Annotated in this window: 107 protein-coding genes and 2 pseudogenes (2 of these 109 only partly in view); 62 read left to right on the top strand and 47 right to left on the bottom strand. The window is 64.4% G+C overall.

Annotated elements, in window-relative coordinates:
* Positions 1-22, top strand: partial view of a hypothetical protein gene (locus NJ69_RS22205; protein WP_052192131.1) — the end only. The gene continues 362 nt to the left of window position 1, outside the view; the window shows 22 of its 384 coding nt (coding positions 363-384); its start codon lies beyond the left edge, outside the window; the stop codon is at positions 20-22.
* A gap of 25 nt (positions 23-47) precedes the next feature.
* Here the strand turns inward: NJ69_RS22205 and hrpB are convergent, their stop codons facing one another.
* Positions 48-2576: an ATP-dependent helicase HrpB gene (gene hrpB / locus NJ69_RS15335; protein WP_039580490.1), complete on the bottom strand. Its 2529-nt coding sequence runs from the start codon at positions 2574-2576 to the stop codon at positions 48-50.
* A gap of 412 nt (positions 2577-2988) precedes the next feature.
* Between hrpB and NJ69_RS15340 the strand changes: the two genes are divergently transcribed.
* The 13 genes from NJ69_RS15340 (at position 2989) to NJ69_RS15400 (ending at position 13102) form a co-directional block, all read left to right on the top strand.
* A complete protein-coding gene (locus tag NJ69_RS15340) occupies positions 2989-3915 on the top strand; it encodes a sigma 54-interacting transcriptional regulator (RefSeq protein ID WP_039580493.1) in 927 nt (308 codons plus the stop codon).
* 94 nt (positions 3916-4009) lie between these two features.
* Positions 4010-4219: a hypothetical protein gene (locus NJ69_RS15345; RefSeq protein WP_029612820.1), complete on the top strand. Its 210-nt coding sequence runs from the start codon at positions 4010-4012 to the stop codon at positions 4217-4219.
* 58 nt (positions 4220-4277) lie between these two features.
* A complete protein-coding gene (locus tag NJ69_RS15350; RefSeq protein ID WP_039580497.1) occupies positions 4278-5195 on the top strand; it encodes a type III secretion protein in 918 nt (305 codons plus the stop codon).
* A gap of 46 nt (positions 5196-5241) precedes the next feature.
* Positions 5242-5613 (top strand): type III secretion system inner rod subunit SctI, encoded by a 372-nt coding sequence (gene sctI / locus NJ69_RS15355; protein ID WP_039580498.1) that lies wholly within the window; start codon positions 5242-5244, stop codon positions 5611-5613.
* Positions 5614-5627: 14 nt separating this feature from the next.
* Entirely contained in the window at positions 5628-6503 is an 876-nt protein-coding gene (gene sctJ / locus NJ69_RS15360; protein ID WP_039580501.1) for a type III secretion system inner membrane ring lipoprotein SctJ, read from the top strand.
* Positions 6500-7093: a hypothetical protein gene (locus tag NJ69_RS15365; protein WP_039580503.1), complete on the top strand. Its 594-nt coding sequence runs from the start codon at positions 6500-6502 to the stop codon at positions 7091-7093. Before sctJ ends, NJ69_RS15365 begins: the two co-directional genes overlap by 4 nt.
* Positions 7071-7667, top strand: coding sequence for a type III secretion system stator protein SctL (sctL, locus tag NJ69_RS15370; RefSeq protein WP_039580506.1), 597 nt, complete (start codon positions 7071-7073; stop codon positions 7665-7667). The genes NJ69_RS15365 and sctL overlap by 23 nt, the downstream gene beginning before the upstream one ends.
* 1616 nt (positions 7668-9283) lie before the next feature.
* Positions 9284-9508 (top strand): type III secretion protein, encoded by a 225-nt coding sequence (locus NJ69_RS15375; protein WP_039580508.1) that lies wholly within the window; start codon positions 9284-9286, stop codon positions 9506-9508.
* Positions 9495-9932, top strand: a complete 438-nt coding sequence (locus NJ69_RS15380) for a type III secretion system chaperone (protein WP_039580511.1) — start codon at positions 9495-9497, stop codon at positions 9930-9932. Before NJ69_RS15375 ends, NJ69_RS15380 begins: the two co-directional genes overlap by 14 nt.
* A complete protein-coding gene (gene sctC / locus NJ69_RS15385; RefSeq protein ID WP_039580514.1) occupies positions 9925-12054 on the top strand; it encodes a type III secretion system outer membrane ring subunit SctC in 2130 nt (709 codons plus the stop codon). Before NJ69_RS15380 ends, sctC begins: the two co-directional genes overlap by 8 nt.
* Positions 12051-12260: an HrpT family type III secretion system protein gene (gene hrpT, locus NJ69_RS15390; RefSeq protein WP_029613981.1), complete on the top strand. Its 210-nt coding sequence runs from the start codon at positions 12051-12053 to the stop codon at positions 12258-12260. The genes sctC and hrpT overlap by 4 nt, the downstream gene beginning before the upstream one ends.
* Before the next feature lie 6 nt (positions 12261-12266).
* Positions 12267-12644 (top strand): hypothetical protein, encoded by a 378-nt coding sequence (locus NJ69_RS15395; RefSeq protein ID WP_039580517.1) that lies wholly within the window; start codon positions 12267-12269, stop codon positions 12642-12644.
* Between the two features lie 8 nt (positions 12645-12652).
* Positions 12653-13102, top strand: a complete 450-nt coding sequence (locus NJ69_RS15400; protein ID WP_039580519.1) for a type III secretion system chaperone — start codon at positions 12653-12655, stop codon at positions 13100-13102.
* Positions 13103-13159: 57 nt separating this feature from the next.
* Here NJ69_RS15400 and NJ69_RS22945 read toward each other — a convergent pair whose 3' ends face one another.
* The 12 genes from NJ69_RS22945 to sctW all read right to left on the bottom strand — a co-directional run bounded on the left by NJ69_RS22945 (position 13160) and on the right by sctW (position 24244).
* Positions 13160-13366 (bottom strand): hypothetical protein, encoded by a 207-nt coding sequence (locus NJ69_RS22945; RefSeq protein WP_029613978.1) that lies wholly within the window; start codon positions 13364-13366, stop codon positions 13160-13162.
* Positions 13367-13786: 420 nt separating this feature from the next.
* On the bottom strand, positions 13787-14887 hold the full coding sequence (gene sctU / locus NJ69_RS15410; protein ID WP_039580522.1) for a type III secretion system export apparatus subunit SctU: 1101 nt from the start codon (positions 14885-14887) through the stop codon (positions 13787-13789).
* Positions 14888-14902: 15 nt separating this feature from the next.
* Positions 14903-15700 carry a type III secretion system export apparatus subunit SctT gene (sctT, locus tag NJ69_RS15415; protein ID WP_037028125.1) on the bottom strand — a complete coding sequence of 266 codons (798 nt, stop codon included), beginning with the start codon at positions 15698-15700 and terminating at the stop codon, positions 14903-14905.
* Entirely contained in the window at positions 15700-15954 is a 255-nt protein-coding gene (sctS, locus tag NJ69_RS15420) for a type III secretion system export apparatus subunit SctS (protein WP_029613975.1), read from the bottom strand. The genes sctT and sctS overlap by 1 nt, the downstream gene beginning before the upstream one ends.
* A 9-nt stretch (positions 15955-15963) precedes the next feature.
* Positions 15964-16617 (bottom strand): type III secretion system export apparatus subunit SctR, encoded by a 654-nt coding sequence (sctR, locus tag NJ69_RS15425; protein ID WP_029613974.1) that lies wholly within the window; start codon positions 16615-16617, stop codon positions 15964-15966.
* A complete protein-coding gene (gene sctQ, locus NJ69_RS15430) occupies positions 16614-17726 on the bottom strand; it encodes a type III secretion system cytoplasmic ring protein SctQ (protein ID WP_039580528.1) in 1113 nt (370 codons plus the stop codon). The genes sctR and sctQ overlap by 4 nt, the downstream gene beginning before the upstream one ends.
* 1 nt (position 17727) lies before the next feature.
* Positions 17728-18291: a hypothetical protein gene (locus NJ69_RS15435; protein ID WP_039580530.1), complete on the bottom strand. Its 564-nt coding sequence runs from the start codon at positions 18289-18291 to the stop codon at positions 17728-17730.
* A complete protein-coding gene (locus NJ69_RS15440; protein ID WP_039580532.1) occupies positions 18284-18703 on the bottom strand; it encodes a YscO family type III secretion system apparatus protein in 420 nt (139 codons plus the stop codon). The genes NJ69_RS15435 and NJ69_RS15440 overlap by 8 nt, the downstream gene beginning before the upstream one ends.
* Positions 18690-20048, bottom strand: a complete 1359-nt coding sequence (locus NJ69_RS15445; protein ID WP_039580535.1) for a FliI/YscN family ATPase — start codon at positions 20046-20048, stop codon at positions 18690-18692. The genes NJ69_RS15440 and NJ69_RS15445 overlap by 14 nt, the downstream gene beginning before the upstream one ends.
* The gene (locus NJ69_RS15450; RefSeq protein ID WP_039580538.1) at positions 20048-20938 is read right to left on the bottom strand and encodes an FHA domain-containing protein; all 891 of its coding nucleotides are present in this window, start codon (positions 20936-20938) and stop codon (positions 20048-20050) included. Before NJ69_RS15450 ends, NJ69_RS15445 begins: the two co-directional genes overlap by 1 nt.
* An 85-nt stretch (positions 20939-21023) precedes the next feature.
* The gene (gene sctV / locus NJ69_RS15455) at positions 21024-23111 is read right to left on the bottom strand and encodes a type III secretion system export apparatus subunit SctV (RefSeq protein ID WP_039580540.1); all 2088 of its coding nucleotides are present in this window, start codon (positions 23109-23111) and stop codon (positions 21024-21026) included.
* Positions 23108-24244: a type III secretion system gatekeeper subunit SctW gene (gene sctW / locus NJ69_RS15460; RefSeq protein WP_245219459.1), complete on the bottom strand. Its 1137-nt coding sequence runs from the start codon at positions 24242-24244 to the stop codon at positions 23108-23110. The genes sctV and sctW overlap by 4 nt, the downstream gene beginning before the upstream one ends.
* A 305-nt stretch (positions 24245-24549) precedes the next feature.
* Between sctW and NJ69_RS15465 the strand changes: the two genes are divergently transcribed.
* The gene (locus NJ69_RS15465) at positions 24550-25086 is read left to right on the top strand and encodes an RNA polymerase sigma factor (protein ID WP_039580542.1); all 537 of its coding nucleotides are present in this window, start codon (positions 24550-24552) and stop codon (positions 25084-25086) included.
* On the top strand, positions 25083-25745 hold the full coding sequence (locus NJ69_RS15470) for a GNAT family N-acetyltransferase (protein WP_155290538.1): 663 nt from the start codon (positions 25083-25085) through the stop codon (positions 25743-25745). Before NJ69_RS15465 ends, NJ69_RS15470 begins: the two co-directional genes overlap by 4 nt.
* A 338-nt stretch (positions 25746-26083) precedes the next feature.
* Here NJ69_RS15470 and NJ69_RS15475 read toward each other — a convergent pair whose 3' ends face one another.
* A complete protein-coding gene (locus tag NJ69_RS15475; RefSeq protein WP_039580544.1) occupies positions 26084-27298 on the bottom strand; it encodes a cytochrome P450 family protein in 1215 nt (404 codons plus the stop codon).
* Positions 27299-27442: 144 nt separating this feature from the next.
* Between NJ69_RS15475 and NJ69_RS15480 the strand changes: the two genes are divergently transcribed.
* Positions 27443-28600 carry an EstA family serine hydrolase gene (locus tag NJ69_RS15480; protein ID WP_039580546.1) on the top strand — a complete coding sequence of 386 codons (1158 nt, stop codon included), beginning with the start codon at positions 27443-27445 and terminating at the stop codon, positions 28598-28600.
* Here NJ69_RS15480 and NJ69_RS15485 read toward each other — a convergent pair.
* Positions 28595-29704 (bottom strand): transglycosylase SLT domain-containing protein, encoded by a 1110-nt coding sequence (locus NJ69_RS15485; protein WP_080754766.1) that lies wholly within the window; start codon positions 29702-29704, stop codon positions 28595-28597. The two genes, NJ69_RS15480 and NJ69_RS15485, sit on opposite strands and share 6 nt — an antisense overlap.
* Positions 29705-29865: 161 nt before the next feature.
* Here NJ69_RS15485 and NJ69_RS15490 point away from each other — a divergent pair, with 161 nt between their 5' ends.
* From NJ69_RS15490 to NJ69_RS15505, 4 genes are all read left to right on the top strand, one after another.
* Positions 29866-30357: a type III effector gene (locus tag NJ69_RS15490; RefSeq protein WP_245219461.1), complete on the top strand. Its 492-nt coding sequence runs from the start codon at positions 29866-29868 to the stop codon at positions 30355-30357.
* Between the two features lie 10 nt (positions 30358-30367).
* Entirely contained in the window at positions 30368-32530 is a 2163-nt protein-coding gene (locus NJ69_RS15495; protein ID WP_039580549.1) for a hypothetical protein, read from the top strand.
* 182 nt (positions 32531-32712) lie between these two features.
* Complete coding sequence (locus NJ69_RS15500; RefSeq protein ID WP_029611919.1) at positions 32713-33132, top strand: hypothetical protein; 420 nt, start codon at positions 32713-32715, stop codon at positions 33130-33132.
* Between the two features lie 24 nt (positions 33133-33156).
* A complete protein-coding gene (locus tag NJ69_RS15505; RefSeq protein WP_039580552.1) occupies positions 33157-34026 on the top strand; it encodes a cation diffusion facilitator family transporter in 870 nt (289 codons plus the stop codon).
* Positions 34027-34037: 11 nt separating this feature from the next.
* Here the strand turns inward: NJ69_RS15505 and NJ69_RS15510 are convergent, their stop codons facing one another.
* Positions 34038-34877 (bottom strand): DUF6515 family protein, encoded by an 840-nt coding sequence (locus NJ69_RS15510; protein ID WP_039580555.1) that lies wholly within the window; start codon positions 34875-34877, stop codon positions 34038-34040.
* A gap of 385 nt (positions 34878-35262) precedes the next feature.
* Here NJ69_RS15510 and NJ69_RS15515 point away from each other — a divergent pair, with 385 nt between their 5' ends.
* A complete protein-coding gene (locus NJ69_RS15515; RefSeq protein WP_029611921.1) occupies positions 35263-35739 on the top strand; it encodes an Lrp/AsnC family transcriptional regulator in 477 nt (158 codons plus the stop codon).
* Between the two features lie 53 nt (positions 35740-35792).
* On the top strand, positions 35793-35996 hold the full coding sequence (locus NJ69_RS15520; protein WP_039580558.1) for a DUF2788 domain-containing protein: 204 nt from the start codon (positions 35793-35795) through the stop codon (positions 35994-35996).
* 33 nt (positions 35997-36029) lie between these two features.
* On the opposite strand, the gene NJ69_RS15525 is transcribed toward NJ69_RS15520, so the two are convergent.
* From NJ69_RS15525 to NJ69_RS15535, 3 genes are all read right to left on the bottom strand, one after another.
* On the bottom strand, positions 36030-36659 hold the full coding sequence (locus NJ69_RS15525; RefSeq protein ID WP_039580560.1) for a pseudouridine synthase: 630 nt from the start codon (positions 36657-36659) through the stop codon (positions 36030-36032).
* A gap of 6 nt (positions 36660-36665) precedes the next feature.
* Complete coding sequence (amn, locus tag NJ69_RS15530) at positions 36666-38129, bottom strand: AMP nucleosidase (protein WP_039580563.1); 1464 nt, start codon at positions 38127-38129, stop codon at positions 36666-36668.
* A 100-nt stretch (positions 38130-38229) separates the two neighbouring features.
* A complete protein-coding gene (locus NJ69_RS15535; RefSeq protein ID WP_039580566.1) occupies positions 38230-39873 on the bottom strand; it encodes an acyl-CoA dehydrogenase family protein in 1644 nt (547 codons plus the stop codon).
* Positions 39874-40040: 167 nt separating this feature from the next.
* On the opposite strand from NJ69_RS15535, the gene NJ69_RS15540 reads away from it, so the two are divergent.
* The 8 genes from NJ69_RS15540 (at position 40041) to lnt (ending at position 47522) form a co-directional block, all read left to right on the top strand.
* Entirely contained in the window at positions 40041-40838 is a 798-nt protein-coding gene (locus NJ69_RS15540) for a hydroxymethylpyrimidine/phosphomethylpyrimidine kinase (protein WP_039583283.1), read from the top strand.
* 14 nt (positions 40839-40852) lie between these two features.
* A complete protein-coding gene (thiE, locus tag NJ69_RS15545) occupies positions 40853-41476 on the top strand; it encodes a thiamine phosphate synthase (protein WP_039580568.1) in 624 nt (207 codons plus the stop codon).
* Positions 41477-41493: 17 nt separating this feature from the next.
* The gene (gene hemL / locus NJ69_RS15550; protein ID WP_039580571.1) at positions 41494-42777 is read left to right on the top strand and encodes a glutamate-1-semialdehyde 2,1-aminomutase; all 1284 of its coding nucleotides are present in this window, start codon (positions 41494-41496) and stop codon (positions 42775-42777) included.
* Between the two features lie 187 nt (positions 42778-42964).
* Positions 42965-43516, top strand: coding sequence for a tetratricopeptide repeat protein (locus tag NJ69_RS15555; protein ID WP_029611925.1), 552 nt, complete (start codon positions 42965-42967; stop codon positions 43514-43516).
* Positions 43517-43663: 147 nt separating this feature from the next.
* Entirely contained in the window at positions 43664-44662 is a 999-nt protein-coding gene (locus NJ69_RS15560) for a PhoH family protein (RefSeq protein WP_039580574.1), read from the top strand.
* The gene (gene ybeY, locus NJ69_RS15565; protein ID WP_039580578.1) at positions 44655-45128 is read left to right on the top strand and encodes an rRNA maturation RNase YbeY; all 474 of its coding nucleotides are present in this window, start codon (positions 44655-44657) and stop codon (positions 45126-45128) included. Before NJ69_RS15560 ends, ybeY begins: the two co-directional genes overlap by 8 nt.
* A 28-nt stretch (positions 45129-45156) precedes the next feature.
* Entirely contained in the window at positions 45157-45996 is an 840-nt protein-coding gene (locus NJ69_RS15570) for an HlyC/CorC family transporter (RefSeq protein WP_029611926.1), read from the top strand.
* A gap of 8 nt (positions 45997-46004) precedes the next feature.
* Positions 46005-47522, top strand: coding sequence for an apolipoprotein N-acyltransferase (gene lnt, locus NJ69_RS15575; RefSeq protein WP_039580581.1), 1518 nt, complete (start codon positions 46005-46007; stop codon positions 47520-47522).
* Between the two features lie 57 nt (positions 47523-47579).
* Here the strand turns inward: lnt and NJ69_RS15580 are convergent, their stop codons facing one another.
* On the bottom strand, positions 47580-48341 hold the full coding sequence (locus NJ69_RS15580) for a YdcF family protein (RefSeq protein WP_039580583.1): 762 nt from the start codon (positions 48339-48341) through the stop codon (positions 47580-47582).
* Positions 48342-48440: 99 nt separating this feature from the next.
* Positions 48441-48755, bottom strand: a complete 315-nt coding sequence (locus tag NJ69_RS15585) for a hypothetical protein (protein ID WP_029611927.1) — start codon at positions 48753-48755, stop codon at positions 48441-48443.
* A gap of 236 nt (positions 48756-48991) precedes the next feature.
* Here NJ69_RS15585 and leuS point away from each other — a divergent pair, with 236 nt between their 5' ends.
* The 5 genes from leuS to NJ69_RS15610 all read left to right on the top strand — a co-directional run bounded on the left by leuS (position 48992) and on the right by NJ69_RS15610 (position 54988).
* Positions 48992-51598, top strand: a complete 2607-nt coding sequence (gene leuS / locus NJ69_RS15590) for a leucine--tRNA ligase (RefSeq protein ID WP_039580586.1) — start codon at positions 48992-48994, stop codon at positions 51596-51598.
* A gap of 57 nt (positions 51599-51655) precedes the next feature.
* Positions 51656-52261 carry an LPS assembly lipoprotein LptE gene (gene lptE, locus NJ69_RS15595; protein ID WP_039580588.1) on the top strand — a complete coding sequence of 202 codons (606 nt, stop codon included), beginning with the start codon at positions 51656-51658 and terminating at the stop codon, positions 52259-52261.
* 36 nt (positions 52262-52297) lie between these two features.
* Positions 52298-53335 carry a DNA polymerase III subunit delta gene (gene holA, locus NJ69_RS15600; protein WP_039580590.1) on the top strand — a complete coding sequence of 346 codons (1038 nt, stop codon included), beginning with the start codon at positions 52298-52300 and terminating at the stop codon, positions 53333-53335.
* Positions 53336-53458: 123 nt separating this feature from the next.
* Complete coding sequence (gene arfA / locus NJ69_RS15605) at positions 53459-53623, top strand: alternative ribosome rescue factor ArfA (RefSeq protein WP_039580593.1); 165 nt, start codon at positions 53459-53461, stop codon at positions 53621-53623.
* A gap of 54 nt (positions 53624-53677) precedes the next feature.
* Entirely contained in the window at positions 53678-54988 is a 1311-nt protein-coding gene (locus tag NJ69_RS15610) for a lytic murein transglycosylase (protein WP_039580595.1), read from the top strand.
* 146 nt (positions 54989-55134) lie between these two features.
* Here the strand turns inward: NJ69_RS15610 and NJ69_RS15615 are convergent, their stop codons facing one another.
* The 13 genes from NJ69_RS15615 to NJ69_RS15675 all read right to left on the bottom strand — a co-directional run bounded on the left by NJ69_RS15615 (position 55135) and on the right by NJ69_RS15675 (position 67567).
* Positions 55135-56043, bottom strand: coding sequence for a S66 peptidase family protein (locus NJ69_RS15615; protein WP_245219463.1), 909 nt, complete (start codon positions 56041-56043; stop codon positions 55135-55137).
* A gap of 119 nt (positions 56044-56162) precedes the next feature.
* Entirely contained in the window at positions 56163-57179 is a 1017-nt protein-coding gene (lipA, locus tag NJ69_RS15620; protein WP_039580601.1) for a lipoyl synthase, read from the bottom strand.
* 2 nt (positions 57180-57181) lie between these two features.
* Positions 57182-57829 carry a lipoyl(octanoyl) transferase LipB gene (gene lipB / locus NJ69_RS15625; RefSeq protein ID WP_039580603.1) on the bottom strand — a complete coding sequence of 216 codons (648 nt, stop codon included), beginning with the start codon at positions 57827-57829 and terminating at the stop codon, positions 57182-57184.
* Positions 57829-58104 carry a DUF493 domain-containing protein gene (locus NJ69_RS15630; protein WP_039580605.1) on the bottom strand — a complete coding sequence of 92 codons (276 nt, stop codon included), beginning with the start codon at positions 58102-58104 and terminating at the stop codon, positions 57829-57831. The genes lipB and NJ69_RS15630 overlap by 1 nt, the downstream gene beginning before the upstream one ends.
* A 76-nt stretch (positions 58105-58180) precedes the next feature.
* Positions 58181-59341, bottom strand: a complete 1161-nt coding sequence (locus tag NJ69_RS15635; protein WP_039580607.1) for a D-alanyl-D-alanine carboxypeptidase family protein — start codon at positions 59339-59341, stop codon at positions 58181-58183.
* Positions 59342-59615: 274 nt separating this feature from the next.
* Positions 59616-60617 carry a septal ring lytic transglycosylase RlpA family protein gene (locus tag NJ69_RS15640; RefSeq protein WP_039580608.1) on the bottom strand — a complete coding sequence of 334 codons (1002 nt, stop codon included), beginning with the start codon at positions 60615-60617 and terminating at the stop codon, positions 59616-59618.
* Positions 60617-61627: a lytic murein transglycosylase B gene (gene mltB / locus NJ69_RS15645; protein WP_029611930.1), complete on the bottom strand. Its 1011-nt coding sequence runs from the start codon at positions 61625-61627 to the stop codon at positions 60617-60619. The genes NJ69_RS15640 and mltB overlap by 1 nt, the downstream gene beginning before the upstream one ends.
* Positions 61628-61644: 17 nt before the next feature.
* Positions 61645-62748: a rod shape-determining protein RodA gene (gene rodA, locus NJ69_RS15650; RefSeq protein ID WP_052192236.1), complete on the bottom strand. Its 1104-nt coding sequence runs from the start codon at positions 62746-62748 to the stop codon at positions 61645-61647.
* A 38-nt stretch (positions 62749-62786) separates the two neighbouring features.
* The gene (gene mrdA / locus NJ69_RS15655; RefSeq protein WP_039580610.1) at positions 62787-64682 is read right to left on the bottom strand and encodes a penicillin-binding protein 2; all 1896 of its coding nucleotides are present in this window, start codon (positions 64680-64682) and stop codon (positions 62787-62789) included.
* A gap of 17 nt (positions 64683-64699) precedes the next feature.
* Entirely contained in the window at positions 64700-65167 is a 468-nt protein-coding gene (rlmH, locus tag NJ69_RS15660) for a 23S rRNA (pseudouridine(1915)-N(3))-methyltransferase RlmH (protein WP_039580612.1), read from the bottom strand.
* A gap of 9 nt (positions 65168-65176) precedes the next feature.
* On the bottom strand, positions 65177-65596 hold the full coding sequence (gene rsfS / locus NJ69_RS15665) for a ribosome silencing factor (protein ID WP_029611933.1): 420 nt from the start codon (positions 65594-65596) through the stop codon (positions 65177-65179).
* A gap of 44 nt (positions 65597-65640) precedes the next feature.
* On the bottom strand, positions 65641-66300 hold the full coding sequence (nadD, locus tag NJ69_RS15670; protein ID WP_039580613.1) for a nicotinate-nucleotide adenylyltransferase: 660 nt from the start codon (positions 66298-66300) through the stop codon (positions 65641-65643).
* A gap of 1 nt (position 66301) precedes the next feature.
* Positions 66302-67567: a glutamate-5-semialdehyde dehydrogenase gene (locus NJ69_RS15675; protein ID WP_039580614.1), complete on the bottom strand. Its 1266-nt coding sequence runs from the start codon at positions 67565-67567 to the stop codon at positions 66302-66304.
* Between the two features lie 334 nt (positions 67568-67901).
* Between NJ69_RS15675 and NJ69_RS15680 the strand changes: the two genes are divergently transcribed.
* On the top strand, positions 67902-68594 hold the full coding sequence (locus NJ69_RS15680) for a DNA-3-methyladenine glycosylase (RefSeq protein WP_039580616.1): 693 nt from the start codon (positions 67902-67904) through the stop codon (positions 68592-68594).
* Positions 68595-68597: 3 nt separating this feature from the next.
* Positions 68598-69914: a bifunctional DedA family/phosphatase PAP2 family protein gene (locus NJ69_RS15685; RefSeq protein WP_039580618.1), complete on the top strand. Its 1317-nt coding sequence runs from the start codon at positions 68598-68600 to the stop codon at positions 69912-69914.
* Between the two features lie 60 nt (positions 69915-69974).
* Here the strand turns inward: NJ69_RS15685 and NJ69_RS15690 are convergent, their stop codons facing one another.
* Genes NJ69_RS15690 through NJ69_RS15700 form a run of 3 tightly spaced genes read right to left on the bottom strand, consistent with a single transcriptional unit; the run spans position 69975 to position 71650 of the window.
* A complete protein-coding gene (locus tag NJ69_RS15690; protein ID WP_039580619.1) occupies positions 69975-70565 on the bottom strand; it encodes an LON peptidase substrate-binding domain-containing protein in 591 nt (196 codons plus the stop codon).
* A 9-nt stretch (positions 70566-70574) separates the two neighbouring features.
* On the bottom strand, positions 70575-71285 hold the full coding sequence (locus tag NJ69_RS15695; protein WP_209435541.1) for an LrgB family protein: 711 nt from the start codon (positions 71283-71285) through the stop codon (positions 70575-70577).
* A 2-nt stretch (positions 71286-71287) separates the two neighbouring features.
* Positions 71288-71650, bottom strand: a complete 363-nt coding sequence (locus tag NJ69_RS15700; protein WP_039580624.1) for a CidA/LrgA family protein — start codon at positions 71648-71650, stop codon at positions 71288-71290.
* 186 nt (positions 71651-71836) lie between these two features.
* Between NJ69_RS15700 and NJ69_RS15705 the strand changes: the two genes are divergently transcribed.
* The 3 genes and pseudogenes from NJ69_RS15705 to NJ69_RS23070 all read left to right on the top strand — a co-directional run.
* Positions 71837-72292 carry a MaoC family dehydratase gene (locus tag NJ69_RS15705; protein WP_039580626.1) on the top strand — a complete coding sequence of 152 codons (456 nt, stop codon included), beginning with the start codon at positions 71837-71839 and terminating at the stop codon, positions 72290-72292.
* 120 nt (positions 72293-72412) lie between these two features.
* Positions 72413-74104: pseudogene (locus NJ69_RS15710) on the top strand (C13 family peptidase); the annotation flags it as partial.
* Positions 74105-74209: 105 nt separating this feature from the next.
* Positions 74210-74809 (top strand): annotated as a pseudogene (locus tag NJ69_RS23070) (oxidoreductase); the annotation flags it as partial.
* Positions 74810-75122: 313 nt separating this feature from the next.
* On the opposite strand, the gene NJ69_RS15715 reads toward NJ69_RS23070, so the two are convergent.
* The 4 genes from NJ69_RS15715 to NJ69_RS15730 all read right to left on the bottom strand — a co-directional run bounded on the left by NJ69_RS15715 (position 75123) and on the right by NJ69_RS15730 (position 79416).
* Positions 75123-75407 carry a YceK/YidQ family lipoprotein gene (locus NJ69_RS15715; RefSeq protein WP_039580629.1) on the bottom strand — a complete coding sequence of 95 codons (285 nt, stop codon included), beginning with the start codon at positions 75405-75407 and terminating at the stop codon, positions 75123-75125.
* Entirely contained in the window at positions 75404-76033 is a 630-nt protein-coding gene (gene ubiX / locus NJ69_RS15720) for a flavin prenyltransferase UbiX (protein WP_039580633.1), read from the bottom strand. The genes NJ69_RS15715 and ubiX overlap by 4 nt, the downstream gene beginning before the upstream one ends.
* Complete coding sequence (gene mpl, locus NJ69_RS15725; protein WP_039580635.1) at positions 76030-77379, bottom strand: UDP-N-acetylmuramate:L-alanyl-gamma-D-glutamyl-meso-diaminopimelate ligase; 1350 nt, start codon at positions 77377-77379, stop codon at positions 76030-76032. Before mpl ends, ubiX begins: the two co-directional genes overlap by 4 nt.
* Before the next feature lie 66 nt (positions 77380-77445).
* Positions 77446-79416, bottom strand: coding sequence for a sigma-54-dependent Fis family transcriptional regulator (locus NJ69_RS15730; RefSeq protein WP_039580637.1), 1971 nt, complete (start codon positions 79414-79416; stop codon positions 77446-77448).
* Positions 79417-79681: 265 nt separating this feature from the next.
* On the opposite strand from NJ69_RS15730, the gene exaC reads away from it, so the two are divergent.
* From exaC to NJ69_RS22455, 16 genes are all read left to right on the top strand, one after another.
* On the top strand, positions 79682-81202 hold the full coding sequence (gene exaC / locus NJ69_RS15735; RefSeq protein WP_039580640.1) for an acetaldehyde dehydrogenase ExaC: 1521 nt from the start codon (positions 79682-79684) through the stop codon (positions 81200-81202).
* A 196-nt stretch (positions 81203-81398) separates the two neighbouring features.
* On the top strand, positions 81399-82847 hold the full coding sequence (gene eat / locus NJ69_RS15740; protein ID WP_039580643.1) for an ethanolamine permease: 1449 nt from the start codon (positions 81399-81401) through the stop codon (positions 82845-82847).
* 49 nt (positions 82848-82896) lie between these two features.
* A complete protein-coding gene (locus NJ69_RS15745; RefSeq protein ID WP_029611944.1) occupies positions 82897-84291 on the top strand; it encodes an ethanolamine ammonia-lyase subunit EutB in 1395 nt (464 codons plus the stop codon).
* An 8-nt stretch (positions 84292-84299) separates the two neighbouring features.
* Positions 84300-85118 (top strand): ethanolamine ammonia-lyase subunit EutC, encoded by an 819-nt coding sequence (gene eutC, locus NJ69_RS15750; protein WP_039580647.1) that lies wholly within the window; start codon positions 84300-84302, stop codon positions 85116-85118.
* 106 nt (positions 85119-85224) lie between these two features.
* Entirely contained in the window at positions 85225-85683 is a 459-nt protein-coding gene (locus tag NJ69_RS15755; RefSeq protein WP_039580650.1) for a GNAT family N-acetyltransferase, read from the top strand.
* 193 nt (positions 85684-85876) lie between these two features.
* Complete coding sequence (locus NJ69_RS15760; RefSeq protein WP_029611947.1) at positions 85877-86524, top strand: DedA family protein; 648 nt, start codon at positions 85877-85879, stop codon at positions 86522-86524.
* A 6-nt stretch (positions 86525-86530) separates the two neighbouring features.
* A complete protein-coding gene (locus NJ69_RS15765; protein WP_039580653.1) occupies positions 86531-87346 on the top strand; it encodes a zinc-dependent peptidase in 816 nt (271 codons plus the stop codon).
* A 93-nt stretch (positions 87347-87439) separates the two neighbouring features.
* Positions 87440-87967, top strand: coding sequence for an inorganic diphosphatase (gene ppa / locus NJ69_RS15770; protein ID WP_029611948.1), 528 nt, complete (start codon positions 87440-87442; stop codon positions 87965-87967).
* A 187-nt stretch (positions 87968-88154) separates the two neighbouring features.
* Positions 88155-88841, top strand: a complete 687-nt coding sequence (locus NJ69_RS15775; protein WP_039580655.1) for an XRE family transcriptional regulator — start codon at positions 88155-88157, stop codon at positions 88839-88841.
* 465 nt (positions 88842-89306) lie between these two features.
* Positions 89307-92495: a helicase-related protein gene (locus NJ69_RS15780; RefSeq protein ID WP_039580658.1), complete on the top strand. Its 3189-nt coding sequence runs from the start codon at positions 89307-89309 to the stop codon at positions 92493-92495.
* Between the two features lie 3 nt (positions 92496-92498).
* Positions 92499-93254 (top strand): DUF4391 domain-containing protein, encoded by a 756-nt coding sequence (locus tag NJ69_RS15785; protein ID WP_039580661.1) that lies wholly within the window; start codon positions 92499-92501, stop codon positions 93252-93254.
* A 134-nt stretch (positions 93255-93388) separates the two neighbouring features.
* On the top strand, positions 93389-95266 hold the full coding sequence (locus NJ69_RS15790) for a site-specific DNA-methyltransferase (protein ID WP_432416621.1): 1878 nt from the start codon (positions 93389-93391) through the stop codon (positions 95264-95266).
* 1 nt (position 95267) lies between these two features.
* Positions 95268-95903: a type II toxin-antitoxin system toxin DNA ADP-ribosyl transferase DarT gene (darT, locus tag NJ69_RS15795; protein ID WP_039580663.1), complete on the top strand. Its 636-nt coding sequence runs from the start codon at positions 95268-95270 to the stop codon at positions 95901-95903.
* Between the two features lie 14 nt (positions 95904-95917).
* Entirely contained in the window at positions 95918-96976 is a 1059-nt protein-coding gene (gene darG / locus NJ69_RS15800; RefSeq protein ID WP_039580664.1) for a type II toxin-antitoxin system antitoxin DNA ADP-ribosyl glycohydrolase DarG, read from the top strand.
* Between the two features lie 123 nt (positions 96977-97099).
* Entirely contained in the window at positions 97100-100114 is a 3015-nt protein-coding gene (locus tag NJ69_RS15805; protein ID WP_039580666.1) for a type III restriction-modification system endonuclease, read from the top strand.
* Between the two features lie 31 nt (positions 100115-100145).
* Positions 100146-102179 (top strand): ATP-binding protein, encoded by a 2034-nt coding sequence (locus NJ69_RS22455; RefSeq protein WP_167335973.1) that lies wholly within the window; start codon positions 100146-100148, stop codon positions 102177-102179.
* A gap of 168 nt (positions 102180-102347) precedes the next feature.
* Here the strand turns inward: NJ69_RS22455 and NJ69_RS22210 are convergent, their stop codons facing one another.
* The 3 genes from NJ69_RS22210 to NJ69_RS15830 all read right to left on the bottom strand — a co-directional run bounded on the left by NJ69_RS22210 (position 102348) and on the right by NJ69_RS15830 (position 103639).
* Complete coding sequence (locus NJ69_RS22210) at positions 102348-102599, bottom strand: hypothetical protein (protein WP_052192133.1); 252 nt, start codon at positions 102597-102599, stop codon at positions 102348-102350.
* Between the two features lie 21 nt (positions 102600-102620).
* Positions 102621-103250: a hypothetical protein gene (locus tag NJ69_RS22660; RefSeq protein ID WP_155290540.1), complete on the bottom strand. Its 630-nt coding sequence runs from the start codon at positions 103248-103250 to the stop codon at positions 102621-102623.
* 62 nt (positions 103251-103312) lie between these two features.
* Positions 103313-103639, bottom strand: a complete 327-nt coding sequence (locus tag NJ69_RS15830) for a YceK/YidQ family lipoprotein (RefSeq protein ID WP_039580677.1) — start codon at positions 103637-103639, stop codon at positions 103313-103315.
* Between the two features lie 351 nt (positions 103640-103990).
* Here NJ69_RS15830 and NJ69_RS15835 point away from each other — a divergent pair, with 351 nt between their 5' ends.
* The 5 genes from NJ69_RS15835 to NJ69_RS15855 all read left to right on the top strand — a co-directional run bounded on the left by NJ69_RS15835 (position 103991) and on the right by NJ69_RS15855 (position 112176).
* Positions 103991-104344, top strand: coding sequence for a hypothetical protein (locus NJ69_RS15835; protein WP_155290541.1), 354 nt, complete (start codon positions 103991-103993; stop codon positions 104342-104344).
* A 112-nt stretch (positions 104345-104456) separates the two neighbouring features.
* Positions 104457-107270, top strand: a complete 2814-nt coding sequence (locus tag NJ69_RS15840; protein ID WP_039580682.1) for an ATP-binding protein — start codon at positions 104457-104459, stop codon at positions 107268-107270.
* A 6-nt stretch (positions 107271-107276) separates the two neighbouring features.
* The gene (locus NJ69_RS15845) at positions 107277-108476 is read left to right on the top strand and encodes an EAL domain-containing response regulator (protein ID WP_039580684.1); all 1200 of its coding nucleotides are present in this window, start codon (positions 107277-107279) and stop codon (positions 108474-108476) included.
* Positions 108477-108587: 111 nt separating this feature from the next.
* Positions 108588-111497: a hybrid sensor histidine kinase/response regulator gene (locus NJ69_RS15850; RefSeq protein ID WP_039580687.1), complete on the top strand. Its 2910-nt coding sequence runs from the start codon at positions 108588-108590 to the stop codon at positions 111495-111497.
* 31 nt (positions 111498-111528) lie between these two features.
* A complete protein-coding gene (locus NJ69_RS15855) occupies positions 111529-112176 on the top strand; it encodes a response regulator (protein WP_039580689.1) in 648 nt (215 codons plus the stop codon).
* Here the strand turns inward: NJ69_RS15855 and NJ69_RS15860 are convergent, their stop codons facing one another.
* The 3 genes from NJ69_RS15860 to NJ69_RS15870 all read right to left on the bottom strand — a co-directional run.
* Entirely contained in the window at positions 112177-112662 is a 486-nt protein-coding gene (locus NJ69_RS15860) for a fimbrial protein (RefSeq protein WP_039580691.1), read from the bottom strand.
* On the bottom strand, positions 112659-113129 hold the full coding sequence (locus NJ69_RS15865) for a fimbrial protein (protein ID WP_039580695.1): 471 nt from the start codon (positions 113127-113129) through the stop codon (positions 112659-112661). Before NJ69_RS15865 ends, NJ69_RS15860 begins: the two co-directional genes overlap by 4 nt.
* Before the next feature lie 73 nt (positions 113130-113202).
* A protein-coding gene (locus NJ69_RS15870; RefSeq protein ID WP_039580697.1) for a fimbria/pilus outer membrane usher protein crosses the window boundary here: on the bottom strand, positions 113203-115343 show its 3' portion. Its footprint extends 466 nt past the window's final position; the window shows 2141 of its 2607 coding nt (coding positions 467-2607); its start codon lies beyond the right edge, outside the window — the gene reads right to left on this strand; the stop codon is at positions 113203-113205.

Genomic DNA, 115343 nt, shown 5'->3' on the forward strand with positions numbered 1-115343 from the left:
GTCGGTGGCGTACAGCTTCTAAGTGAGGCGGCACGGCCCGCGCGGGTTCAGGGCTTCCTAGGCTTGGCCCGCGCGGTCGCCTCGGCGACCAGCGGGTCGTCCGGCCAGTAATGCTTGGGATAACGTCCTTTCAGATCCTTCTTCACCTCGGCATAGGTGGTGCGCCAGAAGCTGGCCAGGTCCTGGGTCACCTGCACGGGCCGGCGAGCCGGCGACAGCAAGTGCAACTTGACCTGCTGACGGCCCTGGGCGATGCGCGGCGTGTCGGCCAGGCCGAACAACTCCTGCAAGCGCACGGCGAGAATCGGCGGCTGCTCGCCGTAGTCCAGGCGGATGTTCGACCCCGACGGCACGCACAGGTGCACCGGCGCCCACTCGTCGAGGCGCTGCGGCAAGGGCCAGGGCAGCAGGTTGCGCAGGAGGGACGAGAGGTCCAACTGAGCGAAGTGGCTCAGCCGTGAGACGTTGCCCAGGTAGGGTTGCAACCAGTCTTCGAGGCTCGCCAGCAAGGCGTCGTCGCCCAGGTCGGGCCATTGGCTGACCCCATCGTGTTGCAGATCCAACTGACGCAACAGTGCCACGCGGGCCTGCCACTGGCGCAATTCGGGATTCCACGGCAACAACGCCAGTCCCTTGCGCCGCACCAGGCCGACCAGCGCCCGCGACCGGGCCTCGTCATCCAGACCCGGCAGCGCCTGGGTGGCCAGCACCAGCTCGCCGACCTTGCGCTGGCGCTCGGCGCGCAACACCTGCTCGCGTTCGTCCCATTCCAGCACATCGACCACCTCGACCTGCTCGGCGAGGATGTCCTCGAACAAGGCCGGATCGAGCTCGGCGGCCAGATAGATGCGCTCCTCGCGCTGGCCCTGACGGCTGCCCAGCTCGGCAATCACCAGCCAGGCGCACTTCATCAGCGCATCGACTTCAGCGAACAGCGCCGCGCGACCGTTGGCCAGCCGGTACTCGGCGCCCCCCTCGCGGCGCTGACGGGCGATACGGTCCGGGTAAGCCAGCGCCAGCAGCGCACCGAGCCAACGCGGGTGGTCAGGGTCGGCGACCGTATTGGCCGCCTTGCCGCGCAGCAGTGCACGGTATTGTCGAGCCAATTGGCGGACCCGCTGCACGGCGCCGCGACTGCCACGCTCGGCCGCCTGCACGCCGCTGACCAGCGTCAGGCGCGTGTGCAGGTCGGCGCCAGCGCCGCGCTGGATATCGCGCTCGCCCAGCAGTGCGGCCACCTCGCAGGCCATGTCGGCCAGCCCCAGTTGCTGCCCGCGCAGCAGCAGGTGGGCGATGCGCGGATGGGCCGGCAACTCGGCCATGGCCTGGCCGTGGGCGCCGAGCGCCTCGCGGCTGCCGGGCTTGAAGGCACCGAGCCGCCCCAGCAGGTCCTGGGCCTGGGCATAGGCCGCACTCGGGGGCTGGTCGAGCCAGCGCAGTTGCTCAGGTGCCACGCCCCAGCGGGCCAGTTGCAGGGCCAGCCCGGCCAGATCGGCCTGCACTATTTCCGCGCTGCCGTGCGCAGCCAACTGCTCATGCTGCGCTTCGGACCACAGGCGATAGCACACCCCGGGCTCCAGACGGCCGGCGCGACCGGCACGTTGCGTGGCGCTGGCGCGGGAAATGCGCTGGGTGTCCAGGCGGGTCATGCCGCTGCCCGGATCGAAACGCGGCACCCGAGCAAGTCCTGCGTCGATCACCACGCGCACGCCGTCGATGGTCAGGCTGGTCTCGGCAATGTTGGTGGCCAGCACCACCTTGCGCTGGCCCGTCGGCGGAGGATCGATGGCGGCGCGCTGGGCGTCGAGGTCCAGCTCGCCGTGCAGCGGACACAGCAGGATGTCGCGACGCTCGCCGAGCGCCGCCTGCAATGCCTGATGCACGCGCCGGATCTCAGCCTGACCGGGCAGGAACACCAGCAGGCTGCCGGGCTGCTCGGCCAGCGCCTGCTGTACGCAATCGACAATGCGCGACTCGACGAACTCGCCCAACTGCCACGGCCTGCCCCAGCGGATATCCACCGGGTACATGCGCCCTTCGCTGCTCACCACCGGCGCGTCGTCGAGCAGGCGCGACAAACGCTCGCCTTCGAGCGTCGCCGACATCAGCAGGATCTTCAGCGGCGGATCGTCGCGCAGCAGCTCGCGGCCGTTGAGGCTCAGCGCCAGGGCCAGGTCGGCATCCAGGCTGCGTTCGTGAAACTCATCGAAGATCAACAGCCCCACCCCCTCCAGCGCCGGATCGGCCTGCAGGCGACGGGTGAGGATGCCTTCGGTGACCACCTCGATACGGGTAGTGGGCCCGACCTTGCTGTCCAGGCGGATGCGATAACCCACCGTCTCGCCGACCCGCTCCCCCAGCTCACTGGCCAACCGCTCAGCCGCCGCCCGCGCCGCCAGGCGGCGCGGTTCGAGCATGACGATGCGCTGTCCGGCCAGCCACGGTTCATTCAACAGCGCCAGCGGCACGCGGGTGGTCTTGCCCGCGCCTGGCGGTGCTTGCAGCACTACCTCGTCGCGCGCTTGAAGGGCTTTGAGAAGGGCCGGCAAGGCGGCATCGATTGGCAGCGGTGGCATAAGGTCTCCCGAACAAGCGCAGGAGTATATCGAATCGACAGAGGGCATTTGCTTCATTGAAAGTGACCAACGGTCATGTACTCGGCAAGCGGCGCAGTCACATAAGTGACCAATCAGTCAAGATATGGTCAACTGGTTTTTATTCCTTGCTATTTCAATGACCTAGCTCGAACGACGGTGCAAATGCGAAAAAAACGTCAGTTTTTCGTGAAAGCCATGTGCTGCACCGTTTAGCTGAAACGTTGAACTTCTGCGCTAGAGCCCATGAACTTTTTTTCATGCAAATCTCTAAGCCTGCGTAGCAAGCCGGGATGGGTCTGAAGTTCGGTCATGCCGCGGCGCGGGAGTTTTCCACGTGCCTTGATCGAGAATCTACCGACCTCCGATGAGAACAAGAATGGAGTCGTCAGTGATGCCGAAGCTGCTTTGCGCTGCACTTTCCACGACCTATAAAGAGGATGCACTGAACCTTGAGGCCTTTGCCCAAAGCGTCGCCCCGCTGATGGTCGACGTGCTGTTACGCGGGGAAACCGGGACGGGCAAGGACACGCTGGCGGAGAAGATCCACCGCATGTCCGGGCGCTCCGGCAAGTTCGTCGCCATCAACTGCGCCGCCATTCCCGAGAGCCTGGCCGAGAGCCAACTGTTCGGGGCCAACTCCGGCGCATTCACCGGTGCCAGCCAGAGCCGCGCGGGGTTCGTCGAGGCGGCGCATAACGGCACGCTGTACCTGGACGAAGTCGACAGCATGCCTCTGGCGCTGCAAGCCAAGCTGCTGCGGGTGCTGGAATCGCGGACCGTCCAACGGCTGGGTTCGACCCAGAGCATTCCAGTGAACATGCGGGTGATCGCGTCGGCCCAGTGCCCGCTGGCCGAGATGGTCGAACGCGGAGAATTTCGCCGTGACCTGTACTTCCGGCTGAACATCGTCAGCCTCAAGCTACCGCCGCTGCGCAGCCGTCGGGAACGCATCGTGCCGCTGTTCCTGTCGCTGGTGAAGCGCGAAGCCGCCGCCCTGGACCGGCCCTACCTGGCCCCCTCGCCGGGGTTGCTGTCACACCTGGTCGGCCACGCCTGGCCGGGCAACATCCGCGAACTGCAATCGGCTGCCAAGCGCTACGTGCTCGGCCTGCCGCCGCTGCCGCGCGCTGAACTGGCGGAGCGTTGCAGCAGCGCCACGCTCAACCTGAAAGAGCAGTTGCAGCAGTTCGAGAAAGTGCTCATCGAAGACTGCATGCGCCGTCACCACCGCCATATCGACACCGTCATCGCCGAGCTGGGCATCGCCCGGCGCACGCTCTACTACCGGATGAAGTGCCTGGAAATTTCGACGAATTGAGTGACCGGCGTGGAACCGTTTGTAGCTGAACGGCCACCCAGGTTTCGAGACAGTCACACGCGTCTCGCCATTCAACCGATCCGGAGACACGACTATGAGTTTTGGTGGAGCTTCTCTTGCGGCCTCCATGGCGGCCATGCAGCAGATGGATGCGACCTCGGCCGCGATGACGACCATGAAATCCCAATTCGACCAGCAGAAGCTGGTCGCCGACACCATGAACGCCATCTCGGCCGAGTCCATGGACAGCGCCACCAAGGCCATCACGGCCATGGGGGAGGCGTCCAAGAACATACGCTTCTGACGACCCGCTTCAAACCCCGCTGCGGCGGGGTCTCTTCGAGCGCGATGAGATCAGACCCATGCCTATCGATCGGCTGAACAGCCTTCGCCCCCCTGCTGCCCTGCAGCCTGACGCCCACACGCCGCGCCGCGACGCGATCACCCAGCGCGTGGCCGATGCGCTGACCGAGCACGTCACCCGCCATGCCGGCAGCGGCCGACTGAAGGAGTCGCTGCTGCGCTGGGGCGCCGAACACACTGGCGCAGGCGGGCGCTCGCCTTTGGCCTGGCAACCGCCCCAGCAGGACCTGGCGCTGCCCACGCAAAGTCCGCTGAACCTGGTCCTCACGGACATCCTGGAAGAAATCAACGGCGGTACCGGCCAGAACCTGGAAGTGGACATCGACGACGCCTATTGCGATGAAGACCTGCTCGGCGACCTGGCGCAGATGCTCGCCCCGCGCAGGCCGCCGCTGGGTGACAACGACATTGGCAACCAGAGCGATTTCGGCAGCGCCAACAACCCGTTCTGCGGCGCCCTGTTCAGCGCCTGGGAGAGCGGCGGTGCGCTGGACCGCAGCCGCGCGAGTCTGCGCTTGCTGCTCAGGCTCATCGCCTTGCTGGGTCGACGCAAGCTGCTGGTGCTGCTGGACCGCGACGACCGTACCGGCCAGGCGCACTACGCCTCGGACGATCAGGACCTGCTGTTCGAAGTCGCAGGCTTCATGGATCAACACCCGCAACGCTACCCGTCGCCTGCCGCCGCCGACGGACACGCCGGCACCTGGACCGAGCGCATCGCCCTGGGCACGCCGCTGCAGGATCGCGAAGTCCGGCTGTTCCAGTTGGCGTTGGAGCAACTGGACCTGGCACTGGCCCGCCTCGCCGGGCAGGCCCCACTGGCGCGCCGCCGCGTCAGACGCAGCCGCGAGGCCGTCGAATTCCATCTGAGCGTGACCGGCAGTGCCCGCAACGTGCTGCGGCTGATGTGCGCCTGAACGGCCGCGCCCTTTTCGCTACGCCCCAACCCGATTGGAGACACCCATGGAAATCCAAGCCGTCGATACCCAGCAACTGGCCGCCACCAGCAAGACCGGCGCCAAGCCGCAGGCCAGCGCCGAGACCAGTGATGTCAGTTGGTTCAGTGCGCAGATGCGCGAGAAGCCGCCCGCGCCAGACAACCCGAACAACGTCGCAGCCCGCATCATCGACTCGTTGTCCAGCCGCTCCGGCGAACTGCAGCGTCTGGACGAGCGCGCCAACCGTGATCTGGTCAAGGCCATCCGCACCGCCGACCCGCAGGACATGCTGCAGTCGAACCGCTCGTTGTCGTCGTTCCATCTGGAAAGCCTGATGACCGCCAAGCTGGTCAGCAAGGGCTCCCAGGCCATCGAGAAACTCACCAACCTCCAGTGAAGGAATTGCCGGCCATGTTCATGCGCGCCTGCTCGACGTTGTTGCTGTGCCTGCTGCTCACCGCCTGCGAGGAGCGCTCGACGCTGCACAGTCGTCTCTCCGAGCAGGATGCCAATGAAGTGATCGCGCAACTGGCGGACAACGACATCCAGGCCAGCAAACGCACGGAAAAGGACGGCATGAGCGTCCTGGTCGCGCCTGCCGACCTCAACAGCGCCGTGCGCGTACTCGAAGCGGCCGGCCTGCCACGGCGCTCACGCGCCAGCCTGGGCGATATCTTTCGCAAGGAAGGGGTGATTTCCACGCCGTTGGAGGAACGCGCGCGCTACATCTACGCGCTGTCCCAGGAGCTCGAATCGACCCTGTCGCAGATCGACGGCGTGGTGCTCGCCCGCGTCCATGTGGTCCTGCCGGAGCGGGTCGCGCCCGGTGAGCCGGTGCAGCCGGCGTCGGCCTCGGTGTTCATCAAGCACACCGGCGCGCTGGACCCGGACAGCATCACGCCACGGGTGCGCAACCTGATCGCCAGCGGCATCCCCGGCATGGCCGACGCCGCGCATAACACCAGCAAGTTGTCGGTGGTGTTCGTGCCCACGTTGCCTTATCAGGAGCGGCGCGAGATGGCGCCGTTCGGGCCGTTCCTGATGAAGGCCGAAGACGTCGGCTACTGGCGAACGGTCATGGTCGTGACCGGCATCGTCTTGCTGAGCCTGCTGCTGGGGGTCGGCTACGGGCTCTACCGACTGTGGCGCACAGGTGCCCTGACGCTGCCGCGCGCGCTGCAACAGAAGCTCGCCCGCCCCGGCACCGCACCGGGCAATCCAGCAGCCACCTTGTTCGCCGTGAAACCCGCGGGCGCTGCCCCCCGTGACAAGGGCTCGGCCGCATGAGCGCGGCCCTGACCTGGATTCACTGGTGGCACCACGCCTGGCAACTGGCCGCCATCGACTGGCAGCCACCCGGCCTCGACCAACTGAGCACCTCGCAGTTGCACGCCCTCGCCCGTGGGCACCACGCCGCGTTGGCGAAGGGCTTGGGCATCACGCCGTGCATGCCGCCCGAACCGAACCCGGCGATGCAGGCCCTGCTGTGTACGCCCGCCACCTTGACGCTGGCCTGCGAACTGGTGGCCGCCACCTGTTCACCGCGCTCGGCAGCCCCGATGTTGTCGACGCAGGACCGCGCCTGGTGCGAGCGCACGGCCAAGGCGCTGCGCCCCGGACACTGGCTCGAACCGGACCAGGATCCTCTGGCGCTGCTGCGGGCCTGGCTGGGTGAGCCGACCTGGCAACGCGCGCGCCTGGCCTTCCCCCGCGCCAGGGTCGAGGCCCTCGAGCGCTGGGCGACGCCGCAGCCGCCAGCCGCCAGGCTCGACACGCTGTGGCAGTCGGTCTGCTGGAGGACCGGGCAACGCCCAGCGCCCATCACCCCGCCCGCTCACGACACGGAGACACCCGATGCTCGCCCGTCGCTCGCTTGAACTACGCCCCAACGCTCAAGGCCTGCTGCAACCCTGCATCGCCCGCGAAACCCTGGTCGATTGCGGTCGGGCGCAACGGGTCATCGAACAGGCCCAGGAGCAAGCCGCGCAAGTGCTCGAGCAGGCCCGTGACTTGGCCGAGGCCGAGCGGCTCGACGCCCAGGCGCGGTTCTGGGAAAACGCCGAGGCCGCGCTCGCCGCCTGGGAAGCACAGCGCCAGGCCATGTGGGAGCAGATCGAAGCCAGCGCAGCACGGCTGGTCAACGAGGCGCTGCGCACGCTGCTGGACGAGGTGCCGGAACCGGCGCGCATCGACGCCCTGGTGCGCCAGTTGGCCAGCGGGCAGCGCGAGTCGGGCAGTGCCACCCTGCACTGTCATCCTGACGACCTGACGAACCTGACCCGGAGCCTCGGCAACACGGCCGCGCAGCCCTGGACGCTGGTGGCCGATGCCGACATGGACCGTCACCAACTGAGGCTGCAGACCCCCGCCGGCACCTTCCTGCTCGACTGGCCGAGCACCGTGCAAGCGCTGCGCGTGCCGGTGCCGTCATCCAACACCGTTCCTCTGTAGGAACCGCCTTGCCTCGCGATCATCCTGAACGCCCGCGATGACTGACTTTACGGCCGCTTCGCGCCCGATCGCGGCGCAAGGCCGCTCCCACAAAAGCCACGCTGGACTCTGGAAATCATGCGCTGCAGATGAACAACCAATGCACGATCACCCGGTGTCGCATGCCGTGCCCAAGAAGTGAAGCGAGCGCAATCTGGTGGGAGCGGCCTTGTGTCGCGATCGGGCGCGCAGCGGCCGTAAACCAGGCGACCGATATCGTTCTGAACGCCCGCGATGACTGACTTTACGGCCGCTTCGCGCCCGATCGCGGCGCAAGGCCGCTCCCACAAAAGCCACGCTGGACTCTGGAAATCATGCGCTGCAGATGGAGAGCAAATGCACGATCACCCGGTGTCGCATGCCGTGCCCAAAAAGTGAAGCGAGCCCAATACTGGTGGGAGCGGCCTTGTGTCGCGATCGGGCGCGCAGCGGCCGTAAACCAGGCGACCGATATCGTTCTGAACGCCCGCGATGACTGACTTTACGGCCGCTTCGCGCCCGATCGCGGCGCAAGGCCGCTTCCACAAAAGCCACGCTGGATTCTGAAAATCATGCGCTGCAGATGGAGAGCAAATGCACGATCACCCGGTGTCGCATGCCGTGCCCAAGAAGTGAAGCGAGCGCAATCTTGGTGGGAGCGGCCTTGTGTCGCGATCGGGCGCGCAGCGGCCGTAAACCAGGCGACCGATATCGTTCTGAACGCCCGCGATGACTGACTTTACGGCCGCTTCGCGCCCGATCGCGGCGCAAGGCCGCTTCCACAAAAGCCACGCTGGATTCTGAAAATCATGCGCTGCAGATGGAGAGCAAATGCACGATCACCCGGTGTCGCATGCCGTGCCCAAAAAGTGAAGCGAGCCCAATACTGGTGGGAGCGGCCTTGTGTCGCGATCGGGCGCGCAGCGGCCGTAAACCAGACGACCGATATCGTTCTGAACGCCCGCGATGACTGACTTTACGGCCGCTTCGCGCCCGATCGCGGCGCAAGGCCGCTCCCACAAAAGCCACGCTGGATTCTGGAAATCGTGCGCTGCAGATGAACAGCAAATGCACGATCACCCGGTGTCGCATGCCGTGCCCAAGAAGTGAAGCGAGCGCAATCTTGGTGGGAGCGGCCTTGTGTCGCGATCGGGCGCGCAGCGGCCGTAAACCAGGCGACCGATATCGTTCTGAACGCCCGCGATGACTGACTTTACGGCCGCTTCGCGCCCGATCGCGGCGCAAGGCCGCTCCCACAAAAGCCACGCTGGACTCTGGAAATCATGCGCTGCAGATGAACAGCCAATGCACGATCACCCGGTGTCGCATGCCGTGCCCAAGAAGTGAAGCGAGCGCAATCTTGGTGGGAGCGGCCTTGTGTCGCGATCGGGCGCGCAGCGGCCGTAAACCAGGCGACCGATATCGTTCTGAACGCCCGCGATGACTGACCTCACGGTGCAAGGCCGCGCCTGCAACGGCCCAGATCACGACACACGATCACCGGAAAACCGTCGATGGTTTTCCGCCCCCAAGTGGAACCACCTTGGGCTTGACCGCCACTCACCCGGTGAACACGCCCAAGCCCGGAGAATCCGTCCATGTCCTCGATCGATGCCCTGCAGCGCCGCCTCGACAGCTACTTCCAGCGCGCCACCGACAACGTCAACAACGCCGCAATGAACGCCGCGCAGTCCCAGTCGCTGGACGATATGCACACCTTTCTCACCAGCATGAACGGCATGTCGGTCGCGGTGACGGCAGCCACCCAACAGACCACCGCGCACCACAACCTCGCCAAGGCGATCATCGATGCAATGCCATGAGCTGCGCACGCAGCTCATCCGCTGGAGCGCCGACGCCGAACAGCCCGAGCGCCTGAAGCTGCTCATCGACGACGGCGAAGTCACCTTCGCCCACCTCGACGACGCGCTGCTGGTGTCGGTCGAGCTGCCCACCGAGGTGTCCCAAGGAGCATCCCTGGAGCAGGTACTGCGCCTGGCCCATCCAAGCCTGTCGCGCTTTCCCGGCGCCCTGGCGCGCGGCCCCGACGATGCCCGGTTATGGCTGATGGCGCAGGTGGCCCGTGACGCCCACATCGACGACTTGGTCGAGCTGCTCGAAACCTTGCTCAACCAGCGCGATACCTGGCAATCGATGCTGCACAAGGCGCCACGCGGTGCAGCGGCCCCGGTGGCGCGACGGCCCTCGCACGCCCATTTTCTCGGAACAGGACTTCGACATGCCTAACCCGTGGCTCAGACCGTACCGCTGGATTACCGCGAACAGCACGCGCCTTCGCCAGGCACCGTCCGCGTTGCTGGCGTTGCTGCTAGCCGGCTCGCTTGGCCTGGCCACGCCGAGCCAGGCGGCAGCCCCCACCGACTGGAAGAACACCCCCTACGCCTACGACGCCCAGGACACACCGCTGACCAAGGTCCTCGACGACTTCGCCAACACCTTCGGCGTGCAGTTGGTGATCGACGGCACCCTTGCCGGCACAGTACAGGGCCGGATGCGCGCGGAAAGTCCCCAGGCGTTCCTCGACCGACTGGGCCTGGAGAATCGCTTCCAGTGGTTCGTGTATGGCAGCAGCCTGTACGTCAGCCCGCTGAAGAATCAGCGCTCCAGGCGCCTGGAGGTGTCCGCCGATGCCGGGCCGGACATGAAACAGGCGCTGACCGATATCGGCCTGCTGGACCCGCGTTTCGGCTGGGGTGAATTGCCCGATGAAGGCGTGGTGCTGATCACCGGCCCCGAACGCTACGTGCGCCTGGTGACGCAGTTCGCCAAGGCGCGCAAGACGCCCGAGGAGAAGCAGGAAGTCATCAGTTTCCCGCTGCGCTACGCCAGCGCCGCCGACCGCAACATCAAGTACCGCGGCGAGACGCTGGTCATCCCCGGGGTCGCCAGCATTCTCCGGGGGCTGCTGGAAAACCGCGGTTCGGCCACCGGCGCGGCGCCGACCGCCCTGCCCCAGGCGTCCATGCAGGGCCTGCAAGGCAATCAATCGATGGCCATGGGCAGTCTCGAACAGTTGGCCTTCAGTGGCATGGGCCAGCCTAACACCCGCCGCGTGCAGCCTGGCCAGAGCAGTGGCGGCAGCCGTGGCAAGATCCGCGTCGAAGCCGACGTGCGCAATAACGCCGTGCTCATCTACGACGCGCCCAAGCGCCGGGAAATCTACACCCCGCTGATCCGCGACGTGGACGTGCCGCGCAAGCTGGTGGAAATCGACGCGATCATCCTCGACATCGACCGCACCCAACTGGCCGAGCTGGCCGCCAACTGGAACGTCGAAAGCGGTGACCTGATCGGCGGCGCCTCGATGCTGCGCCCCGGCGCCAGCTCGACGGTGTTCATCCAGGACTACGGCGACTTCGCCGCGCAACTGCGCGCGCTGGAAGGCCGCGGCCTGGCCTCGGTGGTGGCCAACCCCTCGGTGCTGACCTTGGAGAACCAGCCGGCAGTCATCGACTTCAGCCGCACCGAATACCTCTCGGCCGTTGGCGAGCGAGTGGCCAACATTGAGCCAATAACCGCCGGCACCAGCCTGCAGGTGGTGCCGCACGCCATCGAGACCGGCGGGCACAAGCAGATCCAGATGGCCCTGGACATCGAGGACGGCCGTATCGAGCCGTCCGCCGTCGGCCAGCGCACGCCCAGTGTGCGCCGTGGCGTGGTCAGCACCCAGGCGGTGATGGGCGAAAGCCGCTCGCTGGTGGTCGGCGGCTTCCACACCGAGGAAACCGGCGACAACCTGGAACGGGTGCCGTGGCTGGGGCGCATCCCACTGGTAGGGCCGCTGCTGTTTTCCTCGACCACCCGCCAGACCAGCCGCCGCGAGCGGGTGTTCATCCTCACGCCACGCCTGATCGGCGACCAGGTCGATCCGGCCCGCTACATCTCCAGCCTCGACCGCCAACAGGTGGACAACGCCATGGCCCGCGTGCAAGAGCGGCGCAACGGCAAGCGTCCGGTCGGGCGCCTGGAGGTCAGCGACGTCCTGGCGCACCTGGCCGACGGCAATATCCCGGCCTCGTTCAAACAAGCCGAGTCGATTCCCTACGCGCCCGAGACGCTGTGCGCCCTGCAGCCCGGATTGACGCTGGATGCCGCGCGCGCGCAATGGTTCGCCGGGCCCGACTACGGCATCGCCGTGGGCGTGGTGCGCAACGAGGGCCAGCGCCGCGTGCGTTTCGATGAAGCGAGTTGCGGCAGCCGCTGGACCCTTGCCGCCTCCGCCTGGCCGAAGGTCTGGCTGGAGCCGGGCGAGGAAACCGAAGTGTTCGTGGTCATGAACCCGCCGGCTCGCCTGCCGGGCAACGAACGCCCCTCCCTGCTGCACACCACTGCGAGGCTGAACCCATGAAGCGCACCCCCTTGCTGCTCGCCGTACTCCTGAGTCTGCCGGTCTTCGCCGGCTGCGCCAGCCGATCCGGCTGCCAGGGCGCGGCCTGTGAACGGGCCGAGCCCGACCACGGGCGGATCGTGGTCTGGTGGGCGCCGGGCATGCGCGGCGGCCTCGGCACCCCCGAACACCCTCTCGACCACAGCGTCGTCCCTCTGGAGAACTGACCCGGCATGTCTTTTTCGGTGCACAGCGCAAGCACGCGCCAGGCGTTCCAGAAGAACGTCATCGCTGGCATTGCCAGCTACTGGGAAATCGCCCCCGGCATCGAGTTCGGCTTGCGCCGCGAGGCGCACAGCGTAGGGCTGGCGCTGCAAGTGCAAAGCCAGGTGCTGCGCGCCAACCAGATCCAGCAAGCGCTGGAACGGCGCTTCGCCCACCCGCAGGACTACGCGCACCTGTACGTGTTCCTCGACCCGCAGCGCGCGCTGGTGGTGTGGCAGGCGCTGCCGGACGTTCCTTTGACCCCGGAGCTGCTCGACGACCTCCAATCCCGGCAACTGTCGCTGCTGGGCCTGGAAGACCTCGACGAGCGTCCCGCCACCTATTGAGGTTGACCATGACCGCCGACGCCGTTGCCCAACGCTTGATCTCGGCCCTCGCCGACCACCTGCACGCCGACTTGCACCTCGAGCACGGCGTGTGCGCGCTGTATGACGCGCACGACCGCGAAGCGGTGGTCATCGAACTGCCCGAGCACAGCGACCTGGCCATCCTGCATTGCGCCATCGAGCTGCCCGCCCACGCCCCCGGTCTGCACAAGCGCCTGCTGGAACTCAACTTTCGCCTGGACCTGCTCGGCGGCAGTTGGCTGGCCCTGGACGACAAGGCCGGCGTGCGCCTGTGCGCGCACAGTGCGTTGTCGGGCCTGGACGAGACCCGCTTCTGCCACTGGGTGGTCGGTTTCGTCGCCCAGGTCAACGAGGTACGCCCGCGCCTGCTCGACCTGGCCAAGGCGGTCGAGCCGCGCCCGGCGAGCCTGGCCATGGGCCGCACACGCCTGGGTTGAGGCATGCGCAAAAGCCCCACCAGGCGAACCTGGCGGGGCCGAGGGTAACGCTGGACGTCAACGCAGCTTCATCGCTTCGCCTCCTTTTTCCATGACCTTCTTGGCACTGTCGAGGAAGCCGTTGGTGACCTCGCTCACCGTATCGGCGAACAGCTTGGTCATGTCCGCAGAGGTCTTGACTTGCAGCATCATCGCCTGGCGCTCCTCCATGCCGATCTGCATCGCGAACTGTTGCTCCATCAGTTTCTGCTGACGGGATTGCATGTCGTCCAGGTGCGCCTGCTCCGAGCTGGGTATGGGCGGCGGTGTCGTGCGCTCGGACTCGGCCGGGGGCCGCGCCCCAGGCGAATGAGACCTGGCCCGCGCCGCGCGGGTGTCATCTCGGCTGCGGGTTCGACCGCGCTGATGCAGCGCCGGCGGCGCCGATGACGAGCGCCCTCGCGCTTGCAGGCTCTGGCTGCTGCGCGGGTGTTGGGCCTCGAGGGGTTGCTGAGTCAACGAGGGTGAAGAGGATGACGGGGCACTATGCACCCCGTGCAGGGCACCTGCGCGCCCGACAAGGCTCGGATCAGGAGGCATGGGCAATCTCCAGTGAGTGGTTGGGGTCACCGAGTCGGCAGCGCAAAGGCGGTCCGACTCCTCTGCTGAGTGGCAGCGCCGCGTTGGTCGGTTCCACCCACCGGCTCAGCGCCGGTCCAGCTCGGGAATCTCGATCACCTCGTCCTTGGCTTCATCGTCGAGCTCGCGCAGCACGCGGTAGATATGCGCCACAGCCTGGAGGGTCTCGCGGGGGATGAATGCGCCGACGTCCTCACGGTAGATCGTGCGCGCCAGCCAGATGCACTGGATCACCGGCACCCGCGCCGCCTTGGCCCGCTCGATCAACGCCCGGGCTTCGGCGTCCACGCCCTTGACGATGAGCTGCGGCAGCGCCGCGTCCTCGGGTCGGTAGCGCAGGGCGACGGCGAAGTGGGTGGGGTTGACCACCAGCATGTCGGCCTCTTCCACCGGCTTGGCCTCAGGCTCGGCGGATTGTGCGACCAACTGCCGGGCCAGGTTGCGGCGGTGCATCTTGACGTGCGGGTCACCCTCCATTTCCTTGAACTCCTTGCGCACCTCCTCCTCGCTCATGCGCAGGCGCTTGGCGAAGAAGTACTTCTGCAGGCCGAAGTCGACGATGGCCAACACCAGTAACACCGCCAGGCAGGTGTGCATGATGTGCCGGAACAGGCTGGCCAGGCCGCGCCAGTAGGTAGGCAGGTCGCTGTTGACCAGGCTGACCAGCGCCCCGAGCGCCGGCAGCGTGACCAGGTACAGCACGGCAGCGATGAACACCGCCTTGACCAGCCCCATGAACAGGTTGATCAGCGCTTGCCCGGAAAACATCTGCTGCGCCTGGTTCACCGGGTTCAGGCGATTCGGGTCTGGCCGCAGGGCCTCGGGGGAAAACAGGAAACCGAACTGTATCCAGCCCGCCACCAGGCGCGTGGCGATCGCCAGGCCCACGGTCATCAGGGTGAAGCTGAGCAGCACGCCGCCGGCATGGGCGAGGGTTTCTTCCAGGGCGCGGGTGAAGTTCACCGCCAGGCGGTGCAGCGGGAAGGCCACCAGGTCTTGCAGCGTCTGCAGGCTGTCCTCGGCCAGGGTCAACGCCACTTCGGTGATCACCGCCAGCACCATCAGGCTGCTCAGGTCCTGGCTCTGGCCGACCTGGCCTTTGTTGCGGGCGTCGCGAATCTTCTTCGGTGTCGCGCTCTTGGTCTTTTCGCCGCTGTCTTCGCTCATGGGTCAGTCCTGGGTTCAGGGCGCCTGCAACAGCAGGTCGAGCAGATGCCGCACTTCGCCATAGCGCAGCAGCCGGCCTGTCATCGCGTCCCACAACGTGGGCAGGTAGAACAGCAGAAAACCCAGGCCGATCAGGCTCTTGGCCGGCATGGCCAGGATGAACACCTGCAGTTGCGGGCTGTACAGGCTCAACAGCGCCAAGCTGGCTTCCACCAGCAACAGCAGGCCAATGAACGGCGCGGCATAGAGCAGCATGTGCATGAACATCTCACCGAGCAGGCCGAGAAACACGCCGAAGCCCTCGGCACCGGGCAGCGGAAACCAGGTGGTGGGCGACCAGACCAGGTAGCTGTCCCAGATCACCTGGGTCAAGGTGCCGATGCCCAGGGTGGCGACCAGCAGCAGGATGGTCATCTGCTTGAACAGGTGGCCCAGGGGCGTGGTGTCGGTGCCCAGCGACGGGTTCAACTGCCCGCCGATCAACGCCCCGCGCTGGTTGTCGAGCAAGGCGCCGACCGACTCGTACAGCCAGAACGGCATCGCCAGCAGCACCCCGAGCAACAACCCCAGGATCAGTTCCTTGAGCATCAGGCCGCCGAGGGTCAGCCAGTTGACCTGGGCGTCGAGCAGCGCCTGGCGAATGCCGGGGGCGGGCAACATGGCCAGGGCGAAGACGATGGCATGGCGCGGCAGGCCACGCAGGTGCTGAAAGCAGAACACCGGCACCAGATACGCCACCGGGTAGATGCGCGCCATGCCCAGCGCCACCGACAGCAGCAGATCGAAATAAGGCAGCAATGCCGAGTTCGCCATCAGGTGTTGGCCATCATTTCAAAGGCCCGGCGCAGCAAGCCGAGCAGTTCCCCGCCGACCCAGCGGCCGGTGACCAGCAGGGTCAGCCCCACCGCCACCAGCTTGATGCCGAACGGCAGGGTCTGGTCCTGGATCTGCATCAGGGCCTGCACCAGCGAGGTCAGCACCCCCACCAGCACCGCCACGATCAACGGCGGCGCCGAGAGCAGAACTACCAGCAACATGCCTTCCTTGAACAGCGTCATCGCGTCCATCGCCGGGCCTCAGAGGTAGGAATAGAAAAGGCTGTCCAGTAACTGCGTCCAACCCTGGGCAAGCACGAAGATCAGCAGCTTGAGCGGCAACGAGATGGTCATCGGCGCCACCATCTGCATGCCCAGCGCCAGCAGCAGGTTGGAGACGATCAGGTCGATGACGATGAACGGGATATAGATGAGAAAGCCCATCTGAAAGCCCGCCTCCAGCTCCGACAGCATGAACGCCGGGATCAGCAGCATCAGGTCGTCGCGACTGGCCTGCTCGGCGCGCTCCTTGGGCCACATGCGCTGGGTGTTCTCCAGCAGGTGGGTGAGGATGTCCGGGTTGGTGTTGCGCGACATGAAGGCTTGCAGCGGCTTGAGTGCGTTCAGGGCCGATTCCTGCAACGCCTCGCTGTGGCTGAAGTCCAGCGGCCGCTCCTTGAGCGCTTCGGCCACGTTGTGGCCGACCGGCGCCATGATGAACAGCGTCGCGGCCAGGGCGATGGCGTACAACGCCATGTTCGGTGGCACCTGCTGCACGCCGATAGCGTTACGGGCGATGGTCAGCACGATGGCGATCTTGAGGAACGCGCTGCAGATGATCAGCAGCAGCGGCACCAGGGAAATGCCGCCGATGAACAGCGCCAGCAGGAAGGGGTCGACCCCCTGGAAGCTCATCCAGCCACATCCATGCGCACGATCTGCAGGCCCAGGCGGCCGTCGATCTGCACCAGCTCGCCCTGGGCCAGCGGCTGTTCGCCATGGAACAGGGTGGCTGCCCCCGCCGCCACGCCGTGTACCTGCAGCACGGCGCCGGGGGCCAGGTTGCGCAGTTCGCCCAAGGTCAGGTTCAGGTGACCGCAACGCACCGTCAGCGCCAGCGGCAGCGCGTCGAAACGGTCCGGGTGCTCGGCCCCAGCCTGCTGTTCAGTTGCTGAGGCTTGGACGTCGTCAGCGCTGTCGGTCTGGGCCAGGCTGGCCGGGTCGAAGGCCCCAGCGTCCTGCTCGTCTGCGCCGTAGTGGGCGGTGTCGTCCCAGTCGGGCGTCAGAATATCGGTGTCGGGGATGTCGTTCATCTCGGTCTCCTCAAGCGCGAGTACGGTCAGGTGCAACGGCGTGGGGTGCTGCTGCGCCTGCACCTGCAAGCAATGCCGGCCCAGGCGAACCTGGCCGTGGCCGGCTGAATCGAACAGGGCGGTCTCGGGAATCACCACGTCGCCGGGACGCAGGGCGGCGAGCTGATCGCTGGGCAACCTCAGGTGCCCGAGCAACAGCGGCACGCGCACCACGAAACCTTCGCTCCAGGGCGTGGCCTGGCGCTGCCAGGGGGCGGCGTCGAGCAGGCCCAGCAGGGTCTGCCCAGGCAGCCGCAGATGACTGGCGACGCGCGCATCGCCAACGCGCACGTCGAGGCGACAGGCAATGCCCTCGACCTCGCTCGCGGCCAAGGGCTTGAGAAACCCGAAGGCCTCGCGCAACGGCGCGCTCAGCACCTGATGGAACAGCGACCAGAACCAGTCGTCAGCCGGCCCCGGCTCGGCGGGCACCACCACCGGGCACTCACCGAACAGGCTCAGCACCGGGCCGGGCTCGCCCAGGGCGAAGGCCCCGTGGGCACAGGCGAACACCGCAGGCGCTGCGCCGCTGGGACCGTTGCCCAAGGTCAGCGTCAACGCCCCCGCCTCTCCCGCCACCTCGAACGGCAACTCGACGCCCGCCCCCAGCCGCTGCCGGGCGGCGGCCTCATCAGCGCTGACCGATGGCAGCGACAGTGCACAGGCACGCATGTCAGTAATCCTCTTCAACGCGTGCCACCTGCACGCTGATCGGTTGGCCCAGGCTCTGCGCCAAGGCGTCTTCGAGGTGGCCACGGCGGCTCGCCAGGCGCGCCTGTACCGCCTCGTTCTCGCCGCTCAGGCCGATGTCCCAGCCGGGCCCGGCCTCCTGCCGACGTGCCAGCACCTTGATCCGCCCCAACTGCGGCAGGTGCAGCAGCAGGTCCAGGTGCAGGTCTTGGGTAGCGCGCAAGCGCGGCGTGAGCTGATCGACGAACGCTTCCACCTCGCTGCCCTCCAGGCCCGTCGAGGCCGACAGCGAATCCGCCCCGGCGGTGTCCTGGTGCAGACCGCCGTCCACCGCCTCGACCCATTGGCGGAACCAGTAGCCATCGCTGCGAGCGATCGACGCCTCAGGGTCGCGCTCGGCGCCGGGGGTGGTGTCGCGCGAAGTCGAGCGCGCCACCCGGCTCGCCTGGGCCGGCGCCGGTTCGGCGCCGCGCAACGGCGGGCGACCCAGTGCCGGTGGCGGCTCACGCCGAGGCAGCGGTGCATGATTCACGGAACGTTCATTCATCGCCGGTCTCCTGCCCCAGGCGCGCCATCAGTGCCTTGAGCTTTTCCAGGTCGCGACGCCGTCCACTCAGGCGTTGCTGCGCCGCGTCGGTGTCCTGGGCCTGACGTGCCTGGGCAGCCTCCAGTGCCTGCACGCGTTGGGCGTGTTCGGCCAGCTCGCCGATCAGGCGGCGCTCCTGGGTGCTCCAGGCGTTCAACTCGACCACGCTCAGCGCGCGGCCGCGATGCGCGTCGCCCAAGGCCGCGCGCTCGGCCATCTGGCGCTCACGGGCGGTCTGCAAGTGCGCGCGGGCAGCGGCGGTTTCGGCTTCGCATTCGCGCAGCCGCTCACGGGCCTGGTGCCAGGCCCGCTCGGCCTGGCCTTCGCGGTGACGACGCACCGGCACCAGGGCTTGCACGTCAGCCCGGCACATAGGCGGTCAACTGCTGCAGGTGCGCAAGGGTCGAGGGCAGCGGCTCCGGCTCGCGCAGGTCTTGGCGCAGAAAGCCGTCCAACGCGGCGCGCGACTCCACGGCCAGGTCGGTCAGCGGGTCGGCACCGGCCTGGTACTCGCCCAGGCGCAGCATCAGCTCGATCTGGTCGTAGGCCGACAGCAACCGCCGCAGGTTGACGCCGGCCCGCAGGTGTTCGCCGTCGGCCACGTTGACCAGGGTGCGCGACAGGCTCGCCAGCACGTCGATGGCCGGGTAGTGACCGCGCTCGGCGAGCGTGCGCGAGAGCACGATGTGGCCGTCGAGCAAGGAGCGCACCTCGTCGGCCACCGGATCGTTCATCGAGTCCTGCTCGATCAGCACGGTGTACAGCGCGGTGATGGCGCCGTCGTTGCTCAACCCGGCCCGTTCCACCAGACGCGGCAGCAGGCTGTAGACCGACGGTGGCAGGCCGCCGCGGCCTAGCGGCTCACCGGCGGCCAGGCCGATTTCACGCTGCGCACGGGCGAACCGCGTCAGCGAATCGATCAGCAGCAGCACGCGCCGGCCTTGGGCACGAAAGCCCTCGGCCAACGCCGTCGCCGTGAACGCAGCGCGGGCGCGCTCCATGCTGGAGCGGTCGGAGGTGGCACAGACCAGCACCGCGCGGGCACGCAGTTCGTCGTCGAGTTCGTGATCGAGGAATTCGCGCAGCTCGCGCCCGCGCTCGCCGATCAGGCCGAACACGATGACGTCGCACTCGACATTGCGGGCGATCTCGGCCAGCAGCGTGGTCTTGCCGCAACCGGCACCAGCGAACAAACCCACGCGCTGGCCTTCGCCGAGGGTGAGCGGTCCGTCGATCGCCCTAACGCCGGTGGTCAGCGCGTGCTGGATGCGCGGCCGAGCGGTGGGCGCAGGCGCTTCGCCGATCACCACCGAGGCGTGCAGCACCGACGCATCGGCGAACGCCCCGACACCGCCGTCGAGCAGTGGCCGGCCAAAGCCATCGAGCACCTGGCCCAGCAACTGCGGCCCCACCTGCACCCGGTGCGGCATGCCCAGCGGCTGCACCGCCGCGCCAACGCGCACGCCTTCCAGGCCACCGAGCGCACTGAGCAAGGCGTCGTGCTGGTCGAAGCCAACGATCTCGGCCAGCAGCGGCTCACGAGCATCGCGCTCGACCTGGCACAGATCGCCGATCTGCGCCTGGGGCAGGCGGCATTGCAGCAGGATGCCGTTGACCCGTTGCACCCGTCCGCGCACCGCCACCGGCGAAAAGCGCTGCAGGCGTGCGTACTGGTCCGTTTCCCAGGCCTGCAGACGGGCCGCTGCGGCGTGTGTCATCACCAGGTGACCTCGTAGCGCTGGTCGCCTTCGAAGGTCACTTTGTCGTTGCCGATGGCGGTCAGGCGCAAGCCATCGATCTGGTCACCGAGAAACAGCCGGCGACCGTCGGAGGTGACCACGTGGCCACGCTTGCCACCGACGATCTGGGCGATCTGGAACGGCAACTGCGTGAGGTGCTCCTGCACCTTGGCCAGCACCTCGACCGAGGGTTGATAGCGGTCGTTGAAGCGCTGTAACAAGCGCTCGACCACCGCCAGGCGCTGGCGCGGCAACTCGCCCACCAGCACCAGGCGATCGCCCTGCGACTCGACCCGTACCTGGGTGGCCAGGTCACGCTCCTGGAGCATGCGCTCCAGTTGCAGACGCACCGTCGCCACGCTGTCCAGCGCCACCTTGCTGCGCGTGAGCGGCGGCGTCGGGCTCGCGGCCACGGGCGGGGTCGGTTGACTGGTGAAGGCCCAGGCACTGGAGGCCACGGTAATCACCGCCGCCGCGATGGCCAAGCGCCTGGACCACGAGGGCCGCGCCGCCGCTTTCGGGCTGAGCGCACTGCCCGCCGCCGACGCAGCACTGTCCAGCGCCTCCGGCGGCCACGGCTGGTCGGCCGAGGCGAGGCACAGCCAGATGCCGGCGACGGCGAACGGCACATCGACCGGCAGCGCCTGCGCCAGCGCCCAAGGTTGGCCCTGGGCGTCGCACACCGCGCCGTCCAGCGGTTCCAGCCGCCACTGCTGATCGCGGCGTTGCAGGCGCACGTGGCGGGTGCAGATGCCAGGATCGTAGAGCGCCAGATCGGCCTCCTCGGCCGCCCCCACGACCCATTCGTCGCCCACCAGGGGCAACGCCGCACCCCGGTGCAGACCACTTAAAACGCGCAGCTCGAACATGGCCAATTTCCTCACCTGTTATCGGCAGGCCGCCCGCAAGCGCCTGCCTTCGTTGTATGCAATGGTCCCGTGACGCGACTGGCCCTCAGGCGGCCGCTTCCACCTGCAAGTGATCCTGCTCCAGGTCGAAACGGCCCAGGACGTTGACCTGGGCGTTGCTGTGCAGCTCGCTGTAGGCGAGCACCGGGACGTGGTTGAATTCGTCGCGCAACAAGTCGCGCAGCGGCGCGCGCAGGTCCTGGGCCACCAGCAGCACGGCCACGCGCTTGGCGCGCAGGGGGAAGCCTTCGCGCAGTTGCAGCACCAATGCCCGGGTGTGCCCGCTTTCCAGGGCGAAGAAGGTTTCCGTCTGGGTCTGGCGCAGCGCCTCGCGCAGCAGCGTTTCGCTTTCCGGGGTCAACAGCCAGGCATGCAGGCCCTCGGCGTCGCGGTACTGGTGATAGATCTGCGACTTCAGGGCGATGCGGGCGTAGTCGGTCAGGGCGCCGACGTCGCGTTCGTGTTGCCCGTGCTCGATCAGCGACTCGGCGATCAGACGCACCGCCCGCAGCGGCACGCCCTCCCCAGCCAGGCGTTGCAGCACGGCGGCGAAGCGCGCCAAGGGCATGGTCCGCTGCAACTCCTGCACCAGCTCTGGCTGGCCCGCTTCGAGCCAGCTGAGGATCGACTTGCTTTCCTGCAAGCCCAGGAACTGCGGGCCGGTGGCGAACATGGCGCGGCTCATGCGCTCCACCAGCAGTTCGCTGGCCGATACCGCTTCCACCTGCTCGTGCGCCAGCAGCGGATCGTCGGGCAGCAACCACAGCCACTGCTGCTCGTCGCGCACCTCGCTGCCCACCTGCGCCTGGCGCGGCTCGAACGGCAGCGGCCCGCGCGCCACGGCCACGCGCTCGCCGAAGGTGGCGCGCAACATCGGCACCTCGTGCACGCAGAAACGACACTCGTCGTCCTCCAGCAGCGCGCTGTATTCGATCTCGAAGGGCGGCAAGGTCAGGCCGAACCCGGCCACCAGGCCATTGCGTTTCTTGCGCAGGGTCTGGATCGCCTCGTCGGTGGCCGGGTGCCCCTGCATGGCCACGGAGAACTGCAACAGGTAGGCGCGGGTCGGGTCGAAGCTGCGCAGGTCCTCGGCACCGTTGTCCTCGGGCGCCACCGCCGTGGGCGCGTCGTCGCCCTGGCGCGCCTGCCGGGCGCGGGCATACAGCTGGACGACCCCGGCGCTGCCGGTGATCAGGGCGATGACGATGAACACCAGCGTCGGCATGCCGGGCAGCGCAGCGAAGCCCAGCATGCCCACCGAGGCGATCACCCAGGCCTTGGGCTCGGCGGTCAACTGGCTGGCGATCTCCTTGCCGATGCTGCTGCCGGCCGGCTGCCCCTCCGGCGACACACGGGTGATGATCATGCCGGCGGTGAGGGAAATCAGCAGTGCAGGAATCTGCGCGATGAGGCCGTCGCCGATGGTCAGCACCGAATACAGGTGCATCGATTCGGCGGCGCCCATGTCGTGCTGCATCATGCCCACGGAGAAGCCGCCGATCAGGTTGATCACCACGATCACCAGGCCGGCGATGGCGTCGCCCTTGACGAACTTCATCGCCCCGTCCATCGCGCCGAACAGCTGGCTTTCCTTGTTCAGCTCTTCGCGGCGGCGACGGGCTTCGCTGACATCGATGAGGTTGGCGCGCAGGTCGCTGTCGATGGACATCTGCTTGCCCGGCAACGCGTCCAGGGTAAAACGGGCGGCCACCTCGGCCACGCGCTCGGAGCCTTTGGTGATGACCAGGAAGTTGACCACGGTGAGGATCAGGAAGATCACCAGGCCCACGGCCAGGTTGCCGCCGACCACGAAGTTGCCGAACGCCTCGACGATATGCCCGGCGTCGCCCTGGAGCAGGATCAACCGGGTGGTGGCCACAGAGAGCGCCAGACGGAACAAGGTGGTCAGCAGCAGCACGGCCGGGAACGAGGAAAAGGCCAGCGGGCGCGGCAGGTACAACGACAGCACGATCAGCAGGCAGGAGATGCAGATGTTGATGGCGATCAGCACGTCGACCACCGAGGTGGGCAACGGCAGGATCAGCATGAACACGATGCCCAGCACCACGAATGCACCGGCCACTTCGATGCGCCGCAGCGCCGCGCCCGCAGCGCGGTTCAACAGGGCGATCATGCGAACACACCTTTGATCGGGGCGGCGGTCTGTCCGCGCGTTTCGCCACGGGAACGCTCATCGAGCAGCACCAGCACCGTCTTCAGCGCACTCTGGCGGCTCTTGCCGTCGCGCCAGAGCGCCAGCGGCAGGCGCTTGAGCATGGCGTACAGGCCGTTGAGCGACACCAGTTGATCGCGCTCCTGTTCGCCACCAAGTTCGCGGCCGATGCGGCGCACTTCGGCCGCCGACACACCACTGGCCGCCATCCCGAGCAGGCGCTGCAGCAACAGCACCGCCGTGAGCTGACTGGTCGGGCAACCGTCGGCCAACTGCTCCAGCAATTGCCGGCAGCTGTGTAGCACGCTGCCCAGTTGAGTGGAGACGGCCAGGCCGATCAGCAATGCCCGCAGCTTGGCGGTGGGGCTCGACGGGGTCTGCGCGGCGATGTCGTCGGCCAGGGCGCGGCGCATCATGTCCAGGCCAGAGACGAACGCGGTTTCGCCGAACAGGCCGAGCAGCGCCTGCATCATGCTCGGCAGCGACTGCTTGAGCACCACGGTGTCGTAGTAAAGGCGGCGCACGGCCTGGCGCAACTCGGGGTCGCCGCCCGCGGCGCGCAAGGCCTCGGCGATGTTCATGCCGGCCTGGATCTGCGCGCCATATTGCTCACGCAGCCGTTGCAGGTAGTCGCGGGCGCGCTGGGCTTCGACCTTGCGCCCTTGCGCCTCGGCCTCGCGCAGCACCTGCTGCAGGATCAGGTCGGTGCGGGCCGGATCTGCGCCGCTGGCCTGCACCAGGTCTTCGAGCACCGGCTCGCCGTAGAGCAAGGCGCCGACCTGGGCGGCCATGGCGCTCAGGCTCAGCTTGCCGGGATGACCGAGCTGGTCGTACCACTCTTCCAGGCGCTCGCGCGTTTCGATCCGGGTCTGGCCCACCTCTTTACGCGCACTGCGGATACGCCGCTGGCTCAGGGCCTTGGTGCTGCGCTCCACGTGATGGCTGAAGGTCATGCCGACCTCCTCCATCGAACTGGACTGCACGGCCTGCTGCGTTGGCGCTGGCGTGCTCAGTTGCGCCAAGGCCGAAACGGCCTGGGCCAGTGGCACGGCACTGCGCATATGTCTCGGCGCTTCTACTTTCATGATGACCATGAGCGTGGTTTCGGATGCTCAGTGGGTGGCAGCACTTCGGCGTTCGGTTCCATCCTCCCCAACGGCTTTTTCCGCGCCGTTCGCCGGATGGCGATGGCGGGCATTTTTACGCGGCCGGGCGGTGCAAATTCTTGCAGTGGCACTGGGCTGGCCTGTGCAGCGGCCTGCACGAACCGTCTGCAACCGGAAAAATAAAATCGTTATTTATCAGTTGCTTATTGAGTAATTTGGGTTTGGCACAGGTTCTGCTGATAGGGCTTGTCGACATCGGATCGACGTTATGCACCTATCAGAGGGATTTACTGATGGCTTGTCTGAACTTCGCGTCAACCCAGAACACGTCCGCGCCCGGCATCACCTTCGGCGAGGAGCGCAAGCTGCGTCTGTTCATCCAGAAACGCGTGCTCAACCAGGACGACGCCGATGACCTGATCCAGCTCACGTACCTGGAGGCCTGGCGCAACCAGGAGAAATTCAAAGGGCTGGCCAAGCCGGACACCTGGCTGTGCGGCATCGCCTTGAACTTGATCCGCAACCATTTCCGCCGGTACTACGCGCAGCCGCCGCTGTGCGCCTTCGATGAAAGCGAATGCCACGAAATGAGTGACGACATCGACCTGGGCGAGCAGTGCGACCACCATCGACTGCTGGACCGCACGCTGACGGCCATGGACGCGCTGCCCAAGGAAATGCGCGAAACCCTGTTGACCGCCGTGGATACCGAGAGCAGCTACCGCGACGCCGCCGAGCGCCTGGGCGTGCCGATCGGCACCGTGCGCTCGCGCCTGTTCCGGGCCCGCGAACACCTCAAGCGCAGTGTGTTCGGGGAGGCTCGCGCATGATCGCCAACCGTTTGAACAGTCGCTCCGAGCTGCCCCCTGGGGTGCGTCGCTACACGCCCGAGGACCTGCCGACGATGACCGCGATCTTCAACGAAAGCGCTCTGGGGGGCACCAGCTCCCCCGTGCTCAGAGCGTTTTCCCTGGAGGAAATGACCTTCTTCGTCGACTGCTTCGTCAAGGAGGGCGATCCGATCTATGTGCTCGAACGCGGCGGCGAGGTGGTCGCCTGGCTGATCGTCAATCGCTTCAGTTGGGGCGCCCAGGCGTGCCGGCTGACCGGCGAGGTGTCGATCTACGTGCGCCACGACCACGTCGGCAGCGGCGTTGGCATTCGCCTCGGCCAGGCCGCGGTGGTGCTGGCCCGACGCTACGGCTTCGAGACGCTGGTGGCCTGGATCATCGAGCATAACGCGGCGAGCAAACGTGGCGTGCAAGGGCTGGGGGCCGCGCAATGGGGCCGCTTTCCTGGCATCGCCCGCTTCGCCGAGCTGCGTGCCGATGTGGTGCTCTACGGGCTGCACCTGACCTCGGAACCTTCTACTGAGTCCGATGTGCGTGTGGAGCAGGCTTGTCGGGCGGATGGCACGGGCTTGATCCGTGATCGCGCGACACCCCCGCCCCCAAGGGCAGCCAGTGCAGGACCCGACAGCCCGCGCTGAAGCCTAGTTCGAGTCACTGTCCGGCTCAATTCCTGCAATCTCGCACGCCCTCGTGGGAGCGGCCTTGTGCCGCGATTGGAGCGCGCAGCGGTCCCAGGTTTTCTGCTTCGCCGCTGCCATCCTCGGGACCGCTTCGCGGTCCAATCGCGACACAAGGCCGCTCCCACACGCAGCCGGCGCGGTGTCAGACAGATTGGGAGATCATCGAGCGCTAGAGGATGAGGGCGCAACTGTCTTGCTCAACTTCTGGCAGCTCACCGGCCCTTGTAGGAGCGGCCTTGAGTCGCGATGGAGCGCGCAGCGGTCCCAGGTTTTCTGCTTCGCCGCTGACAACGGCGTCAGGCCACCGACCAGCGCACCGGCAAGGCCTGCGGCCCGCGGAAGTTCGGCACGTAGCGCCAGCGCACGCTCTCGGGCGTGCCCTCCAGTTGCAGGCCTGGGCAGCGCCTGAGCAAGGTGTTCAAGGCGATCTCCAGCTCCTGACGCGCCAGCGAGGCGCCCAGGCAATAGTGGGCGCCTTTGCCGAACGCCAGGTGCGGGCATGCTGGGCGTGTCACATCCAGAATGTCGGGCTGGGCACACAGCGCCGGGTCGCGATTGGCCGATCCCACCACCGCCATCAACAGTTGACCGCGCTGCAAGCGTTGCCCGCCAAGCTCGGTGTCCTGGGTGACGAAGCGCACCATGGCGCGTTCCACCGACGAGTCATAGCGCAGCAATTCCTCCACCGCGTTGGCCATCGAGTCTGGCGAATCGCGCAACTGAATCAGCGTGTGCGGATGTCGCAGGAGCAAGTACACCGCATTGCCGATCATCGACGCCGTCGTTTCATGCCCGGCGACGATCAGCAGGGCGATCATGCTGCACAGCTCGCTGCTGCTGAGCACGTTGCCGTCCTCCTCGACCTCCACCAGCGCCGACACCAGGTCGTCGGTGGGCGCGGCGCGGCGCTGCTCGATCAAGGCCAGCATGTAGCTCGCGAACTCGGCGTAGCAACGCTGCAACTCGCTCAGGTCATGCCCGACCTGCTGGACGATGAGCTGGGACCAGCGGCGGAAATCGTCCCGGTCCTGGGCCGGGACACCGAGCAGTTCGGCGATCACGATGATCGACAGGGGAAACGCGTACTGGCTCACCACATCCAGACGCCCGCTCGGCCCGGCCTGGTCCAGCAAGCGCTCGGCAATCTGCTCGATGCGCGGGCGCATGGCGTTGACCGCCTTGAGCGTGAAGGCTTTGTTCACCAAGCGACGCAGACGCCGGTGGCGCTCCCCGTCACGGTTGAGCATGTGGTCGTTGAGAAAGGCGATGGACTGATCGCCGCCCATCATCGCCGCGAACTGCGGGCTGATGCGGGCCGGATCACGGGCGAAGCGTTCGCTGTCGAGCAGCACCGTTTCCACGTCTTGCGCGCCGGTGACGTACCAGATCGGCAACTGCCCCGGCGGCTGGCTGAGGAACACCGGCGCGGCCTCGCGCAGCGTCGCGTAGTGCTGGTAGGCCGCGCTGCGGAAGGCATCGCTGTTGAAGTCGAGGGTACAGGCGTTGGCCATGGACAAGCTCCGGGGACAAGGGGGTTGTCCCTGAGTGGCCGGGTGCACGGAAAAGATCCCTCGCCGGGTTCTCGAACAGGCCTCTGAACCGATTCGACCGCCCCGCTCACTCAAGGATGACCTTTGCCGATCTGTGGAGCTGACATGACGCACGCACCCGTAGTCCATGGCCATTGCGACCCGCGCTTCGAGCCGGTCAGGGCGGCCTTCATCGCCCTGATGCACAGCCCGTTCGAGCGCGGCGCCGCCCTGTGCCTGCAAGTCGACGGCGAGACCGTCATCGATCTCTGGGCCGGCCTGGCCGGGCCGGAACCGGAGCGCCTGTGGCAACAGGACACCCTGCTCAATCTGTTCTCCTGCACCAAGCCCTTCACGGCGGTGGCCATCATGCAACTGGTGGGCGAAGGCCGACTGGACCTCGATGCCCCGCTCTGCCAGTACTGGCCGTCGTTCGCCGACGCGGGCAAGGCCTCGATCACCCTGCGCCAGGTGCTGTGCCACCGCGCCGGGCTGCCGGCCATCCGCACGCCCTTGGCGCCACAGACCCTGTACGACTGGGACACCATGGCGCAGCTGATCGCCGGGGAACGGCCCTGGGCCAGCGCCGGCAAACGGCAGACCTATTCGCCCTTGCTGTTCGGTTGGATCCTGGGCGAGCTGCTGCGCCGGGTAGACGGCGTATCGCCCGCCCAGAGCATTTGCAGCCGCGTGGCCGAGCCCCTGGGGCTGGACTTCCACCTCGGCCTGGACGAGGCGACCATGGCGCGCTGCGCGTACATGGCGCGGACTCGCGAGGATATCTGCGACGAGGCCTTCGCCCGCGTGCTGCAGGATGTGCTCAACGCACCCACGACCATGAGCGCGCTGGCCTTCGCCAACCCGCCGATGCTGCTGGGGCGCAGCAACGAACCGGGCTGGAAGCGCATGACCCAGCCGGCGGCCAATGGCCACGGCAATGCCCGCAGCCTGGCGACCTTCTACGCCGGCCTGCTCGACGGCCGCTTGCTGGAATCGCCGATGCTCAATGAAATGCTGCGCGAGCACAGCGCCGAGTACGACCCCACGCTGCAGACACCGGCGCGCTTCGGCCTGGGCGTGATGCTCGACCAGCCCCAGGTGACCAATGGCAGCTATGGCATGGGCCGCGAGGCGTTCGGGCACATGGGCGCCGGTGGCACCGTCGGTTTCGCCGACCCGGAGCGCGGTGTGTCGTTTGGCTTCGCCTGCAATACCATCGGCTCGTACGTGTTGATGGACCCGCGTGGCCGACACCTGGCCAGCGTCGCGGCGGCCTGTCTATAGCGTCGGCTCGTCGGCCTGCGCGACCTGCGGGCCGACCGGGACACGCTCGGTCGTGACCCTCCCGGGCGCTTCGCGGTTTGGCACACCGGGTTGCGCGGCCCTGGCGATCAAGTCCGGCTGCGCGGTCAATCGACCTGACGCGGCCATGGGCAGCAGCACGCGTCCACTGGCCCGCCCGCGCTCGGTCGGGTTGAGCATGCGCAGTTCGCGCTCGTGCACACCGGACAGTTGCGCCAGGTGCGCCAGGTCCACCGGTTGCGCCAGGGCGAGCATCTGGAAGTACGGCTGATCGGCGATGGGCTCCAGGTCGATGTCGTAGTCCGCAGGGGCATTGACCAACTGCGACAGCGCCAGCAACCGCGGCACATAGTTCTGCGTCTCGCCAGGCAGCGCCAGGTCCCAGTAACCGGTCGCCAGGCCACGGGCGCGATTGCGCTCGATGGCCTGGCGCACGCGCCCTTCGCCTGCGTTATAGGCGGCCAGGGCCAGCAGCCAGTCGCCCTCGAAGTAGTCATGCAGGTAGGACAGGTAATCCAGGGCGGCGCGGGTGGAGGCTGGAATATCCCGACGCTCGTCGTAGCCCGCCCGCTGCTCCAGTCGATAGCGCCGTCCCGTGGCCGGGATGAATTGCCACAGGCCCATGGCCTGGGCGGGCGATTGCGCATTGGGGTTGAAGCCGCTCTCGATGGCGGGCAACAGCGCCAACTCCAGCGGCATGTTGCGCTTGCTCAGTTCGCCGACGATGAAGTGCAGGTAGCGGCTGCCGGCGCGCCCGGTCTGGGTGAGAAACCCCGGACGCTCGATCAGCCAGCGGCGCTGCGCATCGACCCGCGCCACGCCATCGGTTTCGGGCTGCAGCGAAAAACCCTGGCGCATGCGTGCCCACAGGCTGCCGTCGCTGTGCGGCGAGCGTTGCGCGATGTGCACCAGAGTGTCGGTCGGCGCGGGCGTGCGCCAGCGTAGCTGGGAGCGGTAGGGCTCGTTGGCGAACCGGTCGCCGATGGTCAGCTGCGGTTCGAGGTGCTGGCAGCCGTACAGCACAGTCGCCATGGCCAGCAGGGAAAGCCCTGTGCAGACCGAGCGCGGTGAAGGTGAACGGGACATGGGCGGTCAACCTTGAATGAGGTGGCGCCCATGGGTGGCCGAGAGCGGCCCGGCGGTTCCCCACCTGGCGACGCGACGAAGTGCCCGGAACCGAAAGCTCGCAGGGGTCACTCACCAGCAGCAGGTGCCTCCCGCGCCTGCCTGACGACACGAGGTCACTCATGGCGGCACCTTCCTATTGCAGGCTGATCGATCAGCTCTGTGCATTGACGATGATTCCCAGTCCATCCGCGTTCTATGAACACGCCAACCTGTCGGTCAAGGCGGTCGACTTTTCCCTGAAGCACACCCCCAGCGTGGGCGAGGGTGACGTGTTCATCTACGCCAGCTTCGGAGCGCTGCCCACCGCCCACCGCGAAGCGGTGCTGCAACGGCTGCTGGAAACCAACCTGTACCTGCTCAGCGGGCCGTTCTGCCCGTCCCTGGCCTACAACAGCGACAACCAGGAGGTGACGCTGATCGGCCACGTGCCGCTGGAAACCCTGACCGCCGAACACCTGCTCGGCCTGATGGGCGGTATCGCCGACATGGCGCTGAACTGGCGCAACGGCTACTTCCTGGACGGCCAACAGGCCGCGCCACCGGCCAACGCTGCCCAGGCGCCGAAAACCGGCAGACGCCCAGCAGGCTTCACCCACGCGTTGTCGAACTAGGAGAGACACCATGGCAGATTTATCCGTAGGCCAGAGCCTGGCGGTCCAGCGCCAGCAACAGGACGATGCGATCACCACGGCCCCGCCCATTCGGGATGTAACCACCTCCTCCAGAGCATTGGTGCCCTTTCATCTCGGCGCACTGACGCGCGCGCCGTCGCAAGCGCTGCAGAGCAAGCGAAACGAACTTCATCCTGTGATCGCCTCGCTGACCGAGCAGAGCCTGGCCAACACGCCACTGGCCTTTGCCCATCAACGCATGAAGCTCGAAGGCATGGCGCTGGAGGTGGTCGCAGATACCAGTTACCAGAACCTGCACCGGGAGCTGGCCGAGATGGGCGGCCGGCCGCATCCGATGTTGTCGGGCCACGATGAAGCCCGGGCCTTCAGCCAAGACTTCACCGCCTTCCTGCTCAAACCTCAGGAGCAACGAGACCAGGACGGTGGTTTCACGGCGGTCTGGGATGCCCACTGCGCGCGAGTAGGCGACACCCTGGGGGCCTACCACACGTTGTGCGAGGACGTGATAAAGCACAATGACAACCCCGCCGACCTGCCGCACTTGACCCGCAGTCACGAGGCGTTTCGGGGCTACGCCAAAGGGGTGGTCCAAGACATGAGCGAGGACATGCCCAAGCGCCTTGGCACCTTCCTCACAAGCCGTATCGAGCACGCGCAGACGACGGCGAACGACCCGACGCTGCGCAAGCAAACGCGAGACGACGCGCGCTACGAACTAAACCAACTGCAGGCCGTGCGCACGGAACTGCAAGGGTTCATCAGCAAAAAGGATGAAGACCAGCCCAAGGCTTCGACTCCACTCGCCCAGGCGACCAAGGCCAACGAGGGCCTGGATAATGCCCTGAAGAACGTCGCACGCGAAGATACGATCAAAGACCTCAAGGCCCACTCCGGCCTGCTCATCGGTGCGGCCGTGTTTCTCGGCGCGGGAATCCCCCAGGGCGTCGCGTCAGCGGGGCACTTCGGCGCCAGCACGTCGGCAATCGATGAACGAATGGCCAATGAGCCCTTCATCAACCACACCGCGGCCACCTCGGCGGTGCTGGGCGGTTCACACAAGCTCATCAGCGACGGCATCCGTCCATTCGTCCAGGCGTCGGTCGACAAAACCATTGGCAGAACCATGGTCAAGGTCGATCCAATGTCCGTGTACCCCACGCCATTGAAAGACATCAGCGTAGATGGGCGACGCGTCGCCAACCCCGATTTCGCCCGCCAGGACACCACCCGGGCAGACCAGCGCAAGGACTTCAAGCGCCTGCAGAACGCCAACAATTTCGGCACCATGAGTGGCGATTTCGCCGGGTACCTGGCCTTCGGCACCGCCCATGCCCTGCGTGAGCTGTTGAATCAATACACCTCGCTGAACACGACAGGCATCGGCGCACGCTCGCTCGCATCGGCCGCAGGCGGCACGTTCATGGCCGGCGGCCAGGCGGTGGCGAAATACGCCCAGACCCATGGCGACGAACGCATTCCCACCTATCGAGTGACCCAGCAGACCAAGGACTGGGGCAAGGTGATGCCCGAAACGCTGCGCGATGTACTGGGCAAACTCAACCCACTGGACATGGCCAACTTGAGCGACCTGATCAACCGGATCGTCGGCGCGTTCCCTGGGATCGAGATGCGCACGGGGGTCGGGGATGCCGCCCTTGCGCAATTGAAATCAGCCGCAGCAGCGATTGTCGACGCGACGGGCATGACCCAGAAACCCGGCGACCTGGAAAAGATGGTGATGGTGATCAGCACCTTGGTTTCCTCGGGCCTGACGCTGCACCCCTTCTTCGCCAACAGTGTGGCGGCGCCGCTGGAGAACAAGGCCCTGCACGGTGAAGACAAGCTCGCCTCACGGGCCAGCGTTCCGGTGCAGAACATTCTCCATCCAGACCGCGACTCGCTTCCCCACACCCAGCCAGCCGGCGTGCGGCGCACGCTGGAGAATGCTTACCACGTGAGCCGCGGCGTGAGTCAGCTCGGTCCGCAAAGCGTCGTGGCGGGGATCAACGTGGTCAGCGATGCAATCAAGGACAAGGTGTCAGGCTCGAAAAAAACGGCCACTCCCGACCCGATCGAGCTGGCAGAACGCGGTCAGGCCACTACTCAAGGCACGCCCGCTGACGAAGGACAAAGCAGCACCCGTCCTACCTGATGAAACCGTCGCGCCGTCCCTGCCGGGTGGCGCGACACTTCTCGATCAAACGGTCACACAATCGCGGTGGCTCTACCTGGAGCGAGCAGGTATAACGGCGAACCGAAATGGCGGCGGCATGGTCTGATTGCAGGCCGACGCTGATCGGCCAGGTTCCCGTTGTCCTCTTTCCGGAGATTCCCATGCGCATCCCTTCCCGCATCATCGGCGGCGCCCTCATCGCGGCGCTGCTGACTCAAATGACGGCGTGCGGCACCATCATTTATCCCGACCGTCGTGGCCAGATCGAAGGCAAGATCGACCCGGTGGTCGCGGTCATGGACGCCATCGGCATCCTGTTCTGGGTGCTGCCCGGCCTGATCGCCTTCGGCGTCGACTTCGCCACCGGCGCCATCTACTACCCCGGCGGCAAGACCGCGCAGATCGACCCGGCCAAACTCAAGCCCGCCGTCGATGCCCAGGGTAATGTCGACAAGCTCAAGCTGCAGGCCATCCTCGAAAGCGAGCTGGGCCAGCGCCTGCCGCTGGACGACCCGCGCCTGATCCAGCACCGCGGCAGCGTCGAGCAACTGGCCGCCTTCGGCCTGGTGCCCGCCGCCTGATCCCTTCCCGTCCGAGGCCTGTCCATGACCACCAACGCCGAACATCAACGCCTGCTGCGCCTGGTCACCCGCGCCTCGCTGTCGGTGGCCAGTATCCTGGTCCTGGCCAAGGCCGTGGCCTGGTGGATGAGCGGCTCGGTGAGCCTGCTAGCCGGCCTCACCGACTCCATGCTCGATGCCGTGGCCTCGTTCCTCAACTTGCTGGCGGTGCATTACGCCTTGCGCCCGGCCGACGACGACCACCGCTTCGGCCATGGCAAGGCCGAAGCACTGGCCGGCATGGCTCAGGCGCTGTTCATCGCGGTCAGTGCCGTGCTCATCGGCCTGCAGGCGGTAGAACGCCTGCAATCGCCGCAGCCGCTGGGCGATACCGGTGCTGGCATTGCGGTGATGCTGCTGTCGCTGGTGCTGACCGTGGCGCTGCTGGCCTTTCAGCGCAAAGTCATCCGCGTCACCGGCTCCACGGCGGTGCGTGCTGATTCGCTGCATTATCGGTCCGACTTGCTGCTCAACAGCAGCATTCTGCTGGCCCTGCTGCTGGCACGCTTCGGCTGGCCGCAGTTGGATGCGATCTTCGGCCTGGCCATTGCGCTGTACATCCTCTGGAGCGCGGTGCAGATCGCCCGCGAGAGCACCTCGATCCTGATGGACCAGGAGTTGCCCGGCGAGGTGGTCGAGCGCATGCAGGCGCTGGCGCTGGCGATCCCCGGTGTGCAGGGCGTGCATGACCTGCGCACGCGCATGTCGGGCAGTCACTGGTTCGTGCAACTGCACCTGGAACTGCCCGGCGAGCTGCCGCTGCACGAGGCGCACGCGCTATGCGTGCAAGCCTCGGCGGCGATCCGCGAGGGTTATCCGCGAGCCGATGTGATGGTGCATGCCGACCCGGTGTAACGCCGCGCGCTTCAGTTGACGCTGTAACCCCGTCCGCTCAGGCACGCCGCCAGCGAGCGGCGATAGTCATTAGCCACACCGGGCGGCGGGGCGCTGCTGGCCGTGGCCGGGTCGAAGCCGGACTGGCTGACCGCCCAGCGATGACAGTGGTAGCGGTCCTGCTCCTGCTGCTGCGGGCCTTGGCCATTGGCCGGATAGGCGATCACGTCGTAACCGCCGCCGGGCTGGGGTTCCGGTGGCGGGGCGTAGGCCGGCGCCGTCGGGTTGACCACCACATAGTCCTGGCGGTCGGGCTGGTACTGGTAGTAGGTGTCGGCGACCAGGAAATACAACAGCCCACTGAGCCAGACTTCCTGGGCGTAGGACGGCAGCGCGTCGACCCTCAGGCCATACGGCGGGCGCACCACGATGTAGTCGCCGCCGTGGGGGCGATACCAGTAGCCGCCGGAATAGTAGTAGTCCTGACCGCGATACGGCACTCGCCGGTAGCGGTCGGGGAAGCGATCGGTGGTGTAGCCGGGACGGTACTGTGGGCCCGGCCCCCAGCCATCGCCATGGCCGTCGGGCCTGCCGTGCCAGTCGCCGCCGGGGCGTTGGCCTGGACCGCCGGCTTCCCAGCGACGGTAATCGCCGGGGCGGCGCGGAATATCCTGGTAGTAACCAGGACGCGGCGGTTCGGTCTGGCGCACTTCGTCGCGCGAGTTCAGGGGCGAACTGGGCACGCCCGGCCCATTGGGATCGGGCGGAGCAGGCCTGCCGGGCGCGTCGCCCGGTCCGATGGCCAGTGCGCCCAGGCTGATGCCCATGCCCAGCACCCCGATTACCGCCCACTGCCCGATGCGCGACCTCATATGATTCCTCTCGCTAGCGCTGCTGCTTTGTGCGCGCAGTCTAACCCGCCGCGCAGGTGAGGTTCAGACAATAAAAAAGGGAGGCCAGTCGGCCTCCCCTCGGGAATTGTCGTCCGTGCTCGACGCTTGTGGCGTCGGCTCACCTCGCCAGGTCTTCTGGACCCTGCGCAGCCCGGGGGCCAGTTGATCCGATGGGATGGCTGGCCGCGACCGCCCGCTTGAGGCGCGTCGCTGTGGACATGAGTCCGGGCAGTGATTCTGTGGGTAACGATAGAGGATCGGCACCGGCACAGGATTGCGAAGATTGCGGTGATAAATAGCACTTGCGCAATTTTTCACTCAGGATCGATAATTCGCCGCAATCCGAACAGAAAAGGCATTGTCCATGAGCAAGCTTGACCGCTACGACCTGAGCATCCTCGCCGAATTGCAGCGTGACGCCCGCATTTCCAACCAGGAACTGGCCGAGCGCATCGGCTTGTCGCCCTCGCCCTGCTCGCGACGGGTCAAGCAGCTCGAAGACGATGGCTATATCTCGCGCCAGGTGGCGCTGCTCGATCGCAAGAAGCTCGGCTTGAGCCTCACCGCCTACGTGTTGATCGGCATGGATCGCCACACCCCCGAGCGCTTCGAGACCTTCGAAGCCGCCATCCGCAGCCTGCCCCAAGTCCTGGAATGCAGCCTGGTCACCGGCATGGACGCGGACTATCAGCTCAAAGTGGTGGTCCCGGACATGGACCATTACCAGAAGCTGCTGCTGGGCAGCCTGACCCGTATCGAAGGCGTCACCAGCGTGCGCTCGAGCTTCGTGCTCAACCAGGTACTGGCCAGTACCGAGATGCCATTGACCCACCTGCGTTGAATCCTGCCGAGGGCGGCGTATGATCGGGCGCTCTGACTGACAGGAGCCGGACGATGGACCCCGCGGTATTCGAAGAATGGATGATGATCGTGCTGGTCAGCATGCTGATCGGCTTCATGGGCTTCATCGTCTGGGACCTGGCGAAGAAGTCCAAGGCCGGACGCTTCGGGACGCTGATCCTGTTCTTCGTGCTCGGCCTCGGGGTGATGGCGTTCATCATCAAGAGCGTGGTGGTGGGCTTCATCGAAGGCGTGTAGTACCTGGAGCGGGCCTGCCAGCGAGCCGCGCGCCTACAGCTTCGCCGGCACCTCGCGCCAACACCCCTGCTCCAACCCATCCAGCGTCCAGTCGCCGATGCGCACTCGCACCAGGCGCAAAGTGGGCAACCCCACCGCTGCCGTCATCCGCCGTACCTGACGGTTGCGGCCTTCGCGAATCACCAGCTCCAGCCACGCCGTCGGCACGCTCTTGCGAAAGCGCACCGGCGGGTTGCGCGGCCACAGCGTCGGCTCGTCCAGCGGGCGGGCCTCGGCGGGCAGGGTCATACCGTCGTTGAGTTCCACGCCTTGGCGCAGACGCTGCAGCTGCTCGGCGCTCGGCTCACCTTCCACCTGCACCCAGTACGTCTTGGGCAACTTGTGCCGAGGATCGGCGATGCGCGCTTGCAACTGGCCGTCGTTGGTCAGCAGCAGCAGACCCTCGCTGTCGCGGTCCAGCCGCCCAGCCGGATAGATACCGGGGAGGTCGATGAAGTCCTTGAGCGTGGCGCGCCCCTGGTCGTCGCTGAACTGGGTGAGCACGTCGAACGGCTTGTTGAACAGGATCAGGCGCGGTTCGGCCGGTGGCGCCTTGGGCGGGCGCCGGGGGCCGGTAGGACGCGCCGCCGGGCGGCGCGGTTTGGAGCGGGGAGGCAGGGGCATGGGTCCTCAGCGGAACGGCGGCTCGTCGAAACTGCGCAGTTTACGCGAGTGCAGCGTGTCCAGCTCGGTGCGCAGCAGGTCGAGGGCGGCGATGCCGATCTTCAGGTGCTGGCTGACGGCGCGGTTGTAGAACGCATTGGCCGAGCCCGGCAGCTTGATCTCGCTGTGCAGCGGCTTGTCGGAGACGCACAGCAAGGTGCCGTAAGGCACCCGCAGTCGATAACCCTGGGCGGCGATGGTGCCGCTTTCCATGTCCACCGCCACGGCGCGCGACAGGTTGATCAATGGCCGCTCCTGGGCCCAACGCAGCTCCCAGTTGCGGTCGTCGTAGGTCAGCACGGTGCCGGTGCGCAGGCGCTTCTTCAATTGCTCGCCGCGTTCGCCAGTGACCTGCGCCGCCGCTTCCTGCAGCGCCAACTGCACCTCGGCCAGGGCCGGGATGGGAATGTTCGGCGGCACCACGCGGTCGAGAATACCGTCGCGGCGCATGTAGGCGTGGGCCAGCACGTAGTCGCCGATGGTCTGCGATTGGCGCAGGCCGCCGCAGTGGCCGATCATCAGCCAGCAGTGCGGCCGCAGCACGGCCAGATGGTCGGTGATGTTCTTGGCATTGGACGGACCAACGCCGATGTTGACCAGGGTGATGCCGTCGCCGTCGGCCGCGATCAGGTGGTAGGCCGGCATCTGGTAGCGGTGCCAGACCACGCCAGCGACCAGGGCCTGGGCTTCGCCGTTGTCCATGCCCTTTTCGATGACCACGTTGCCCGGCAGGACCATGCGCACGAAGCGCGGATCCTGGTGCAGTTGCTCCAGGCCGTGGGCAATGAATTGATCGACGTAGCGGTGGTAGTTGGTCAGCAGAATCCACGGCTGCATGTGGCGCCAGTCGCTGCCGGTGTAATGCACCAGCCGGCGCAGGGAGAAATCCGTGCGCGCAGCGTCGAACAGTGCCAGCGGCAGGGTTTCGGCGCTCTCCCAGTCGTACAGCCCGTCGGCGATGTTGTCGGTGGCGGCGGACAGGTCGGTGCTGGGGAATACCCGCGCCAGGGTGGCGGCGGTGATGCCGCTGCCGGCCAGTTCATCGCCCTGGTCGACCACATAGGGGTAGGGAATGTTCTGCTCGCTGACGCCGACTTCCACGGTCACCGTGTAGTCATGCATCAACGGGCGCAGCTGTTCGAGCAGGTAGCTGCGGAAGGCCGCCGGCTGGGTGACGGTGACGCTATAGGTGCCGGCCACCTGGACCTTGGCATAGGCGCGCGTGGTGGCGGCGACTTCGCCCTGGCTGAAGTAGGTCAGGCGAATGGCCGGGTAGCGGAACTGCGCACGCTGCGCCTCATCCGGCTCGGTGCGGTCCTTGAGGTAACGCTTCAGGGCCTGGCTGAGGGCACCGGTGGCTTGTTCATGCAGGGCCGCCAGACGGTCGACGGCCTGTTCGGGGGTATCAACGACTACAAACGCTTGGCTCACGCTGGGCTTCCTGTCTTGGACTCATGCATGCAGACCATCTTGCCTGCGATCCATTGCAAATTCATCTGTGGCAGCGGCCCAGTCGAGAAAAGCGCAACCTTCACATCGGCGTCGCCCGCTCCATCAGCGCGAGCACGTCGATGCCACGCGGCAGCGCGCCGTACACGCGACCACCGCTGCCCAGACGGCTGCCGATGAAGGCATCGCTGACCGTGGCATTGCCCGCCTCCAGCAATAGCTTGGCCTGCAGCGCCACGGCGATGTCTTCGGTCAGTTGCCGGGCGCGGTACTGGATGTCGCCGCTGTCGGCCAGCGCACCCTTGAGGTTGCCGATGTGCGCGGCCAGGCGCGGGTCGCCATGACCGTCGCCCAGCTCGACGAACAGCGCATCGAGCACGCCCGGCTCCTTGGACAGCGCCCGCAGCACGTCCAGGCACTGCACGTTGCCCGAGCCTTCCCAGGTGGAGTTGACCGGTGCCTCGCGGTACAGGCGCGGGAGGATGCTGTCCTCGACATAACCGGCGCCGCCCAGGCACTCGGCAGCCTCGTTGATCATTCCCGGCGCGCGCTTGCAGATCCAGTACTTGCCCACCGCCGTGACCAGGCGGGCAAAATGCGCCTGCTGCGGGTCGTCCAACTGGTCCAGGGCCTGACCCATGCGCAGGCTCAGGGCCAGCGCCGCCTCGCTCTCCAGCGCCAGGTCGGCGAGCACGTTCTGCATCAACGGTTGCTCGCTGAGCCGCTTGCCGCCGACCTTGCGGTGGGCGCAGTGATGCGTGGCCTGGGTCAGCGCCTGGCGCATCAAGGCACTGGAGCCGACCATGCAGTCGAAGCGGGTCATGGCGACCATCTCGATGATGGTCGGCACGCCGCGCCCTTCCTCGCCGATCATCCAGGCCAGGGCGCCGCGAAACTCCACTTCGCTGGAGGCATTGGACTGGTTGCCCAGCTTGTTTTTCAAGCGCTGGATATAGAACTGGTTGCGCTGGTCGTCCGGCCGATGGCGCGGCAGCAGGAAGCAGCTCAGGCCGCGCTCGGTCTGCGCCAGGGTAAGGAAGGCGTCGCACATCGGCGCCGAACAGAACCACTTGTGGCCGACCAGTTCATAGGCCTGCCCTGGTCCAGGCGCGCCCACGGGGTAGGCGCGGGTGGTGTTGGCGCGCACATCGGTGCCGCCCTGCTTTTCGGTCATGGCCATGCCCAGGGTCACCCCGGCTTTATGCCGGTCGCCGACATTGCGCGGGTCGTACTCGCGGGCCAGCACCTTGGGCAGCCAGTACTCGGCCAGTTCCGGTTGCAGGCGCAGCGCGGGCACCGCTGCGAAGGTCATGGTCAGCGGACAGCCGCTGCCCGCCTCGGCCTGGCTGTGCAGGTAGGTCATCGACGCGCGGGCCACATGCGCGCCAGCACGCGGTTCGGCCCACGGCAGCGAGGGCAGGCCATGCTCGATGGCGGTGCGCATCAGCTCGTGGTAGGCGGGATGGAATTCCACCAGGTCGATGCGATGACCGTAGCGGTCATGGCTGCTGAACTGCGGCGCATGCGCATTGGCCAGGAAGCCTGCGGCCATCAGCGGCCCACCGGCCAGCGCGCCATAGGCGTCGATGCGCGCGTGTGCCCAGCCCGCGCCGAAGCGGCTTGACCATTGCTGCAGCGGCAGGTCGAGACGGTACAGGTTGGCGCCGTCCAGCGAAGGGGGCTGGTTGGTGACTTCGTGGGTTTCGGCGTACTGATGCAGGTTCATCGAAGGCTCCTGGGTGCGCGGTGGCCTGGAAACCTCAGTGAAGCACTCATCGCGGGGCAGGCAAAGGGACGAAACCGCCGTTTCCGACGGGATCGCGGGCAGCGCCAGTGGCTGTCTACCTCACCGGCGAATCCGTTATGAACGCTTTGGTGGTAAGCTCGCCGACCATGAATACCTACAGCTCCCGTCCCGTTGTCCTCTGTCTTTCCGGCCACGACCCCAGTGGCGGCGCCGGTCTGCAGGCAGATATCGAAGCCCTGATCGCCCAGGGCTGTCACGCCGCACCGGCCGTGACCGCCCTGACCGTGCAGGATACCGTCGATGTGTCCGACTTCCGCGTGCTCGACCGCCAGTGGGTATTGGCGCAGGCCAATGCGGTGCTGGCCGATTCGCCCGTGGCGGCGGTCAAGCTGGGCATGCTCGGCTCGATCGAGATGGTCGACACCGTCGCCGAACTGCTCGCCGCTCACCCGCACGTGCCGTTGGTCTGCGACCCGGTGCTGCGCGCCGGTGGCGGCGGCCGACTGGGCAAGGATGAAGTGGGCTACGCCCTGCGCGAGCGCCTGCTGCCCCGGGCCACCATCGCCACGCCGAACCTGCCCGAGGCGCGCATCCTCGCCGACCTGCCGTCTGGCAGCGCCGACGACTGCGCAGAGAAACTCCTGCCGTTCTGCGAGCATCTGCTGATCACCGGCGGCCATGGCGACGAAGTAGAGATCCACAACCGTCTGTACAGCCGCAGCGGCCAGCAGCACACCTGGACCTGCCAACGCCTGCCCGGCAGCTACCACGGTTCGGGCTGCACCCTGGCCAGCGCCCTGGCCGGACGCCTGGCCCTGGGCGAGGAACTGGTCAGCGCCGTGCGCAGCGCCCTGGACTACACCTGGCGCACCCTGCGCGACGCCGAGCGACTGGGTCGCGGCCAGTACGTGCCACGGCGCCTGCCCCTGGATTTCTGCCACTGACACGAGGCCGTCCCATGAAGCTACGTGGCCTGTATGCCATCACTGACAGCCAACTGCTCGCCGGGCGCTTTCTGGCGCACGTCGAAGCGGCCCTGGAAGGCGGCGTCTGCCTGCTGCAATACCGCGACAAGGGCGACGACACCGCACGCCGCCTGCGCGAGGCCGAGGCCCTGATGAGGCTGTGCGAGCGCTACGGTACGGCGCTGATCATCAATGACGACGCCGAACTGGCGGCGCGCCTGGGCGTCGGCGTGCACCTGGGGCAGACCGACGGTCCGCTGACCCCGGCCCGTGCCCTGCTAGGGCGCCAGGCCATCATCGGCTCCACCTGCCACGCCAGCCTGGCGCTGGCCGAGCAGGCCGCCGCCGAAGGCGCCAGCTACGTGGCCTTCGGCCGCTTCTTCAATTCCCAGACCAAGCCCGGCGCTGCGGCTGCCAGCCTCGAGCTGATCGGCCAGGCCCGCGCCCAGCTCACGCTGCCGATCGCCGTGATCGGCGGCATCACCCTCGACAACGCCGCCGCGCTGGTCGCCCATGGCGCCGACCTGCTGGCGGTGATCCACGGCCTGTTCGGTGCCGACAGCGCGCAGGAAGTGACCCGCCGCGCCCGCGCCTTCAATGCTTTGTTCGCTTGCTGACTTCGAGAGACGATCCCATGTCCCGTTCCGAAACACTGTTCGCCCAAGCCCAGAAACACATTCCCGGGGGCGTCAACTCGCCCGTTCGCGCGTTCAAGAGCGTCGGCGGCACGCCGCTGTTCTTCAAGCACGCCGAAGGCGCCTATGTGGTCGATGAAGACGACAAGCGCTACGTCGACTACGTCGGTTCCTGGGGCCCGATGATCCTCGGCCACGGCCATCCGCAGGTGCTCGACGCGGTGCGCCGTCAGTTGGAGCACGGCCTGTCGTACGGCGCCCCGACCGCCATGGAAACCGAGATGGCCGACCTGGTCTGCTCGCTGGTGCCGTCGATGGAGATGGTGCGCATGGTCAGCTCCGGCACCGAAGCGACCATGAGCGCCATTCGCCTGGCCCGTGGCTACACCGGCCGCGACGCGATCATCAAGTTCGAAGGCTGCTACCACGGTCACTCCGACAGCCTGCTGGTCAAGGCCGGTTCCGGCCTGCTGACCCAGGGCGTGCCGAGCTCGGCCGGGGTGCCGGCGGACTTCGCCAAGCACACCCTGACCCTGCCCTTCAACGACCTGGCCGCCGTCGAAAAGACCCTGGCCGACGTGGGCCAGAGCGTGGCCTGCATCATCGTCGAGCCGGTGGCCGGCAACATGAACTGCGTGCCCCCGGCCGCAGGCTTCCTCGAAGGCCTGCGCAGCCTGTGCGACCAGCATGGCGTGGTGTTGATCTTCGATGAAGTGATGACCGGCTTCCGCGTCTCGCTCGGCGGCGCCCAAGGCCATTACGGCATCACGCCGGACCTCTCCACCTTCGGCAAGATCGTCGGCGGCGGCATGCCAGTCGGCTGCTTCGGCGGCAAGCGCGAGATCATGGGCTGCATCGCCCCGCTCGGCCCGGTCTACCAGGCCGGCACCCTGTCGGGCAACCCGCTGGCCATGGCCGCCGGCCTGACCACCCTGAAGCTGATCAGCCGTCCGGGCTTCCACGACGAACTGACGGCCTTCACCAGCCGCATGCTCGACGGTCTGCAGCAGCGCGCCGATGCCGCCGGCATCCCGTTCGTCACCACGCAGGCGGGTGCGATGTTCGGCCTGTACTTCAGCGGCGCCGACGACATCGTCACCTTCGACGACGTGATGGCTAGCGACGCCGAGCGCTTCAAGCGCTTCTTCCACCTGATGCTCGACGGCGGCGTGTACCTGGCGCCAAGCGCGTTCGAGGCGGGCTTCACCTCCATCGCCCACGGCGAAGCCGAGTTGAAGATCACCCTGGATGCAGCGGAAAAGGCCTTCGCGGCGCTGAAATAAACGGCATCGTCCCACTGCCTGGCGCCCTCTTCCCCAGTGGGCGTCAGGCACGATGGTCCAGGCACTGACGGCCGATGTCTTTGTGCTCAGATAAATTAGAGTAAAACTTTGTAAGGTAGGCGCTGCTTATCCCATAATGTGCCATCAACGACATTGGCCGCAGCTTTGCAGAGGTAAGTCGATCCCCATGAACCGCACCGGCCGTGCCCTGACGCTGGGCTGCCTGTTGCTTCTTCAGCCCCTGCTGGCCCTGGCAGAGGGCGGCAATTCGTTGCTGATTCCAGCGACGGGCCGCTGCACTCTCAACGCCCAGCCGCAAGACCTGGAGAACGCACTCAACGCCTGCGCGCAGAGTGCCGAGGCCGGCGATGCCCAGGCGCAGTACGAACTCGGCGAGTTCTACTACAGCGGCAACCAAGCCCCCAAGGACCTGAACAAGGCCCTGAACTGGTTCGAAAAAGCCTCGCTGCAGGGGCACGCCCAGGCCCAGTACCGCCTGGGCGGCATGTTCATGCGCGGTGAAGGGGTCCAGGCCAATCACGTCCAGGCCTACATCCTGCTCAAGATTGCCGCGGTCAACGGCGCCGAAGACGCCCTGGACCTGGCCGACGAGGTGACCGAGCAGATGTCGCGAGAAGAACTGGAACACGCTACCCAGGTACTGGGTCAGATCTTCCGCAAGTACCTGCTGGAGCTGCAGAGCGCCGAAGGCCGCACGCCGTTCTCACCACTGCCTTGAGCCGCGCGCGTGCAACCGATCTGTCGCGCAACGGTCAGATACCTCTGCCACAGTGCCCCATACCCTTGATCGTTTCAGAGCTTTCGCCACCGCCGATCAAGGGTTATTCTTCGTTTCACATCCTTCGTCGAGCGCCTTGAACCGACCTTGAACGCCCCCATACAACCCCATCGTTTCACCCTCGAACCCTTCGAGGCCCACCGTTTCGCCAACTTGTGCGGCCAGTTCGACGCGCATCTGCGCCTGATCGAACAACGCCTGGCCATCGAGATCCGCAACCGCGGCAATCAGTTCGAACTGATCGGCGAACCCAAGACCACCTCCGCCGCCGAACAACTGCTGCGCCGTCTCTACCGCGAGACCAAGGCCATCGAGCTGTCGCCGGAAACGGTCCACCTCTATCTCCAGGAATCGGCCGTGGAGAACATCGACAATCCCGCCGTCAACGAAGTCAGCGTCTCGCTGCGCACGCGCAAGGGCAACATTCGTCCGCGCGGCGCCAACCAGCAGCGCTACGTCAAGGAAATCCTGGCCAACGACATCAACTTCGGCATCGGCCCGGCCGGTACCGGCAAGACCTACCTGGCCGTGGCCTGTGCCGTCGATGCCCTGGAACGCGAGCAGGTGCGCCGTATCCTGCTGGTGCGTCCGGCGGTCGAGGCCGGCGAAAAGCTCGGCTTCCTGCCAGGCGACCTGGCACAGAAGATCGACCCCTACCTGCGCCCGCTGTACGACGCCCTGTATGAAATGCTCGGCTTCGAGCACGTGGCCAAGCTGATCGAGCGCCAGGTGATCGAGATCGCCCCGCTGGCCTACATGCGCGGCCGCACGCTGAACAACAGCTTCATCATCCTCGACGAAAGCCAGAACACCACCCTGGAACAGATGAAGATGTTCCTCACCCGTATCGGCTTCGGCTCCACGGCAGTGATCACCGGTGACATCACCCAGGTCGACCTGCCGCGTGGCACCAAGTCGGGCCTGGCCCACGTCATCGACGTGCTCAAGGATGTACCCGGCATCAGCTTCACGCACTTCCAGCCCAAGGACGTGGTACGTCACCCACTGGTGCAGCGCATCGTCGAAGCCTACGACCGTTTCGAGGCCGCTCAGGCCAAGCCCGAGGCGCGCGGCAACGATGCTTGAACTCGACCTGCAACGGGCCACCGAGGCGGCGGCGCCAGACGACGCCGCCTTCCGCCGCTGGTGCGAACTGGCCCTGCGCCAGCGCAGCGCCGACTCGGAAATGACCATTCGCCTGGTCGAGGAAGACGAAGGCCGTGCGCTCAATCACACCTACCGGCACAAGGACTACGCAACCAACGTGTTGTCCTTCCCGGCTGACGTGCCCGACGAACTGCTGGATATTCCCTTGCTCGGCGACCTGGTCATCTGCGTACCCGTCGTCGAGCGCGAGGCCGCCGAACAAGGCAAGTCGCTGGAGGCGCACTGGGCGCACCTGGTGATCCACGGCTGCCTGCACCTGCTGGGCTACGACCACATCGACGACGATGAGGCCGAGGAAATGGAAGCGCTGGAACGCCAATTGCTGGCCGAACTGGGTCATCCCGACCCCTACGCCGACGACGACACCGATTCAATCACCCACTGACCATTGCAAGGACCACGAGTACACCGCCATGAGCGAAGATCGATCGAGCAACGGGCAAAAGTCTTGGCTGGGTAAGCTGACCCAGGCTTTTGCCCATGAGCCGAAAAACCGCCAGGAGCTTCTCGAGCTGCTGCGCGAAGCCCATCAGAACAAGCTGCTCGACAGCGAAGCGCTGACCATCGTCGAAGGCGCCATCCAGGTCGCCGACCTGCAGGTGCGCGACATCATGGTGCCGCGCTCGCAGATGATCAGCATCAAGGCCAGCCAGTCGCCTCGCGAATTCCTGCCGGCGGTGATCGACGCCGCGCACTCGCGCTACCCGGTGATCGGCGAGAGCCATGACGATGTGCTCGGCATCCTGCTGGCCAAGGACCTGCTGCCGCTGATCCTCAAGGAGAACGGCGACAGCTTCAACATCAAGGACCTGCTGCGTCCGGCCACCTTCGTGCCCGAGTCCAAGCGGCTGAACGTGCTCCTGCGCGAATTCCGCGCCAACCACAACCACATGGCCGTGGTCATCGACGAATACGGCGGCGTGGCCGGGCTGGTCACCATCGAGGACGTGCTCGAACAGATCGTCGGCGACATCGAGGACGAGCACGACGTCGAGGAAGACAGCTACATCAAGCCGCTGCCCAGCGGCGACTTCCTGGTCAAGGCCCTGACCCCCATCGAGAACTTCAATGCGTTCTTCGACAGCGCGTTCTCGGACGATGAGTTCGACACCGTCGGCGGTCTGGTCATGAGCGCCTTCGGCCACCTGCCCAAGCGCAACGAGACCACTGAAATCGGCGCCTACCGCTTCCGCATTCTCAACGCCGACAGCCGCCGCGTGCACCTGCTGCGCCTGACCCCGATCACCCGTTAAGGACGACCATGCGCTGGATCACCCGCCCCGGCTGGCCCGGTAACCTGCTGGCCTTGGTGGCCGGCGCCTCCACGTCGCTGGCCCTGGCGCCGTTCGATCTGTGGCCGATCGCGCTGCTGTCGATCATGCTGTTCTACCTCGGCCTGCGCGAGCTCAGCCCGCGCCAGGCACTGGGGCGCGGCTGGTGCTACGGCTTCGGCCTGTATGGCGCCGGCACCAGCTGGATCTACGTCAGCATCAACACTTACGGCGGTGCCTCGCCGCTGCTGGCCACCCTGCTGCTGGTGGCGTTCTTCGCCGCCATCGCCTGGTTCTTCGCCCTGCCAGCCTGGCTCTGGGCGCGCTGGCTGCGCCGCACCGAGGCGCCGCTGGCCGATGCCTTGTGCTTCGCCGCCTTGTGGCTGTTGCAGGAAGCCTTCCGCGGCTGGTTCCTCACTGGCTTCCCCTGGCTCTACGCCGGCTACAGCCAACTCGACGGCCCGCTGGCCGGCCTGGCACCGCTGGGCGGCGTGTGGCTGATCTCCTTTGCCCTGGCGCTGTCGGCAGCATTGCTGTGCAACCTGTCGCGCCTGCGCACACGCCCTTCGTTCTTCGCTGTCGGCGCAGTGCTGCTGATAGCGCCCTGGGTGCTTGGCCTGGGCCTGAAAGGCCACGCCTGGACCCGCCCGGCCGGCGACCCGCTGAAAGTCGCCGCCGTTCAGGGCAACGTCGAGCAGGAAGTGAAATGGGACCCGGCTCACGTCAACGCGCAACTGGCGCTGTACCGAGACATGACCTTGCGTTCGCAGCCGGCCGACATCGTGGTGTGGCCGGAAACGGCGGTGCCGGTGCTCAAGGATCAGGCGCAAGGCTACATCGACATGATGGGCAGCTTCGCCGCGGACCGTCACGCGGCGCTGATCACCGGCGTACCAGTGCGTCAGGTGGTGCACCAGCAGCGCCGCTACTTCAACGGCATCACCGTCACCGGCGAAGGCGATGGCACCTACCTCAAGCAGAAGCTGGTGCCGTTCGGCGAGTACGTGCCGCTGCAAGACATGCTGCGCGGGCTGATCGAGTTCTTCAATCTGCCGATGTCCGACTTCGCCCGCGGGCCTGATGACCAGCCACTGCTCCAGGCCAAGGGCTATCAGATCGCGCCGTACATCTGCTATGAAGTGGTCTACCCCGAGTTCGCTGCAGGCCTGGCCGCGCGCAGCGACCTGCTGCTGACCATCAGCAACGACACCTGGTTCGGCACCTCGATCGGGCCGTTGCAGCACCTGCAGATGGCGCAGATGCGCGCCCTGGAGGCCGGTCGCTGGATGATCCGCGCCACCAATAACGGCGTTACCGCGCTGATCGACCCGTTCGGCAAGATCACCACGCAGATCCCGCAGTTCCAGCAGGCAATCCTGTATGGCGAGGTAGTGCCCATGCAGCAGCTCACGCCGTATCTGCAATGGCGCTCATGGCCGCTGGCGATCGTCTGCCTGCTGCTGATGGGCTGGGCGCTGCTGGCCGGGCGCATCGCCAAGACCGCGTGAGCATCGCCTATCGTCCCTGTAGAAACGGCGCTGCGCCGCCTCTACAGGGACAGCGAATCAGTAGAACAACCGATACCCCACCAGCCCGACGGCCTCATTGAGCAACTGCCCGTTCTGCCACATCGCCCGGCTCTCCGGCAGCAGCCCGGCGAATGGCCGCGCGTGATCGGCGCCAAGGAAGCCCACTGGCGCCGGCACTACCTCGAACCCGACCTGCTCGAAGCTCCAGCGCGAACGCGGCATGTGCCAGGCCTGGGTCACCACGACCACGCGCCGGATGCCCAGCGGTTGCAACACCTGGGCACTGAAGCGGGCGTTTTCCCACGTGGTGCGACTGGCCTCTTCCTTCCAAGTCACGTTCACGCCGAAATCGGCTTGCAGACGCTGCGCCATCAACTGCGCCTCGCTCGGCGGCGTGCCGTAGTGCAGTCCACCACTGGTCAACACCGGCAGGCCCGAGGCCTTGGCCAACTGCGCCGCGTAACGCATGCGCTCCAGCGCCGAAGGGCTGGGCTGATCGTCACCGCCCCAGGCCGGATCGCCACGTTCACGCCCGGCACCGAGAATGACGATGGCATCGGCGCGCCGGGACAACGTCGCCCACGCCTGCGGCGCCAGCGGCGCCTCGGTCTCCAGCACTCGGGCCGACTCCTGCACCACCAGCGGCAGGCTCATCAGCCACAACCCACCCAGTCCGAGGGCGAAACACAGCGCCGCCACCCGTGGCCGACGTCTGCGCAACCACCAGCCAGCCGCGAGCAGCAACAGCAGCAGCCCTGGCGGCATCAACCATTGTTTGATGAAGAATCGAATCGGCATGCGCACCTCCGGCAAGGCGTGCAGCCTAAAAGCAACGGGGCCGGGCAACAAGTGCCCGGCCCCGATCGCCAAGGTGGTCAAATCACCGGTGCAGGCCCACTAGCGGGCCGTTTGCTTCCTGGACCCGGACACCGACGCGGGGCGCTTTCGATCCTTGAGCCAGACGATCTTGCCGCGCCCGGCGTCTGCCGACGCACCGCTGCCAGCGCGGGCGGAGCGGTGCTCGGGAAGGCGGTCCAGATAGGCCTTGATCACCCGGAACTCCGCCGGGCTGAGGTCTCGCAGTTCCAGTTCGGCGGGTATTTCATCACGCAAGCCGGCGGATGTCCTGGCCACTTCCAAGGCCAGGCCCAGCCGGTCGATCAGGCGCTCATAGAGCTCGGGTTTGATTGCGGTTAGCTGCGACTCTCCCATCGTTCACCTCATTGAAGGTCAGAATATCTTCCCCCTCCGAACAGCTTAGCGGCGCTGCGCAAAGCAGCTGCCCGTCGCGACAAACGGAGCGCACCGCGCCAATCGCATTCAGCGTTTCCCCGAACGCGCGGCGCTCATGTATGCTAGGCCGTTCACTCTCACCGCCACCGGAGTGCCGGACGCAGCGAGGTTGCGCTGCCTGGAAACAAGGTCTCCCTCTCTCATTAAAAGTAGCCATGCACGAACAATACCAGCCCCGTGATATCGAAGCCGCCGCCCAGTCTTTCTGGGACGAGCAACAATCGTTCGCTGTGACCGAACAGCCAGGCCAGGACACCTACTACTGCCTGTCGATGTTCCCGTACCCGAGCGGCAAGCTACACATGGGCCACGTGCGCAACTACACCATCGGCGACGTGATTGCCCGCTACCAGCGCATGCTGGGCAAGAACGTCCTGCAACCGATGGGTTGGGACGCCTTTGGCATGCCGGCGGAAAACGCGGCGATGAAGAACAACGTCGCGCCGGCCAAGTGGACCTACGAAAACATCGATTACATGAAGACCCAGCTCAAGAGCCTGGGCCTGGCCATCGACTGGTCGCGTGAGGTCACCACCTGCAAGCCGGACTACTACCGCTGGGAGCAGTGGCTGTTCACCCGCCTGTTCGAAAAAGGCGTGATCTACCGCAAGAACGGGACCGTGAACTGGGACCCGGCCGACCAGACCGTGCTGGCCAACGAGCAAGTCATCGACGGCCGCGGCTGGCGTTCGGGCGCGCTGATCGAGAAGCGCGAAATCCCGATGTACTACTTCCGCATCACCGACTACGCCGACGAACTGCTGGAAAGCCTCGACGAACTGCCGGGCTGGCCCGAGCAGGTCAAGACCATGCAGCGCAACTGGATCGGCAAGTCGCGCGGCATGGAAGTGCAGTTCCCCTACGACCAGGCCAGCATCGGCCAGCCCGGTGCACTGAAAGTCTTCACCACCCGCCCCGATACCCTGATGGGCGCCACCTATGTCGCCGTCGCCGCCGAGCACCCGCTGGCCACCCAGGCCGCCCAGGGCAATCCGGCGCTGCAGGCGTTCATCGACGAGTGCAAGAGCGGCAGCGTTGCCGAGGCCGACATGGCCACCCAGGAGAAGAAGGGCATGGCCACTTCCCTGCGGGTCGAGCATCCACTGACCGGCGAGAAGCTGCCGGTATGGGTGGCCAACTACGTGCTGATGCACTACGGCGACGGCGCGGTGATGGCTGTCCCGGCACACGACGAGCGCGACTTCGAATTCGCCCGCAAGTACCAGTTGCCGGTCAAGGCAGTGGTGCGCACCAGCGCCGGTGATGACGTCGGCGCCGAATGGAACGCCGCCTACGGTGAGCACGGTGTGCTGATCAACTCCGGCGAGTTCGACGGCCTGGACTTTGCCGGCGCGTTCGACGCCATCGAAGCGGCCCTGATCCGCAAGGAACTCGGCAAATCGCGTACCCAGTTCCGCCTGCGCGACTGGGGCATCAGCCGCCAGCGCTACTGGGGCTGCCCGATCCCGATCATCCATTGCCCGTCCTGCGGCGACGTGCCCGTGCCGGAAGACCAACTGCCGGTGCGCCTGCCCGAAGACGTGGTGCCGGACGGCGCCGGCTCGCCGCTGGCGCGCCTGCCCGAGTTCTACGCGTGCACCTGCCCGAAATGCGGCAGCCCGGCCAAGCGTGAAACCGACACCATGGACACTTTCGTCGAGTCGTCCTGGTACTTCGCCCGCTACGCCTCGCCGCACTACGACCAAGGCCTGGTCGACCCGAAAGCGGCCAACCACTGGCTGCCGGTCGATCAGTACATCGGCGGTATCGAACACGCCATCCTGCACCTGCTGTACGCGCGCTTCTTCCACAAGCTGATGCGCGACGAGGGCCTGGTCACCTCCAACGAGCCGTTCAAGAACCTGCTGACCCAAGGCATGGTGGTCGCCGAGACCTACTTCCGCGTGGCCAGCAACGGTGGCAAGGACTGGTTCAATCCCGCCGACGTCGAAGTCGAGCGCGATGCCAAGGCCAAGATCATCGGCGCACGCCTGAAGACCGATGGCCTGCCGGTGGAAATCGGCGGCACCGAGAAGATGTCCAAGTCGAAGAACAATGGCGTTGACCCGCAGGCCATGATCGACGCCTACGGCGCCGACACCTGCCGCCTGTTCATGATGTTCGCCTCGCCGCCGGACATGAGCCTGGAATGGTCCGACTCCGGCGTCGAAGGCGCCAGCCGCTTCCTGCGCCGGGTCTGGCGTCTGGCCCAGGGCCATGTCGCCCAAGGTTTGCCGGGCAGCCTCGACATCGCTGCGCTGGACGATGCGCAGAAGGTCATTCGCCGCGCTATCCACGCGGCCATCAAGCAAGCGAGCATCGACGTAGGCCAGTTCCACAAGTTCAACACCGCCATCGCCCAGGTGATGACGCTGATGAACGTGCTGGAGAAGGCGCCGCAGACCACCGCGCAGGACCGTGCACTGCTGCACGAGGGCCTGGAAGCGGTGACCCTGCTGCTGGCACCGATCACGCCGCACCTCTCGCACGCCCTGTGGCAGGCGCTGGGCCATGCCCAGCCGGTCATCGATGCCGTCTGGCCAACCGTCGACGAGAGCGCCTTGGTGCAGGACAGCCTCACCCTGGTGGTGCAGGTCAACGGCAAGCTGCGCGGCCAGGTGGAAATGCCGGCCACCGCCAGCCGCGAAGACATCGAACACGCCGCCCGCAACAACGAGAACGTCCTGCGCTTCCTCGATGGCCTGACCATCCGCAAGGTCATCGTGGTACCGGGCAAGCTGGTCAACATCGTCGCCAACTGATGGCAAGCCCGCCCTGGCGACGGGGCGGGCGCAACAGGCCCAAAAGGGAGCTACACCATGATCAAACGCAATCTGCTGGTAATTGGCCTGGCCGCTGCGCTGGGCGCCTGCGGTTTCCAGCTGCGCGGTACCGGCACCAACGAACTGGCTTTCAAGGAGCTGGACCTGGGTGCGCGCAACGCCTACGGCGACACCGTCAAACAACTGCGCCAGTCGCTGCAGAGCAGCGGCGTCAAAGTCTACAGCGGGGCACCCTACAAGCTGGTGCTGACCAACGAGCAGGAATCCCAGCGCGCAGCCACCTACACCGGCGGTAGCCGCTCGGCGGAATACGAGCTGACCACCGTGCTCAACTACGTGGTGCAGGGTCATAACGACACCGTGCTGCTGGAAGACAAACTGGAAGTGCGCAAGGATTACGTCTACGACGGCAACAACATCGCCGGCTCCACCCAGGAATCCGGTCAGATCCGTAAGGAACTGCGCCGCGAACTGGTCCAGGGCATGATGGTTCGCCTGCAGCAGCTCACCCCGGCGCAACTGGCCGACCTCCAGCAAAAAGCCGACGAGCGCGCCCGCGCCGAAGCCGAAGCGTTGCGCGAAGCCCAGCGTGTGCAGGACAACACGCCCCAGCAATCGCCGATGGAAGTCCCGGCCAACTGAGGCTCAATGGGGCACCTGCGGTGCCCCTGCCCCGCCATGAAGCTTTCTCCCGCCCAACTCAACAAGCACCTGCAAGGCACGCTGGCGCCGGTCTACGTGGTCAGCGGCGACGACCCGCTGCTGTGCCAGGAGGCCGCTGACGCCATCCGTACGGCCGCGCGCCAGCAGGGCTTCGACGAACGCCAGGTGTTCAGCGCCGACGCCAATTTCGACTGGGGCAGCCTGCTGCAGGCCGGTGCCAGCCTATCCCTGTTCGCCCAGCGACGGCTGCTCGAATTGCGCATGCCGTCGGGCAAGCCTGGTGACAAGGGCGCCGCCGCGCTGATGGAGTACTGCGCCCGGCCCGCTGAAGACACCCTGCTGCTGGTCAGCCTGCCCAAGCTCGACGGCAGCGCGCAGAAGACCAAGTGGGGCAAGGCGCTGATCGACGGTGAACAGTGCCAGTTCATCCAGATCTGGCCGGTGGACGCCCAACAGTTGCCGCAGTGGATCAACCAGCGCCTGTCCCAGGCCGGCCTGTCGGCGCAGCGCGATGCGCTCGACCTGATCGCTGCGCGGGTGGAAGGCAACCTGCTGGCCGCAGCCCAGGAAATCGAGAAGCTCAAGCTGCTGGCCGACGGCAATCAGATCACCGTCGAGACGGTGCAAGCCGCCGTCGCCGACAGCGCCCGCTTCGATGTCTTCGGCCTGGTCGATGCCATCCTCAATGGCGAAGCGGCGCACGCCCTGCGCATGCTCGAAGGGCTGCGTGGCGAGGGCGTGGAACCGCCGGTCATCCTCTGGGCCTTGGCCCGCGAACTGCGCCTGCTGGCCGGCTTGGCCCAGCAATTCAGCCAGGGCGTGCCGCTGGACAAAGCCTTCAGCCAGGCCAGACCACCGGTGTGGGACAAGCGTCGACCACTGGTGAGCAAGGCCTTGCAGCGGCTCTCGGCGCAGCGTTGGACTCAACTGTTGCAGGACGCCCAGCGCATCGATGCACAGATCAAGGGTCAGGCCGAGGGCTCGCCGTGGACCAGCCTGGCGCGGCTGGTGCTGTTGATGGCCGGCCAGCGCATAGGCCTGCCGTCGCAGTGATCACGGGCTGCGTGCTGTCGCCGCAGCGCACGCAGGTCCGCGACCATAAACAGATTCAATTGGCCCTGCCCCTCAGCGCCCCGTACAGTCGCCCCTCGAATGTCACCCTAACGGGAATCCGCCATGAGCAAGAAGCCGAAAAAGCACGGCCCCAACAAGGCCAAGTCGATCATCGCCCAACCCCTGTTCCGCTGCCGCCAGGAACGACCGGAAAAGGGCAAAGGCAGCTACCGCCGCGAAGCCTTCCAATCGAGAGATTGGGAGGCTTCTTGCTTTCTGGCCGCCTGAAAAACCCGCAGGCATGATATGGTCGGCACCTGAACTGCAAAACTGGATCTGTGCATGTCCTTCAGTCTTCCCCAGCGCTGGCAGTCCCGCCAGCTGATCGCGGCCTCCAGCTTCATCCTGCTCGTCGCCTGCGCGGAAAAACCTACCGCCGCCGACGCCCTGCCCTTGGCTCCAGCCCAACCCACTGCCAACGTCAGCCTTCCGGCCAACAGCGCCGACAGCAACGGCGATATCCAGCCGCTGCAGACCTTCGCCCAGTGGCAGGCGGGCTTCCGTCAGCAGGCCTTGCAAGCCGGCATCAGCGCGGCCACCTTCGACCGCGCATTCCTCGGTGTCACGCCGGACATGGACGTGATCAAGGCCGATCGCAGCCAGCCGGAATTCAGCCGCCCGGTCTGGGAATACCTCGACAGCGCGCTGTCGCCGCTGCGGGTGCGCAACGGCAAGAAACTGCTGGAGCAGAATGCCGAGTTGCTCTCACGCATCGAGCAACGCTACGGCGTCGATCGCCAGGTGCTGGTGGCGGTGTGGGGTATGGAAAGCAACTTCGGCCAGTTCCAGGGCAACAAATCGGTGATCCGCTCGCTGGCCACCCTGGCCTACGAAGGCCGCCGCCCGACTTTTGCCCAGGACCAGCTCATCGCGGCCCTGCAGATCCTGCAGAACGGTGACATTCAGCCTGAAGCCATGCGCGGCTCCTGGGCCGGCGCCATGGGCCAGACCCAGTTCATCCCCACCACCTACAACACCCATGCGGTGGATTTCGACGGCGATGGTCGCCGCGACATCTGGAACAGCACGCCGGACGCCCTGGCTTCCACTGCGCACTACCTGCAGAGCTCAGGCTGGAAGCGCGGGCAGCCGTGGGGCTTCGAGGTCCAGGTACCGGCCGACTTCGATTACTGGCTGGCCGACGGCGCCCAGCGCAAGCCGGTCAGTGAATGGCTGAGCCTGGGTGTGAAGCTGCCCACCGGCACGCAACTGCCTGCGGGTAGCAACTCGCTGTCGGCGGCACTCCTGTTGCCAGCGGGCGCGCGCGGCCCAGCCTTCCTGGTGCTGGACAACTTCCGCGCGATCCTCAAGTACAACAATTCCTCGTCCTATGCGCTGGCCGTAAGCCTGCTGGGCGACCGCTTCTCCGGCTGGGGTTTCATCGCCGGGGCCTGGCCGAAGGACGATCTGCCGTTGAGCCGCAGCGAGCGGGTCGAGTTGCAGAACCTGCTCAACGCCCGCGGACACGACGCCGGCAACGCCGACGGCATCATCGGCGCCAATACCCGCAAGGCAATTCGCACGGCTCAGCAGGGCCTGGGCTGGCCGGCCGATGGTTACCCGACGCACAAGCTGCTGGAGAGCCTGCGCTAAGGGCGCAGCTCGAGCGGCAAAGCTGAAAACCCAGGACTGCTGCGCAGTCCAATCGCGACACGAGGCCGCTCCCACGAGAGCGTGCGAGCTGTCTGAGCCTACACCGGCCAACTTGTGGGAGCGGCCTTGTGCCGCTCCCACAAGGGCTAGGCGCTGAACAACGGCTGTTCCAGCGTCAACGTCTGCGCATCGCTGTCCAGCCGCACGCGCGCGCCCAACGGTAGACACACATTTGGGTCGCAATGCCCGCTGCGCCATCCCGCCAGCACGGGCACCTGCAAGGGGCCGAAGATATCGCGCAACAACGGCTGCAACGACGCCACGGTAATACCCGCGAAGTCGCCCACCAGCACGCCCTTGACCCCCTTCAGTCTGCCCGCCAGGCGCAGCTGGGTGAGCAACCGATCCACCCGGTACAGCGGCTCGTTGACGTCCTCGATGAACAGGATGCTGTCGTGGGTCTCGATCTGCGCCGATGTGCCCAGCGTCGCGCCAAGCATCGACAGGTTGCCGCCGACCAGACGCCCGCTGGCTGCACCGGGCACCACGGTCGTCAACGCGAAGTCCTGCGGATGCGCAATCACATCGCCGCAACCCACCTGCCCACTCAACTGCGCGAACAGCGAACTCACCGTAAGCTCGCGCTTGTCCCCGAGCAGATCAGCATTGAGCATACCGCCGTGGAAGCTGACGAACCCGGCATGCCGCGCAATGGCCGTGTGCAAGGCAGTGATATCGCTATAACCGATCAAGGGTTTCGGATGCTGGCGAATCAGCGAGAAATCCAACCGGTCAAGCAGCCGCATGCTGCCGTAGCCACCACGCATGCACAGAATCGCGTCGATCTGCGGATCGGCAAAGGCGTCGTGCAGATCGCGCAGGCGCTGCTCATCGCTCCCTGCCAGATACCCCTGCGCCTGCAACACCCCTGGATAGATCCGGCACTCGTATCCGCGGCGCTCGAACCATTGCGTGACCGTGCCCACATCCACCCGCGCCGGTCCCGCCGGTGCCACGATGGCAAACCGCGCCCCTGGCACCAAGGCCTTCGGCAACCCTATTGCAGCTGTTCCAACGCGCTCCACCTTGCACCTCCACCACGCTCACTGCTTGCCGCAAAAAAAATGCCGATGACGCTTGGCAGCGTACATCGGCATGTTCGACACGCCCCGACTCAGAGCTTGATCTTGGCTTCGTGGGCCTGCTGGTCGGCGTGGTACGAGGAGCGCACCAGCGGGCCGGAGGCGACATTCTTGAAGCCCATCTTGTAGCCTTCCTCGGCGAACCAGGCGAAGGTGTCCGGGTGCACGAAGCGTTGCACCGGCAGGTGGCTGCGCGACGGCTGCAGGTACTGGCCAAGGGTGAGCATGTCGATCTCGTGCTCGCGCATGCGCTGCATCACCTCGATGACCTCTTCGTCGGTCTCGCCCAGGCCCAGCATCAAGCCCGACTTGGTCGGCACGTGCGGCACCATCTGCTTGAACTTCTGCAGCAGGTCCAGCGACCAGTCGTAGTCCGAACCCGGACGCGCTGCCTTGTACAGGCGCGGCACGGTTTCCAGGTTGTGGTTGAACACGTCCGGCGGGGTCTGCGCGGTGATTTCCAGTGCCACGTCCATGCGACCCCGGTAGTCCGGCACCAGGGTTTCGAGTTGCACGCCCGGCGACAAGGCGCGGATCTCGCGGATGCAGTCGGCGAAGTGCTGGGCGCCGCCGTCACGCAGGTCGTCGCGGTCCACCGAGGTGATCACTACGTACTTCAGGCGCAGGTCGGCGATGGCCACGGCCAGGTTCTTCGGCTCGTCCAGGTCCAGCGGCTTGGGACGACCGTGGCCGACGTCGCAGAACGGGCAGCGACGGGTGCAGATATCACCCATGATCATGAAGGTGGCCGTGCCGCCGGAGAAGCATTCGCCCAGGTTCGGGCAGGACGCCTCTTCACAGACGCTGTGCAGCTTGTGCTTGCGCAGCAGTTGCTTGATGCGGTCGACTTCCGGAGACACCGGGATGCGCACGCGAATCCAGTCGGGTTTCTTCGGCAGCTCGTCGGTGGGGATGATCTTCACCGGGATGCGTGCCACCTTCTCGGCGCCGCGCAGCTTGACCCCAGCCTCGACTTTCTTGGGCGCAGGGCGGGGCGTGACGTCTTGCGTCGCGATCAGATTCGGCACGGCTTCTTGCACAGTAGTCATATTCAGTCGATTCCGCCCGTCAGGGTCGTCTGCTCAGCGTAGTCGAGGTGCCTGACCAGCTGTTCGCGCAGCCTCGTCCTGACCTCGTCGAGTTCGATCGGGCCTGTGTGGTCGCGCAGCTGGGTCATGGCCAGCCCCGCATACCCGCAGGGGTTGATTCGGCGAAAGGGCGCCAGGTCCATGTCGACGTTCAGCGCCAGGCCGTGGAACGCGCAGCCGTTACGGATGCGCAGCCCCAGCGAAGCGATCTTCGCGTTGTCGACGTACACGCCCGGGGCGTCAGGCTTGGCCGCCGCCGTGACCTGGTAACTGGCCAGTAGCGCGACCAGACTCGCTTCGATGCGACTGACCAGCTCGCGCACACCGACGCCCAGGCGACGCACATCCAGCAGCAGGTAAGCGACCAGTTGACCGGGGCCATGATAGGTCACCTGTCCACCGCGTTCGGTCTGTACCACCGGGATGTCGCCAGGCAGCATCAGGTGCTCGGGCTTGCCGGCCTGGCCTTGGGTGAACACCGGCAGGTGCTCGACCAGCCAGACTTCATCGGGCGTCTGCGCAGTGCGCTGTCCGGTGAAGCGACGCATGGCCTCCAGTACCGGTTCGTACGGCTGCAGGCCAAGCTCGCGGAAGCCCAGGCATCCGGGCATCACAGCACCATTTTCACGGTGCCGGTGGCACGCAGGGCGCTGTTGATGTCCTGCAACTGGTCTTCGCTTTCGGCGACGATATGCAACTGCACGGTGGTGTACTTGCCTTCCTTGCTCTGGCGCTCGGCCAGGGTGCTCAGGTCGACTTTTGCATGCTTGCTGAGGATCTCGATCACGGTGTCCCGGAAACCGACACCGGTATCGCCGATCACCTTGATCGGATAGTCCTGGCAGGGAAATTCGATTTTGTGCGACTTGACGTCAGCTTCGCTCATGGCGCAAACGCCCTCGTAAGGCGTGGCAACAACGATGCCCCCGGCGTGATGGCTCGGGGGCATGGCAGGTCACGTATCAGTTGAACAAACCGTAGAAGAACAGGCGGATGCTATCCCACATACGACGGAAGAAACCACCTTCCTCGACGCCATCAAGGGCGATCAGGTCGGTCGTCTGCACGACTTTGTCATCCAGTTTGACTTCCACTTTACCGATCACCTCGCCTTTGGCGATAGGCGCAGTCAGTTGCGGATTCATGGTCATCGACGCTTGCAGACGCTTGAGCTGGCCCTTGGGCATGGTCATGGTCAGGTCGTTGGCCAGACCCGCCTTGACCTGGCCGGTAGCGCCTTTCCAGACCGGGGCCTGGCTCAGCTCGACACCCTTTTGGTAGAAGGTCTGGGTTTCGAAGAAGCGGAAGCCGTAGGTCAGCAGCTTCTGGGTTTCGGCAGCGCGGGACTGCTCGCTGTTGGTGCCGAACACCACGGCGATCAGGCGCTGACCATCACGTACGGCCGACGCCACCATGCAGTAACCGGCCTCCTCGGTGTGGCCGGTCTTCAGACCGTCGACGGTCTTGTCACGCCACAGCAGCAGGTTGCGGTTGGGCTGCTTGATGTTGTTCCAGAAGAACTCTTTCTGCGAGTAGATGGCGTAGTGGGCCGGATCTTCGTTGATGATCGCGCGCGCCAGCAGGGCCATGTCGTGCGCCGACGAATAGTGCTCCGGGTTCGGCAGGCCGGTGGGGTTCATGAAGTGCGAATTGGACATGCCCAGGTCGGCAGCGGTCTTGTTCATCATGTCGGCGAACGCGTCTTCGCTGCCGGCGATGTGCTCGGACAGGGCGACCGAGGCGTCGTTGCCGGACTGGATGATGATGCCGTGCAGCAGGTCGCTGACGGTCACCTGGCTACCGACCTTGATGAACATGCGCGAACCACCGGTGCGCCAGGCGTTCTCGCTGACGGTCACCGGGTCGTTCTCGCCGATCTGCCCGCGACGAATGTCGAGGGTGGCGATGTAGGCGGTCATCAGTTTGGTCAGGCTGGCCGGCGGCAGGCGCTCGTCGCCGTTGTTCTCGACCAGCACGTTGCCGCTGGACGCGTCCATCAGTACGTAGGACTTGGCTGCCAGTTGCGGAGGTGCCGGCATCATCTGCTCGGCTGCGAAAGCAGCGGGCATGATCATCAGCAGTACGGGCAGGCAAAGGCGTTTGGCAAGGTTGGTGATGTTCATCCGTCTCTCGTAGATCGCTAATGGTCTGATGTTCCGCAGGACAACCGCGGCGTTTCAGTGTATTTCCAGGCTGACATGCAGCCCTGCCCCAAAGGGGCAAAAACCGCCATTGTACATGGCATGCCTCGGCAATTCATGAACAAGCTCGAAGCGGTGAGTTACAAGCTGCAAGCTTCAAGCTGCAAGCTGCAAGAACAAGCGGTACGCATGGACAGCTCCTCTTGCAGCTTGCAGCTTTCAACTCGTCGCTGGCCACGCGCCGCAGGCGCGTGGCTCAGTCCGTGACGACCTTGGCCTGGCCCAGGTTCGCCAGGCGAATGCTGTCCTGGGCCTGCTGGATTTCACCCTGGCTGCTGATCGGACCCAAGCGTACGCGGTGCAGGGTCTGCTGGTTGCGCACGATGGAACTGATGAAGACCGGGGCGCTGACCATGGTGCTCAGTTTCGAACGCAGCAATTCGGCGGCATCCGGGTTGGCGAAGGCGCCGACCTGCAGGAAGCTGCCGCCGCGATTGCCGGGCACGCTGTTGCCGCCCACCTGAACCGGGACCACGGGCGCGGCGTGCTGCTGCGGCGGAGGCGTCCACTGCTCGACGCGGCCGGTGCTGGCCGGGACCGGCTGGGCCTGGGCGACCTGCGGTTCCTTGAGCATCAGCGGTGGACGCTGGCCCTTCTGCGCCCACCACTGCTGCGGGTCGATACCCTCCACGCGCACGTGGGCGGTGCCGGTTTCGGCGTAGCCGAGCTTTTTCGCTGCGGCATAGGACAGGTCGATAATGCGGTCGGAATAGAACGGGCCGCGGTCGTTGACCCGCAGGATCACGCTGCGACCGTTGGCCAGGTTGGTGACGCGCACGTAGGCCGGCAGCGGCAGGGTCTTGTGCGCCGCGCTCATGCCATATAGGTCGTACAGCTCGCCGTTGGCGGTATTCTGGCCATGGAACTTGGTGCCGTACCAGGACGCCGTACCCTCGGCGCGATAGCTGCGCGCGTCCTGCATCGGGTAGTAGGTCTTGCCCAGCACGGTGTAGGGGTTGGCCTTGTAGGCGCCCGTGTGAACGGTCGGCGTGGCGTCCGGAATCTTGTTGACGTCCACGTCCCACCACGGCGCGCCGTCCTTGTGCGCCCGGTTGATGTCCAGGCCCGGCTGCGAGCGCACGGCCGTGCCGCTCGACTTGGTGGGCGTTGGACGACTGGACGAACAGCTGACCAGCAGCACGCCGATGGCGGCGCAGCTCAGCAGCTTGAGGGTGTTGGCTTTGAACAGTTCGCGCATTACTTGACGCCCCGTGCCTGGACCAGCTGTTGCGACAGCTGATGCACCGCCATGGCATACATCACGCTGCGGTTGTAACGCGTGATCGCGTAGAAATTCTTCAGGCCCATCCAGTATTCCGGGCCGTTGTCGCCTTCGAGTCGGAAGGCGGTGACCGGCTGATCGTCGCGCAGCGCATCATGACTCGACCAGCCCAACGCCCGCAACTCCCCGACCGTCTTGACCGGTTCGATGCCCTGGGTCACCCCTTCGTCGACCCGTGGCCCGCTCACCTCGGCGCGGCTGACCACCGGTTCCCCGGCCACCCAGCCGTGACGCTTGAAGTAGCTGGCCACGCTGCCGATGGCATCGTCCGGGTTGGTCCAGATATTGATGTGGCCATCGTGGTCGAAGTCCACCGCGTAGTTGCGGAAACTGCTCGGCATGAACTGCGGCAAGCCCATGGCCCCGGCGTAGGAACCCTTGAGGGTGAGCGGATCGAGCTGTTCCTCGCGGGCCAGCAGGAGGAACTCGCGCAGTTCCTTGCGGAAGAAGTCGGCGCGCGGCGGGTAGTCGAAGCCCAGCGTCGACAGCGCATCGATCACCCGGTAATTACCGGTATTGCGGCCGAAGAACGTCTCTACACCGATGATCGACACGATGTACTGGGCCGGCACGCCGTATTCCTGCTCGGCACGCGCCAGCACCGCCTCGTGCTGGCGCCAGAAGTCCACGCCACGGGCGATGCGCGCATCGCTGATGAACATCGGCCGATAGTCTTTCCACGGCTTGACCCGCTCGGCCGGCCGCGAAATCGCATCGAGGATCGCCTGCTTGCGCTGCACCTCGTGGAACACCGCCGTCAGTTGCTCGCTGGCGAACCCGTAATCGCGGGCCATCTCGCCGACGAACTCGGCCACCTGGGGTGAGCCGTCGTAATCGCCGGCATCGGCCTGCTGGACAGCGCCGAGCAACCCCACCGCGCCGATCCACGGCATACAACGGGCCGCCCAACTACGCACTGCTTGCATGTGATTGTTCACCTTATTCAAACCTGGGCGATCCATTTTCGGTGCGTATGGATCGACATCAGAACGCCAAACGCTGACAGCAGCGTCACCAACGAAGTTCCGCCGTAACTGATGAAGGGCAACGGCACCCCCACCACCGGCAACAGACCGCTCACCATACCGATATTGACGAAGACGTAAACGAAGAATGTCATGGTCAGGCTGCCGGCCAGCAGCTTGCCGAACAGGGTCTGCGCCTGCGCGGTGATGACCAGGCCGCGACCGATCAACAGCAGATAAATGATCAGCAGCAGGCAGATGCCCACCAGCCCGAACTCCTCGCCGAGCACGGCGATGATGAAGTCGGTGTGGCTTTCCGGCAGGAAGTCCAGGTGCGACTGAGTGCCCAGCAGCCAGCCCTTGCCGAACACGCCGCCCGAACCGATCGCCGCCTTGGACTGGATGATGTTCCAGCCGGTGCCCAGCGGGTCGCTTTCCGGGTCGAGGAAGGTCAGCACCCGTTGTTTCTGGTAGTCGTGCATGACGAAGAACCACATCGCCACGGCCACCGGCACCGCCGCCGCCACCACGCTGACGATCCAGCGCCAGCGCAGGCCGCCCATGAACAGCACGAAAGCGCCCGAGGCGAGAATCAGCAGCGCAGTGCCAAGGTCCGGCTGGCGCACGATGAGGATGAACGGCATGCCGATCAACACCAGGCTGATCGCCACATGCTTGAGGTGCGGCGGCAAGGTGCGCTTGGACAGGTACCAGGCGATGGTCGCCGGCATGATGATCTTCATGAATTCCGAGGGCTGGAAGCGAATCACCCCGGGGATGTTGATCCAGCGCGTGGCGCCCATGGCGTTGTGCCCCATGACGTCCACCACCACCAGCAGCAGCACCCCGACCACATAGGCCAAGGGCACCCAGCGCGCCATGAAGCGCGGTTCGAGCTGGGCGATGACGAACATCGAGACCAGGCCGATGCCGAACGAGGTGGCCTGCTTCATCAGCAGGTCCCAGTTCTTGCCGCTGGCCGAATACAGGACGAACAGGCTGCCGGCGGCCAGGGTCAGCAGGATGAGCAGCAGGGGGCCGTCGATATGGATGCGCTGCAGGAAGCTGGCGCGCCTGCGCATCACGTCCTCGCTGGAGAGCATGCGATCGAAATTGTTCTTCACGGGGCCGGTTCCTGGGCGACAGTGGCGGTGGCGGTGCCGAACTCAGGCTTGAGCTGGCCGTTCTCGTCGAGCAACCAGGCGTCCATGACCTGGCGCACCACGGGGGCAGCGACACCCGAGCCGGACTCGCCGTTCTCGACCATCACCGACACCACGATCTTCGGGGCCTCGGCCGGGGCGAAGGCGACGAACAGCGCGTGGTCGCGGTGACGCTCCTGGAGTTTGTTGCGGTCGTACTTCTCACCCTGCTTGATCGCCACCACCTGCGCGGTGCCGCTCTTGCCGGCGATGCGATAGGGCGAGCCGAGCGCGGCCTTGCGCGCGGTGCCGCGGGCGCCGTGCATCACCTGCTCCATGCCATGGGTGACGCGCGCCCAGTCGTTCTTGTCGCGCAGCACGATGTCGGCCATCGGGTTGTCGTCCACCGGCGGCTGACCTTCGATGGTCTTGGCCAGGTGCGGCCGGTTCCATTTGCCCTTGTTGGCGATCAGTGCGGTGGCCTGGGCCAATTGCAGCGGCGTGGCCTGCATATAGCCCTGGCCAATGCCGAGGATCAGCGTTTCACCCGGGAACCAGGCTTGGCGGCGGGTGGCGCGCTTCCATTCGCGCGACGGCATCAGCCCGGACGACTCCTCGAACATGTCCAGCGAGACTTTCTGGCCGATACCGAACTTGTTCATGTAGGCCGAAAGGCGGTCGATGCCCATCTTGTGCGCCAGATCGTAGAAATACGTGTCGTTGGAACGCATGATCGCCACGTCCAGGTCCACCCAGCCGTCACCGGTGCGGTTCCAGTTGCGGTACTTGTGGTCGTAGTTGGGCAGTTGGTAGTAGCCGGGATCGAACACCCGGCTGCTGGCATTGACCACGCCACTGTCCAGACCCGCGATGGCCACCGCCGGCTTGATGGTCGAGCCGGGCGGGTAGAGTCCGCGCAGCACGCGGTTGAACAGCGGCCGATCGATCGAATCGCGCAGCTCGGCATAGGCCTTGAAGCTGATGCCGGTGACGAACAGGTTGGGATCGAAGCTCGGCTGGCTGACCATCGCCAGCACTTCACCCGTGCGCGGATCGAGGGCGACGATGGCGCCACGACGCCCGCCCAGGGCTTGTTCAGCCGCTTCCTGCAACTTGATGTCCAGGCTCAGGACAATGTCCTTGCCCGGAATCGGATCGGTGCGCTTGAGCACCCGCAGCACCCGGCCCCGGGCGTTGGTCTCGACTTCCTCGTACCCCACCTGACCGTGCAACTGGTCTTCGTAGAAGCGCTCGATGCCGGTCTTGCCGATGTGGTGGGTGCCGCTGTAGTTGACCGGGTCGAGCGACTTGAGCTCTTTCTCGTTGATCCGCCCCACATAGCCCACCGAGTGGGCGAAGTGCGCACCCTGCGGGTAGTGACGCACCAACTGCGCCACCACTTCCACGCCCGGCAGGCGGAACTGGTTCACCGCCACCCGGGCGATCTGGTCTTCGTTGAGCTCGAACAGGATCGGCACCGGCTCGAACGGGCGTCGCCCCTGCTTCATGCGCTTCTCGAACAGCGCGCGGTCGTCCTCGGTCAGCTCCAGTACTTCGATGATGGTGTCGAGCACCGTCTGCCACTGCCCCGCCCGCTCGCGGGTCATGGTCAGGCTGAAGCTGGGCCGGTTGTCGGCGACGATCACCCCGTTGCGGTCGAAGATCAGCCCACGGGTCGGCGGAATCGGCTGCACGTGCACCCGGTTGTTTTCCGACAGTGTGGAGTGATAGTCGTACTGGATGATCTGCAGGTAATACAGACGCGCGATCAGCACGGCGACCAGCAGCATGATGGCCACCGCACCGACCACGACGCGGTTGCGCACCAGACGGGCGTCTTTCTCGTGGTCCTTGAGGCGGATCTGCTGCGGCATCGGACAGGCTTACGCGATCATTTGTGGTAAGGGTGCCCGGACAACACCGTCCAGGCGCGATAGATCTGTTCGCCGATGAGTATCCGCACCAGCGGGTGCGGCAGGGTCAGGGGCGACAGCGACCAGCGCTGTTCGGCGCGGGCACAGACTTCCGGCGCCAGCCCTTCCGGACCGCCCACCATCAGGTTGACCGTGCGCGAATCCAGGCGCCAGCGGTCCAGTTCGACCGCCAGTTGCTCGGTGCTCCACGGCTTGCCGTGCACTTCGAGGGTGACGATGCGCTCGCCCGGTTGCACCTTGGCCAGCATCGCTTCGCCCTCCTGACGAATCAGGCGGGCGACATCGGCGTTCTTGCCGCGGGTGTTCAGCGCAATCTCCACCAGCTCCAGCGACAGCTCCTGGGGCAGGCGCTTGGCGTACTCGTGCCAGCCTTCCTCCACCCACTTGGGCATGCGCGAGCCCACCGCGATCAGACGCAGACGCATGGCGCGGGCTTATTCCCGGTCCCGGAGCTTGTCGGAATACTCGTGTACGTTTTCCGGGCTGTGGTGCTTGCCGTCACCGGCGCGGCTCTGTTCGGCGCCCAGCCACAGGCGCTCCAGGTCGTAGAACTGGCGCGCAGCGGCGGTCATCATGTGGACGATGACGTCGTTGAGGTCCAGCAGCACCCAATCGCTGTCGCCCTTGCCTTCTTCGCCCAGCGGCTGGGCGCCCTTGGCCTTGACCGCCTCGCGGACCTTTTCCAGCATCGCGTTGATCTGCCGGTTGGAGGTACCGGTGGCGATGATCATGTAGTCGGTGAGGCTATGCTTGTCGCGCACGTCGATGACCTGGATGTCCTGGGCCTTGACGTCTTCCAGCGCGGCTTTGGTCAATTCGACCAGTTCTTCGCCATTGATTTTCTGCTTGGTCATATAAAACTCGTTCAACTCGTTGAATGGGGTGCCCTGCGGCCCCCTCAGTGGGACGCACGGTACAGACCGTGCGCCTCGATGTAGGCCAGTACGGCGTCCGGCACCAGAAACCGAACCGACTTGCCGCTGGCCAGCAGCTGTCGGATCTGCGTGGCGGACACCGCAAGCGGCGTCTGCCAGACGAACGAAATGTTTCCCGCCGGGCCGGACATGGCGGTGGGATCGCTCTGCGAGCGCGCAGCCAGCAGGTTGCGCAGCTCGTCGGGGGGTTCGACATCGGCATCCGGGCGCTGCAGCACCAGGATGTGACAGTGTTGCAGCAGCTCTTCCCAGCGGTGCCAGCCCGGCAGGCCGCAGAAGGCGTCCCAGCCCAGCACCAGGTACAGCTGATCGTGCGGGTTCAACTCCGCCCGGACCGACTCCAGGGTGTCGATGGTATAGGACGGCTTGTCGCGTTCGAGTTCGCGGGCATCGACGCTCAACCCCGCCACGCCCTGCACCGCGCCGCGCACCATGGCCAGCCGATCGGTGGCGGCCACCTGCGGGGTATCACGGTGCGGCGGGCGCGCGTTGGGCAGCAAACGGAGTTCGTCCAGGGCCATGAACTCGGCCACTTCCAGCGCGCTGCGCAGGTGGCCGATGTGCACAGGGTCGAACGTGCCGCCCAGGATACCGATACGCCGCACTGCGGTGGCCTTGCTCAACTCAGCACGACCCGCGCAGTTGGCCGTCGCCGATCACCACGTACTTCTCGCAGGTCAGCCCCTCGAGACCGACCGGGCCGCGAGCGTGCAGCTTGTCGGTGGAAATGCCGATCTCCGCGCCCAGGCCGTATTCGAAGCCGTCGGCGAAGCAGGTGGGCGCGTTGAGCATGACCGAGGCCGAATCCACCTCGGCCATGAAGCGCCGGGCATTGCCCTGATGCTCCGTGGCGATGGAATCGGTGTGGTGCGAGCCGTAGTGGTTGATGTGCTCGATGGCCGCTTCCAAGCCCTCGACCACGCGAATGGACAAGATCGCGTCGAGGTACTCGGTGTGCCAGTCGTCTTCGTTGGCCGGCTTGGCGGTGATGATCGCGCAGGTGCGCTCGCAGCCACGCAACTCCACGCCCTTCTCTTCGAAGCGGCGCGCCATCGACGGCAGGAAAGCCTCGGCGACGCTGGCATCGACCAGCAAGGTTTCCATGGCGCCGCAGATGCCATAACGGTAGGTCTTGGCGTTGAAGGCGATGTTCGCGGCTTTCTCCAGATCGGCATGGGCATCCACGTAGACGTGGCAGATGCCGTCCAGGTGCTTGATCACCGGCACCCGCGCGTCGCGACTGATGCGCTCGATCAGGCCACGACCGCCGCGCGGGACGATGACATCGACGAACTCGGGCATGCTGATCAGGGCACCGACTGCCTCGCGGTCGGTGGTCTCGACCACCTGCACCACGGCCGGCGGCAGGCCGGCTTCGGCCAGGCCCTGCTGGATGCAGACGGCGATGGCGCGGTTGGAATGGATGGCCTCGGAGCCGCCGCGCAGGATGGTGGCGTTACCAGACTTCAGGCACAGGCTGGCGGCATCGATGGTCACGTTCGGCCGCGACTCGTAGATGATGCCGATGACCCCGAGCGGAACACGCATCTTGCCGACCTGAATGCCCGACGGACGGTAGCTCATGTCGCGAATCGCACCCACCGGATCGGGCAGCGCGGCCACTTGGCGCAAACCGGTGATCATGCCGTCGATGCGTGCTGGGGTGAGCGCCAGACGGTCCAGCAGCGCGGGCTCCAGGCCATTGGCGCGGCCAGCGGCCAGGTCACGCTCGTTGGCGGCCGTCAGCGCTTCACGGGATGCATCGAGGGCATCGGCAGCGGCCTGCAAGGCCCGGTTCTTCTGCGCGGTACTGGCACGGCCGATCACCCGCGAGGCCTGGCGGGCGGCGCGACCCAGGCGGGTCATGTAGTCAAGAACGGACTCGGTCATGGGCTCGGTGTCTTGGCAAAGGGGAAATCGGCTGATTATAACTGCGCCGCTCCGGTACGCCCAGCAGCGGGTGGCGGATGGTAGAGGAAGGCAGGGGAAATATGTAGGAAAGATGTAACCGACGGTATCGGAAGCGCCTGAGATTAGCGGTCGTTTTCAGGGAGACGGCGCGTGGGCCTGTCCGTTGGCTGGGGTGGGGTTTGACCCAAACTCAATCAAAGCGTAGACACCTGCGAGTCGTCAGCGACAAGCGACACATGCTTACAATCCTGTTCAGCCTCGATTAAGCCTTTCGTTGCTATCATTCCGCCCTTCGCCTCCACGAACCGCCAGCATGCCCGATTCCGCCCCCTGCCCGAGCCGCGCGCTGCCCGACAGCTTCTTCGACCGCGACGCCCTGACCGTCGCCCAGGCCCTGCTGGGCAAGGTCATCCGTCATCGCCAAGGCGGGCTGTGGCTGGCCGCCCGTATCATCGAGACCGAGGCCTACTGCTTGAGCGACAAAGGCAGCCATGCTTCGCTGGGCTACACCGAGAAGCGCAAGGCGCTATTTCTCGACGGCGGGCACATCTACATGTACTACGCCCGTGGCGGCGATTCGCTGAACTTCAGCGCCCACGGCCCGGGCAACGCCGTGCTGATCAAGTCGGCCTACCCCTGGGTCGACGCCGTTTCCGGCGACGACAGCCTGGCCCAGATGCAGTTGAACAACCCCGACGCCAGCGGCAACCTGCGCCCCGCCGAGCGCCTGTGCGCCGGGCAGACCCTGCTGTGCCGCGCCCTGGGCCTGAAGGTGCCGGACTGGGACGCACGCCGCTTCGACGCCGAGCGACTGTATGTCGAAGACTGCGCCCTGGACGTTCCACAGGTGATCCAGACCACCCGCCTGGGCATCCCACAGGGACGCGACGAGCACCTGCCGTACCGCTTCGTCGACGCCCGATTCGCCCGCTTCTGCACCCGGAACCCGCTGCGTCGGGGCCAGGTCGAAGGTCGGGATTTCTTCATCCTCGAACAAGGAAACTGATCTATGGGCCAATGGCTCGACAGCCTCACCGGCTGGCTCAGCGCCAACCCCCAATGGCTTGGGCTGGCCATCTTCCTGATCGCCTGCATCGAATGCCTGGCCATCGCCGGCATCATCGTGCCGGGCACCGTGCTGCTGTTCGCCGTGGCGGTACTGGCCGGCAGTGGCACCTTCGGCCTGGGCGAAACCCTGCTGCTGGGCTTTCTCGGCGGGCTGCTGGGCGATGCGCTGTCGTATGCCATCGGCAAGTATTTCCACCAAGGTATCCGGCGTTTGCCGCTACTGCGCCATCATCCTGAATGGATCGGCAGCGCGGAGAGCTACTTCCAGCGCTATGGCATCGCCAGTCTTCTGGTCGGTCGCTTCATCGGTCCGCTGCGGCCCATGCTGCCGATGGTCGCCGGCATGTTCGACATGCCCCTGCCGCGCTTCATCGCCGTCAGCCTGGTGGCCGCTGCCGGCTGGTCGGTGGCCTACCTGCTGCCGGGTTGGGCCACGGGCGCCGCGATCCGCCTGCCGCTGCCAGAGGGTTTCTGGCTGCAGGCCGGTATCATCGCCGGCGGCCTGGCCGTGCTGGTGGGGCTGAGCTTCAACAGCAGCGTGCGCGACCAGCGCCACGGCACCCGGCTGATCGCCGGCCTGAGCCTGGTGGCGCTGGCGGGCGTGTTTCTTGGCTGGCCATACCTGCATGCATTCGACCAGGGCATCATGACCCTGGTGCAGGAGCATCGCAGCCAAGCCCTGGATGGTGCCATCGTGGTGGTCACCCGCCTGGGCGACTTCAAGACGCAGTTCTTTCTCGGCGGGTTGCTGACCGGCTTGCTGCTGCTGATGCGTCAGTGGCGCCATGCGGTGTTCGCCGGCATGGCGCTGATCGGTACGGCGCTGTGCAACGGCTCGCTGAAATGGCTGTTCGCCCGGGCGCGCCCGGAAGTGCTGAGCGACCCGCTCACCAGCTACAGCATGCCCAGCGGCCACAGCTCGGCGTCCTTTGCGTTCTTCCTGGTCCTGGCCGTACTGGCCGGACGCAGCCAACCGCCGCGCATGCGCCTGACCTGGGTGCTGCTGGCGGTACTGCCGGCGCTGTCGATCGCCCTGTCGCGGGTGTACCTGGGGGCGCATTGGCCCACCGACATTCTTGCCGGCGCCCTGCTGGCCTGTTGTGTGACGGCAATCTGCCTGACGCTAGTGCAATATCGCCAGCCCTTGGTGGCCATGCCGCTCAAGGTGTGGTGGCTGATCCTGCCGGCGTGCATCGCGCTGCTGACGTTCTTCGCCCTGCACTCACTGCCCAAGGCCCTGCTGCGCTACCAGTATTGAGCAGTACGAACGCGCGGGGCGGGCTGGAAACCAGCCGCCCCGCTCATCGGGCGCTCAGGCTCAGGCGAACAATTCGCCCTGGATCCGCTCGAGCAGCGACTGGATGGTTTCCAGGCGCCGTTGTGGCGAGTCCATGGCCAGCAGATCGACCTTGTCCTCTTCCATGAACGGCAACAGATACGCCAACTGATTGGCCAACGACTGCCGTCCATTCACCTCACGCGGCATACCCAGCGCCTCGACCATCGGGTGCTCGCCCAGCGCCACCAGCAGCGCCAGCAAGTCGTCGTCTGCCTCCACCAGCGGCGTATCCGGCAGGTCCGCCAGCCAGTCCACTTCGCCCATCAGCAACTGGTCCTTGAGCACCTCGGTGCCCGCCACGCGAAAGCGCCGCACACCTTCGACACGGATGCCCAACAGCCCGTTGTCCTGTTGCGCGAAGTCGCGGATCAGCGCCTCGCAGCCGAACGCGGCGATGCCAGCAGGCGCCTGGCCCACCTGCTCGCCCTCAGCGATGCACACCACGCCAAAGCCCTCGCCCTGCTTCATGCAGCGACCGATCATATCCAGGTAGCGCGCCTCGAAGATCTGCAAGTCCAGCAGACAGCCGGGAAACAGCACGGTATTGAGGGGAAACAGGGGTAACGTCATCTCGACTCCTCAGGCCACCAGGCTCACTGCCAATGGCAGCAGCACCGCAGTGGCCACACCCATCAGGCTCATCGCCAGCGCCGCGAAGGCGCCGCACTCGTCACTTTCCTGCAGGGCCACCGAGGTGCCCACCGCATGCGCCGTCACGCCCAGCGACATGCCGCGCGCTTCCGGGCTGTGCACGCCGCAGCGGGTCAACAGCGCCGGGCCGAAGATCGCGCCGATGACCCCGGTGATCAGCACGAAGACCGCCGCCAAGGCGGCGACGCCACCGATCTGCTCGGCGACCAGCATGGCGATGGGCGAGGTGACCGACTTCGGCGCCATGGTCATCAGGATCATGTGCTCGGCGCCGAACCACGCCCCCAGCAGCACGCAGGCCAGCGTCGCGAACAGGCCTCCGACTACCAGCGTAGTCAAGATCGGCCAGAACAGCTGGCGGATGCGCCGCAGATTCAGGTACAGCGGCACCGCCAGGGCCACCGTGGCCGGGCCCAGGAGAATGTTGAGGATCTCGGTGCTGCGCTTGTACTCGACGTAGTCGATGCCGCAGGCCAGCAGCACGCCGATCACCAGCAGCATCGACACCAGCACCGGCTGCAGGAAGATCCAGCGCGTGCGCTCGTAGGCCGCGAGCACCAACTGATAGGCGCCCAGGGTGATGCCGATGCCGAACAGCGGATGGTGGATCACCGCCTCCAGCGCGCCTTGCCAATCCAGGCTCATGGCTGCTGCTCGCGTTTGCCGTGGCGCTGGATGAGCTTCTGCATCAGCACGCCGACGAACACCAGGGTGAGCAGGCAGGAAATCACCAGCGCGCCGACGATGGCCCAGAAGTCTGCGGCGATGTCGCGGGCGTACACCATCACCCCCACCGCCGGCGGTACCAACAGCAGCGGCAGATAGCGCAACAGACTGCCGGCGGCGTCATTGAGCGGCTCGCCGACTTCGCCACGCACCATCAAGAACACCAGCAACAGCAGCAGGCCGATGATCGGGCCTGGCAGCACGGGCAGGAACAAGTGATTGATCGCCGTTCCCAGCAACTGGAACAGCACCAGCCAGGTCAGACCACGCAGCAGCATAAGCATCTCCTTGGGCAACGGGCGCCATTATAGACATGCGCGCGAGCTGAATACGGCGGCATTCGCCCGCCCTACCCGGCCTTGACCGCCCCCCCACGCCGTGCTGATCTTGTACGCTCGTTCCATCGCAGCACCTGACCTGAAACGAAGGTCGGGCCACCTGGACAGACAACCCGGAGAGTCACGATGCCTCATGTACCCGTCACGCAGCTCGCGCAGTACGTCGGCAAGGAACTGGGACGTTCCGCCTGGCTGAAGATCGACCAGTCACGCATCAACCTGTTCGCCGAGGCCACTGGCGATTTCCAGTTCATCCATATCGACCCGGAAAAGGCCGCGCAGACCCCGTTCGGCTCGACCATCGCCCATGGCTTTCTCACCCTGTCGCTGATGCCCAAGCTGATGGAGGACATCCTGGTGCTGCCTGAAGGGGTGAAGATGGTCATCAATTACGGCCTGGACAGTGTGCGTTTCATCCAGCCGGTCAAGGTCGACAGCCAGGTGCGGCTGAAAGTGGACCTTACCGAAGTCACCGAGAAGAAGCCTGGTCAGTGGCTGCTCAAGGCCACGGCAACGCTGGAGATCGAAGGCGAGGACAAACCGGCCTACGTCGCCGAGCCGCTGTCGCTCTGCTTCGTCTGAAAGATCGCTCCGAAGGCTTCGTCCGAAACCCTCCACACAGCCGTGTGCGCCTGCCGCCACGGCTGTCTCGCGCCCAGAATCTGCGGCATACTCGGCGCACCTTTGTGCCCGGATTCGACCATGCGCCCGCTGCTGCCCCTCGCCCTTGTCCTGCTGCTCGCCGCCTGCGGCGAAGGTGAACCGCTGTCGCCGCCGGATGCACGCCTGCCCGACGGCGGCCGCTACCGGGGCCAGGTGGTCGATGGCCTGCTGCAAGGCGAGGGGCGCATCGACTACCCCAACGGCAGTTGGTACGCCGGCACCTTCAAGGACGGCCAGTGGCATGGCCAGGGCGAGTGGCACGGCAGCAACGGCGAGGTCTACCGTGGCCAGTTCGTCGCCGGCCTGTTCGAGGGCCTGGGCGAACTGAGCACCCCTGGCAGCCACTACGCCGGCACCTTCAAGCACGGCCGACGCGATGGCGAAGGCAGCCTCAAGCAGCACGACCAGACCTACCGAGGGCAGTTCAAGGACGACCAGTACGACGGCGCCGGGCAACTGGAGTTGGCCGACGGCAGTCGCTACCAAGGCCTGTTCGCCAAGGGCAAGCCCAACGGTGCCGGGGTGCGCAGCGACGCCAGCGGCAACCAGTTCAGTGGCCAGTTCGTCGACGGTCAGCTCGAAGGCGCCGGCACCTACGACAGTGTCGAGGGCGAGCAGTACATCGGCGACTTCAAGGCCAACCGCCTCGAAGGCCGCGGCCGTTACGAAAATGCCGATGGCGATGTGTGGATCGGCGACTTCAAGGACGGTGCACTGAGCGGGCAAGGCGAACTGCTGGGCAGCGACGGCAGCCGCTACAAGGGTGGATTCCAGGACTGGCGTTTCGCCGGCCAAGGCCACCTGTTCCTGGCCGATGGCAGCCAGTACATCGGCGCCTTCGACAACGACGCCTACCAAGGCCAGGGTCGGCTGATTCAGGCCGATGGCCAAGTCGAAGCGGGCCGCTGGGTCAATGGCGTGCGCGTGCGCGATGAAAAAGGCGTGCTGCTGCCCGACCCGCTGGACCTGGCGCTGCTCAACCAGGGCAAGCTGCTCGATCAGGCCCTGGCGCAAGTGCCACGCTCCGCAGGGCCAGTCGGCCTGTACAGCCTGGTGCTGGCCGGCGATGGCCAGCAGAGCGTGTTCCTGCGCGAGGCCGACTACGTCAGCAACCTGCTCAAGGTGCGCTTTGGTGCCCGCGGCCAGGTGACTCTGGTCAACCACCGCGATCACCTGAGCGACCGGCCGATGGCCACCCGCGAAAACCTCACCCGGGCCGCGCGTACCCTGGCCGAACGCAGCGGCCCGGACGATCTGGTGTTCATCTACCTGACCAGCCACGGCAGCCACGACCATCAACTGGTGCTCGACCAACCGCGCCTGCAACTGGCCGACCTCGCGGCCGACGAACTGGCCAGCGCCTTGGCGCCGCTGAAAAACCGCGACAAGGTAGTGGTGATTTCCGCCTGCTATTCAGGTGGCTACATCGCCCCGCTCAAAGACGAGCGCACGCTGGTCATGACCGCCGCGCGCCCGGATCGGGTTTCGTTCGGCTGCTCGGAAGAGGCCGACTTCACCTATTTCGGCGACGCCCTGTTTGCCCAGGCATTGAATCAGACCGACGATTTGAAACAGGCGTTTGAACTGGCGCGCGGCAGTGTTGCCGAACGGGAACGAAGGGAGGGCTTCGAGGCCTCGGAGCCGCAGCTCTGGGCGCCGCCGCAGGTGCTCGCACACTGGCAGCGTCTGCGCCGCCAGCAGGCCGAGCAGGCCCTCGAAGACAAGGTTCAGCCAGCAACGCACGGGCGCCTGCGCCCCGCTAAGCTGAGCGCTAAAGAAGGGAGAGTCATCATGTATTTGACGCCTCAGCATGTGCTGCTTGCCGGAGCCACGGGCCTTACGGGCGAACACCTGCTCGACCGCCTGCTCAACGAACCCACCATCAGCCGTGTGCTGGCGCCGACCCGGCGTCCTTTGGCCGAGCATCCGCGCCTGCAGAACCCGGTGGGCGAGCTTTCGACGACGCTTGCGCAGCTGTCCGGGCGGGTCGACATCGCCTATTGCTGTTTGGGCACCACGCTCAAGCAGGCTGGCTCCGAGGCCGCCTTCCGTGCGGTGGACCTGGATCTGGTGGTGGCTTTCGCTCAACGCGCGCGGGAACTGGGCGCGCGCCATCTGCTGGCGATCAGTGCGATCGGCGCCGATCCTCAATCGTCGATCTTCTACAACCGGGTCAAGGGCGAGATGGAAGAAGCGCTCAAGGCCCAGAACTGGCCACAACTGACCCTGGTACGCCCCTCGCTGCTGCTGGGCGAGCGTTTGCAACCGCGCCTGGCCGAACGCCTGGCCGGGCCGTTTTCGCGGCTGTTGCCGGGCAAGTACCACGGCATCGAAGCCTGTACCTTGGCAAGGGCGCTGTGGCGGCTGGCGCTGGAAGAAGAAGACGGTATGCGCGTGATCGAATCGGACGACCTGCGCAAGCTGGGCAAGAACTGATACGACCTCGTGGAAGCGGCCTTGCGTCGCGATTGGACCGCGCAGCGGGCCCTGGCTTCACTCTCGCCGCTGCCATTGCCGGGACCGCTCTGCGGTCCAATCGCGACACAAGGCCGCTCCCACAAGCTGGACGGTGCAAGGCCAGGCGGCCTGGGAGAGCATGGTGTGCAGATGTTTATGGAAGCACTGCCATGCTCAATTCCTGGCATTTCACACCGCCTCGTGGGAGCGGCCTTGTGTCGCGATTGGACCGCGTAGCGGTCCCAGGTTTTCAGCCTCGCCGCTACCATTGCCAGAACCGCGTGTGCCCGCCCTAGAGCCCGCCAGTGGCGTTGAACCCCACACCTAAAACGGTCAAGGCCGACAACGGCAGCAACAGGGTATCGAGCAGCATGCTCCCCGGCAGGTCCAGCCGTGGGTAGGCAGGCGCCTCGGCCCCGAAACGGTCCTTGGCGCAACAGCCACCGTCGATCGCATACAGGTCCAGCCGCGTCCCCGCGTACACCACCGGGGCGCCGGGTTGATTGGCATCGAGCGTGCGCACCGTCGCGCAGCCGCCCAGGGCGATCAACAACAGGCCCAGTGCAGCGCGTCTCAATCCTCGACCCCGTAATGGTGCTCGCCCCAACGCGGCAGCATGTCCTGGGGAATGTCGAGCAGGTTGAGTACCCGCGCCACCACGAAGTCGACCAGATCGTCGATGGTCTGCGGCTGGTGGTAGAACCCTGGCGCCGCCGGCAGAATCACCGCGCCCATGTGCGACAGCTTGAGCATGTTCTCCAGATGAATGGTGGAGAACGGCGCCTCACGCGGCACCAGAATCAGTTGCCGACGCTCTTTCAAGGTGACGTCGGCAGCGCGCTCGATGAGGTTGTTGCAAGCCCCGGTGGCGATCGCCGACAAGGTGCCGGTCGAACAGGGCACCACCACCATCGCGGCCGGCGCGCCAGACCCCGAAGCCACTGGCGACATCCAGTCCTCCTTGCCATACACGCGGATCTGCCCATCAGCAGCTCCCGTGTACTCGGTCAGAAACGCCTGCATCGCCTGGGGCTTGGCCGGCACTACCACGTCGGTCTCGGTGGCCATCACCAATTGCGCCGCTTTGGAGATGAGGAAATGCACCTCACGTTCCTCACGCACCAGGCAGTCGAGCAACCGCAGGCCATACTGCGCGCCCGAGGCGCCGGTCATGGCCAGGGTGATGCGCTGCGGGCCGCTCACTTCAGGGCCTCGGCCAGCTTACCGTGCAGGCCGCCGAAGCCGCCGTTGCTCATGATCACCACATGAGTGCCCGGCCGCACCTGGTCCTTGATGCGCGCGATGATCGCCTCGAGGCTGTCGGCGACCACGCTCGGCACCTTGCACTGGGCCGCAGTGGCGGCCAGATCCCAGCCCAGGTTGGCCGGGGCGTACCAGATCACCTGGTCGGCGTGGTTGACGCTGTCCGGCAAGCCGTCACGGTGCGCGCCGAGCTTCATCGAATTGGAGCGCGGCTCGATCACCGCGATCACCGGCGCCTCGCCCACTTGCTTGCGCAAGCCGTCGAGGGTGGTGGCGATGGCGGTCGGGTGGTGAGCGAAGTCATCGTAGATGACCACACCCTGCACTTCGGCCACCTTTTCCATCCGCCGCTTGACGCTCTTGAAGGCGCTCAAGCCTTCGATGCCCATGGCCGCCGCCACCCCCACATGGCGCGCCGCCGCCAAGGTGGCCAGGGCGTTGGCGACGTTGTGCTGACCGGTCAGCGCCCAGTCGACCACGCCTTGCACCTGACCGTCGAACAACACCTCGAACCGCGAGCCATCCGCACTGAGCAGACGCGCCTGCCACTGCCCGCCCTCACCGGTGGTCTGCACCGGCGTCCAGCAGCCCATGCCGATGACCCGCTCCAACGCAGGCTCGGTGGTCGGGTGGATGACCAGGCCTTCGCTGGGAATGGTGCGCACCAAATGGTGGAACTGTCGCTCGATGGCGGCCAGGTCCGGGAAGATGTCCGCGTGGTCGAACTCCAGGTTATTGAGGATGGCGGTGCGCGGGTGGTAGTGGACGAACTTGGAGCGCTTGTCGAAGAACGCGCTGTCGTATTCATCGGCTTCGACCACGAAGAACGGCGTGTCGCCCAGGCGCGCCGACACCGAGAAGTTCTGCGGCACGCCACCGATCAGGAAGCCCGGGCTCATGCCCGCATGCTCCAGCACCCAGGCCAGCATGCTGCTGGTGGTGGTCTTGCCGTGGGTGCCGGCCACCGCCAGCACCCACCGGCCTTGCAGCACGTGGTCGGCCAGCCATTGCGGGCCCGAAACGTAGGGCAGCCCCTTGTTCAGGACGTATTCCACCGCCGGATTGCCGCGCGACATGGCGTTGCCGATCACCACCAGGTCCGGGGCCGGTTCGAGCTGGGCCGGGTCGTAGCCCTGGGTCAATTCGATGCCCTGCGCCTGGAGCTGGGTGCTCATCGGCGGGTAGACGTTGGCGTCCGAACCGGTGACGCGATGACCGAGTTCCTTGGCCAGGACCGCCAGCGAACCCATGAAAGTGCCGCAAATACCGAGAATGTGAATGTGCATGATCGACCTCGCAAAACGTCGAGGCAGGGTAGCCCAGGGCGCGGGAAATCGCACCCGCTGTTTCGCTCAACCGGCGCGGGCGATGCCGTGCTTGCGCAGTTTGCGGTACAGGGTGTTGCGGCTGATACCCAGGTGCTCGGCGACGCGGGTCAGGTGCCAGCGGTGCTGGGCGAGCGTCGACAGCAGGGCCTGGCGCTCCGCGCTCTGCAGCGGTGCGCCAGCTTGTGGGCGAGCGTGTCCCGCGATGAGATCGGCCGCGTGTCCGGTGTCATCCGCGCCACCGCCCTCGCGGGGCGAGCCCACATCTACAGCAGCGTGAGGTGCTCTGACAGCGGGCGGCAGATCCGACAGATAAATGCGCTGACCCTCGCAGAGCGCCACCAAGGTGCGCAGCACGTTGCGCATCTGGCGCACGTTGCCCGGCCAGGCGAAGTCCATCAGCGCCTGGCGTGCCTGGGGTTCGAGGCTGATCGCCTGGCCCGCGGCTTCCTCGGCCAGCAGCGCGTCGAGCAGTTGCGCCCGGTCGCCCCGCTCGCGCACGGCGGGAATGTTGATTTCCAGGCCGTTGAGCCGGTAATAGAGGTCTTCACGAAAACTGCCCTCTTCCACCCGCTGCAACAGGTCACGGTGGGTCGCGCTGACGATGCGCAGGTCCACCGCCTGAGGCTCGCCGCCGATGGGCACCACCTGGCGCTCCTCCAGCACCCGCAACAGGCGGGTCTGCAAGGCCAGCGGCATGTCACCGATCTCATCCAGCAGCAAGGTACCGCCATCGGCCTGCAGCAACTTGCCGCGCATGCCCTCCTTGCGCGAACCGGTGAAGCTGCCGCCGCGATAACCGAACAGTTCGCTCTCGATCAGGCTTTCCGGAATCGACGCACAGTTGATCGCCACGAACGGCTTGCCGCGCCGTTCGCTGGCCTGATGCACCGCCCGGGCGAAGGCTTCCTTGCCGCAGCCGGTCTCGCCGCGCAGCAACAGCGACACATCGCGTGGGTACACACGCAGCGCGCGGCGCAAGTCCGCTTGCAGGACCGGGTCGTGCAGGCAGATGCCCGGATCGACCGCCGCCGCTGGCGAGGGACGCGCCAGCGGGTAGATAGGCACGCGTGCCCGCCCGCGCAGGCTGGCGAACACCTGTCGACCGTCATGAGTGCGCAGCGGCCAGGCTGTGCTGCCCTGGGGCGACGCGCGACTGAACAGTTCGTCATGGCTGCAGGCGAAGAACCGCTCCACCGGCATGCCCAGCAGCCCGTCCCGGCGACTGCCCAGCAGGTTCAGCGCGCCCTGGTTGACTGCGCAGATGCGTCCGTCACCGTCGAACGCCAACAGTCCCTCACTGAACAGCCCGACCGATTCGGCGTGCAGGTGGAAACGCAGCAGCCAGTGCTGCTCGAAGTGACGCAGGAAATAACAGCTCTCGATCATCTTCGCCGAGAGGTTGACCAGGGCCATGGTGTGGAACTGGCTCTGCCGCGAGACCTCCGCACGGGCCGAGGACACGTCGAGCACCGCCAGCAGCTCGCCGTGGGGATCGAACACCGGGCTGGCCGAGCAGGTGAGGCCGGTGTGCTGGCCGCGAAAATGTTCATCCTGATGAATGGTCACCGGCTGGCGTTCGACGACACAGGTGCCGATGCCATTGGTGCCTTCGCAGGCTTCGCTCCAGTCGGCGCCGAGCCACAGCCCGGCGCGCTCGAAGATACGCCGCTCGCTGGGTGCGGTGACGCAATTGAGGATCACCCCCCGCGCGTCGGTGAGCAGCACCGCATGGCCGGCGCCGGACAACTGCTGGTGCAGGCTATTCATCTCGCCCTCGGCGATCTGCAACACCTGGTGCAGGCGCGCACGACTCTCCTGCAAACGCGCCTGTCCAAGCACCACCGGGGCCTGGGCCAATGCCGGGTCCAGGTGGTGATCCTGCAGGCAGCGCAGCCAGGAGCGGGCGATGGACGGATCGCTGCCCGGCCCACTGGTCGATCCCTGGGCAACGGTGAGCACCTGCTGAGCATGGCGGCTGAAAGCGTTGCTCTGCATGTTTGTTGTTCTCCGCAGATAGAACGTTGCGCCAGCATCCTCCTGCGCCGCGTGGTTTGCAATCACGAGGCGACTGGCGAGTCAGTGACGTCACAGCAACGGTACAAAGTGTCACGCCCGCCGTGCCGGTCCTGATACCCAATGCCTGACCGCCATTCAGCGAAGTGACCTAAGTCATTGATTGCAAAGGTATGCACCACACTGGCCCACGGTTTGCTCTACGCTTGTCCACTCCCCAACAAACACAATAGCCAGGAGAGACACCATGCGTTACGCACATCCCGGTACCGAAGGCGCCAAGATTTCCTTCAAGCAGCGCTACGGCAACTACATCGGTGGCGAATTCGTAGCTCCGGTCAAAGGCCAGTACTTCGAAAACACCTCTCCGGTCACCGGCAAGCTGATCGCCGAATTCCCCCGCTCCACGGCCGAAGACATCGACAAAGCGCTGGACGCGGCCCATGCCGCCGCCGACGCGTGGGGTCGCACCTCGGTGCAGGACCGTTCCAACGTGCTGCTGCGCATCGCCGACCGCATCGAGCAGAACCTCGAAGTGCTGGCCATCACCGAAACCTGGGACAACGGCAAGCCGATCCGCGAAACCCTCAACGCCGACATCCCACTGGCGGTCGATCACTTCCGCTACTTCGCCGGTTGCCTGCGCGCCCAGGAAGGCGGCGCCGCCGAGATCAACGAAAACACCGTGGCTTACCACATCCACGAGCCACTGGGCGTGGTCGGCCAGATCATCCCGTGGAACTTCCCGCTGCTGATGGCCGCCTGGAAACTCGCACCGGCCCTGGCCGCCGGCAACTGCGTGGTGCTCAAGCCTGCCGAGCAGACGCCATTGGGCATCACCGTGCTGATGGAATTGATCGGCGACCTGCTGCCCAAGGGCGTGCTCAACGTGGTGCAGGGCTATGGCCGCGAAGCCGGTGAAGCGCTGGCCACCAGCAAGCGCATTGCCAAGATCGCCTTCACCGGTTCCACCCCGGTGGGCTCGCACATCATGAAATGCGCCGCGGAAAACATCATTCCGTCCACCGTGGAGTTGGGCGGCAAATCGCCGAACGTCTACTTCGAAGACATCATGCAGGCCGAGCCGAGCTTCATCGACAAGGCCGCCGAAGGCCTGGTACTGGCGTTCTTCAACCAGGGCGAGGTGTGCACCTGCCCGTCGCGCGCGCTGGTGCAGGAGTCGATCTACCCGCAGTTCATGGACGTGGTGATGAAGAAGGTGCTGCAGATCAAGCGCGGCGACCCGTTGGACACCGACACCATGGTCGGCGCCCAGGCCTCGCAGCAGCAGTTCGAAAAGATCCAGTCCTACCTGAAGATTGCCCAGGAAGAGGGCGCCGAGCTGCTGACCGGCGGCAAGGTGGAGCAACTGGACGGCTCGCTGGCTAGCGGCTACTACATCCAGCCGACCTTGCTCAAGGGCAACAACAAGATGCGCGTCTTCCAGGAGGAGATCTTCGGCCCGGTGGTCAGCGTCACCACCTTCAAGGACGAAGCCGAAGCCCTGGCCATCGCCAACGACACCGAGTTCGGCCTCGGCGCAGGCGTGTGGACCCGCGACATCAACCGTGCCTACCGCATGGGCCGCGGTATCAAGGCCGGCCGCGTGTGGACCAACTGCTACCACCTCTACCCCGCCCACGCCGCTTTCGGTGGCTACAAGAAGTCCGGCGTCGGCCGTGAAACCCACAAGATGATGCTCGACCACTACCAGCAGACCAAGAACCTGCTGGTCAGCTACGACATCAACCCGCTCGGCTTCTTTTAAAAAAGCCACAAGCTTCTAGCGGCAAGCGACAAGAAAGAGCGGACCGTGTGCCGGCTGCTCTTTCTTGCAGCTTGCAGCTTGCCGCTCGCAGCTGGAGCGGCTGGCCGCTCGCGCCGTTGGCGCGCTTTCTGCAACACCTGAATCACCAAAGGCCCGGCGTCCCTCCGGCGACCTAAAACAACAAACAGGTGAAATCATGCCAAGCGAACATTCCGCCGGTACACCGGCCGGTTCTTCGGTCGACTTCGAAAAGGTTGGCTCTGACTACTTCCAACAACGCGAACTCAAGAAAGGTGCTGCGGGCTGGGTTCTGCTGGTGGGCCTGGGCGTGGCCTATGTGATCTCCGGCGACTATGCCGGGTGGAACTTCGGCCTCGCCCAAGGCGGCTGGGGCGGCATGTTCCTCGCCACCTTGCTGATGGCCACCATGTACCTGTGCATGTGTTTCTCGCTGGCTGAACTGTCTTCGATGATTCCCACCGCTGGCGGCGGCTATGGGTTTGCCCGCAGCGCCTTCGGGCCTTGGGGCGGCTTTCTCACCGGTACGGCGATCCTCATCGAGTACGCCATCGCCCCCGCCGCCATTGCCACGTTCATCGGCGCCTATTGCCAGTCGCTGTTCGGCATCGGCGGCTGGATGATCTACCTGGCGTTCTACGTGGTGTTCATCGGCATTCATATCTTCGGCGTGGGTGAAGCGCTGAAGCTGATGTTCGGCATCACCGCCATCGCCGCCATTGCCCTGGTGGTGTTCCTGCTGGGCATGCTGCCCCATTTCGATGCCGCCAACCTCTTCGACATCGCCCAGACCGACGCCGCTGGCGCCAGCAGCTTCCTGCCGTTCGGCTATGTCGGCGTGTGGGCGGCAATCCCCTATGCGATCTGGTTCTTCCTCGCGGTCGAAGGCGTGCCCCTGGCCGCCGAAGAAACCAAGAACCCACGGCGCGACCTGCCACGCGGCTTGATCGGCGCGATGCTGGTGCTGCTGGCCTTCGCCCTGCTGATTCTGGTGGTCGGCCCCGGCGGCGCCGGCTCCGAAGCGCTCAAGGCCTCGGGCAACCCACTGGTCGAAGCCCTGGCCAAAGCCTACGGCGGTTCCACCTGGATGAGCGGCTTCGTCAACCTGGTTGGCCTGGCCGGACTGATCGCCAGCTTCTTCTCGATCATCTACGCCTATTCCCGGCAGATTTTCGCCCTGTCGCGCGCTGGCTACCTGCCGCGCAAGCTCTCGGAAACCAACAAGAGCAAGGCGCCGGTGCTGGCCTTGGTCATCCCTGGATTGATCGGCTTCGCCCTGTCGCTGACCGGCCAGGGCGACCTGCTGATTCTGGTGGCGGTGTTCGGTGCCACACTGTCCTATGTGCTGATGATGGCCGCGCACATCACCCTGCGCATCCGTCGGCCGAAGATGGCCCGCCCCTACCGTACCCCCGGTGGCATCTTCACTTCGGGCCTGGCCCTGGTGCTGGCGTGCATCGCCGTGGTGGCCGGTTTCCTGGTCGATCCGCGGGTGGTGATTGGCGCTGCGCTGATCTATGCAGTATTAATTGCCTACTTCGCGTTCTACAGTCGCCATCACTTGGTTGCCGGCACGCCGGAAGAGGAATTCGCCGCGATCCAGCAGGCCGAAGAGGCCCTGCACTAATTGCCGACCCACGCCGCAGGCCCGGCCTGCGGCGCTCTGGAGGTTCTGTATGGCACGTTTCGTACACACGGTCGGCAATCTGGTCTACCGTTTCGACAGCCTCAAGGAGGTCATGGCCAAGGCCAGCCCGGCGCGCTCCGGCGACTTCCTCGCGGGCGTGGCCGCCGCCAACGACGGTGAGCGGGTCGCCGCGCAGATGGCCCTGGCCGACATCCCCCTCAGCCACTTCCTCAGCGAAGCGCTGATTCCCTACGAACAGGACGAAATCACCCGGCTGATCGTCGACACCCACGACGCCGAGGCCTTCGCCCCGGTCAGCCACCTCACGGTCGGTGGCCTGCGCGACTGGCTGCTCAGCGAAGCGGCCGACGAGTCCAGCCTGCGGGCGCTGGCCCCGGGCCTGACCCCGGAAATGGCCGCTGCGGTGTCGAAGATCATGCGCGTGCAGGACTTGGTGCTGGTCGCGCAGAAGATCCGTGTGGTCACCGCGTTTCGCGGCACCATGGGCCTGCGCGGGCGATTATCGACCCGCCTGCAACCCAACCACCCCACCGACGAACCGGCGGGTATCGCTGCCAGCATTCTCGACGGGCTGCTGTACGGCAACGGCGACGCCATGATCGGCATCAACCCGGCCACCGACAGCATCGCCTCCATCTGCGCCCTGCTGGAAATGCTCGACGCCATCATCCAGCGCTATGACATTCCCACCCAATCCTGCGTGCTGACCCACGTCACCACCTCGATCGAGGCGATCAACCGCGGCGTGCCGCTGGACCTGGTGTTCCAGTCCATCGCCGGCACCGAGGCTGCCAACGCCGGCTTCGGCATCAACCTCAACGTGTTGCAGGAAGGCTACGAGGCCGGGCTGTCGCTGCAACGCGGCACCCTCGGACAGAACCTGATGTACTTCGAAACCGGCCAAGGCAGCGCGCTGTCGGCCAATGCCCACCACGGCGTCGACCAGCAGACCTGCGAGACCCGCGCCTACGCCGTGGCCCGGCATTTCAAGCCGTTTCTGGTCAACACCGTGGTCGGCTTCATCGGTCCCGAGTACCTGTACAACGGCAAGCAGATCATCCGTGCGGGGCTGGAGGATCACTTCTGCGGCAAGCTGCTCGGCGTGCCCATGGGCTGCGACATCTGCTACACCAACCACGCCGAAGCCGACCAGGACGACATGGACACCCTGCTCACCCTGCTCGGCGTTGCCGGGATCAACTTCATCATGGGCATCCCCGGCTCCGACGACATCATGCTCAACTACCAGACCACTTCGTTCCACGACGCCCTCTACGCCCGTCAGACCCTGGGCCTGAAACCGGGTCCGGAGTTCGAAGCCTGGCTGGAACGCACCGGCATCCTGACCCAGGCCGACGGCCGCGTTCGCTTCGGCGACAACCTCCCGCCGGCCTTCCGCCAGGCCTTGGCACAGCTCGCATAGGCACGACCATGGACCGACACGTACCCACTCCCGACAACCCCTGGCTGGCCCTGCGCAACCTGACCCCGGCGCGCATCGCCCTGGGCCGCACCGGCACCAGCCTGCCCACCGGCGCGCAACTGGACTTCCAGTTCGCCCACGCCCAGGCCCGCGACGCCGTGCACCTGCCCTTCGACCACGCCGCGCTGCGCGAGCAGTTGCAGACGCGCGGGCGCGACAGCCTGCTGCTGCACAGCGCGGCCGCCGACCGTCACCAGTACCTGCAACGGCCCGACCTCGGCCGCCGCCTGTGCGACGCGTCGGCGGCCACGCTGCGCGAGCATGCCCAGGCCAACGCCGGCGGGGTCGATCTGGCGATCGTCGTCGCCGACGGCCTCTCGGCCCTGGCCGTACACCGTCACACCCTGCCGCTGCTGAGCCGCTTCGAAGAGCAGGCCAGCGCCGAGGGCTGGACGACGGCGCCGGTGATCCTGGTGCAACAGGGACGGGTGGCGGTGGCCGACGAAGTGGGCGAGCTGCTGGGCGCACGCATGACCGTGATGCTGATCGGCGAGCGCCCCGGCCTGAGCTCGCCCGACAGCCTGGGCCTGTATTTCACCTATGCGCCGAAGGTGGGCCTGACCGACGCCTACCGCAACTGCATCTCCAACGTGCGCCTGGAGGGCCTGAGCTACGGCATGGCCGCGCATCGCCTGCTGTACTTGATGCGCGAGGCCTGCCGACGGCAGTTGTCCGGGGTGAACCTCAAGGACGAGGCCGAGGTCCACAGCCTCGACAGCGATCAGCCCGACGGCAAGACCGGCAACTTCCTGCTCGGCGAGGACTGACCCTGCGTTCCCCCAGCCAGATTGCGTATGCAGACTGCCTTGGGGCAGCATGCCATCACGTGGCGACGTGCATCATCCCGTTCCCAATGGACTCTGAGGCCTGCTCATGCGCATCATCAAGGCAACCCTGGAACACCTCGACCTGCTCACCCCGCTGTTCGTCCAGTACCGGGAGTTCTACGGGCAACTGCCCTATCCCGACACCTCGCGGACCTTTCTGCGCAAGCGCCTCACGCGCGGCGAGTCGGTAATCTACCTGGCCCTGCCGGATGACGACGACAGCCGCCTGCTGGGTTTCTGCCAGCTCTACCCGAGCTTCTCATCGCTGTCGCTCAAGCGCGTGTGGATCGTCAACGACATCTACGTGGCCGAAGACTCGCGGCGCATGCTGGTGGCCGACCACCTGATGCGCGAAGCCAAGAAGATGGCCAGGCAGAGCAACGCCATCCGCCTGCGGGTGTCGACCAGCAGCGACAACGAGGTGGCGAAGAAGACCTACGAGTCCATGGGCTTTCGCAAGGACACCGAGTTCGAGAACTACATCCTGCCGATCAGCCAGGACTGAGCCAGACGGGCCGCCGGGCAAACCGTAACCACTCGCTACAAACTCTCCGGGCATCTTCACGACTTCGCCGTATAATGCCCCCCTCGTCATATGTGAAAAATCACTCCCCGTTCGGGGAAGATACCCACGCCAAAAATGACTTCGTCCGTCATCGCGCGCCCGTAGAAGCGGGTCAAGACAACAGGTGCTGTACATGGAATTCAACCCGCTGGACCTTATCCTGCATCTCGATGCCTACCTTGACCTGCTGGTGACCAACTACGGTCCCTGGATCTACGCCATTCTGTTCGCGGTGATCTTCTGCGAAACCGGCCTGGTGGTCATGCCCTTCCTGCCAGGCGATTCGCTGCTGTTCATCGCTGGCGCCGTGGCCGCCGGTGGCGGCATGGACCCGGTCCTGCTGGCCGGTCTGCTGATGCTCGCGGCGATCCTCGGCGACAGCACCAACTACGTGATCGGGCGCACGGCGGGCGAGCGGCTGTTCCGCAATCCCAATTCGAAGATCTTCCGCCGCGACTACCTGCAGCGCACCCATGAATTCTACGAACGCCACGGCGGCAAGACCGTCACCCTGGCGCGCTTCCTGCCGATCCTGCGCACTTTCGCACCGTTCGTCGCCGGCATTGCCCACATGCACTATCCGCGTTTCCTGGCCTTCAGTGTGGCCGGCACCCTGCTGTGGGTCGGCGGTCTGGTGACCCTGGGCTACTTCTTCGGCAACGTGCCGTTCATCAAGCAGCACCTGTCACTGATGGTGGTCGCCATCATCATCCTGTCGCTGGTGCCGATGATCCTCGGCGTGCTGCGCAGCCGCCTGGGTCGCACCGCCAAGGCGTCCTGAGCGGCCATGTGGTCGTTGGCCGCCTGGCGGCGCAAGCGCACCCTGGCGCGCTACCCCATCGACCCGGCGCTGTGGCAGGCCGTTCGCGAACGCCTGCCCCTGCTCGACGGCATCAGTGACGAGCAGGATCGCTGGCTGCGCGAGGCCAGCGTGCTGTTCCTGCACGACAAGCACCTCACCACCCTGCCCGGCGTCGAACTGGACGACGAGCAGCGCCTGTTCCTCGCCGCCCAGGCCCAGTTGCCGCTGCTGCACCTGGGCGAGCTGAACTGGTACCAGGGCTTCCACGAGCTGATCCTCTATCCCGACGACTTCAAGAGCCCCCAGCGCCACCGCGATGCCAGTGGCGTCGAGCACGTCTGGGACGCCGAACACAGCGGCGAGGCCTGGCTCCAGGGCCCGGTGATCATGGCCTGGCCAGGCGTGCTGGCCAGCGGCGGCTGGGATGCCTACAACCTGGTGATCCACGAGCTGGCGCACAAGCTCGACATGCTCAACGGCGACGCCAACGGCCTGCCGCCGCTGCACCCGGACATGGACGTCGGCGCCTGGGCGCAGGCCATGCAGCAGGCCTACGACGACCTCAACCGTCAGCTCGATGCCAACCCGGACCTGGAAACCGTCATCGACCCCTACGCGGCGGAAAACCCGGCGGAGTTCTTCGCCGTCACCAGCGAGTATTTCTTCAGCGCTCCCGACCTGCTGCAGCAGAGCTACCCCAAGGTCTACCAGCAACTGGCGCTGTTCTATCGCCAGGACCCGCTGGCGCGCCTGACCCGCCTGCAAGCCGAGCATCCGCAGTACCGCGACGCCCCGGCCTGAGCGGCGGCGGCGCAGGCCGACCGTGGCATGCAGGGGCGGAATATGCCTATAATCGCCGCCACTTTTTCTGGTCAATCAGGGGGGCTAAGCCCAATGAGCTACAGCAAGATTCCTGCGGGCAAAGACCTGCCGAACGACATCTACGTCGCCATCGAGATCCCGGCCAACCACGCGCCGATCAAATACGAGATCGACAAGGACAGCGACACCCTGTTCGTCGACCGTTTCATGGCCACCCCGATGTTCTACCCCGCCAACTACGGCTTCATCCCCAACACCCTGGCCGACGACGGTGATCCGCTGGACGTGCTGGTGGTCACCCCGTACCCGGTCGCGCCAGGCTCGGTGATCCGCGCCCGTCCGGTCGGCGTGCTGAACATGACCGACGACGGCGGCGGCGACGCCAAAGTCATCGCCGTGCCGCACGACAAGCTGTCGCAGCTGTACGTGGACGTCAAGGAATACACCGACCTGCCGCCGCTGCTGATCCAGCAGATCGAGCACTTCTTCGCCAACTACAAGGATCTGGAGAAGGGCAAGTGGGTCAAGATCGAAGGCTGGGACGGCGCAGACGCCGCCCGCGCTGCGATCACCAAGTCGGTAGCGGCCTACAAAGGCTGATACCGCACAGGAACGGGGTCGCCATGCGGCCCCGCTTCCAGCTTCTTCTCGGAAAGCGCTGACCTATAACGTCAGAAGCATCCCACAGCACCTTTCAAACGCTTCTTACACATCCCGCCAAGACCCACTCCTTCCCTCATCACCGCGTTTATTCCCTCGCCACGCGCCACCCACTAGACTCGCCGCCATGAACAATTCCGGTGATCGTCTCAAGACCCTTCTGCAGGAATGCGGCCTGACCTCGTCCGACTTCGCCGCCCAGCGCCATGTCACGCCCCAGCACGTGAACAACTGGTTCAAGCGCGGCATCCCGCTCGCACGCCTGGACGAGGTGGCCGATCTGTTCTGCGTCAATCGCCGCTGGCTGCGCAGCGGCGAAGGCCCCAAGCACCCCAGCCCGATCCTGCGCCCCTGCCCCACTCAGGTCGAACCCGCACCGCCCGGCCATGGCGGACGGCAGGTCTGCGTCGACTTCCATCGCCTCGTCGACGGCCTGCTGCAGCCGGACCCGGAGCGCCACCTGCTGATCTCGGCGCAAGCGCTGGACACCCTGGGCATCCTCGCCGAACACGTGGTGTGCCTGGACATGCCGGCGGCCAACATGGCGCCGCTGATGCCCATCGGCGCCGCCCTGGCCATCGACCGCAGCCTCACCCGTGTGGTCGATGGCCAGACCTACGCCCTGCTGCACGAGGGCCGGTTGCGTGTGCACAGCCTCAGCCTCGGGCAGAACGACACCCTGTGCCTGCACAGCCACGACCGGCGCAACTACGCCGTGGAGCGCTACACCAGCGCCCAGCGTCACGCCCAGGGCATGCAGGTGCTGGGCTGGGTGTTCTGGTGGTCGTGGTTCAGCCGCCAGCGCCCGCTGTAAGCAGCGCGGCAATTTCCGCTGGGCATCGCTGGTGCACCCTTGTATGCTACGCGGCACATTCTGCTCCGGTCGGCCAAGCCGCATTCCAGAGCACCTGACGACGCCCCACACGGCCGCCCGTCATCTTCTTCAGGCCTTCAGGGCCAACCCGTTAAGGCGGTTGCGGCTTATCAAAAATGAGCCAAGCCCGTCCCCGAAAGCCGGCCACAAGCCGGCTTTTTAATGGTTCTTCACGGAATCCCGGGAAAGACAGAAATAAGAACGCCGATTTGATGGATGATGTTCGTGCGAGCAAACACATCTACAAACCGGCGTTCTTGTGCACGATATTAATACGTTTCCGTCCTTTTGGGAGGGCTTTTCTGTCACTGCGAATAGAGGACGCCATTCACATTGATCATGCGTCGAACGCCAAAACATGTTTAAGATACTGGCAAATTTGAATCACTGCGCAAGGGAACTCGCATGAGGTTGATTCAGAACGTCGGTCAAGATCGCGTTATCGATTTACTCCACGAACAGATGAAGCCGGACTACCAGTTGGACTGCGCCTCTCCAGCACTCTCCTTGTTCGCCTTTTCTGAGCTGACCAAGTCTTTCGCTAAGCTAAAGAAGGTTCAGTTGATCCTACCGGCAAGTACCGAAAGCCTGGCGCTGCTGGGTGGAGAGGCGGATCGTGCCGCACGTAATCAGCTTATCGCACGTAGCCTCGCCAGGCTCTGCTATGAGTCGCTGAATGCGAAAGTCGAGTTAAAGCGCGCAAGCTCTGTGATACCCCAAGGCATCGGCTTACTTCGAGATCCAGCTAGCGCGCCTCATCAGGTGGTAATGGGCTCCTTCGCTCTGACCACAGACGGCCTAGGCCTGACGCCAGGTAACCCAATGAGCCTTATACAGGCTAGCGAGTCCCCCGCAGAAGCAGCCATGTTTGCACCTTGGTTTGATAACCAATGGCAGACACTGACTTCCCGTCCCAGCGACAAAACCGAACTACTCGATACACTACGCGATATTGCAGAACAGCGCTCACCAACCGCCCTATACAGCCTGATACTTCATCAAATATTCAAGGAAAAAGACGACGTACTGGATGAAGAGCGTGTAGTGAAGTCAGCCACCGGCATTCGTAACACAGTGATCTGGAACAAGCTTTTCAGATTTCAACGCGATGGCGTGGTCGGCGCTATCGACAAGCTCAACCGTTTCGGCGGCTGCATCGTTGCCGACAGCGTAGGTTTGGGAAAAACCTTCGAAGCGCTCGCCGTGATCAAGTACCACGAGCTGCGCAATGACCGCGTTCTGGTGCTGTGTCCGAAACGATTGAGAGATAACTGGACGATCTACAAAGCCAATGACCGACGCAATGTGTTGGCGTCAGATCGCTTTAACTACGACGTGCTTAACCACACAGACCTCTCACGTGATACGGGGCTCTCCGGTGACCTCGATCTGTCCCATATCAACTGGGGCAATTATGACCTGGTCGTGATCGACGAATCGCATAACTTCCGCAACAAGAAAGCACCGCGCCAAGGCCAAGAAACACGCTACGACCGCCTAATGCGCAGAATCATCCGCGATGGTGTAAAAACCCGAGTCCTGATGCTGTCCGCCACCCCGGTCAACAATCGCCTGGCTGACCTGCGTAACCAGATCGCTTTCGTGACCGAGGGCGATGACAACGCTCTGTTTGAGCACGGCATCAGCAGCATCGAAGCCACCACCCGCAAAGCCCAGCTGCAGTTCAATCGCTGGCTGGATCTGGATGAGCGCGAGAAGACCCCGGAGCGCCTGGTCGAAATGCTTGGCTTCGACTACTTCACCCTCCTCGACCTGCTCACCATCGCCCGCTCGCGTCGGCATATCGAGAAGTACTACGGCACCACCGAAACCGGCCGTTTCCCCACACGCCTGCCCCCGATCAACATCAAAGCTAACGTGGATGCTGCTGGGCAATTTCGCGCCATTCGTGAAATCAACCAAGAGATTCGCCGGCTAAACCTCGCCAGTTATGCGCCGCTGCGCTACGTCCTGCAGCACAAGCAAGCGGCTTACGACGCCAAATACAGCACCGAGATCCGTGGTGGCGAAAGCTTCTTTCGCCAGGCCGATCGCGAGGAAAGCCTGATCCACCTGCTGCGCATCAACGTCCTCAAGCGCATGGAAAGCGCGGTGTCTTCGTTTGCGCTGACCCTCGAACGGCAGCTCAAGGATGTCGAACGCACGCTCGAACGCATCGAGCAGCACGCCCACGATATTGAAGAAATCGATATCGCCGATGTCGACATAGACGACCCTGCGTTTGAAGCACTGCTGGTCGGACGCAAGGTCAAGGTGCTGCTAAGTGACGTTGACCTGGTGCGCTGGAAGCAAGATCTGCTGGAGGATCGCAATCGCCTGGCCACGCTGCTATCTGCAGCACAACAAGTACAACCCCAGCGTGATGCTAAACTGGCAGAGCTGCGCAAGATGCTCGCTGATAAGTGCCAGAGCCCGATCAATCCTGGCAATCGCAAGGTCATCATCTTCACTGCCTTTGCCGACACGGCGCGCTACTTGTACGAGCAGCTCGCCTATTGGGCCAATGAAACCTTGGGTGTGCAAACGGCCTTGGTCACCGGCTCCGGCCACAACCAAACTACGATCCCCGGCCTGCGTACCGATCTGGCATCCATACTGACGACCTTCTCTCCACGCTCGAAAGAGCGCCCTACCGACATGACCGAGGAAGGCGAGCTGGATCTGCTGATTGCCACCGACTGTATTTCTGAAGGCCAAAACCTGCAGGACTGCGACTGGCTGATCAACTACGACATTCACTGGAACCCAGTGCGGATCATTCAACGCTTTGGTCGAATCGACCGTATTGGCTCACCCAACCAGCACATCCAGTTAGTCAACTTCTGGCCCAATATGGAGCTGGAGGAGTACATCAACCTGGAGCAACGCGTCAGTGGTCGTATGGTTCTGCTAGACGTATCCGCCACCGGGGAAGAGAACTTGATCGAAGCGCAGTCCGGCAATGCGATGAACGATTTGGAATACCGCCGCAAGCAGCTGCTCAAGCTGCAGGATGCCGTCATCGACCTGGAAGACCTGTCCAGTGGCGTATCGATTACCGACCTCACCCTCACCGACTTCCGTATCGACCTCGCCCAGTACCTCAAGGCCCATCCGGGGGTGTTGGAAAACATGCCGCTGGGTGCCTGTGCCATCACTACAACACGTGACGAGGACATACCGCCCGGCATTATTTTTTGCCTGCGTGCTGAGGGAGAAGCCGCCGACAAGATCAGCGATGGCTACCCACTTGCACCCCACTACCTCGCCCATGTGGCAGAAGACCAAACCGTGCTATTGCCCTTCACCCAGGCCAAGCGCATTCTGGATCGCCTCAAGCGCCTGGCCCTTGGCCGCGAACTGCCTGACGCCACCGCTGGCAACCGATTCGACGAGCTCACCAAGCTAGGCAAAGACATGCGCTATGCACAAAGCCTGCTGGCAGCTGCAGTGTCATCTGTCGCCGGCAAAAGCGAAGAGCGCGCCATTGCCAGCCTATTCAACCCGGCCGGTAGCCATGCGATGAAAGGCGAGTTCGCCGGCAGCAACGACTTCGAAGTGATCGCCTTCATGGTCATACTGCCCCAGGAGTGAGCCGTGGTTGCCGAGGACATCATTGCAGCCCTGCAACTGCCTGAGCAGGCACGGGTCAATCAGCGCGTATCGAAAAAGCTGCTGATCAATAATCTGGCTCCGACAGCAGCGGATCGCCAGCAGATCAATGAAGGTATTGAAGAGGTCCAGTGGGTTGCCGCGCTAAAGCCCGGCAATTGCGGCATACCCGCTTACCGCGACGCCCAACGTGAATACGTGGAAGTCGCCGTGCTGCACCTCACCCTGCGCCCGTCAGCTCGACCAGCCAGGCTCATTGAACTGCTGCACCGCGCCGTCCCTCACCCAACCTTGCTAATGGTCAGCACACCGGAGTCGGTACAGCTCTCCCTCAGCCATAAACGTTGGGCGCAGAACGAAGCCAGCAAGACCGTGCTCGATGGTGAAATTACTACCGCTACGGTGCTGCCAGCCGCCCCTCAGATCACCACAGCCTTTCTCGATGCGATCAGTCTGGAGCGTCAACCGCGTAGTGACCTGTGCGTTTTGTATCAGGGCTGGATAGATACCCTGATGGCCCTGCAGGCAGCGCAGCACACGGGAAGTTTTCGCACTGCCAACAGCCCACTCGATGCCACTGCCCGACGCCAAGCCCTGCAAGCCTGCATCGAGCTGCAAGGGCAGATCGCCACATTGCGCGCCCAGGCAAAAAAGGCTCAGCAGATTGCCCGTCAGGTGGAGCTAAACCTGCAACTGAAGCAGCTACAGCAGGCGCTCAGCGAAGCCCAAGCAAGACTGTAGGGCGATGATTTAAGCCAGTACCAAAACCTGACCAACAAGCATTAAAAGGCAGTCGAAATGGAATACCATGCCAGCCAGCATTACACCGCGCCTGCAAACACATACGTGCAGGTAGATCGTGAAGGAAATAGCGAATGACCATGCAAATAATCGACGCACAGTCGCCGGAAGCGCACAGCGCCGACCTCAAGGCCGAACACATCGACAAACTCAAAGCCTTGTTCCCTGAGCTGATCACCGAAGGCCCCAATGGCGTGGCCATCAACCAGGACGTGCTCAAACAGCTGGTCGGCGACGCTACCGTTACGGACGCCGACGAAAAATACGGTCTGAACTGGCACGGCAAGCGCGCCGCGCGCCAACTGGCGCTTACACCGAGCACCGGCACTCTGCTGCCTTGTCCCGACGAAAGCGTCGATTGGAACAACACACAAAACCTGATGATCGAGGGCGATAACCTCGAAGTTTTAAAGTTGCTGCAAAAGAGCTATGCGGGCAAGGTAAAGCTGATCTATATCGACCCACCCTATAACACCGGCCAAGACTTTGTATACCCAGACAACTTCCAAGACAACATAAAAAACTATCTTGAAATAACAGGGCAATCAGTAGCAGGCGTCAAGACAAGTACAAACAACGAAAATTCTGGCCGATATCACACAGATTGGCTAAATATGATCTACCCCAGACTCGTACTAGCACGAAGCCTGCTGAGCCCTGACGGGGCGATTTTCATTTCAATAGACGACCATGAGATTCATCATTTGCGTTCAATGGTAAGCGAAGTCTTTGGCGAAGAAAACTTCTCAGCAACGGCAATCTGGGAGAAAGCTGACTCACCACGAAATTCAGCACGACAGTTCTCTGAAGACCATGACTATATTCTGATTTTCTCCAAGGACCCTGAGTGGACACCTGATAGGCTTCCACGTACTGAAGCCGCTAACTCTATCTACTCCAACCCAGATAATGATCCACGGGGTGAATGGCTTCCTGGGGATCCTTATGCCAACAAGCCTTACTCGAAAGGAAAATATACAATTGCCGGCCCTACTGGCAGAATTTTCTCCCCTCCACCTGGAAGATTCTGGCGTATTTCTGAGGAAAAGCTAAGAGAGCTAGATGCTGATGGAAGAATTTGGTGGGGACCAAAGGGGGATGCTCGCCCTAGCATTAAGCGTTATTTAACAGAAGTAGCGGACCTAACGCCTCGCACGCTATGGAAGAAAGAAGATGTTGGCAGCAATAGAACATCGAAAAACGAACTAAGATCTCTTTTTCCTGAAAGTGAGTCGTTCGACACACCAAAGCCCACCCGACTCATAGAGCGAGTTCTGCAGCTTGCAACTTCACCAAAGTCCGGCGACATTGTCCTAGATTTTTTCGCAGGATCAGGGACTACGGGGCATGCAACTCTATCTCTAAACTCTGCTGACGACGGGGATCGACGCTTTATTCTCGTTCAACTTCCAGAGCCAATAGCATCAGGTGCTTTTGAGAACATCGCAGAAATTACAAAAGAACGACTACGCCGCGCAGGGACTAAGATCAAATCCGACAACCCCATGTTCTCTGGTGATACGGGATTCCGCACTTTCAAGCTGGAGACATCAAATATTCGGGCATGGAATCCAACTCCAGAAGACCTGACAGCCGATCTTCTTGCTCACCAAGAACACATTATTGAAGGCCGGAGCGAGTCCGACATTCTCTACGAACTGCTGCTTAAGCTCGGTCTAGACCTGTGCGTCCCCATCGAGCAGCAGCGGATCGCCGGCAAAACGGTGCACAGCATCGGCGGTGGAGTCCTGCTGGCCTGCCTGACCGAACATATAACCCGCGACCAAGTGGAAGGTCTGGCTCAGGGGATTGTTGCCTGGCACAAAGCGCAAGCCCCTGCCAGCGATAGCACCTGCGTATTCCGCGACAGTGCCTTTGCCGACGACATCGCAAAAACCAACCTGGCCGCCATTCTGAGCCAGGCGGGCATCAAAAACGTGCGGAGCCTATAAAATGGCCGTGCCCGCGCAACCCAAGATTTACCATATCTGCCATGTGGACCGCTTGCCGTCTATCATCGCCAGCGCTGGCTTGCTGTCCGATGCGGTACTGTTGAATCAGGCGTTGTCGGGCACGGTCATTGGCATGAACCACATCAAGCAGCGTCGCCTGCAACTGGAGCTGGATAGCCATCCGGGCTTGCACGTCGGCGAATGCGTGCCGTTCTACTTTTGCCCACGTTCGGTGATGTTGTACCTGATCCGCCAGCAGCATCAGGACCTTGCCTACAAGGGCGGCCAAGGGCCTATTGTGCATTTGGAAGCCGACCTGCATGCGACCGTGAATTGGGCTAATGTCCAGACCAGACGCTGGGCGTTCACGCTATCCAATGCGGGGTCCTACTACTTCGAGGATCGCGCGGATCTGGCACGGCTGCATGAGATCAGATGGGATGCCGTCGCTGCTCGGAGCTGGAGCAACTGTAAAGAGGCTAAACAATCCGAGTTTCTGCTTGAGCAGAGTTTCCCCTGGCACCTGATAGAGCGAATCGGCGTGCAGTCCAGGCAAATTTATACGCAGGTAGCCAATGTGTTGCCTACACAAGGGCACAGACCAACTGTTGAGCTACGCCCTGAGTGGTATTACTGAGTGAAGAGCCAGTCATGATCGAATTTACAAGCGGCGACATCCTGCGGGATGACTCTGAAGCCATCATCAACACTGTGAACTGCGTCGGTGTGATGGGCCGTGGCATCGCCTTGCAGTTCAAGAACATGTGGCCGGAGAACTTCAAGGCTTACGAGGCTGCCTGCAAGCGCGAAGAGGTACAGCCCGGCCGGATGTTCGTGTTCGACACGAACCAGCTCACATCGCCGCGTTACATCATTAACTTCCCTACCAAGCGCCACTGGCGCGGCAAGAGCCGCCTGCAGGACATAGACGCGGGCCTCAGTGCCTTGGTGAAGGAGATTCACAATCGCGGTATCAGCTCCATCGCCATCCCACCGTTGGGTAGTGGTTTGGGCGGGCTCGATTGGGCCGAGGTACGCTCGCGCATCAAAGCGGCCATGGCCGACCTGCCGGACGTACGCGTGCGCATTTACGAACCCAAGGGCGCCCCCGCTGCAGACACCATGCACCACAGCCGCGAAGTGCCGAGCATGACCGCCGGGCGTGCCGCATTGGTGGAGCTGATGAATCGCTATGTGCGCGGCCTGCTTGACCCAACGATCAGCCTGCTGGAAGTGCACAAGCTGATGTATTTCATGCAGGTAGCAGGTGAGCCACTGCGACTCAAATACGTGCGAGCCGCCTATGGCCCGTACGCCGAAAACCTTCGGCATGTATTGCACGCGATTGAAGGTCATCTGGTCGCGGGCTACGCCGATGGCGGTGACGCCCCTGACAAGCCCCTTACGCTGGTGCCTGGCGCGGTCGAGGATGCCAATGCCTTCCTGGCAATGAATTCTGAAACCCGAACCAGATTTGACCGAGTCGGAGAGCTGGTGGAAGGCTTCGAAACCCCCTTCGGCCTTGAACTGCTGGCGACCGTGCATTGGATCGTTAAACAAGGTGATCCTGTGTCTAGCGTCGATGACGTGGTCGAGCGCACCTACGCCTGGAACGCTCGCAAGCAGCAGTTCACGCGGCGCCAGATTGGTATTGCCGTAGAGGTATTGGCAAGCAAAGGCTGGATTGAACCTATAGCGCTGAGCGCCTAAGCCAACCCCCCATAAGACTGAATCGACTACCGCCATGCTGCAAGGCGGCATAGCGGTAGTCGATGAGTTAATTGACAGAATTTCTCGCCCTAGCCTGAAGGCGAGCTTGAAAATGGATTGAACATGAAACTGCACTTCGAGCCGGATCTCGACTACCAATTACAGGCTATCGAAGCGGTGTGCGATCTGTTCCGCGGCCAAGAGGCTTGTCGTACCGAGTTTACGGTAACCATGAAGGTCCCTGCCCCGGCCGATAGCGATCCGAGCGACGCTCCACAGCAGTTCGCCCTGGGCATTGCTGAATCCGACCTCGGTGTTGGTAACCGTCTGACTCTGCTCGATGACGAGCTAAAGAAGAACCTAAGCGACATCCAGCTGCGCGGTGGCCTGCCACCTTCCGGCATGCTCACTTCAGGCGACTTTACGGTCGAAATGGAGACCGGCACGGGAAAGACCTACGTTTATCTACGCAGCATCTTTGAGCTGAACAAGCGCTACGGTTTTACCAAATTCGTCATCGTGGTGCCGTCGGTTGCGATCAAAGAGGGCGTCTACAAGTCCCTACAGATCACCGAGGAGCACTTTAAGGGCCTCTACGCGGGCGTGCCCTACGACTACTTCCTCTACGACTCGAACAAGCTTGGTGAGGTACGCAACTTTGCCACCAGCTCGACCATTCAGATCATGGTGGTGACCGTAGGCGCGATCAACAAGAAGGACGTCAACAACCTCTACAAGGACAGCGAGAAGACCGGCGGCGAGAAGCCCATTGATCTGATCAAAGCTACCCGCCCGATCCTGATTGTCGACGAGCCACAGAGCGTCGATGGCGGCCTTAAAGGGGCCGGCAAGACCGCATTGGATGCCATGAACCCGCTGTGCACTCTGCGCTATTCCGCAACCCACGTAGACAAGCACCACATGGTCTACAGGCTGGACGCGGTTGACGCCTACGAGCGCCGCCTGGTCAAACAAATCGAGGTGGCCTCGGCAACGATTGAGGATGCCCACAACAAGCCGTTTGTGCGGCTGGTGGCGGTCAGCAACAAGCGTGGCACGATTTCAGCCAAGATCGAGTTGGATGTTGGCACTACCGCAGGCGGCGTATCCACCCAAGTGGTCACGGTCTACGACGGCGACGATCTGGAGCAGGCAACCAAGCGTGCCGTCTATGAAGACCTTCGTATCGGCGAAATCAACACCGCCAAAGGCGAGGAGTTCGTCGAGCTGCGCTACCCAGGTGGCGAGAAGTACCTGCGCATTGGTGAGGTTCACGGGGGCGTGGAACCGTTGGCGATTCAGCGCGAAATGATCCGCCGCACGATCAAGGAGCATCTGGACAAGGAAAAGCGCTTCCGCCCCATGGGCATCAAGGTGCTGTCGCTATTTTTCATCGATACTGTCGAGCGTTATCGCCGGTACGACGCTGATGGCGATCCAATAAAAGGCGTATACGCGACCATCTTCGAAGAAGAATACAAACGTTTCGCCAAACACCCGGACTACCAAAGCCTGTTCAGCGAGGTCGACTTCAACCACAGCGCTGAAGAGGTGCATAACGGCTACTTCTCTATCGACAAAACGGGCGGCTGGTCTGACACCGCTGAGAATAACGCCGGCAACCGAGATAACGCTGAGCGCGCCTACAACCTGATCATGAAGGACAAGGAAAAGCTGCTCAGCTTCAGCACACCGCTGAAGTTCATCTTTTCCCACTCGGCACTCAAGGAAGGCTGGGACAACCCCAACGTGTTCCAGATCTGCACGCTGCGTGACATTCAATCCGAGCGTGAACGCCGACAGACAATCGGCCGCGGCCTACGCCTGTGCGTTAACCAAAGCGGCGATAGGGTGCGCGGGTTCGAGGTGAACACCCTCACCGTGATTGCCACAGAGAGCTACGAGGCCTTCGCTGAAAATCTGCAGAAAGAGATTGAAGAAGACACTGGTATTCGTTTTGGCATCGTCGAGGAGCACCAGTTCGCGGCTGTTGCCATCACTAGCACAGATGGCGAGTCCAAACCGCTTGGCTTTGAGCAGTCAAAGATACTCTGGGACTTCCTGAAAGCTAAGCAATACGTGGATGCCAAGGGCAAGGTGCAAGACTCGCTAAAGCAGGCACTTAAGGACGGTCTGCTGCAACTACCTCCAGAATTCGAGGCGCAGCGCTCGCAAATAGTTGAGTTGCTGAAGAAAGTCTCCGGTCGTTTGGAGATCAAGAACGCCGATGAGCGCCGCGCCATTCCGACTCGCCAAGCGGTGCTGCAGAGCGAAGAGTTCAGAGCCCTATGGAACCGCATCAAGCACCAAACCACCTATCGCGTTGACTTCGATAACGAAAAGCTGATCGCCGATTGCATAAACAATCTGCAAAAAGCCCCTGCGGTATTCCGCCCACGCCTGCAGTGGCGCAAAGCAGATCTTGCCATCGGTAAGTCAGGTTTGGAGGCCAACGAAAAGAAAGGCGCCTACACCGTTACGCTGGACGAGAGTGAAATTGAGCTGCCGGACATTCTGACCGACCTGCAGGATCGGACGCAGCTGACTCGCCGCACCCTGGTGCGCATCCTAACTGAAAGCAAGCGCCTGGACGATTTCAAGCGCAACCCTCAGCAGTTCATTGAACTGGCGGGTGAGATCATCAACCGCTGCAAGCGCCTAGCGCTGGTAGACGGCATCAGGTACGTCAAACTTGGTGCCGAAAACTATTACGCTCAGGAGCTTTTCGAACAGCATGAACTGACCGGGTACCTGAAGAACATGTTGCTCAACACCGAGAAATCCGTCTACGAGCATGTGGTCTACGACTCCGCAATCGAACGTGACTTCGCGCAAGCGCTCGAACACAACGATGCAGTGAAGGTGTACGCAAAACTGCCCGGCTGGTTCCGCATTCCCACGCCACTAGGTAGCTACAACCCCGACTGGGCGATACTGGTTGAGCAAGATGGTGCCGAGCGCCTGTACTTCGTAGTGGAAACCAAGAGCAGCTTGTTTGGTGATGACCTTCGCCCAGTTGAGCAAGCGAAAATCGACTGCGGCACCGCTCACTTCAGCTTGCTCGCGAAGAATGAGGCCAGTCTGCGATTCGGCCGAGCGAGCAGCGTCGACGATGTAATTGCTGGCGTACTGAACTAGTCAAATTGGATCAAACTACATGGATCGAACGATGAGCGAAGAGATAGTGCAGCAGCAGAGCGGGTCAAAATACGTTCATGTGCAAGCGCAGCCAGATCACTTGGAGTCTCTCGCCCGTGGAAAGCCCATCAACGCGCTCGCAGAGCTCATCTGGAATGCATTGGACGCAGACGCTGATCAGGTACACATCCGAATCTCTGATAATGAGCTGGGTAGCCCAGTAGAAATTGAGGTTTTGGATAACGGCAACGGCATCACTGTTGAAGAAGCAGAGCATGCTTTCGGCAACCTAGGCGGCTCATGGAAAAGAGACTATAGAGCAACCAATGGAACACAAAAAAAATTACACGGCAGAAACGGTAAGGGACGCTTCAAAGCCTTCGCACTGGGGCATGACGTAACGTGGGATACCGCATTTCTTGAGGGCTCTGACAGACGCCTGCTTCAGCACGCAATCAAAGGGCAAGCGAGTAAACTGCAAGACTTCGAAATCAAACAAGCTCATCCAGCTCCGATAGGCCGACATCGTGGCACCAGAGTACACATTTCCAATCTTCTGGACTCCTTAGGGGTACTGACGCAAGATGGCTCTGCAGCCAGACAGCTCGCCGAGGTTTTCGCTCTCTATCTGCGCAATTATCCCGCCACGAATATAACTTTTCGCAACGAGCGCATTGATCCAAAATCGGTTCAGAAATCACACGACTCTATTGAACTACCAGCACTCCAAACGATAGATGGAGTCGAGGTGCAGGCCAAATTAGATATCGTAGAATGGAGCTTTTCAAAGAAAGAGCGGCGGATATGCCTCTGCGATAGTGACGGTTTTTCCCTTCACGAGGTTGAGGCCGGTATCCGACCTGGGGGGGAGTTTAACTTCACGGCATTCCTACGCTCGGACTACATTGCGAAGCTGCAGCATGAAAATCTGCTCGCGCTTGATGACTTAAATGCCGACCTACGCCGTCTTGTCGACAGCGCACGGACGGCAATGCGGTCCCATTTCCGGCGCAAAAAGGCAGAGACCGCATCTGAATTGGTTCAGCAGTGGAAGAATGAAGGGGTTTATCCGTTCATAGGAGATGCTGGCGGCGAGCTAGAGCAAGCCCGAAGAGAAGTCTTCGACATCTGTGCCCTAAACGTACACCAGTATCTGGACGCTTTTCGGGAAGGTCATACTCGAAATCGCCAGTTCACCCTCCGAATGATCAAGACTGCTCTTGACGAAAACCCGGAAGCGTTGAAGCGCATTCTTACGGAGGTTTTAGACCTTCCTAAAGAAAAGCAATCGGAACTTGCCGATCTGCTCCAATACACCACGCTTTCAGCCATTATCGAAGCAAGCAAGCTAGTCACGGATCGACTGCAATTTCTTGCCGGGCTGAACGAGCTTCTGTTCGACGGTGAGTCGAAACGAGAGCTGAAAGAGCGCACTCAGTTGCACCGGATGCTGGAGAGTGAGACCTGGATCTTTGGTGAGGAATACCTCCTGACTAGTAGCGATGAGAATCTGAATACCGTCTTACGCAAACACCTGGGCAAACTGCGACCGTCCGAGAAAAAGCCTAGAAAGTCAAAAACAGTGCTCCGAGATGACGGCTCTCAGGCAGTCATCGATTTGCTGCTAGGGCGGGAAGTACCAGCCTACGCGAAGACCCGTCGTGAATACCTCGTCGTAGAGCTAAAACGCCCCTCACAAAAAATCAATCTTGAGGTAAAAGCACAAGTCGAAAGCTATGCGATGGCGGTCGCCGCCGATGAGCGATTTGATAAGCACAATACCCACTGGACATTTCTAGCAGTATCGAACGAGATGACGGAGGAAGCGGCACGGTCAGTTCGTCAGCAGGGAAAAGCCTTCGGCTTCTTTCATGATGAGCCGAACCTGAAGATAGGTCTTGTTACCTGGAGTGAAATCCTTGGTGCGTCCCGCGCTCGACTCGAAGCCTTCCGAGAAAAATTGGACTACACAGCTACAAAAGACGAAGGTGTAGCCTTGCTTCACAGTAAATACTCGCAATACCTTCCTCAATCGCTGCAGCAAAAGCAGGGGATTAATGACTGAGGCATTTTCATTAGAAGACACCACGCGCCAGCGGAATGGGGGGGACAAATGGGAGGACAAAACCTTCCCCCACCATTCCTTAGCAATATGGTCAAAACCTAAAAACAACAACGGCCACAAGCCGGCTTTTTAATGCCCGCCAGTTGGGACCTCAACGCCCAACACACACTACTGATAGTTGACCGTCAGTGTGTACTGCACCTGAAAGCTCCCCGACACGTCCGCGCCATTGACCACCTGCGGCGAAAACGTCAAACCGATATCGTTTGTGCCCTGTTTCAGCGTCACCGCCCGTGGCGTATTGAAACTGGCAGGGGTCATGGAGGCGCTCCACAGGGCCTGCATGTTGACGCCGGTGAGGCTTGTTTTCGAGACGCCGCTCGCGGCGTTGACGATGGATTGATTGGCCGTCAACGTCATGGACGCCGGTCTAGCGCCGGTTCAGTTGAGACTGATCGGCGCCGATTTCTGTTGACCTGCCAATCCCGCCGGGGTGGTTGGGTCGAATTTCAAGCTGATGCTGCGTGCCGAAGTCAGGCTGCAGGTTTCGCTGCGTACACGGTAGATGAAGTTGATCTCGTGCAGCCATTCGGCGTAATTGGGATAGCCCGCAGAGGTCACGCCCAACTTGACGATGGCACGCCCCGATCCACTCTGTGGCGCGCGACCCACGATGTAATAGGTGTATGAAACCGTCGCCCCGACACGCAGCGGCATGCAGGTCTCCCCCAAGCAGTCAGGCCCGTAAGACCCAAGCGGAATTTCAGACATGTACATGTAAGATTTTTTCTGCAGAACCTTGATGGCCCCTGCAGTGACGTTATAGACCGGCGTGATCTCTAGATTCGTCGCCGCATAACGCGGGTAAGCCCGCTTGGCCGTACAGGTGCCAGAAAATGGAATTTCGAATTCTGCACCGGGGCTGACCTCATAACCGTATGTGTTGTAGCCCGTCACCGAACACACCAAACTGCCGGAGATAAGCGCGCTCGCCTGTTCCGATAGACAAGCCAGCAAAAGCGCGGCAATCAAGAGGCGGAGTTTGGAGTTTCTAGCCGTACGCGTATTCATCGTGTTCCATTTACCCTGTCATTCCCAACAGCAGAAACCGCTGGGGCGTGCGTCATCGACCGTCAGATATCCAGACTGCCTTGCGTGCTTTGTAGATAAATCGTGTAGGGCAGCACGACGGTGTCCAGAATCCCAGAGGGTATGAAGTCGAGTAACTGGAGGGGCATCAGAGCCGGCGCCGCAGGGTCGCGCTCGACCAACTGCGGCGGGCCGTGCAACAGGCACAGGTCATAGGCGATACCGCTGTAAACACGCGGAAGGGATTCACACCGCGTTTGGGCTTTTCTCAACGCACTGCTTGCATGCGCATCGGAACTCAACACCGTATTGACGGTGCCGCATCCGCAGAGCGCCCAAGCCATAGCCAAACACAACAAAAGTGCCTTCATTGCCCGCGATACCTGAATGAAAGAGTCGACACCGACGGCCCCCCTTAAAGGGCGCCGTACGGTACTTGCTTGCCGGACGTCTGCGCTGCGCGATCGAAGGCCACCTCGAATCGACATCGAGCACATCGGGCGTGCCGCTCAGATCAACAGCCCACGGGACGGTTGGCGACGACCCAAAGCGTAGGAAAAGTCGCCAAAGCGGCCAATCAGACCGATCTCAAAAGCCTCCTGGCGGCCAACTCGATTGCCCGCCAGGCCGGGCGTAACCACCGGTCGGAATAATCGATTCAGCCTCAATGAAAAGGGGCATTGGCCGATACAGAGATTGCCACCTCGAACCGGAACGCAATCATGAAAGGACCCTATGTTGCAGCGCTGTTGTCACTGGCGCTTTCTACCGCTTGCCAGGCTGCCGTGGAAGCGCCGATGCAAGGCACCATCCGCTTCACCGGTGCCGTCATCGGCAGCCAGTGCACGCTTTCCACCCATGCTGGCACCGGCCTGTCCGAGTCCTGCCCGCTCAATGCCGTGTCGCGCACGCTCAGCGTCCAGACCCTGGTCGGTGAGCTGTCATCCCCAGCGCACGTACGGTCGATGACGCCCACGCAGGCTTCCGGTCAAGGTGAACACACCTACGTGCTGGAAGATGCGACGGGCCACTTGATCACCCAGGGCCGCTACCTGGTGACCCAGACCGTGCTCTGATTCACCGCGCGACAGTCGATGGCGCCGTGGCACTCTCCCGTCCACGGCCCTCACCCGGCGTTTGAGATCCGTCCTATTCAGAAGACGTCGGGCGATGACTAGGCTGGCGCCGATGAAACTCGCCCATCTCATTCCCACCGCCCACTCCACGCTCTCGACCCCCCAGGCCGCGCGCAAACTCCTGCGCCTGTTCGCCTTCAGTCTGATAGCGGGCGTCTATATCGGTGCCTACGGCTACCTGCGCGTGACCCTGAACCAGGAGATATCCTCGCGCCGCAGCTACATGAACGAGGCCATCTTCCAGGCTCAGGGTTTCTTCGTCAGCCGCCAGACATTACTCAAAGGGCTGGGATTGTCCACGGTCAGGCAACCGACGCTGTCGGCCGCCGAGGCCAACAACGTGCCGGAGGAGGAAATCCATATCATCCTCGGCCAGCGCCACGAGATCTGGAGCCTGTGGCTGACCCGCCGCATGCTCGACTACCTACGGGCCAATCAGGTGAACCTGATCTACGTGCCGCAGCCTGCGCAGGCGCCGGTGCAACGCTTGTTCACCACCACCGAGCACAGCGCCGACCTGCCGCCGCGCGTCCTGGAGCGCGTGCGCTCGGTCAACGACAGTGAGGCGCCGCAGGACGAGTTGTGGCTGACCGATCCAGGCCGTCTGGACTCGCCGCTGTACATCTTCATCCGCATGGACGAACGCAACGTCACCTCCGGCTGGCTGGGTCTGGAGGTCGATGGCCCCGATCTGGTCAAGGCCCTCGAGCACGAGCAGGCGGGCGATTTCAAACTGCTGGACGCCAATGGCCACCTGATCCTCAGCAACACCCCCTTGCCCCCTGGCCAGGACGTGCAGATGCAACGCGTGCCGACCAGTGCCAGTTTCGGCTGGGAAGGCGAACACTGGCTGCCGGAGCGGCTGACCATCCGCAAGCACCTGGACTACTCCAACTGGCAGATCGTCTACAGCCTGCAACTGGTTTCGCTGCTTCCCGCCCTGGCCGTGCCCGTGTCGGTGGCGCTGCTCATTTGCCTGCTGGCCACGGTCTGCCTGCTGTGGCTAGTCAGGCAGATCGATCAGCGGATGATCGTCCCGGCGGCCGCGCGTATCGACGCGCTGGTGGAAAGCGAGGCGTTCTGCAGCGCCGTGATCCGTATTGCCCCCGTCGCCCTGTGCGTGCTGCGCCGCAGCGACGGTGCGGTGGTCCTGGAGAACCCGCTGTCGGCCCAATGGCTGGCCATGGGCGATGAGCGTACTCGCCTGTGCCATCGCTGGATCGATCGCGCGTTCAGTGTCGAGGCGCAACGCAGCGCTACCGACGAACTGCAAATGGCCGACGGTCGCCACCTCTACCTGAGCTACGCCCCCACCCGCTACCAGCGCGAAGACGTGTTGATCTGCGCCTTCAGCGACATCACCGAGCGCAAGACCGCCGAAATCGCCTTGCAGCAGGCCAGGACCCTGGCCGACGCCGCCAACGAGGCCAAGACCCTGTTCCTGGCGACCATGAGCCATGAAATCCGTACCCCGTTGTATGGCGTGCTGGCAACGCTCGAACTGCTCGCGCGGACCCAACTCGATGCCCAGCAGCGCGGCTACCTCACCGCCATCGAAGGCTCGTCGGCCACCTTGCTGCAGTTGATCTGCGATGTGCTGGACGTGTCGAAGATCGAAGCCGGCCAACTGGCACTGGAAATGAGCACCTTTTCTCCGCTGGAACTCACCCAGGACGTGATCCAGGGCTACACCGGCGCCGCGCAAGGCAAGGGCCTGCAACTGTTCGCCTGCATCGACCCGCAACTGCCCGACCTGGTGCTGGGCGACGTCATCCGCATTCGGCAGATTCTCGGCAACCTGCTGAGCAATGCGGTCAAGTTCACCGAGACCGGACGCATCGTCGTGCGTCTGCAACTGGCGTGTCGCGAGGGTGAACGGGCCATGTTGCAGTGGCAGGTGGTCGATACCGGCAAAGGCATTCCCGCTGCGGACCAACGCCACCTGTTCGAGCCCTTCTTCCAGAGCAGCCCGAACGCCAACCTGGTGGCGGGTACCGGCCTGGGCCTGTCCATCTGCAAGCGCCTGGTGCACTTGATGAACGGCGCGCTGCGGGTGTTCAGCGAGCCTGGCCTGGGCAGCAGTTTCGCCTTCAGCCTGCCGCTCGAGCAGGTGAGCACCCAGAACGACCTTCATTGGGCGAGCCCGTTGCCGAACGAGCGTATCTATGTGCAGTCGCCCGTGCATGAACTGGCCGAACACACGGCCGGGTGGCTGCGCCGGTGGGGCGCGCGTGCGCAGTTGATCGGCCAGGACGCGGGGCAACTGGATGTCGACGCCCTCTTGATCGAACTCTGTCCCGGACAAGCCGACAGCGCGCTGAGGACTGACTGGCCTGGCCAGCGCATCCTGGTTTCCCAGGACGGGCACGGCATCGTACAGAACGCCGAGCGCACCCTGCACATCGGGCTGAACAACCTGCACCTGCTCAACCGCGCGGTGCGCCAGGCATTGGGCGTGGAACTGCAAGGCGAACCGGTGATACCCGCCCAGCTCGAAGCGAGCAAGTTGAACCTGCACCTGCTGGTGGCCGAGGACAACATCATCAACCAATTGATCCTGCGCGATCAGCTCGAGGAGCTCGGTTGCACGGTGGTGCTCGCCTGCGATGGCGTCGAGGCCTTGGCGCTGTGGCAGGACGCCGATTTCGACCTGGTGCTGACGGACGTCAACATGCCGCGAATGAACGGCTACCAACTCACCGAGCGCCTGCGCCAGCAAGGCTGCAGCGTACCGATCGTCGGTGCGACCGCCAACGCCATGCTCGACGAAGCCGAGCGCTGCCTGGGTGCCGGCATGGACCACTTTCTGATCAAACCCTTCACGCTGCACGCTCTGTACCAGTGCCTGCAGCCTTATCAGAGATAGCCTGCAGTGAATGTCTACCGCGTGCTCATTGTCGAGGACCATCCCTTCCAGCATCAGTACCTGACCACGGTGTTCCAGGCCGCAGGCGGCTTCGAGGTCGAATTGGTCTGGGACGGCGCAACCGCCTTGCAGCGCCTATCCCGCAGCCACTACGACCTGCTGTTGAGCGACTTGATGATGCCGCAGATGGACGGCGTGCAATTGATCCAGCAACTGGCCCAGTTGCACCGACCGCCAGCGCTGGCGCTGATGACCGCCGCATCACGCCGCATGCTGCTGGGCTCGGGACAGGTCGCCAAGAATCTGGGGCTGAAGGTGGCGGGCCTGATCTCCAAGCCGGTGCGCGAGGCCGAGATCATCAGCCTGCGCGAACGCCTCGACGACCTCACCGAGCAGGCCCGCACCTTCAGTCGCAGACCCCGTGGCTGTCGGGCACGCAGCACCCTGATCAAAGCCTTGGAAAATGGCGAAATACAGGCCTGGTACCAGCCCAAGAAGTCACTGCGCGATGGCCGGATCGTCGGTGCAGAAGCCCTGGCCCGCTGGGTACATCCGGCCGAAGGGCTGCTGATGCCGGGGGCGTTCCTGGACGAGATCGAAAACGCCGAGCTGGAGATCGAGTTGCTCACCAGCATCCTCGGACAGACCCTGGGCGCTCAGGCGCAGTGGGCGCGGATGGGCCATTCGCTGCCGGTCTCGATCAACCTGCCGACCCATCTGCTCGATCAGCCCGACCTGGTGGATCAGTTGCTGGCGCAGGTCCGCGTCAATCAGGCCGATCCCAGGCAGATCACCTTCGAGCTGACCGAAAGCTCCACCACGCAGTTGTCCAGCAACTACTACGCTGGAGCGTGTCGGCTGCGGCTGATGGGCTTCGGCCTGGCCCAGGACGATTTCGGCAAGGGCTACAGCTCGTACTTCAATCTGGTGTCCACGCCCTTCACGGAACTCAAGATCGATCGCTCCCTGGTGCTGGGCTGTGGCGAAAACGACGGGTTGGCATCGGCCTTACTCAGCATTACCGAACTGGGTCGCAAACTGGGCTTGACCACCGTGGCCGAGGGCGCCGAAACCCAAGCCGAGCTTGCGGTACTGCGCCGTGTTCAATGCGACCAAGTGCAAGGCTTCATCATTTCACCGGCTGTACCACGCAACGACCTGGCCGCCCTGCTACGAGAGGATGGCCCTCGGCCAGCACTTCTGTAGACTCATGAGGTCAAACGTTTCAGCAAAAGGAAATGCAGCCCTTTTAGGGGTAGTTCGAAACGGGCGCACCTGTGTGCACCTTTCCACCCTATTTCTGGCCGAGTGCGAAACATGAAACATGCCAGCCTGCGCCTGGACAAACTGGCGCTGAGCTCCGAACGCTTGAACAAGGCCCTTTTGCTGCTGACCGGTCTGCTGCTGGTGATGTCGAGCACCTGCTATTGGGCCGTCACCCGACTGCTCGAAGCCGAGCAGCAACGCGTCGAATTCCATTTCGCCCGTGTGCTGGAAATCATCCATGAACACGAGACGTTCCTGCGCAACGTCGCCACCGGGTACCGCAGCAGCACGCAAGGCCCGCTGCGCTCGGTGCAGTCGGTCACGGTCATGCAGACGACGCCCATCGGTGAACAGGTGATGCTCAAGGCCAGAGGCTTCGAGCTGTCGATGCCCTTCTCACTGGCCCATGGCGCCGGTTTCAGCAAAGACGACGAGAACCGCGCATTGGCCCTCGGTGTGCAGATGACCGACTACTACGGCGGCTTCTGGGCCAGCTCGTTCTATGCCTCACCGCAACTGTTCGTGCTGACCCCGGACGGCGACGCCAGCCTGGCCATCCCGGCCACGGACGATCCGCGCCAGCACCTGCCCTTGCCGCCGGAAGAATACGCCACCGTGGTCGGCCGACTCGAACGCCTGCGCACCGCCCAGAACCTGCTCACCGATCACCGCGTGCGCTGGATACGGGCGCCGCTGCGGCTGTATCAGGATCGTCCCAGCATCGTGGCGATGATCGGCCTGCACGCCGCCGGCGCGCTGCTTCCGGCCGGCAAGGGGCAAGGTCTTCTGACCCTCGCCGCGGTGGTGGATACGGCCCAGGTGGACGAGTTCGAGCGGGTGTTGCGCCTATCGGTGTACAACCAGTTCACCCTGGTCTCGCCCGAAGGCGAAGTGGTGCTGGGCGCACTGGGTGCCGACGATCCGGCGCCCCAGGGCCTGAGCTTCAACCGCCACGGCCTGCGCTTCAAGATGGTCGCGCCCCACGGCGATCGCTGGACCGGGTTGTACGCCATCACCTACCAGGACTTCCTGCGCTACGCCAAGTGGCCCTTGCTGGGACTCATGCTGACGGTCATCGCTGCCATCCTGGTGGGCATGTGGATCAACCACTGGTACAAGTCGCGCATCGTCGTCCCGGCGCAACGCGCCCAGGATCGCCTGTTCGAGAACCAGGCGTTCAACCGCATCATGCTGCACAACGCGCCCGTCGGGCTGTGCGTGATGCGGCGCAGCGATCACCAGGTGCTGCTGGACAACCAGCGCGCCGTGCAACTGGGTGCGACGCCCGCGCTCACGCAATTGCTCGAAGGCTACGACGGCGACCAGGCGCCCGGCGAAATGTGCCTGCTGGTGGAAGGTCGCTACTTGCAGGTGGTGTTCGTCGCCACCCGTTATGAAGGCCAGGATGTGTTCCTCTGCGGGTGCAACGACATCACTCGCCATGTAGACGAAACCCTGATGCTCAACCAGGCGCACCGCCGCGCCACCGCCGCCAACGAAGCCAAGACCGTGTTCCTCGCGACCATGAGCCATGAGATCCGCACACCGCTGTACGGCGTGCTGGGTAACCTGGAACTGCTCTCGCTCACCGAGATGAGCGAGCGTCAGCGCCACTACCTGGAAATCATCCAGGGCTCCTCCACGGTGCTGTTCCAACTCATCAGCAACGTGCTGGACGTGTCGAAGATCGAGTCTGGCCAGATGCCGCTCGAAGAGGCCCCGTTCGCGCCGGTGCAACTGGTCGAGGACGCGGTAGTCGCCTTCACCGCGACCGCCCGCAACAAAGGCCTGGACATCGAATCGGAAATCGACCCGCAGGTGCCTGCGCAGATCCTGGGCGACGCCGGGCGGGTGCGACAGATCCTGCACAACCTGCTGGGCAATGCCATCAAGTTCACCGACTCGGGCCGCGTACGCCTGCGCTTGAGCGTTGTGCAGCGCACCGAGACAGACGTCTCGTTGCAGTGGCAGGTGACCGATACCGGTGTCGGCATCCCGGAAAAGGCCCTGGAGCAATTGTTCCGCCCCTTCTACCAAGTGGCGGCCGGCCAGGATGGCAATGGCGCCGGCCTGGGGCTGTCGATCTGCAAGCGCCTGAGCGAACTCATGGGCGGCAGCATGCGCGTGGTCAGCGAGCCCGGCCTGGGCAGCAGTTTCTCCCTGCTGATCACGCTGCCGGTGGTCGACGCGCCACCGGCAGTGGCCCCGACCTCGCTGGTGCCGTCGTGCCTGGACGCCCCCTGCCTGAACGTGCGCGTGCTGGTGGCCGAGGACAATCCGGTGAGCCAGGCGGTATTGCGCGAGCAACTCGAGGCGCTCGGCGCGCATCCGACCGTGGCGCGCGACGGCCAGCACGCCTTGCAACTGTGGAACACCCAACCGTTCGACCTGGTCATCACCGACATCAACATGCCGCGGCTCAATGGTTACGAACTGGCGCAAGCCCTGCGCCAGCAGGGCGTGGACGTGCCGATCATCGGCGTCACCGCCAACGCCCTGCGCGAAGAGGGCCAGCGCTGCCTGGCCATGGGCATGAGTGCCTGGGTGGTCAAGCCCTTGAGCCTGGGCATGCTGCGTCAGGCATTGATGTCGCATTGCCGCAAAGCCAACGGCCTGCCCGCTCCCGCACTGAAACCTGCCGGCACGCCACAGACCGACCGCGAAGGCTGGATCGAACTGTCGCCGGCCATGCGCGAGCTGATGGCGCAGACCTTGCTCGCGGACATCGCGCAGATCGAACAGGGCCTGGTGGACATGGACGCCCTGACCGTACGTCAGCGCCTGCACAGCCTCAGCGGTGCGCTGGCGAGCGTGCATGCGCAAACCCTGCATGCGCTAGGCCACGAGCTGGAGAACGCCCTGCACGAAGGTCCGATGACCACCGCCATCGTCCAGCGCATCAGGGCCTTGTGCACACGCCTGGCTGCGGTAGCCCAGTGCCTGAACGAAGAACCCCGCTGATGCCCATCGAACCTCTCAAGAGAGCCCACACATGACTGAATTGAATGTCGTCATTGCCGACGACCATCCCATCGTTCTGCTGGGCGTGCGCGAAATCGTCCAACGCGACGGACGCTACACCGTGGTGGGCGAGGCGGTCAGTTCCAGCGAACTGATCGAGCAACTGCGCACGCATCGCCCGCAATTGCTGATCACCGATTTCAACATGCCGGGCGACGCCACCTACGGCGATGGGCTGAAACTCATCGAGTACGTGCTGCGCAATTTCCCGCAGACGCAGGTCCTGGTGCTGACCATGATTTCCAACAGCCTGATCCTGTCACGCCTGCAAGAACTGGGCGTGGCCGGCGTGATCCAGAAGAACCACCTGCATCAGGAGATCGAGAAAGCCTTGACGGCCCTGAGCAGACGGCGTCCCTACCAGAGTCCTAGCGCCGAGGCCCGCTCGGTCATGGGCAGCAGCGGTCAGGTGGGCGATCGTTTCGAGAGTCTGTCGCCGCGCGAGCTGGAAGTGCTGCGCCTGTTCGTGACCGGCATGACCGTCAGCGACATTGCCCGCCAACTGTGCCGCAGCAACAAGACCGTCAGTGCACAGAAGGTCTCGGCCATGCGCAAGCTGGAGGTCGACAGCGACCAGTCACTGTTGACCTACTGCATCGAGGCCCGGCAGTTCCAGTGATCAAAGATAGATAATCTGCATCAGCAGCGTGGCGGTGAACGTGCCGGCTTCGGGCAGCGTCTCCAGTGCCACGGGTTTGACCCGCAGCGAAACCACCAGCGGCGTTTCTCCCACCGTCCACAGATGCGGCTGACCCAGGGTCAATCCCGGCTGGCTGCCTTCGCCGATCAGGCGTAGTCCCAGCCTAGGTCGATTGGTCAGCAGCGTGACTTCATCGAAACGCCCCGACGCGGCTGTCAAGGCCAGGCTCACACGGCTGCCTACCCGGCAGTCGAACGACAGCGGGACCTCGGTCACCGGCACCGTGTCGTCCTTGAGCTGATTGATATTGGCGCTGGCGAGCTCGACTTCCATCGAGGTGTTGAACTGTAGGCGGCAGGCCGGTTCGATTAACCGTCCACTGACGTCCAATTGCACCGTGCTGGCAGGCTGCGCGAGCGCAACCGTGCTCGACAGCACCAGGATCAGGATCAGCCAGGCATTCATAGGTAATTGATCGTCATGACCAGCGCGGACGTGAACTGTCCGGGCGCCAGCGTGCCTTGCTGGACCAGCTTGGCCTTGAGCCCCAGGCTCACGGTCCCGGACAGATTGCTGTAGCTCTTGAGCGTGCCTTGCAGGTTGGCCGTCGAGTTGTCGTTGGCCCACAGCAGCGACACGCCCAGGTTGTTCGCTGAGGTTTTGGCAACCGTTGCGCTGTAGGTGCCCAACGCGGCGGAAAAGCCGACAGTCAACGAGGAGCCGCTCGGGCAACTGAGCTGGATGTTCAAGCTCTGTGGCTCGGCCTCGGCCACTTGATCGGTTCGCACGTCCCCGAAGCTGGCGGTCAGTGCGTTGCCGCTGCTCAAGGTGCACGGCGGGCGAGTCAGGGTGCCGCTGACGGTGATATTGACCACGTCGGCGGCTTGCGCACGGGCGCTCATCAACGCCAGTACAAGAACGATGAATTTCATGAGGACTCCTCTAGGACCGATGGTCCAGCAGCACAACGTGTCGAGGCCAACAGATGGCAGGGGATGGCGGTGTTCATGGGGTGGTGTCCTGATTGTTCGAAGCCGCTGCCCGCTGGCAACGCACGTCCATCTGCAGGATGCCGGTCGACGCCTCTTGCGTGCCGAGCGCCAGCGTGCTGCTGCACCAGAGCGTGCCGCCCACGCTTATCTGCAAACGCGCCCGATCCGGCACACCGGCCAGGAATGCACGACCGTTGTCGGCCACCAGGGTGCTGACCAGCGAAGTGCCGTCCTCGCTCAGCAGTTCGGCATTGGCGGCGAAAGGTGCCGGAGTGCCCTGCTCGTCGAGAATGCGAAACAGGATGCGCTGCCCGCTGCGTGTGTCGAACTTCGCCACCACGAAGGCGCCACGGTTTGGGATCACCTCCTGCACCAACTGCTCAATGTCGACGTTCTGGGCAATGGTCTGGCTGTCGAGCGAGATCCGGTTCTTGCGATAAGGCATGGCCGAGGGCATCACCGCATAGCCGTTGTCGTTGGTGCGAATGCCGCGCTTGTTGGTGATCGACACCTGGCCGGCATCGGGCGCAGCGACGATGACATTGGTTTCGCTCAGCGGCTGGCTGAGCATGATCTGGTCGGCATAGGCCACCACCGATCCGTCCAGGCCCAGGTCGAGTTGCTGGTTGTTGCCGGTTTGGGTGTACCCCCCACGCAGCACGCCCTTGGCGCCCTCGTACTGGGCTGACAGCGATCCACCCTGCTGGCTCTGGCCGGCGCTGGCCTGGCGTGATACCCCCACGCCATAGGTCAGCGCATCATCGTCCAGGGTATTGCCACTGAGGGTCGCCATCTGCCCACTCGCACCGCTGCTGGCGTGGTGAGTGCTGGCCGAGACGCGGCTGCTGCTGCCCGGCCCGCCCAGCGGCAGGCTCACGCTCAGGGTCAGGTTACGGTCGGTGGTCTGGCCTTGATTGAGGCCCACCGCCACGGAGTAAGAAACGTTGCCGACTCCGAAGTTGTAACCCAATTGCAGGCTGGTATCGGCGGTCGCGCGATCCCAGTAGGCCGACTTCGATACGTTGGCGTACAGACTGCCGAAACGACCGATCTGCTGGGACACGTTGGCGCTGAAATTGCTCTTCAGGTGCCCCGTTCGATAGGCCGCGATACCCAGATCGTCGACGGCAGCAGTGAACGGCCCCTCGAGCACATCGCGGCGGCTGTTCAGTGCCTCGGTGAATGAGTAATAGCCGCCCGTGGAGTAGCGATAGCCCACCAAGCTGAAATTGGTATCGGTCAGGGCCACCGATTTGGAATAGCGAAAGCGATACGACTGACCGCTGCGGGTGGCTTTCTCGGGGCCGATGTCGCTGCTGCGGGCGTGGGTGACGTCCAGCGAGACCGCACCGAACCCTGCGAAATCATGGGCCACGCCGAGCAGGCCGGCACTGTACCTTTCGCTGAACAAGCCGCCGCCGAACACCGTGGTGCCGCCACGCAGGCCATGGCGGCCGGTCAGTTGGCCAAAGGTCGGCGCTTCGCCACCCGCCTCGGACAAAGCCCCCCGGTAGCGGCCCGCGTACAGCGCGTAGGTGGTCTGCTTCTCGCGCAGCATGTAGGGCACCGAGGAGAACGACTGGGTGTACACCTGGACCTGGCCATCGGCGCCCTCGACCGTCACCTCCAGGTCGCCATTGCTGGCTGTGGAGTAGAGGTCGGAGATCGCGAACGGCCCGGACGGCACCCACTGCTCCTTGATGACGTAGCCACGCTGGCGAATGATCACCCGCGAGCGCCCGTTGGCGATGCCACGCACCACCGGGGCGAACTGACGGGCGTCATCGGGCAGCATGTCCAGGTCCGAGGCGATGCCCAGGCCGCGATAGGGCAAGGCATCGAACAGGTCACCCTCGGTGGTCGCATCGCCCAGTGTGGCGATGGCCATGAGGTTGCCCATATCGCGCTGGACGTAGCTTTCAAGTGACTGCCACTGCCCCGGCGTGCCGCTGCCTCGGCGAAAGGTAGAGAAATTGCGCAGCCGCCAGGCACCGGCATTGACCCCACTGCGCAAACTGGCGAACTGATCCTGGCGCCGCGCGCCGTCCGAATTCACGCTGCTGTGCGAGATCGAGTAGCTGGTGAACGCAGCCGTCTCTCCAGTGCTCCACTGCCGACGACGGACATCGAAAGGGATTTCACCGAGATAGGCCT

The sequence above is a fragment of the Pseudomonas parafulva genome (assembly GCF_000800255.1).
In the GTDB taxonomy this organism is placed as follows: Bacteria; Pseudomonadota; Gammaproteobacteria; order Pseudomonadales; family Pseudomonadaceae; genus Aquipseudomonas; species Aquipseudomonas boreofloridensis.

Coding starts and splice junctions, on each gene's coding strand:
- sctQ (WP_039580528.1), bottom strand. CDS start 17,726: ATGCGTGCCTGTGCACTGTCGCTGCCATCGGTCAGCGCTGATGAGGCC.
- NJ69_RS15630 (WP_039580605.1), bottom strand. CDS start 58,104: ATGAGCGAAGCTGACGTCAAGTCGCACAAAATCGAATTTCCCTGCCAG.
- sctS (WP_029613975.1), bottom strand. CDS start 15,954: ATGGACGCGATGACGCTGTTCAAGGAAGGCATGTTGCTGGTAGTTCTG.
- NJ69_RS15395 (WP_039580517.1), top strand. CDS start 12,267: ATGTCTTTTTCGGTGCACAGCGCAAGCACGCGCCAGGCGTTCCAGAAG.
- mrdA (WP_039580610.1), bottom strand. CDS start 64,682: ATGCCGCAGCAGATCCGCCTCAAGGACCACGAGAAAGACGCCCGTCTG.
- NJ69_RS15780 (WP_039580658.1), top strand. CDS start 89,307: ATGAGGTTGATTCAGAACGTCGGTCAAGATCGCGTTATCGATTTACTC.
- NJ69_RS15805 (WP_039580666.1), top strand. CDS start 97,100: ATGAAACTGCACTTCGAGCCGGATCTCGACTACCAATTACAGGCTATC.
- rsfS (WP_029611933.1), bottom strand. CDS start 65,596: ATGACCAAGCAGAAAATCAATGGCGAAGAACTGGTCGAATTGACCAAA.
- NJ69_RS15610 (WP_039580595.1), top strand. CDS start 53,678: ATGTCCTTCAGTCTTCCCCAGCGCTGGCAGTCCCGCCAGCTGATCGCG.
- NJ69_RS15340 (WP_039580493.1), top strand. CDS start 2,989: ATGCCGAAGCTGCTTTGCGCTGCACTTTCCACGACCTATAAAGAGGAT.
- sctT (WP_037028125.1), bottom strand. CDS start 15,700: ATGGCGAACTCGGCATTGCTGCCTTATTTCGATCTGCTGCTGTCGGTG.
- NJ69_RS15855 (WP_039580689.1), top strand. CDS start 111,529: ATGACTGAATTGAATGTCGTCATTGCCGACGACCATCCCATCGTTCTG.
- sctW (WP_245219459.1), bottom strand. CDS start 24,244: ATGGTCATCATGAAAGTAGAAGCGCCGAGACATATGCGCAGTGCCGTG.
- NJ69_RS15450 (WP_039580538.1), bottom strand. CDS start 20,938: ATGTTCGAGCTGCGCGTTTTAAGTGGTCTGCACCGGGGTGCGGCGTTG.
- NJ69_RS15345 (WP_029612820.1), top strand. CDS start 4,010: ATGAGTTTTGGTGGAGCTTCTCTTGCGGCCTCCATGGCGGCCATGCAG.
- NJ69_RS15760 (WP_029611947.1), top strand. CDS start 85,877: ATGGAATTCAACCCGCTGGACCTTATCCTGCATCTCGATGCCTACCTT.
- NJ69_RS15525 (WP_039580560.1), bottom strand. CDS start 36,659: ATGCCCCTGCCTCCCCGCTCCAAACCGCGCCGCCCGGCGGCGCGTCCT.
- NJ69_RS22660 (WP_155290540.1), bottom strand. CDS start 103,250: ATGAATACGCGTACGGCTAGAAACTCCAAACTCCGCCTCTTGATTGCC.
- sctJ (WP_039580501.1), top strand. CDS start 5,628: ATGTTCATGCGCGCCTGCTCGACGTTGTTGCTGTGCCTGCTGCTCACC.
- holA (WP_039580590.1), top strand. CDS start 52,298: ATGAAGCTTTCTCCCGCCCAACTCAACAAGCACCTGCAAGGCACGCTG.
- NJ69_RS15445 (WP_039580535.1), bottom strand. CDS start 20,048: ATGACACACGCCGCAGCGGCCCGTCTGCAGGCCTGGGAAACGGACCAG.
- darG (WP_039580664.1), top strand. CDS start 95,918: ATGATCGAATTTACAAGCGGCGACATCCTGCGGGATGACTCTGAAGCC.
- NJ69_RS15365 (WP_039580503.1), top strand. CDS start 6,500: ATGAGCGCGGCCCTGACCTGGATTCACTGGTGGCACCACGCCTGGCAA.
- NJ69_RS15775 (WP_039580655.1), top strand. CDS start 88,155: ATGAACAATTCCGGTGATCGTCTCAAGACCCTTCTGCAGGAATGCGGC.
- mltB (WP_029611930.1), bottom strand. CDS start 61,627: ATGCAAGCAGTGCGTAGTTGGGCGGCCCGTTGTATGCCGTGGATCGGC.
- NJ69_RS15485 (WP_080754766.1), bottom strand. CDS start 29,704: ATGTCCCGTTCACCTTCACCGCGCTCGGTCTGCACAGGGCTTTCCCTG.
- sctV (WP_039580540.1), bottom strand. CDS start 23,111: ATGATCGCCCTGTTGAACCGCGCTGCGGGCGCGGCGCTGCGGCGCATC.
- NJ69_RS15700 (WP_039580624.1), bottom strand. CDS start 71,650: ATGCTGCTGCGTGGTCTGACCTGGCTGGTGCTGTTCCAGTTGCTGGGA.
- NJ69_RS15490 (WP_245219461.1), top strand. CDS start 29,866: ATGGCGGCACCTTCCTATTGCAGGCTGATCGATCAGCTCTGTGCATTG.
- sctL (WP_039580506.1), top strand. CDS start 7,071: ATGCTCGCCCGTCGCTCGCTTGAACTACGCCCCAACGCTCAAGGCCTG.
- NJ69_RS15690 (WP_039580619.1), bottom strand. CDS start 70,565: ATGACGTTACCCCTGTTTCCCCTCAATACCGTGCTGTTTCCCGGCTGT.
- NJ69_RS15840 (WP_039580682.1), top strand. CDS start 104,457: ATGAAACTCGCCCATCTCATTCCCACCGCCCACTCCACGCTCTCGACC.
- NJ69_RS15555 (WP_029611925.1), top strand. CDS start 42,965: ATGAACCGCACCGGCCGTGCCCTGACGCTGGGCTGCCTGTTGCTTCTT.
- NJ69_RS22210 (WP_052192133.1), bottom strand. CDS start 102,599: ATGACGTTGACGGCCAATCAATCCATCGTCAACGCCGCGAGCGGCGTC.
- NJ69_RS15680 (WP_039580616.1), top strand. CDS start 67,902: ATGCCCGATTCCGCCCCCTGCCCGAGCCGCGCGCTGCCCGACAGCTTC.
- mpl (WP_039580635.1), bottom strand. CDS start 77,379: ATGCACATTCACATTCTCGGTATTTGCGGCACTTTCATGGGTTCGCTG.
- NJ69_RS15520 (WP_039580558.1), top strand. CDS start 35,793: ATGGACCCCGCGGTATTCGAAGAATGGATGATGATCGTGCTGGTCAGC.
- NJ69_RS15570 (WP_029611926.1), top strand. CDS start 45,157: ATGAGCGAAGATCGATCGAGCAACGGGCAAAAGTCTTGGCTGGGTAAG.
- lnt (WP_039580581.1), top strand. CDS start 46,005: ATGCGCTGGATCACCCGCCCCGGCTGGCCCGGTAACCTGCTGGCCTTG.
- NJ69_RS15465 (WP_039580542.1), top strand. CDS start 24,550: ATGGCTTGTCTGAACTTCGCGTCAACCCAGAACACGTCCGCGCCCGGC.
- darT (WP_039580663.1), top strand. CDS start 95,268: ATGGCCGTGCCCGCGCAACCCAAGATTTACCATATCTGCCATGTGGAC.
- NJ69_RS15495 (WP_039580549.1), top strand. CDS start 30,368: ATGGCAGATTTATCCGTAGGCCAGAGCCTGGCGGTCCAGCGCCAGCAA.
- NJ69_RS15755 (WP_039580650.1), top strand. CDS start 85,225: ATGCGCATCATCAAGGCAACCCTGGAACACCTCGACCTGCTCACCCCG.
- NJ69_RS15505 (WP_039580552.1), top strand. CDS start 33,157: ATGACCACCAACGCCGAACATCAACGCCTGCTGCGCCTGGTCACCCGC.
- NJ69_RS22455 (WP_167335973.1), top strand. CDS start 100,146: ATGAGCGAAGAGATAGTGCAGCAGCAGAGCGGGTCAAAATACGTTCAT.
- hrpT (WP_029613981.1), top strand. CDS start 12,051: ATGAAGCGCACCCCCTTGCTGCTCGCCGTACTCCTGAGTCTGCCGGTC.
- sctU (WP_039580522.1), bottom strand. CDS start 14,887: ATGAGCGAAGACAGCGGCGAAAAGACCAAGAGCGCGACACCGAAGAAG.
- NJ69_RS15535 (WP_039580566.1), bottom strand. CDS start 39,873: ATGAACCTGCATCAGTACGCCGAAACCCACGAAGTCACCAACCAGCCC.
- rodA (WP_052192236.1), bottom strand. CDS start 62,748: ATGCGCAGGCGCGCCAGCTTCCTGCAGCGCATCCATATCGACGGCCCC.
- NJ69_RS15865 (WP_039580695.1), bottom strand. CDS start 113,129: ATGAAATTCATCGTTCTTGTACTGGCGTTGATGAGCGCCCGTGCGCAA.
- ppa (WP_029611948.1), top strand. CDS start 87,440: ATGAGCTACAGCAAGATTCCTGCGGGCAAAGACCTGCCGAACGACATC.
- eat (WP_039580643.1), top strand. CDS start 81,399: ATGCCAAGCGAACATTCCGCCGGTACACCGGCCGGTTCTTCGGTCGAC.
- NJ69_RS15470 (WP_155290538.1), top strand. CDS start 25,083: ATGATCGCCAACCGTTTGAACAGTCGCTCCGAGCTGCCCCCTGGGGTG.
- arfA (WP_039580593.1), top strand. CDS start 53,459: ATGAGCAAGAAGCCGAAAAAGCACGGCCCCAACAAGGCCAAGTCGATC.
- NJ69_RS15350 (WP_039580497.1), top strand. CDS start 4,278: ATGCCTATCGATCGGCTGAACAGCCTTCGCCCCCCTGCTGCCCTGCAG.
- NJ69_RS15675 (WP_039580614.1), bottom strand. CDS start 67,567: ATGACCGAGTCCGTTCTTGACTACATGACCCGCCTGGGTCGCGCCGCC.
- thiE (WP_039580568.1), top strand. CDS start 40,853: ATGAAGCTACGTGGCCTGTATGCCATCACTGACAGCCAACTGCTCGCC.
- NJ69_RS15765 (WP_039580653.1), top strand. CDS start 86,531: ATGTGGTCGTTGGCCGCCTGGCGGCGCAAGCGCACCCTGGCGCGCTAC.
- NJ69_RS15435 (WP_039580530.1), bottom strand. CDS start 18,291: ATGAATGAACGTTCCGTGAATCATGCACCGCTGCCTCGGCGTGAGCCG.
- NJ69_RS22945 (WP_029613978.1), bottom strand. CDS start 13,366: ATGCAATCCCGTCAGCAGAAACTGATGGAGCAACAGTTCGCGATGCAG.
- lipA (WP_039580601.1), bottom strand. CDS start 57,179: ATGACTACTGTGCAAGAAGCCGTGCCGAATCTGATCGCGACGCAAGAC.
- NJ69_RS15380 (WP_039580511.1), top strand. CDS start 9,495: ATGCAATGCCATGAGCTGCGCACGCAGCTCATCCGCTGGAGCGCCGAC.
- lptE (WP_039580588.1), top strand. CDS start 51,656: ATGATCAAACGCAATCTGCTGGTAATTGGCCTGGCCGCTGCGCTGGGC.
- NJ69_RS15685 (WP_039580618.1), top strand. CDS start 68,598: ATGGGCCAATGGCTCGACAGCCTCACCGGCTGGCTCAGCGCCAACCCC.
- NJ69_RS15375 (WP_039580508.1), top strand. CDS start 9,284: ATGTCCTCGATCGATGCCCTGCAGCGCCGCCTCGACAGCTACTTCCAG.
- NJ69_RS15510 (WP_039580555.1), bottom strand. CDS start 34,877: ATGAGGTCGCGCATCGGGCAGTGGGCGGTAATCGGGGTGCTGGGCATG.
- sctI (WP_039580498.1), top strand. CDS start 5,242: ATGGAAATCCAAGCCGTCGATACCCAGCAACTGGCCGCCACCAGCAAG.
- NJ69_RS15850 (WP_039580687.1), top strand. CDS start 108,588: ATGAAACATGCCAGCCTGCGCCTGGACAAACTGGCGCTGAGCTCCGAA.
- ybeY (WP_039580578.1), top strand. CDS start 44,655: ATGCTTGAACTCGACCTGCAACGGGCCACCGAGGCGGCGGCGCCAGAC.
- NJ69_RS15635 (WP_039580607.1), bottom strand. CDS start 59,341: ATGAACATCACCAACCTTGCCAAACGCCTTTGCCTGCCCGTACTGCTG.
- NJ69_RS15540 (WP_039583283.1), top strand. CDS start 40,041: ATGAATACCTACAGCTCCCGTCCCGTTGTCCTCTGTCTTTCCGGCCAC.
- NJ69_RS15640 (WP_039580608.1), bottom strand. CDS start 60,617: ATGCGCGAACTGTTCAAAGCCAACACCCTCAAGCTGCTGAGCTGCGCC.
- rlmH (WP_039580612.1), bottom strand. CDS start 65,167: ATGCGTCTGCGTCTGATCGCGGTGGGCTCGCGCATGCCCAAGTGGGTG.
- NJ69_RS15515 (WP_029611921.1), top strand. CDS start 35,263: ATGAGCAAGCTTGACCGCTACGACCTGAGCATCCTCGCCGAATTGCAG.
- sctR (WP_029613974.1), bottom strand. CDS start 16,617: ATGAGCTTCCAGGGGGTCGACCCCTTCCTGCTGGCGCTGTTCATCGGC.
- NJ69_RS15480 (WP_039580546.1), top strand. CDS start 27,443: ATGACGCACGCACCCGTAGTCCATGGCCATTGCGACCCGCGCTTCGAG.
- NJ69_RS15440 (WP_039580532.1), bottom strand. CDS start 18,703: ATGTGCCGGGCTGACGTGCAAGCCCTGGTGCCGGTGCGTCGTCACCGC.
- lipB (WP_039580603.1), bottom strand. CDS start 57,829: ATGCCCGGATGCCTGGGCTTCCGCGAGCTTGGCCTGCAGCCGTACGAA.
- NJ69_RS15830 (WP_039580677.1), bottom strand. CDS start 103,639: ATGAAGGCACTTTTGTTGTGTTTGGCTATGGCTTGGGCGCTCTGCGGA.
- hemL (WP_039580571.1), top strand. CDS start 41,494: ATGTCCCGTTCCGAAACACTGTTCGCCCAAGCCCAGAAACACATTCCC.
- sctC (WP_039580514.1), top strand. CDS start 9,925: ATGCCTAACCCGTGGCTCAGACCGTACCGCTGGATTACCGCGAACAGC.
- exaC (WP_039580640.1), top strand. CDS start 79,682: ATGCGTTACGCACATCCCGGTACCGAAGGCGCCAAGATTTCCTTCAAG.
- NJ69_RS15860 (WP_039580691.1), bottom strand. CDS start 112,662: ATGAATGCCTGGCTGATCCTGATCCTGGTGCTGTCGAGCACGGTTGCG.
- leuS (WP_039580586.1), top strand. CDS start 48,992: ATGCACGAACAATACCAGCCCCGTGATATCGAAGCCGCCGCCCAGTCT.
- NJ69_RS15705 (WP_039580626.1), top strand. CDS start 71,837: ATGCCTCATGTACCCGTCACGCAGCTCGCGCAGTACGTCGGCAAGGAA.
- NJ69_RS15790 (WP_432416621.1), top strand. CDS start 93,389: ATGACCATGCAAATAATCGACGCACAGTCGCCGGAAGCGCACAGCGCC.
- NJ69_RS15400 (WP_039580519.1), top strand. CDS start 12,653: ATGACCGCCGACGCCGTTGCCCAACGCTTGATCTCGGCCCTCGCCGAC.
- NJ69_RS15580 (WP_039580583.1), bottom strand. CDS start 48,341: ATGCCGATTCGATTCTTCATCAAACAATGGTTGATGCCGCCAGGGCTG.
- eutC (WP_039580647.1), top strand. CDS start 84,300: ATGGACCGACACGTACCCACTCCCGACAACCCCTGGCTGGCCCTGCGC.
- NJ69_RS15835 (WP_155290541.1), top strand. CDS start 103,991: ATGAAAGGACCCTATGTTGCAGCGCTGTTGTCACTGGCGCTTTCTACC.
- hrpB (WP_039580490.1), bottom strand. CDS start 2,576: ATGCCACCGCTGCCAATCGATGCCGCCTTGCCGGCCCTTCTCAAAGCC.
- NJ69_RS15585 (WP_029611927.1), bottom strand. CDS start 48,755: ATGGGAGAGTCGCAGCTAACCGCAATCAAACCCGAGCTCTATGAGCGC.
- NJ69_RS15475 (WP_039580544.1), bottom strand. CDS start 27,298: ATGGCCAACGCCTGTACCCTCGACTTCAACAGCGATGCCTTCCGCAGC.
- NJ69_RS15500 (WP_029611919.1), top strand. CDS start 32,713: ATGCGCATCCCTTCCCGCATCATCGGCGGCGCCCTCATCGCGGCGCTG.
- NJ69_RS15730 (WP_039580637.1), bottom strand. CDS start 79,416: ATGCAGAGCAACGCTTTCAGCCGCCATGCTCAGCAGGTGCTCACCGTT.
- NJ69_RS15745 (WP_029611944.1), top strand. CDS start 82,897: ATGGCACGTTTCGTACACACGGTCGGCAATCTGGTCTACCGTTTCGAC.